This window comes from Paenibacillus tundrae, from assembly GCF_030812775.1.
Lineage (GTDB): Bacteria > Bacillota > Bacilli > Paenibacillales > Paenibacillaceae > Paenibacillus > Paenibacillus tundrae_A.
The window spans coordinates 1-93,711 of record NZ_JAUSTI010000020.1 but is presented as its reverse complement, the minus strand read 5'-3'; the positions used below and the strand labels follow the sequence as shown (position 1 = coordinate 93,711).

At 45.9% G+C, this 93,711-nt stretch carries 61 protein-coding genes and 1 riboswitch; of the genes, 47 read left to right on the top strand and 14 right to left on the bottom strand.

The genetic code is table 11. The annotated features are described in order from the left end of the window. Nucleotides 1–166: 166 nt before the first annotated feature. On the bottom strand, nucleotides 167–1,426 hold the full coding sequence (locus J2T19_RS24655) for a hypothetical protein (RefSeq protein ID WP_307220629.1): 1,260 nt from the start codon (nucleotides 1,424–1,426) through the stop codon (nucleotides 167–169). Between the two features lie 295 nt (nucleotides 1,427–1,721). Here J2T19_RS24655 and J2T19_RS24650 point away from each other — a divergent pair, with 295 nt between their 5' ends. From J2T19_RS24650 to J2T19_RS24630, 5 genes are all read left to right on the top strand, one after another. Continuing rightward, the gene (locus J2T19_RS24650) at nucleotides 1,722–2,675 is read left to right on the top strand and encodes an alpha/beta fold hydrolase (RefSeq protein ID WP_307220626.1); all 954 of its coding nucleotides are present in this window, start codon (nucleotides 1,722–1,724) and stop codon (nucleotides 2,673–2,675) included. A gap of 137 nt (nucleotides 2,676–2,812) precedes the next feature. Beyond that, on the top strand, nucleotides 2,813–4,066 hold the full coding sequence (locus J2T19_RS24645; RefSeq protein WP_307220624.1) for a mechanosensitive ion channel family protein: 1,254 nt from the start codon (nucleotides 2,813–2,815) through the stop codon (nucleotides 4,064–4,066). A 575-nt stretch (nucleotides 4,067–4,641) separates the two neighbouring features. Continuing rightward, nucleotides 4,642–5,538 carry a glycine betaine ABC transporter substrate-binding protein gene (locus J2T19_RS24640; protein ID WP_307220622.1) on the top strand — a complete coding sequence of 299 codons (897 nt, stop codon included), beginning with the start codon at nucleotides 4,642–4,644 and terminating at the stop codon, nucleotides 5,536–5,538. A gap of 375 nt (nucleotides 5,539–5,913) precedes the next feature. Beyond that, a complete protein-coding gene (locus J2T19_RS24635; protein WP_307220620.1) occupies nucleotides 5,914–6,819 on the top strand; it encodes a phosphatidylinositol-specific phospholipase C in 906 nt (301 codons plus the stop codon). 301 nt (nucleotides 6,820–7,120) lie between these two features. Continuing rightward, complete coding sequence (locus J2T19_RS24630; protein ID WP_307220618.1) at nucleotides 7,121–7,975, top strand: aldo/keto reductase; 855 nt, start codon at nucleotides 7,121–7,123, stop codon at nucleotides 7,973–7,975. A gap of 136 nt (nucleotides 7,976–8,111) precedes the next feature. Here the strand turns inward: J2T19_RS24630 and J2T19_RS24625 are convergent, their stop codons facing one another. Further along, entirely contained in the window at nucleotides 8,112–11,282 is a 3,171-nt protein-coding gene (locus tag J2T19_RS24625; protein WP_307220616.1) for an alpha-mannosidase, read from the bottom strand. 198 nt (nucleotides 11,283–11,480) lie between these two features. Between J2T19_RS24625 and J2T19_RS24620 the strand changes: the two genes are divergently transcribed. Next, entirely contained in the window at nucleotides 11,481–12,422 is a 942-nt protein-coding gene (locus J2T19_RS24620) for an AraC family transcriptional regulator (protein WP_307220614.1), read from the top strand. A 121-nt stretch (nucleotides 12,423–12,543) separates the two neighbouring features. Here J2T19_RS24620 and J2T19_RS24615 read toward each other — a convergent pair whose 3' ends face one another. The 3 genes from J2T19_RS24615 to J2T19_RS24605 form a co-directional block, all read right to left on the bottom strand. Further along, on the bottom strand, nucleotides 12,544–13,227 hold the full coding sequence (locus J2T19_RS24615) for an ABC transporter ATP-binding protein (protein WP_307220612.1): 684 nt from the start codon (nucleotides 13,225–13,227) through the stop codon (nucleotides 12,544–12,546). A 1-nt stretch (nucleotide 13,228) separates the two neighbouring features. Next, nucleotides 13,229–14,350, bottom strand: coding sequence for an ABC transporter permease (locus J2T19_RS24610; protein ID WP_307220610.1), 1,122 nt, complete (start codon nucleotides 14,348–14,350; stop codon nucleotides 13,229–13,231). A gap of 119 nt (nucleotides 14,351–14,469) precedes the next feature. Next, on the bottom strand, nucleotides 14,470–15,036 hold the full coding sequence (locus J2T19_RS24605; RefSeq protein WP_307220609.1) for a TetR/AcrR family transcriptional regulator: 567 nt from the start codon (nucleotides 15,034–15,036) through the stop codon (nucleotides 14,470–14,472). Between the two features lie 241 nt (nucleotides 15,037–15,277). On the opposite strand from J2T19_RS24605, the gene J2T19_RS24600 reads away from it, so the two are divergent. The 13 genes from J2T19_RS24600 (at nucleotide 15,278) to J2T19_RS24540 (ending at nucleotide 27,507) form a co-directional block, all read left to right on the top strand. Then, nucleotides 15,278–15,496: a hypothetical protein gene (locus J2T19_RS24600; RefSeq protein WP_307220607.1), complete on the top strand. Its 219-nt coding sequence runs from the start codon at nucleotides 15,278–15,280 to the stop codon at nucleotides 15,494–15,496. A 227-nt stretch (nucleotides 15,497–15,723) separates the two neighbouring features. Continuing rightward, complete coding sequence (locus J2T19_RS24595; RefSeq protein WP_307220605.1) at nucleotides 15,724–16,428, top strand: PspA/IM30 family protein; 705 nt, start codon at nucleotides 15,724–15,726, stop codon at nucleotides 16,426–16,428. A gap of 240 nt (nucleotides 16,429–16,668) precedes the next feature. Beyond that, a complete protein-coding gene (locus J2T19_RS24590; RefSeq protein WP_307220602.1) occupies nucleotides 16,669–17,700 on the top strand; it encodes a TFIIB-type zinc ribbon-containing protein in 1,032 nt (343 codons plus the stop codon). Further along, complete coding sequence (locus J2T19_RS24585) at nucleotides 17,697–18,590, top strand: TPM domain-containing protein (protein ID WP_307220598.1); 894 nt, start codon at nucleotides 17,697–17,699, stop codon at nucleotides 18,588–18,590. The genes J2T19_RS24590 and J2T19_RS24585 overlap by 4 nt, the downstream gene beginning before the upstream one ends. An 85-nt stretch (nucleotides 18,591–18,675) precedes the next feature. Further along, complete coding sequence (locus tag J2T19_RS24580) at nucleotides 18,676–19,698, top strand: SPFH domain-containing protein (RefSeq protein WP_307220595.1); 1,023 nt, start codon at nucleotides 18,676–18,678, stop codon at nucleotides 19,696–19,698. A 419-nt stretch (nucleotides 19,699–20,117) separates the two neighbouring features. Then, on the top strand, nucleotides 20,118–20,348 hold the full coding sequence (locus J2T19_RS24575) for a DUF896 domain-containing protein (RefSeq protein WP_370874951.1): 231 nt from the start codon (nucleotides 20,118–20,120) through the stop codon (nucleotides 20,346–20,348). A gap of 84 nt (nucleotides 20,349–20,432) precedes the next feature. Then, entirely contained in the window at nucleotides 20,433–21,407 is a 975-nt protein-coding gene (locus tag J2T19_RS24570; protein WP_307220593.1) for a ring-cleaving dioxygenase, read from the top strand. A 142-nt stretch (nucleotides 21,408–21,549) separates the two neighbouring features. After that, nucleotides 21,550–22,638, top strand: a complete 1,089-nt coding sequence (locus J2T19_RS24565) for a low temperature requirement protein A (RefSeq protein ID WP_307220635.1) — start codon at nucleotides 21,550–21,552, stop codon at nucleotides 22,636–22,638. A gap of 149 nt (nucleotides 22,639–22,787) precedes the next feature. Further along, nucleotides 22,788–25,574, top strand: a complete 2,787-nt coding sequence (locus J2T19_RS24560) for a glycoside hydrolase family 3 C-terminal domain-containing protein (protein ID WP_307220590.1) — start codon at nucleotides 22,788–22,790, stop codon at nucleotides 25,572–25,574. Between the two features lie 20 nt (nucleotides 25,575–25,594). Next, the gene (locus J2T19_RS24555; RefSeq protein WP_307220587.1) at nucleotides 25,595–25,789 is read left to right on the top strand and encodes a hypothetical protein; all 195 of its coding nucleotides are present in this window, start codon (nucleotides 25,595–25,597) and stop codon (nucleotides 25,787–25,789) included. Nucleotides 25,790–25,984: 195 nt separating this feature from the next. Then, nucleotides 25,985–26,212, top strand: coding sequence for a DNA-binding protein (locus J2T19_RS24550; protein WP_307220584.1), 228 nt, complete (start codon nucleotides 25,985–25,987; stop codon nucleotides 26,210–26,212). A 108-nt stretch (nucleotides 26,213–26,320) separates the two neighbouring features. Next, nucleotides 26,321–26,884 (top strand): hypothetical protein, encoded by a 564-nt coding sequence (locus J2T19_RS24545; protein ID WP_307220581.1) that lies wholly within the window; start codon nucleotides 26,321–26,323, stop codon nucleotides 26,882–26,884. A 194-nt stretch (nucleotides 26,885–27,078) separates the two neighbouring features. Next, entirely contained in the window at nucleotides 27,079–27,507 is a 429-nt protein-coding gene (locus tag J2T19_RS24540; protein ID WP_307220578.1) for a VOC family protein, read from the top strand. A gap of 127 nt (nucleotides 27,508–27,634) precedes the next feature. Here J2T19_RS24540 and J2T19_RS24535 read toward each other — a convergent pair whose 3' ends face one another. Beyond that, nucleotides 27,635–28,510 (bottom strand): hypothetical protein, encoded by an 876-nt coding sequence (locus J2T19_RS24535; RefSeq protein WP_307220575.1) that lies wholly within the window; start codon nucleotides 28,508–28,510, stop codon nucleotides 27,635–27,637. Between the two features lie 231 nt (nucleotides 28,511–28,741). Here J2T19_RS24535 and ytxJ point away from each other — a divergent pair, with 231 nt between their 5' ends. Next, a complete protein-coding gene (gene ytxJ / locus J2T19_RS24530) occupies nucleotides 28,742–29,281 on the top strand; it encodes a bacillithiol system redox-active protein YtxJ (RefSeq protein WP_307220572.1) in 540 nt (179 codons plus the stop codon). 132 nt (nucleotides 29,282–29,413) lie between these two features. On the opposite strand, the gene J2T19_RS24525 is transcribed toward ytxJ, so the two are convergent. Then, nucleotides 29,414–30,715, bottom strand: a complete 1,302-nt coding sequence (locus J2T19_RS24525) for an alpha-glucosidase/alpha-galactosidase (RefSeq protein WP_307220570.1) — start codon at nucleotides 30,713–30,715, stop codon at nucleotides 29,414–29,416. Between the two features lie 192 nt (nucleotides 30,716–30,907). On the opposite strand from J2T19_RS24525, the gene J2T19_RS24520 reads away from it, so the two are divergent. The 6 genes from J2T19_RS24520 to J2T19_RS24495 all read left to right on the top strand — a co-directional run bounded on the left by J2T19_RS24520 (nucleotide 30,908) and on the right by J2T19_RS24495 (nucleotide 37,325). Further along, nucleotides 30,908–31,750, top strand: coding sequence for an AraC family transcriptional regulator (locus J2T19_RS24520; RefSeq protein WP_307220567.1), 843 nt, complete (start codon nucleotides 30,908–30,910; stop codon nucleotides 31,748–31,750). 196 nt (nucleotides 31,751–31,946) lie between these two features. Then, nucleotides 31,947–32,137: riboswitch (cobalamin riboswitch) on the top strand. A 175-nt stretch (nucleotides 32,138–32,312) separates the two neighbouring features. Continuing rightward, nucleotides 32,313–33,251, top strand: a complete 939-nt coding sequence (gene nikB / locus J2T19_RS24515; protein WP_307220564.1) for a nickel ABC transporter permease — start codon at nucleotides 32,313–32,315, stop codon at nucleotides 33,249–33,251. Then, the gene (gene nikC, locus J2T19_RS24510) at nucleotides 33,252–34,085 is read left to right on the top strand and encodes a nickel transporter permease (protein WP_307220561.1); all 834 of its coding nucleotides are present in this window, start codon (nucleotides 33,252–33,254) and stop codon (nucleotides 34,083–34,085) included. 14 nt (nucleotides 34,086–34,099) lie between these two features. Then, nucleotides 34,100–35,701, top strand: a complete 1,602-nt coding sequence (locus tag J2T19_RS24505) for an ABC transporter substrate-binding protein (protein WP_307220558.1) — start codon at nucleotides 34,100–34,102, stop codon at nucleotides 35,699–35,701. Beyond that, entirely contained in the window at nucleotides 35,701–36,492 is a 792-nt protein-coding gene (locus J2T19_RS24500) for an ABC transporter ATP-binding protein (RefSeq protein WP_307220556.1), read from the top strand. Before J2T19_RS24505 ends, J2T19_RS24500 begins: the two co-directional genes overlap by 1 nt. Nucleotides 36,493–36,494: 2 nt before the next feature. Next, on the top strand, nucleotides 36,495–37,325 hold the full coding sequence (locus tag J2T19_RS24495; protein ID WP_307220551.1) for an ABC transporter ATP-binding protein: 831 nt from the start codon (nucleotides 36,495–36,497) through the stop codon (nucleotides 37,323–37,325). Between the two features lie 116 nt (nucleotides 37,326–37,441). Here the strand turns inward: J2T19_RS24495 and udk are convergent, their stop codons facing one another. From udk to J2T19_RS24480, 3 genes are all read right to left on the bottom strand, one after another. Continuing rightward, nucleotides 37,442–38,074 (bottom strand): uridine kinase, encoded by a 633-nt coding sequence (gene udk, locus J2T19_RS24490; RefSeq protein WP_145052078.1) that lies wholly within the window; start codon nucleotides 38,072–38,074, stop codon nucleotides 37,442–37,444. Nucleotides 38,075–38,313: 239 nt separating this feature from the next. Then, nucleotides 38,314–39,435 carry a DUF4179 domain-containing protein gene (locus J2T19_RS24485; RefSeq protein ID WP_307220547.1) on the bottom strand — a complete coding sequence of 374 codons (1,122 nt, stop codon included), beginning with the start codon at nucleotides 39,433–39,435 and terminating at the stop codon, nucleotides 38,314–38,316. Continuing rightward, complete coding sequence (locus J2T19_RS24480; protein WP_307220544.1) at nucleotides 39,419–39,955, bottom strand: sigma-70 family RNA polymerase sigma factor; 537 nt, start codon at nucleotides 39,953–39,955, stop codon at nucleotides 39,419–39,421. Before J2T19_RS24480 ends, J2T19_RS24485 begins: the two co-directional genes overlap by 17 nt. A 513-nt stretch (nucleotides 39,956–40,468) precedes the next feature. On the opposite strand from J2T19_RS24480, the gene J2T19_RS24475 reads away from it, so the two are divergent. From J2T19_RS24475 to J2T19_RS24460, 4 genes are all read left to right on the top strand, one after another. Next, entirely contained in the window at nucleotides 40,469–41,302 is an 834-nt protein-coding gene (locus J2T19_RS24475; protein WP_307220542.1) for a PRD domain-containing protein, read from the top strand. A gap of 137 nt (nucleotides 41,303–41,439) precedes the next feature. After that, nucleotides 41,440–43,368, top strand: a complete 1,929-nt coding sequence (locus tag J2T19_RS24470; protein ID WP_307220539.1) for a beta-glucoside-specific PTS transporter subunit IIABC — start codon at nucleotides 41,440–41,442, stop codon at nucleotides 43,366–43,368. A 42-nt stretch (nucleotides 43,369–43,410) separates the two neighbouring features. Beyond that, complete coding sequence (locus J2T19_RS24465; RefSeq protein ID WP_307220536.1) at nucleotides 43,411–44,868, top strand: glycoside hydrolase family 1 protein; 1,458 nt, start codon at nucleotides 43,411–43,413, stop codon at nucleotides 44,866–44,868. Nucleotides 44,869–44,874: 6 nt separating this feature from the next. Then, nucleotides 44,875–45,840, top strand: a complete 966-nt coding sequence (locus J2T19_RS24460) for a 2-keto-3-deoxygluconate permease (protein ID WP_307220533.1) — start codon at nucleotides 44,875–44,877, stop codon at nucleotides 45,838–45,840. Between the two features lie 143 nt (nucleotides 45,841–45,983). Here the strand turns inward: J2T19_RS24460 and J2T19_RS24455 are convergent, their stop codons facing one another. Then, on the bottom strand, nucleotides 45,984–46,535 hold the full coding sequence (locus J2T19_RS24455) for a type 1 glutamine amidotransferase domain-containing protein (protein ID WP_307220530.1): 552 nt from the start codon (nucleotides 46,533–46,535) through the stop codon (nucleotides 45,984–45,986). Here J2T19_RS24455 and J2T19_RS24450 point away from each other — a divergent pair. After that, nucleotides 46,523–46,699, top strand: coding sequence for a hypothetical protein (locus J2T19_RS24450; RefSeq protein WP_307220527.1), 177 nt, complete (start codon nucleotides 46,523–46,525; stop codon nucleotides 46,697–46,699). The genes J2T19_RS24455 and J2T19_RS24450 overlap by 13 nt on opposite strands. A gap of 192 nt (nucleotides 46,700–46,891) precedes the next feature. Continuing rightward, nucleotides 46,892–47,359 (top strand): hypothetical protein, encoded by a 468-nt coding sequence (locus J2T19_RS24445; RefSeq protein WP_307220524.1) that lies wholly within the window; start codon nucleotides 46,892–46,894, stop codon nucleotides 47,357–47,359. Between the two features lie 231 nt (nucleotides 47,360–47,590). Here J2T19_RS24445 and J2T19_RS24440 read toward each other — a convergent pair whose 3' ends face one another. Both J2T19_RS24440 and J2T19_RS24435 read right to left on the bottom strand, forming a co-directional pair. Then, complete coding sequence (locus J2T19_RS24440; protein WP_307220521.1) at nucleotides 47,591–50,617, bottom strand: DEAD/DEAH box helicase; 3,027 nt, start codon at nucleotides 50,615–50,617, stop codon at nucleotides 47,591–47,593. After that, on the bottom strand, nucleotides 50,614–52,386 hold the full coding sequence (locus J2T19_RS24435) for an SWIM zinc finger family protein (RefSeq protein WP_307220517.1): 1,773 nt from the start codon (nucleotides 52,384–52,386) through the stop codon (nucleotides 50,614–50,616). Before J2T19_RS24435 ends, J2T19_RS24440 begins: the two co-directional genes overlap by 4 nt. Before the next feature lie 282 nt (nucleotides 52,387–52,668). Between J2T19_RS24435 and J2T19_RS24430 the strand changes: the two genes are divergently transcribed. Continuing rightward, entirely contained in the window at nucleotides 52,669–53,499 is an 831-nt protein-coding gene (locus tag J2T19_RS24430) for an endonuclease/exonuclease/phosphatase family protein (protein WP_307220513.1), read from the top strand. Between the two features lie 121 nt (nucleotides 53,500–53,620). Here J2T19_RS24430 and J2T19_RS24425 read toward each other — a convergent pair whose 3' ends face one another. Beyond that, nucleotides 53,621–54,448, bottom strand: a complete 828-nt coding sequence (locus J2T19_RS24425) for a methyl-accepting chemotaxis protein (RefSeq protein WP_307220509.1) — start codon at nucleotides 54,446–54,448, stop codon at nucleotides 53,621–53,623. 497 nt (nucleotides 54,449–54,945) lie between these two features. Between J2T19_RS24425 and J2T19_RS24420 the strand changes: the two genes are divergently transcribed. The 14 genes from J2T19_RS24420 (at nucleotide 54,946) to J2T19_RS24355 (ending at nucleotide 93,056) form a co-directional block, all read left to right on the top strand. After that, nucleotides 54,946–57,258, top strand: coding sequence for a glycoside hydrolase family 88/105 protein (locus J2T19_RS24420; protein ID WP_307220506.1), 2,313 nt, complete (start codon nucleotides 54,946–54,948; stop codon nucleotides 57,256–57,258). A gap of 315 nt (nucleotides 57,259–57,573) precedes the next feature. Beyond that, a complete protein-coding gene (locus J2T19_RS24415) occupies nucleotides 57,574–58,053 on the top strand; it encodes an ArsR/SmtB family transcription factor (RefSeq protein WP_307220503.1) in 480 nt (159 codons plus the stop codon). Continuing rightward, a complete protein-coding gene (locus J2T19_RS24410; RefSeq protein ID WP_307220500.1) occupies nucleotides 58,050–59,333 on the top strand; it encodes an MFS transporter in 1,284 nt (427 codons plus the stop codon). Before J2T19_RS24415 ends, J2T19_RS24410 begins: the two co-directional genes overlap by 4 nt. A gap of 392 nt (nucleotides 59,334–59,725) precedes the next feature. Beyond that, nucleotides 59,726–61,129 carry a lysine 2,3-aminomutase gene (gene kamA, locus J2T19_RS24405; protein ID WP_307220633.1) on the top strand — a complete coding sequence of 468 codons (1,404 nt, stop codon included), beginning with the start codon at nucleotides 59,726–59,728 and terminating at the stop codon, nucleotides 61,127–61,129. 109 nt (nucleotides 61,130–61,238) lie between these two features. Continuing rightward, nucleotides 61,239–66,998 carry a non-ribosomal peptide synthetase gene (locus J2T19_RS24400; RefSeq protein ID WP_307220631.1) on the top strand — a complete coding sequence of 1,920 codons (5,760 nt, stop codon included), beginning with the start codon at nucleotides 61,239–61,241 and terminating at the stop codon, nucleotides 66,996–66,998. Continuing rightward, nucleotides 66,991–74,865: a non-ribosomal peptide synthetase gene (locus J2T19_RS24395; RefSeq protein ID WP_307220497.1), complete on the top strand. Its 7,875-nt coding sequence runs from the start codon at nucleotides 66,991–66,993 to the stop codon at nucleotides 74,863–74,865. Before J2T19_RS24400 ends, J2T19_RS24395 begins: the two co-directional genes overlap by 8 nt. Nucleotides 74,866–74,867: 2 nt before the next feature. After that, the gene (locus J2T19_RS24390; RefSeq protein ID WP_307220494.1) at nucleotides 74,868–81,299 is read left to right on the top strand and encodes a non-ribosomal peptide synthetase; all 6,432 of its coding nucleotides are present in this window, start codon (nucleotides 74,868–74,870) and stop codon (nucleotides 81,297–81,299) included. 74 nt (nucleotides 81,300–81,373) lie between these two features. Further along, entirely contained in the window at nucleotides 81,374–85,297 is a 3,924-nt protein-coding gene (locus J2T19_RS24385) for a non-ribosomal peptide synthetase (protein ID WP_307220491.1), read from the top strand. Nucleotides 85,298–85,801: 504 nt separating this feature from the next. Beyond that, nucleotides 85,802–87,136, top strand: a complete 1,335-nt coding sequence (locus J2T19_RS24380; RefSeq protein WP_307220489.1) for an ABC transporter substrate-binding protein — start codon at nucleotides 85,802–85,804, stop codon at nucleotides 87,134–87,136. 50 nt (nucleotides 87,137–87,186) lie between these two features. Continuing rightward, the gene (locus J2T19_RS24375; RefSeq protein ID WP_307220486.1) at nucleotides 87,187–88,137 is read left to right on the top strand and encodes a carbohydrate ABC transporter permease; all 951 of its coding nucleotides are present in this window, start codon (nucleotides 87,187–87,189) and stop codon (nucleotides 88,135–88,137) included. Next, a complete protein-coding gene (locus J2T19_RS24370) occupies nucleotides 88,134–88,982 on the top strand; it encodes a carbohydrate ABC transporter permease (RefSeq protein ID WP_145052136.1) in 849 nt (282 codons plus the stop codon). The genes J2T19_RS24375 and J2T19_RS24370 overlap by 4 nt, the downstream gene beginning before the upstream one ends. 23 nt (nucleotides 88,983–89,005) lie before the next feature. Further along, nucleotides 89,006–90,853 (top strand): cache domain-containing sensor histidine kinase, encoded by a 1,848-nt coding sequence (locus tag J2T19_RS24365; protein WP_307220480.1) that lies wholly within the window; start codon nucleotides 89,006–89,008, stop codon nucleotides 90,851–90,853. Continuing rightward, nucleotides 90,850–92,454 (top strand): response regulator, encoded by a 1,605-nt coding sequence (locus J2T19_RS24360; protein WP_307220477.1) that lies wholly within the window; start codon nucleotides 90,850–90,852, stop codon nucleotides 92,452–92,454. The genes J2T19_RS24365 and J2T19_RS24360 overlap by 4 nt, the downstream gene beginning before the upstream one ends. A gap of 50 nt (nucleotides 92,455–92,504) precedes the next feature. Continuing rightward, nucleotides 92,505–93,056, top strand: a complete 552-nt coding sequence (locus J2T19_RS24355) for a GNAT family N-acetyltransferase (RefSeq protein ID WP_307220474.1) — start codon at nucleotides 92,505–92,507, stop codon at nucleotides 93,054–93,056. Nucleotides 93,057–93,711: the final 655 nt, after the last annotated feature.

Genomic DNA, 93,711 nt, shown 5'->3' with positions numbered 1-93,711 from the left:
GAACTAAAAGAACTAAAAGAACTAAAAGAACTAAAAGAACTAAAAGAACTAAAAGAACTAAAAGAACTAAAAGAACTAAAAGAACTAAAAGAACTAAAAGAACTGCCACCCAGTTAAATAAATCATATATTAAAAGGTGACCCTCTCACCATGGCGATCATCCAACCTACTTACCCGTGAGCTCGTACTTCGCTAATGTTTTCTCCATGGTCAGATAAAATGTATTGGCATTCACGAAGCGGATGTTCTCAGCCGAGAATGGCGCTTGGTCTAATTTTAATGCGTTTATCGAGCTCAGCGTACGATCCAGCACATGATATACCGCTTTGGATGGCAGTGTAACATAATCATTGTTGGTAAACCCTTGCTCAATCAACTTCACAGGAACCAGCCCTTTATCCTCGACTGCACCGAATACAAAGGTATCCTTATTCAGAAACTGTAACTTACCTAGCTTAGGAAGATCATCAAAAGTCCTTGTGGAGATCCGTTTGTTATTTGTGTCGTATACGCTAAGTGTATTTTCCTCTTGAATGAGATAATGGTTTCCGATCGATTGAAACAGCGTGCTGTTAGGTACTGGTGTGGGCAAGGAGCGAGTCCATTTCTTTTTTCCTGTAGGCGAAATGCCTTGTAGCGTTTCCTGCCCCGTCTTTTCGTCGATGAGAGGAACAAGAATCGTACCCCCACTTAGCACATCAAAGTCGTTATGGTATGGGCTGAAGTATTCTTTTGGCCAAGCATAAGAAGTGACTTTTTTATTTCTTGAGATAGAGTAAATTGTTATAACTGTAGCATTCTTCTCATAGCTAGCGGTACCAACATAATCCCCTTGGATGTGTCGAATACTGCCATTGTACAATCTACTAAGGATTTCTTTTCCTTCTGGCGAGTACAGCTTAAGTAGGTTCTGCTCCTTTACAAAATCAATGACTGCATAACGACCATCGCTCAGCACCTCAAAATTCCCACCATCAGGGAAAACCTTTTCCCATCGTGGCTTCATATTGGCATCCAATGCAATCAGCTTGCTACCATGTTTGTTTCCGACTTTAACGTCCTCTACATAATAGGTATTTCCATTGGCATCAATGTTGTATGGATTATATCTGTAAGGTGAGGTGTGAATCCATTTTTGTTTGCCGGTTACGTCGTTGACAGCCATCATCTGATAGGTAGATTTGTTTCCTAATTTATGACGTAACAGCATGTAGGTCGTATTATCCTTTGTAGACACGATAGGCAGGTACTGATCTTCGATAGGTTTATGGGCAAAATCATCTGTAGTTGTATTGGCTGGTACTGTGGTGCTCCAAGTAGGCTTAGGGAATTCTGTGAAGTCTGCGGCCGAAATTGTGCTTGCTAGTGTCATACTCAGTGCGGTGATTAGCATCAGTACTTTAGTACCGAGGGAAAGTCTGTTCATTCCGTCATATCCTCCTATGATTCATCTTCTGTGCGCTTTAAACTAAAAAACTAATATGTAATTATCGCCATTATACTAGGTATTGTAGTATATTTTGTATAATAACGAATAGTAGAACATGCTCCGGGTGTATCCATTTTACGAGAATACGAGAATATAAGTGTGGTATTAAGCAATATCGAGCTAACCTAATAAGGTTCGGGTCACAGTAGATTTTCATATAGAGTGCTTAACAGTTTGAAATGTACATACATACACCTGAGATACAGAGCAACCATGCTGTAGGAGGATAACAATGAGAGTTTGGCTGAAAAGAATGGGATATAGCGTTATCGCTTTGCTGGGTCTTCTTCTTATATTTATCGCTATTAGCTTCACGAATCATCGGATTCAATTAAAACAAGAATCAGCTCTACTTGTACCGCCAGGAACGATGGTCAATGTGAACAATCATCAGATGCACGTTTATACTGAAGGTACGGGATCACGAACACTTGTCTTTATGTCAGGCGGGGGCACATCCGCTCCTGTACTGGATTTCAAAGCTTTATACACTAGATTATCAGATCAATACAAGGTCGCAGTTGTAGAAAAAGCAGGTTATGGCTTCAGTGAAACGGCCAAGGTCTCCCGTGATATTGATACGATGTTAGAAGAGACACGAACCGCCCTGGCTTTGGCAGGACAGCAACCACCATATGTCTTGTTTCCGCATTCGATGTCAGCTATTGAAGCCTTATACTGGGCACAGACGTACCCTGATGAAGTCGAAGCGATCATTGGACTTGATCCTGCGGTTCCAGAGGTGTATGAAGAATACCCACTTCCTTCGCCTGGAATGATGGTACTTACCGGTATGGGAGCACGCCTTGGAATCACCCGCTATTTCCCCGGTATTGTAGATTCATCAGCAGCTATTCAGCAGAAGCATCTCTCGTCGCAAGAAGAGGAGCTCTACCGAGCATTATTCTACAAGAGTACGCAGACGTCGAACATGAACGACGAGGTGAAGATGATTAGAGATAACGCGGCCAAGGTTCTGGAACACGGTGTTCCAGATGTACCGATGTATTTCTTTGGTTCGAGCGGAGAGGAAGTGCCGATGAAGAACTGGCAGGCTGTTCTGAAGAACTACATAGCTTCTGTGAAAAATGGCGAAATTCTAATCTTACCTGGTGGACATTATATTCATAACGAAGCACCGAACCGCATTGCGGAGGAAAGCAAACGATTCATCGAGCAATTATAGTAGGGCGCGGCTGAGCGGTCTTATGAGGTTAGACGAAGAAACCACCTGAGGAGGTGGTTATTTTTGTATGCATTTTGCGTAGTGCTTCAAACTACTCTATAATAGTAGGCTAAACTAAACTGCGTGAGGAGGAAACCATGGACTTTATTAGAAATCAACTAGAAGAATTGGGCATGAGTGAACCATCCATCGGGTATCTTTCAAACATCATCATGATTATTTTTATTGCGATGATCTCAGTAGTAGCGAATTATATTGCCAAAAAAATCGTACTGAAGACGATCAATCATATCGTCAATAGTAACCGTTACAGATGGGGCAACATCATTGTCGAGAAAAAATTATTCCACAAGCTGTCGCATCTCGTGCCAGCCATTATCATCTATTACTCTGCTTACATCTTTCCATCCTACCAAGCCTTAGTAGAGAAGGCTGCAATGACATATATGATTGTTGTCATGATCACCGTGTTCAACACGTTACTCAATGTATTTGATGAGATATATCGTTCGTATGAAGTGTCGAAGATTAGACCGATTAAGGGATATATTCAGGTCGCGAAGATTGTCCTATTTATTATAGGAGGCATTATTGTCATCTCGAACCTGATCGGCCAGAATCCGTTGATCATTCTTAGTGGACTTGGTGCATTGTCGGCGGTACTGATGCTGGTGTTCAAGGACTCTATTCTTGGTCTAGTCGCGGGTGTGCAATTATCATCCAATGATATGGTACGCGTAGGCGATTGGATTGAAATGCCGAAATATAATGCAGACGGTGACGTCATCGACATTACGCTGAATACCGTGAAGGTTCGGAATTTTGATAAAACCATTACGATGATCCCCAGCTATGCTCTAATCTCTGACTCGTTCCGAAACTGGAGAGGTATGCAGGTCTCTGGGGGTAGAAGAATTAAGCGAAGCATCTATATTGATATTAGCAGTATCCGATTTTGTACGGAGGAGATGGTAGCTGAATTTGAGAAAATTCACTATTTAACCGATTATGTAACCACCAAGCTAGAGGAGATCGAAGCCTACAACGTTGAGCATCAGGTAAACCGTGAGAGCAATGTGAACGGTAGACAGCTCACCAATGTGGGTGTCTTTAGGGAATATATCCATCAATACCTACGGAATCATCCCAAAATCAATCAGGATATGACGATGATTGTAAGACAATTAGCACCGGAAGATCGCGGACTTCCTCTTGAAATTTACGCGTTCAGCAATGATATCAATTGGAGTGTATATGAATCCGTGCAGGCTGATATCTTTGATCATATCTTTGCGGTTGCGCAAACCTTTGGACTTCGTGCGTTCCAGAATCCAACAGGTCATGATATTGTGCAATTGAAAGAAAAAAGAGAATATGTGCGAGAGTATTAAGAGTTGTTTTGTATATGTGAAGGGTCACTACAATAGTGGCTCTTTTTTACATATATTATAAGAGAGATGCATTTTCCCCCAGTTAGATTTGGCAATCATATTAAACGATTATGTTCATAGTAATTTGATAATACCTATAGCTACTTCAATTAAGAACTATACATATACAAAAAAGTCTATTTATATCAAATATAGTTACATATAAACCCACTTTAATAAGTTATAGAATAGATGTATGAATCAGTTTCATAATACCTTACTCCTTTTTCAGTGATTATGAAATGGATTCTCTTACGAAAAAAATTAAAAAAATATATGATTTATTTTTTGAAGATGAATCGGCAGGATAAGGCAGTATAACGGAGTATCTGACCATAAAATGGAGTAAAGTTTATACAGTTTTTTCTGTATGTACGTAATGAACAAGTTTTAATGTTTGAAATCGATTTCTAAATTTGTTATCCTAACGTGGTTGCTAAGTGACTGTCGCTTTATGTCTAATGTTGTCTACATTTCTGCAGAATGTAATGCTGGTGTCTAACACAACACGATGATTACAGAGGGGGAAACTTAACATGAGAAAAGTGAGAAAATGGATGTTGTTTACAAGTTTAGCTGCGATATTTGTACTTGCTGCGTGTTCTTCTAATGCAGCGACTGGTGAGAACAAACCTAGCGTAGGTAAACAGGTTAACTATAAAATTACAGGATCTGATCCCGGTTCAGGTCTTATGAGACTTACAGCCCAAGCGATGGAAGATTATGATCTTTCAAACTGGACATTAATGGAAAGTTCAGCGGCAGGCATGACAGCCCAACTGGATCGAGCTTACAAGAATAAAGAGCCAATCGTTTTTGTCGCGTGGTCTCCGCACTGGATGTTTAATACGTATGATCTAAAATATTTGGATGACCCGAAGCTGACATACGGGGAACCGGAAGAGATTCATACGATCGCCCGCCTTGGTTTGAAGAAGGATCATCCGGTGGCCTATGAATTCCTGGATCGTTTCAATTGGACATCTGATGACATGGGTGAAGTAATGGTCGATATTCAGGATGGAATGGAGCCGGAAGAAGCAGCAGCCAAATGGGTCAATGGTCATGAAGGGAAAGTGCAGGAATGGATTGAAGGTCTCACACCCGTAAAAGGAGACTCTTTCATACTTAGTTATGTTGCGTGGGATTCCGAGCTTGCTAGTACCAACGTGGTTCGATATGTGCTCGAAGAGAAGCTGGGATACAGAGCCAAGGCGTTGCAAGTAGAGATCGGACCGATGTGGCTCGGCGTTGCCAACGGAGATGTAGATGCTATTGTAGCTGCATGGCTGCCAGTGACGCATTCAGATTATTGGGAGCAATATGGTGAAAGATTGGATGATCTGGGAGCAAATATGGTGAATGTAAAATCCGGACTAGCTGTACCTTCTTATATGGAAGATGTAAACTCAATTGAGGATTTGCAGTTATAATTGTGTAATCTGTTATCAAATTTAGTTTAATAGCTTACTTCCTTAGAATTTTGATATGCAATGCGAACTACTACGGCCACCTTAATGGTGGTCGTTTTTACGTTTTTTTGTTAAAAGAGAACTCGACACATCGAAAAGATGGCTTCATAAATTAAACTTCCCCATTCTGTAAAATGTATTTTTTGTCCACTTTCTCAATTAATCTGCATTTTACTTAGACGTAATCACATGCAAACACTAGAGCAGTAGAGTTGAGGTATAGACATCTAGACAACGCACAGCGTATTTATCAGCCTGTAATAGGCCGTTTGATCATTGAGCTGGCGCCGCTTCATGATCAGGGCAACACCAATCCAAGCAAAGGTGGTATTTACATTGTTCAAGAGACTAAGCCTGGCACTTGCATTTGTCACTCTCTTTTCATGGACGTTAACTAGTGTGTCCTCCGCGTACAGCAGCTCGAATTGGATGGGATCGCTTCCTTCCAGCACTTCACTAGCTTCTCTTTCCATTCCGGGAACACATGACAGCGGTGCTCTATATGAGCCCATCAATGGAACGGCAAAGACACAGGATCTGACAATTGCGCAGCAATTAAATATTGGGGTTCGCTACCTCGACGTGCGTACGAGACATTACGGGAATGCGTTCACCATCCACCATGGGGCAGTCTATCAAAACCAGAACTTTGATGATGTATTAAATGCGGTCATCGGCTTCCTGAACAGTAATCCATCTGAGACCATTATTATGAGTGTAAAAGAAGAACATACCCCAGCGAATAATACACGCAGTTACGAAGAAACATTTAAATCCTATGTCGCCAAAAACCCGGACAAATGGCTGCTAACCGACCACATCCCTACCCTTGGTGAAGCCAAAGGAAAGATTGTATTACTTCGTAGATTTGATATGAGTCAAACTCCATACGGCATTAATGCTACTGCATGGCAGGAGAACACAACCTTCAACATCCAGAATGCAGCCAAAATGAAGATCCAAGATTACTTTAAAGTATCCGATAAGAGCAAGAAGTGGACGGATGTTCAGAACATGTACAATGAAGCCAAAACTCAAAATCCTTCCTGGTTGTACCTGAATTTCACAAGTGGGTATGACCCAGGCTGGTTCGGAATCCCTAACATTCGCTCGATCAAGGACGATCTGAATCCTAAAGTAAACTCTTTCTTTACGACGAATACCAAAGGACGTTTTGGTGTATCTGTAATGGATTTCATTGACGAGGGCACAGCTGCTAAGATCATCTCCACTAATTTTTAATCGAAGATAGAACTTCCAAAGAAGACGTTGGTCCCTGTGACTGGCGTTTCTTTGGTTTTTGTTGAGAAATGGATAATGAATTATTACATTGCAGACCTCAGTGTATTTAACCTTCAAGAGAGTGAGTAGTATGCAAACTTAGATGTAGTAAGAAGTAGGTGTGTCTATTATGTGTGATCAGGACGGATAGCTTAACGGCGAATTGATTCAAGCAGGTATGAGGGGTTAAGATAAACCGAGAGGGGATATCCCTTTTTTCTCCAAAACACATAAATAATATCGAACAAAGGAGCGTTCTCATATGAAACATTCAATCCCACAATATACATTAAATGATGGCTTGCAAGTGCCTGCGATCGGGTTCGGTACGTATAGTCTAAAAGGAGAAGAAGGCGTCAAATCAATCGTGTCTGCCATGGATGTAGGTTATCGGTTGATAGATACAGCGTACAATTATGAGAATGAGGCAACGGTTGGAAAAGCAATCAAGCAGAGCTCCATTCCTAGAGAGGAACTGTTGATTTCCTCGAAGCTACCAGGACGCTATCACGCGTATGACAAAGCATTAGTAGCTATCCAAGAATCGCTCTACAGAGCAGACTTAGATTATTATGACCTCTACTTAATCCACTGGCCTAATCCGAAGAAGGATGTGTATGTGGAGGCTTGGCAAGCTCTAATTGAAGCGAAGAAACGCGGATATATCCGCTCCATTGGCGTAAGTAACTTCCTGCCTGAGCATAATGAACGGCTGATCAAAGAGACTGGCGTGGCACCAAGTCTGAACCAGATTGAGCTTCATCCATTCTTCGATCAAGTGGGTCAGCGGGAGCAGGATGCGAAGCATGGCATTGTAAATGAATCATGGAGCCCCATTGGACGTGGCAATGATGCCGTACAGGATATCGTAAAGGACGACAAAATTCTCCGCATTGCTGAAGCGTATGGCAAAACGCCAACCCAAATCATTCTGCGCTGGCATATCCAGCTCGGTTCTATTCCAATTCCTAAGGCAAGCTCGCTCCAGCACCAGCAAGAGAACATCGATATTTTCGACTTCGAGCTGAATGCAGAGGAGATGAAAGTCATCTCTTCCTTTAGCCGACCAGATGGAAGACTGTGGGATCAAGACCCGAGTGAATACGAGGAGTTTTAAAGGTTGCATAGTAAATAGTTGCATATTTATCCTTTAGTGAATGTAAGTGTGATGATCAACAAAAAAAGTGCTCCTGTCTTCAACGAGACTAGGAGCACTTTTGCGATAAAAGAGTACACGTAACATACCAACGTTATTATGCCTTCGGAATACGGAAAGTAAGTATTTCATATGGTCTGATATCGAAGGAGATATGGCTCTTGTCTACGGCACATTCGGCTTCAACATTCTCCAATAGATCACATGCATATGCCGTTGAACTAGAACCTTCAGGCAACTGCAGAGCAGCCCGAGTGCGGCGCCCATGTGCTTCATAGACCCGGATGATGATATCATCGTTGTCTTCGGCTTTTTTGATAACCTCTAACACGACATTGTCCTGATCGACGGATGCAAGCGACCAGACCCCTGGCATGCTGCCAGTTTGCGATCCGATTTCATGAGCGACTAGTGGACGATTAACATCATACGCCGCTTGGATGACACGTCCCTCGCGGAAATCCCCTTTGTGCGGATAAAGGGAGTACGTGAATTCATGCAGCTCTTTGTCAGCATTCTCATTCGGGTACGTTGCACTCTTAATGAGCGACAATCGCATCACCGAATTATGGATGTCATATCCGTACTTACAGTCATTCAACAATGCGACACCATATCCATTTTCCGCAAGATCCGCCCATTTCTGTCCGCAGACCTCGAACCTAGCCTGATCCCAGCTTGTATTCCGGTGGGTTGCACGCTCTACGTTACCGTATTGAATCTCGTAGACGGCCTTCTCACTCCAGATATCCAGCGGGAAAGCGGTTTTCAAGAGTAAATGCTCCTGCTTCCAATCTACCAACGTACGGAAATCAATTCGGCGTGTATGCGCATAGAAAATGATTCTCTGATCAATGATGGAATCGAGGAATTGCCTTTTGACTTGGAGCACAGAACGCACCGGCCCGCTTTCCACCCATTCAAGCGCCTGTAGATCACTAACTTCCCACATGTGCTCTTCATAATATTCGTCAATGTTCCACGCTTCGTATTCGGCAGGACGATCTTCAAATACTTGTAGCACATTGCCACGTTTGCCAGACTGGAGCAGCTCGCGCCCCTCTAATTTGTCCCAAATGGATAAGAACTCGGCACTTTCATTCAGTTGAACATCGTACCACGGTGTCTGAATGCGTTGCTGACCAGCTTCCCATTGTGCAACCGATATGCCTACATTTTGCTCGGTAGATACATCAGGCAGGATGCGGAAGCTTTTGTATCCAGAAGCTGGTACGTTCTCCGCAAGGAATACAAGTCCACCCTCCGGTGTACGTTGACTTGGTAAGGGACGATCACCGTCATAGACTGTTACTTTTTTCGTAAAGCCAGGCAGCTCCACGACATCGGTCCGTTCGAAGCCGGTGGTGTTAAACACAACGATGGTATCTCCATCCGACTGAATGCTGCTTACAATTCCGCTTAGCGCACTGTTTTTTAGTTCATCCGTAACGTGAATGACCTCTTCATATTGTTCTTTCGAATCAATATACACCTGCTCAATCGCACTTCCAGGCAGAATATCGTGGAATTGATTCAGCATGGTAAGCTTCCATGCGTGCTCTAGAGCATCCGTTGGGTAGGTGGCTTGTGCATCTACCTGCTGACGAATAACAGAGAATAGCTCGGCATCGGCCAGCGCAAATTCGCTATGGCGGTTGTACCGTTTGTTGCGAGCCATAGAAGTATACGTTCCGCGGTGGTACTCCAGATACAGCTCACCTGACCAGCGAGGAACGGAACGAACATCGGTCAGATTCTGCTCCAGCTTTTCAAAGAACTCACGGACAAATGTACGTTTCACCGTAGGCATGCCAGGCAATCTTTTCTCAAGACGTCTACCCTGCTCCAGCATTTCCTCTGTCGGGCCACCGCCTCCATCGCCAAATCCGTAGCACTGCAATACATCGGTATTGATGTTTTTGTTCTGATATCGCTGCCATGTTCCCTTGATCTGAGATGCATTGAACCGTCCATTGTAGGTTGTCTCGAACCTGCGCTGTCTGAATTCGGGATGCTTGTCGTAGTCTGTTGCCGTGATGAAATGCGTCAACACCTCAGAGCCGTCAATACCTCGCCAGTACATCGTGTCGTTCGGAATTTGGTTCGTGTCATTCCAGGCGATTTTGGTCGTCATAAAATAATCGATGCCACTCTTGCGCATAATCTGTGGCATGGCTGCACTGTAACCAAACACATCGGGTAACCACAATACCCGGTTTTCCACGCCGAATTCTTCCTTAAAGAAACGTTTGCCATAGATAATCTGACGAATCATCGATTCACCAGAGATCAGGTTACAATCGGCTTCCAGCCACATCGAGCCTTCCGCTTCCCAGCGGCCTTCAGCTACTTTTTCTTTGATTTTGGCATAGAGTGCTGGATAATCAGCCTTCAGGTACGCGTACAACTGAGGCTGCGAAGACATGAACGTATATTCTGGGAACTTGTCCATCAGATAGAGCACACTCGCGAAGCTCCGGATGACCTTCTCCCGGGTCTGATCTAGCGTCCATAACCACGCCACATCGATATGGGTGTGACCGATACAGTGGACTGTAGGGATGTGATCTCCCGCAGGTCGGGCATCACTGTAGACATGATTTTGTAAATATTGACGGGCTTCCAGCACCGACGCATGAAAATCAGCACTGTTCTCCTGGCGGAGATCCAGTAGATTAACCGCCTGATTCAGATGTTCAATCAGCTTGAGTCGTTCCAGATCATCGTCACGTAATAGGTCGGCGGCTTCAAGCGCCGCTCTGAGATCATAATATAAGTCAGATACAGGCTGATGATGTTCAGCTATATATACATTTAAGAATACATCCGCTGCCGAAGTGCTACAGTACGCATATAAAGCGAGTTCGAACTCTTCACCCTTAACTGCAGCCGGAGTGAGATCAATTTCGGTGTGGTTGACGTCAAGTCCGCAGATCAATTCCCCATTCAGGAATGCAAAGAATTGAGGGTTATCATAGTTCCACACGTCGTCAGCGCCCGTTACGATGGCGCAAACGACTCTTTTTCCTTCCATATGGTCAGGTATACGAATACGGGTCTTGAAGCAACTGTGTACATCCTTGCCACCCCAGCCGTCTCCCTTGCGGAAGACATTCCAGGAGGTTGGGTCTTCATGCACCAGTTCCCATGAATGATAACCACTTTCTTTATGGTAAAGCTCAGGTATATCTGTTTTTGAAGTCAGTCGTGCACGTTCCAAGTGTTTAACAATGGTATGGATCCGAGTATACAAGGAATTCATTTTCATGTTTGTTTCCCACCTTGGTTTGAAGTAAGTACAAGCTGTATTCGTTAATGGAGCTAGATTGTTGGAAGCGCTAACATATTAACTTTATCATACCAAAAGAGAAATGGGGGAAACTATGTATTGTATGCTGAAAACAACGTTTTTTATTGCATTTCATGCTAAAATAAATTCAACAAACTCGGGATAGGGGGCATGTCCATGAGACCATCCGTTTTGGCATACGAGCAGGGATATGCAATCCATGTTAACCAGCCTGGAGATGCATTGTTCTATCACTTGGATTACGACGAACGATCCCATGATCTGAATATGGAGTTTCAGCATTTCCATGATTTCTATGAAATCTGTATTCTTCTAGATCGCACGGCTGCGCACATCATTGAAGGCAGTTTGTATGAGATTCAACCTTATGATATCGTTCTGCTGCGACCTTCCTTACTGCACAAGACACAATATCCGAAGGGAATCCCGCCGAAACGATTGATGATCACCTTTGCCATGCCACGCAATGCACTTGGTATTGAGAGCGATTACAACGAACTGTTTTCAATTTTTGATGAACCCATCCCGATATTCCGATTTACAGAAGAACAGCGCAAGGAAGTCCTTGCGCCCATTAACGAAATTTTTTCCATATATAAGCAGCCCTCAGTGCTTCAGTCTGTTGTGATTCATCATCGATTTGTTGAGTTTTTGTGTGCAATTCATCGGTACTCGGCAGAGAATGGATATGTGCGTGAAGAGACAGGATCATTGATGTCCCGACGCGTGTATGCCATTGCATCTTATATTCACAGTCATTATCAGCAGGATTTATCTTTGGATGAAGTATCCAGGCGCTTTTATGTAAGTGCCCATCACTTGTCTCGCCAATTCAATAAGGTTACCGGCTTCACCTTCACGGAGTATGTGCAGATGACCCGTATTCGCAATGTCCAGCAAATGCTGCTGAATTCGAGTGAGAAAATTACAGATATTGCTGCACAGTGTGGATTCACAAGCTTCTCCCAGTTCAATCGCATCTTCAACAAGCAGAACGGAATGTCACCAAGTGCATATCGCCGAAGAAGACATTCACAGAGCGAGCGTGACGTGATTCTTGTGGGTGAGAGACCCGAGCCTCTTGGATCCCTAGAGTGAGAGAGGCGAGGGGCGTGATGGGCAGACCTAAAATACGACGTAACTTGTTACTTTTCTGGATAGAAGCTTTTTATAAAAGAAGAATAGAGAAGAGCAATGGTGGAGTGTCGGATCCATATATTTAAGATTCAGCTAGCGATAATCCCCCATCACTCATCCGGTATACTTTATCGCAATATTCAAGCATGCGCTCATCATGGGTAACCATAATGGCTGCTTTTTGGCGCGACTTAACTTCTTGTGCGATTAGACTGACCACTTCATGAGCTCGTTTAGTATCTAAGCTTGCGGTTGGCTCATCTGCCAAAATGATGTTCGGGTTATTCATTAAAGCTCGAGCTATTGCTGTCCGTTGCTTCTCACCGCCTGAAAGCTTATCCGGAAAGCTTTTTAATTTCGACCCCAGACCCAGCTCATTCAGCAGCTTAGTGGCAAACTCCCGATCTTCCCTTTTTATCTTTCCCGACATCCTCTTTACGATTAGCAATTGATCAAGAACATTTAAATAGGGAACTAAATTTGATGATTGCATAATAAATCCAATTTCTTGCAACCTTATATTAGATAGCTCTTTCTCAGTTTGAGTAGAGATATTATTTCCATTCAGTCTAACATTTCCTTCGGAGGCTTTTAGCAGCGCTCCAGCAATGGATAAGAACGTACTTTTACCAGAACCAGACGGTCCAACTACGGCGACAAACTCACCCGGTTCTACTGATATGGATACATGATCGAGTGCCGTGATGCGATTGCTTCCTTCGGCATAATACATTGTGACTTCATTCATTTGCAATCCTTTAATCATATTATTCAACCCTCCCGAGCGCCTTGAGTGGATCAACTTTTGTGATTGAGCGAACGGACACCAGCGAACTCAACATAGCGATAATTAACAAAATAACAGAATACGTGACAACAAGACTTGTCTCCAGCTTGAACGGCATCCCTTTTGGCATGATGGCTGCTGTTCCATAAGTCAGTAAGATTCCAACAACAATGCTAGTCAGTGAAAGTACAAACACTTGCGTGATAATGGCTTTGCCCAAAAATCGGTTACTCGCGCCTATAGCTTTCATAATGCCGAACTGATTGGTCTTTTGCATCGTAATTACGTAAAAGAATACACCAAGCACAAATGCGGAGATGGCGAGTAGAAATGCAAGCATCATTAAAATAGTACCGTTTTCTTCTTTGTACCCTGGCATACCTTGAACGGCTGCTGCTCGGGTAACCGTATCCGTACTTGATAGCTTGCTGTTAATTACGGTTGGATCAATATCCTTGCCTTGTAACATTATCGCATTAACCGGTCCGGCAATTCCTTTATCAGAACCTGGAGCCGCGAAGGCTATCTTCCGCCATTCAGTCATTGGTGTAAATACGGAGGCAACGTGGTTATACGTCTGATTCTCCACAAATCCAATAATGGTCAATGATTCAGTCGTTCCATCTAATTGAAAAGTATCACCAAGGTTATAGCCCTCATCCTTCATAGTCGAATTCACCACGACACCTGTAGGATTCTTGGAAGACAGGCTTTCACCTTCTACAATATGTGGTTCTAAGAAGCTTCCTGGATTAATTCCTATAATCGCGATATCCAACTTATCTTCATTCTTCGTACTTTTTTCCTTCAGAGCTGTCGACATAGTCGTTCCCATGGGTGCGGCAGCATCCACATTAGGTAGTTGTTCCACCTCCGCCACTAACTGATCTGACAGTAGCGATTTGCTCATTGAAGACTGAGACCCTTCTTCAAAGACGACATAATCAGATTTCATAGTCTTAAATGTGGACGCAGCTAGCGTAGATAAGCCATTCCCCAGACCGGATAAAATGAATACCAACCAAGCGATTAGTACGAAAATGATGATAATCATCAAAAATTTCATTTTACTATGCATTAATTCCTTCATAGCTAAAAACATGCTTTGTTCAACTCCCTCTCTTTTTTTGACACATGTGTCATATTTGATGCATTGCCGCGGGGTCTATATCATTAAACGATATAAATGACACTTGTGTCAAATTTAATCCAAGAACAAAGTTAGCTCTTGGCTCCTCCAATCCACATTTGAAATAACAGCTTCCCCCAATCAGGCGTAGGGATATTCAGCATATTAGGCGTGTTAATCAAGTTGAAAAACACCCCAATAAGTACAGGTAGAGGAATATCCTTCCGCAGTAAATTATCCTGTTGAGCGGCTTCAAACAAGCGTGATAACTGAATTTTGAGAGTCATATGTGCCTCTTCAATAAATTTGAGATCTCTTGCTGCTGCCGAAGAATTATTCGCATTAATTTTACTGGAGTCCCCCAGAAGTTGATGAAGTGTGGATTCCTCTGCATAAATGAGGAGCAACTGCTCCAGAGCTTTCATTGGATCAGTCTCATCAATGGCTAATGATTTTTCTAATACGGTTGCAATTGATCGCTTCATACAAGCTGCGACGATCTCTTCTTTATTCGCATAATATTGATATATCGTGCTCCGGGCTCCAGACAGATGCTGTGAGAGCAGCTTGAGATGAAAACCGTCGTAGCCATGCTCAAGTATTAATTTTTTCGTTGTGTCCAGTAGCTCTGTCTCAGTAAATGATTGTTTTCTTCCCATTAAATCTCTTCCTTCTAATCATTAGAATATATGTTGATTTTAGGTGATCGATGAGTATTGTAAATGTTAAGGAGTGCTGTGATACTCTTGCTTATTGTGATCAGTTTAGCATATGTTCAATAGGCATAATACAACTCTTTAAGAGTCGAATGTGATGAAGTGCACTGAACCGAACCGTCATGTATCTCAAAATGAATGGAAAATTGCACACGATACGTGTGAAGAAGCAAGGAGAGTTCATATGGGAGATATTCATAAAGTGGCTGAATCGGATTACATTATTAAAGATATTGTTGGAAAGTTCCCGTGCAGGGTGCTGTGGAGTGAGGGCCGTCCATGTCTGGAGTATCAGAGGGAAGAGGATGTGGCATTCATAACCGAATACGTTCGCACAGTATACAGTGTTGAGCTATTAGATGTCTTTTTCACAGCGGTGGAGTGCCTTCCGGTTGAACTGTAGTTCGTTAAGGATTTGTGGAGTGTGAGAAAAGGATGAACACTTGATTTTTTGTGTGTTTATACAAGAATATAAGGCGACACTATACGTGCTCGTCTTTTCTTATATTACGTTGTTATCGTACGGATGTGGATCGGAGTCACTCCACTTGCAATCGTGAAATGTGAAACCTCAAACCTCATATTCATGTATTATAGTTACATATGAACTTATCGGAGGAGGAACAAATTATGGGAATCTTGTCGAGGTTTAGGGACGTGATGAAGGCAAATATGAATAGCTTGTTAAGCCGATCCGAAGATCCGGAGAGAACGGTGAATGAGATTATGCGTAGCTTGAGCCGTGATCTAGGGCAGGTAAAAGCGGAGACAACCGCTATACTCTCGGATGAGAGCAGAGCGAAGCGGGCTTTGGATGAATCGAGTACGGAACTACGTAAGCTTCAGCGATATGCCGAGAAATCCGCAGAATCTGGAGATGAGGATAAGGCACTCCAATTCCTGCAGAAAAAGGCGAAGCAGGCCGAGAAGCACAACGAATTACAAGCTGCCTATGATCGAGCTGCTGCCAAAGCCAAAGTAATGAAGCATATGCAGGATAAACTGATTACGGATATGGCAACGATGGAAGCCAGATATACTGAGTTGAAAAGTAAAATGGCAGATGTCAAGGCCAAACAACAGGCTAATGAGCAGAATGCATCGGCGGGTAGAGCAAACGATGCACTCCGTGCAATGGAAGACAAGGCTAACCAAGCGCTGAATGAAGCAGAGGCACTGGCGGAGCTTCGGGCAGGTGCACAGGAAGATGACTTGGATGAATTGATTGCCCAATTGGAGAAGGACATGAATGCCGAAACGGGTAATGAAGAGAAGAAGGTGCCAACGGCAGAGGAAGAACTTGCAGTCATCCAACAGCAATTGAACGATAAGTGAATCTATCTATAGTTTCGACTAAACTTTTTTACACGAGAACGGAGAGGACAGAAATAGGATGAAGAAGCGGAGCGCTCGCCTTTATCACCGGATTTTTCCCTTTAGAGAAGGGAATCAAAAAAATCTGGGGATAACAGCGATCGGAGGGCTATTCTGTCATCGTAGTGGCAAGTGTAAACATTTTATAGTTGAACCTATATAGATGTAACGAATACATTTTTAAGACATTGAGGTGAGCAGATGCCGGTTATTGAATACAGATGTCCGAACTGTGGTAGTGGGATGAACTTTGATGGGAACACAGGAATGTTATCTTGCCCTAGTTGTGGGCGACAGGACAATATTGAGCAGATTCCAGACCCACTCAAGAAACAGGTGTTTAAGGAGAACGAAATCAAGTCATACCACTGTACCAGTTGCGGGGCTGACCTTGTGACAGATGCTGATACGAGTGCAACGACCTGTAGCTTCTGCGGAGCTGCGGTTGTCTTAAGTGACCGATTGAGCGGAGAGCTAGCTCCAGCGATGGTGATCCCTTTTGCTATTACGAAGGAGACTGCGAAGGAAGCATTCAAAAAGTGGTGCAAAAACGGCCTGCTTACGCCAAGTGGCTTCATGACGGCTGATCGAATTAAAGAAATAACCGGGATCTACGTGCCCTTCTGGTTATATGAGTTACATAACAGAATTGAAGTTCATGGTCGTGCCACCAAGGTGAGAAGCTATACACAGGGTGATTATCACTATACCGAAACCCAGCATTATGAGATATACCGGAAAATTCGGCTGAACTATGTGAACCTACCCATTGACGCATCCAAGAAAATGGATGATAAACTGATGGATAAGCTGGAGCCTTTTCCCTACAACCAGTTGAAGGATTTCAAAACGCCGTATCTGGCGGGTTATATTGCGGAAAAATATAGCTATACCGATGAAGAGCTCTATCCCCGAGCTAAGGAAAAAACGCGACCTTATATCGAATCTTACATCGCATCTACCGTGTCAGGGTACACCAGTGTGAGTTATACGGATAAACAGATTGATACCACACTGAAAAATGCAGATTACGTCTTGCTCCCCGTATGGATGGTGTACTATGACTTTAATCGCACGGAATACACGTTTGCCATGAATGGTCAGACAGGTAAGGTCGTGGGTAGACCTCCCATCAGCAAAGCAAAAGTTGCGGGATGGTTCGCGGGCGTGTCGGCCGTATCATTTCTCTCCATTAAGGTTGTGGCATGGATGATGGGAGGTGGCTTCCTATGAAAAAGGGAACGTACATTACGTTAATGACGGCCTTTATTTTCATTGTAATGTGTGTAGTATCTCCGTGGATTCCAGCGCAAAGCGCGGCAGCGGCAACGAAAGAATTGATTCTTGATGAAGCGGGCTTGCTAAGCTCGCAAGAAGTTGAGGAGTTAAATGCCCTGGCCAATAAGTACAGTGCGGAGCGTGAGACAGACCTCATCGTTATTACGACGAATAATGAGGAGCAGATCACGGATGAATTGTTCACAGAGAACTACTATGATGAGCAGGCACCTGGTTATGATAAACCCCATGGTAACGCGGTTATTTTGACTTTGGATATGTACAATCGTACGGTGTATGTGGGTGGTTTCTACAAAGGGGAAGACTACGTTACCAATAGCAGAGCTGAAGAGATTACGGCTCAGATTGCTCCTTACCTATCCGACGGTAACTACAGCCAAGCCTTTGAGAAGTATCTTACGATGGCGTATGAGTATCTAGGTGACAAACCACTGGATGAAGATTCAGGTACAGGGTCTACGTATCCAGGCTCGAATTCCGGCTCAAACTCAGGAACGAGTTCAGGGAACTATCCTAGTGGAGGTTCAAACGCGAACCCTGAAAATATTTTGTTCAATACATGGTTTCAGCTCGCGGTCTCTGTGGTTATTGGTGGGATCGTGGTAGGCATTATGGCATATAATTCGGGCGGACGCGTAACCGTCAATCGTGCAACGTATGAGGATTCGGGCGCTTCCAGTGTGGTAGATCGCGGAGATCGGTATATTCGAACAACAGTAACCAAAACCAAGATCGAGAGAAATAACAATAATGGTGGAGGCGGAGGCGGCGGTGGTACCACACGCGGGGGACATTCCCATAGTGGTAGCAGCCGATCATTCTAATTTAGCCAATCACTACAATATAGCGTAGGACTTGGTGCTCGTGAGTTGATGCAGCATGCGTACTATAGAAGGGACGGGATTGAGTATGAGTTTTTTCAGAAATCAATTTTCGAATGTAGTGGAATGGGAAGAGTTCAGAGATGATATGATTTTTTGGAAGTGGAGCAATCGGGAGATCAAGAAAGGTAGTAAGCTGATTATTCGTGCGGGTCAGGACGCGATTTTCCTGAATAACGGCAAAGTGGAAGGGATCTTTGAGGATGAAGGCTCATTCAACATTGATTCCGAGATTATTCCGTTTCTGTCGACGCTGAAAGGCTTCAAGTTTGGTTTCAACAGTGGTATGCGCGTTGAAGTGTTGTTTGTGAATACGAAGGAATTTACGGTGAGATGGGGAACCCAGAGTCCGGTATTAATTCCGACACCGCAGCTTCCGGGAGGGATGCCGATTCGTGCGAACGGTACATTTAACTTCAAAGTAAGTGACTACGTCACGCTAATTGATAAGATTGCAGGCATTAAGCAAAGCTACTTGGTCGATGATGTCAAAATTCGAATTACCTCTGTGCTCGATCAGTTGCTGATGAAGTGGATTAGCCGTGAAGGAAAAGATATGTTCAACCTGCAGGCGAATGCAACAGATATAGCCAAAGGGATTCAGGAAGATCTGGATATGCAGATGATGGATATCGGGATTGGCATTACCGGTTTCCAAGTGATGAGCTTCAACTATCCGCAAGAAATTCAGGATATGATTACAAAGACGGCTTCACATGAGATGATCGGCAATCTGCAAAAGTACCAACAGGTGAGCATGACCGACGGCATCTCCTCAGGTAAGGTGCAAGGCGGCGGCGCGGCTTCGGATATGGCAGGTATGATGATGGGCATGAACATGGCGAATGAAATGATGAAGAACATGAATCAGAATCAGAATCAGAACTCAGGCCAAAACCAGAATCAGAACAATCAGGGTCAGAGCCAAAATCAAGGTGATAACTCTGGTTCCGCTTCCTCGGAAGGCAAGAAGCCTAACTTCTGCCCAAACTGTGGTGCCAAAAATGAAGGAGCTAACTTCTGTCCGAACTGCGGGCATAAGCTTGGCTAAAGGAATAAGGAAGATCGGGCTAACTCATGAGTACTTGGTACTGTGCAGTTAGCCTTTTTTTATAACGCAAGGCGATGTTTTAACTTTTAAATAAAGTGTTGACAACCAAAACAAAATCATATATCTTTAACTTAAGATATTTAATTTAAAAATAAATCTTATGCATAATCAATAAATTCAACTAATCTTTTTATACGAAAACGAAGAGGACAGAAATAACATGGAGAAGCGAAGCGCTCGCCTGAAAGCTTTCTATAAGAAAGCTACATCGAAAGCATAAGCTTATCCCCGGATTTACCTTTATAAAAAGGGGATCAAAAAAATCGGGGGATAACAGCGATCGGAGGGTTATTCTGGCATCGGAGTGGCAAGTATAAACATTCTTTAGTTGAATACAAAACATATAAGGAGAGATCAAGATGATTATTCCTACATTAGATCGCATCAATGAACTTTCAAGAAAAGCAAAAGAAGAAGGATTAAACGAGATGGAGCAAGCAGAGCGGACCCGTCTGCGCCAAGAATATTTGCAAACGTTTCGGGGGTCGATTAACGACATTCTGCTGAACACAACCATCTATGATCCGAATGGCGACGATGTTACTCCAGACAAATTGAAACAGGAACAAGCAGACCAAAAGGAAGACTGATTTATTTTTAAACTAATATCTTAATATTAAGACAAAATATAAAAACAACATTACAATCAACCATTCCCTAAGGAGGAATTTATTATGACACTTCAAACTGCAGGTATCCACCACATTACAGCTTTTGCAGGAGATCCACAGGCTAACGTTGACTTCTATGCAGGTATTCTCGGACTTCGTTTGGTGAAAAAAACAGTTAACTTCGATGCTCCTGACGTATACCATCTGTACTTCGGTGACGAAGGCGGAAGCCCAGGAACGATCATCACGTTCTTCCCAGCAGCCGGATCTCCAAAAGGTAAAATTGGCGGTGGTCAAGTTGGGATTACCTCTTATGTCATTCCTCCTGGGTCTATGGACTTCTGGCAGGATCGTTTAGAAAGTTATAATATTCAGGTAACGAGAACAAGCCGTTTCAACGAACAATTCCTTCAATTCGAAGATAGCGAAGGCCTGCGGCTTGAACTGGTTGAGCGTCAAGAAGGTGCTAACAGCACTTGGTCGCATGAAGGAATCACAACCGACCAAGCCATTAAAGGATTTGGAGGTGCCGTATTATTCAGCGTCAATCCGGCAAGAACAATGGATGCGCTAGATAAAATTCTTGGATTCACCAAAGTTGGTGAAGATCAGGAGTATGTACGTTATCAGTCTTTTGGTGACATTGGCAATGTAATTGATGTGCCTGTGGCTCGTATGCCGCTTGGCGTAGGTGGAGCCGGTACGGTTCACCATATCGCATGGCGTGCCAAAGATGATCAGGAGCATCAACAGTGGGGTGAGGCTGTGTATCAATATGGCTATCAACCAACCCCGGTGCGGGATCGTCAGTACTTTAACGCCATTTATTTCAGAGAAGCCGGAGGCATCCTGTTCGAGATTGCTACAGATCCACCTGGATTTGCGAAAGATGAGCCTGTAGAAACGCTGGGACACAAACTGATGCTGCCGGAATGGTTCGAGAAATACCGCACACAGATTGAAGACAATCTGCAACCGATCCAAGTTCGTACGTTGGAACCGGCACGTACAGCCAACCCAATGGAAACGACCGTTTAATTACAGCAAGGCACCGCGTGCAGAAATTGCACGCGGTGTAGAATGTTGTTCTGTCATTGGAGTGGTCAGTGTAAATATATTAAGTTCATTCTAGATAGCAATGTGCAACGAGATGAAATTGAACGAAGGAGTATGAAGGATGATCATGGAGAAGAAGGTTACCTGGCTAGAGCTGTTCTACGATCTACTTTTTGTAGCTGCGGTGGCCAAAGCGAGTCATGTGTTATTACATGCCGAACATGGAGTGATTACATTTGAATATCTGATGAAGTTTGTATTGATTTTCATTCCAGTCTGGTGGGCATGGGTGGGTCAGACCTTATTTATCAATCGGTATGGCCAGGATATCTTCATCCATCGTGTATTTCTCATCCTACAGCTCCTGTCTGTTATGGTGATGACAGCGAGTCTCTCGGTTGATTTTGACCAGCATTATCTGTCCTTCTTCGTGGGTTATATCGGTTCTAGGGTCTTCACGATGATTCAATATTTCACAATCCATAAGTCTAAGAGTGAGCAACAACAACAAGCCGCTCGTTTCCTAGGTCAATGTTTTCTCATCGGTATATTAATCTCGACTAGTTCGCTGTTCTTCGATTCATGGCTTAGATACGTGATTTTGTATGCTGGGATTGCGGTAGATATTATTCTTCCACTGATTGGACGCAAAAAACTGGTAAAGGTGCCGATCCATACGCATCATTTATTGGAACGGTTCGCGTTGTTTACACTCATTCTGCTGGGTGAATCGGTAGTTAGTATCATTGCTGTCCTACAATTGGATCACTGGGATCTGAAGTCAGTGCTGTTCATCGCATTTACATCTGTATTTGTTATTGCACTGTGGTGGCAGTACTTTGATAACGTCGAGAAGAAGGTCAGCAAAGAAATACAGACGGCTGGTCAAGCCATTATATATGGACACTTGTTCATCTATATTTCTATGAGCATGATTGCAGCTTCGATTCAACTGTTGTATCTGAATAAACTCAATTATTTGTTCATGCTGGGCTTTGTGTTTGGATCAGTGCTGTTGTACTTTATGTCCACTTCACTGGTGTTTCACCGTTACAGATATACACATATGCGACTGAGACCGTATCATTTGGCGATTATGCTTGGCGTCATTGGAACCTTTATCATCGTAGACCTAATCTATCGTGTGCCGAATTATGCAATTGTAGGAGAGAACATGGCGTTCTTTCTCGTCTATGCCAAAATGACAACATGAATAAATAGCGCATATTTAACCCCGCAACTTCAGAAGTTGTGGGGTTTTTCGTCTTCCTATGAATATCCTCATTTATTTTCTTATAGGGAATCTGTTAATATGAGACTAGATCCAAGTGAAACTACTCAGACACACAGGAGGGAAACCATTTGAGCACAAATTTAATCGGCGTTCCGTTGGAAGGGTTTGCAGACTTTAGTCGCACAGTTGCGGCAGAAGGTACGGTATTGTTAAGAAACGACGGGAATCTTCTTCCACTTCAGCATAACGAAAACGTTTCAGTTTTTGGTCGAATCCAGGTTAATTACTATCGCAGCGGTACAGGCTCAGGCGGAAGCGTACATGTAGCATATACAACGAACTTGTTAGATGGATTACGCAACAAAACCAATCTAACCGTGAATGAGGAACTTGCTTCGGTATATGAGAAGTGGATTGAAGAAAATCCATTCGATGATGGTGGCAAAGTATGGGCGGCAGAGCCATGGAATCAGAAGGAAATGCCTCTAACTGACGAATTGGTAGCACAGGCGAGAAGCAAATCGACCAAAGCCATTGTTGTCATCGGACGTACAGCAGGTGAAGATCAGGATAACGCAGACGCACCCGGAAGCTATCAGTTGACAGAAGATGAGCAAGCCATGCTGAAGCAGGTGACGAATCATTTTGAACAGACGATTGTGGTGCTAAACGTGTCTAACATCATTGATATGAGCTGGCTGGATAACGAGAGCTATGTGCATCCCATTCAATCGGTCATCTACTCATGGCATGGGGGTATGGAAGGTGGTAATGCCATTGCTGATGTATTGGCAGGAGACGTTACGCCAAGTGGTAAATTAACCGATACGATTGCGTATTCCATTGATGATTATCCTTCAACGAGTAACTACGGGAATGAGTTCAAGAACCTATACCAAGAAGATATTTACGTAGGCTATCGTTATTTCGAAACGTTTCGACCTGAAAAAGTTCAATTTGAATTTGGTTATGGGTTATCGTACACCACATTTGCAACCGAATTTGAAGAGGCCAAATGTGTCTCCAGAGAAGGAGAATCCTTCATCGAGGTGAATGTAAACGTAACCAATACAGGAAATACGTATGCAGGCAAAGAAGTTATTCAGGTGTACTACGAAGCACCGCAAGGCAAGCTAGGCCAACCTCTAAAATCATTAGCTGCATTTGGGAAAACCAAACTGCTTCAGCCTGGAGCATCGGAGCGCCTGAGAATCAGCTTCCCGGTTCACACCATGGCATCTTACGATGATGAGGGTGTAACAGGTCACGCGTCTGCTTATGTATTAGAAGAAGGCACGTATCGCTTGCATGTGGGGACAAGTGTCAAACAAGTAGAACACATTCTTATCGACGGTCAAGAAGGCTATGTGATCGAGTCGCTTCAGGTTGTGGAGCAGCTTCAAGAAGTTATGGCGCCGACAGAAGATTTTACACGTATGAAGCCAGGTACACGCAAGGATGACGGTTCATACGAACTGGTGTACACAGCGGTACCGAAACGCCAAGTTTCCATGGCTGACCGAATTCAGCAGAAGCTGCCGCAAGCCTTGGAGCAAACAGGGAATCAGGGTTACAAGCTGAGAGATGTAAAGGATGGCCAAGTGAGCCTAGAAGCCTTTATTGCTCAGTTAAGTGATCAAGACCTGGCTGCCATTATTAGAGGTGAAGGAATGAGTAGTCCACTCGTTACTTCCGGTACAGCTTCTGCATTTGGTGGGGTTAGCGACAGTCTGTTCAATTACGGCATTCCAGTGGCGTGTACGGCGGATGGCCCATCCGGTATTCGTATGGATAGTGGAGAGAAGGCAACGCAGGTTTCCATCGGGACACTGTTAGCAGCTACATGGAATACAGAGCTTGTCGAAGAACTGTATGTGTTGGAAGGGCAGGAGCTCTTGAGAAATCAAGTGGACACATTGCTGGGACCTGGATTAAATATCCGCCGCAGTCCATTGAATGGACGCAACTTTGAGTACTTCTCAGAAGATCCGCTGATCTCAGGTGTATTTGCTGCGGCATGTACGAAAGGCATCATGAAGGGCGGTTCTAACGCTACGTTGAAGCATTTTGCATGTAATAACCAAGAGAAGCACCGGAGTAAAGTGGATGCCGTAGTATCTGAACGTGCACTCCGCGAGATTTATCTGAAAGGCTTCGAGATCGCTGTGAAACAAGGCGGTGCGAATTCGATCATGACTTCCTACAACCCGATTAACGGTCACTGGGCAGCTTCTAATTATGATCTGAACACAACCGTTCTTCGCGGAGAATGGGACTTCCAGGGAATCGTGATGACCGACTGGTGGGCGATCATGAATGATGTCGTTGAAGGTGGAGAAGCCGACCGGAAATACACCAACTGGATGATCCGCGCTCAGAATGATCTGTACATGGTTGTTCCTAACTATGGGGCAGAGATCAACGGCTGGGATGACAACACCATTGAATCTTTGGAAAATGGAACCTTAACCCGCGGCGAGCTACAGCGCTCTGCTATGAACATCTGTACATTCATTATGAATGCGCCAGTCTTCTCTCGAAAACATGAGATTTTGGAGACCATTGCTTCATTCCAAGCGAATGAATCTTTTTCAACCCAACAGGCTCAAGTGCTTGCTGAGAATACACAAGTGAAACCTGCTGTGAACGAATCTGTATATATGAAGGTAGTCCAAGCAGGACAATATCGAATCATCGTACAGATCATGTCTCCAGAGCCTGAGCTTGCTCAAAGTGCTTGTAATGTGCTGTTAAACGACCAATTGATGACAACGATCCAAACGAATGGTACGGAAGGAAAATGGATCAGACAGAAGCTTGTCAAAGTAGAGCTTGCAGCCGGCGTGTACGAATTGAAGTTAGACTTTACTAAACCAGGCTTGCAGATCGACTGGATCGAGTTTAAACCATTGTAAGGTCAGGAGTGTTGCAAGGAATGAAAAGGTACAATTTTTGGAGTCCACTACTGCTGATTGCGGTGGCGCTGATTACGAGAAGCCTGGTTACAAACCTAGGTTTAGTGTTCGGTATGTCGCATGAAGCAGCGAGTAACCTTGCCATTATTGCCATGATCATTGCCGCACTGATCATGTTTAATCGTTTGACTAAGGCTCGCCGTAATCGTAAATAAATCTGTAGCTCTGAAAATCAGGAGCATTAGAGAAGAAGGCACCCGCGAGGGTGTCTTTTTACATCATTGTTAAGGAAAATTCGGATGGTTACGCGGGATATGGCGATGATGAAGTGACGGATATCACAAATGTGCTATAATTGAACTATTCAGCCTGGAAAAGTACTGGCTATGGATGGGAGAGGTAACTGATCTATGCAGGTATTTGAAGACTGGAACCAAAAAGTGAAGAAAACGTTTAATGCAACGAATCCAACGGCTGTACTTACTGTTGCCGAAGCGGGCAACGCATTAGGTTTGTCGAAAGACCAGATGAAGCTGTACGTGGATAAAAATAAATTGACCAAGGTTCCGATTATGAGGAGTGTACACAGATACCTCTTATTGAAGAGCGAGATCGATGATATCGTTAATAAACGTTAATTGCATAAGAGTATGACATCAGCCATTTAACCGATTTGTATTTCGGAAAGTGGTTATTTTTTTATTATTAGCTATGTTGTCTAAACCTGTATAGAGAGGGGGATCAGCATGAATACCTTATCCAGCTGGTTATATGATCGGGTGAATTGGAAGTGGGTTGTGTCTGCGATTGTGCTGTTTGCTTGCTTTATCGCATTCATTTTGCCATGGCAAGCTGCGGAGTCCAAAGAGGCCACCGGAGGAGGCGAATCTCCAGATTCGTCCTTTTGGTATACTGCGGATGATCTTTATCAGATGGCAGAAAGCTATGGAGAGGCAGGGCGCAGTGCCTATATCTATGCAAGGTTTACGTTTGACCTCATCTGGCCGTTAGCCTATCTCTTTTTATTGGTGGTTCTAATATCAGCACTCTACCGGGTGCTCCCAGCTGCGAGTCATTGGCGCAAATTAAATCTGATTCCACTGGGTGGCTGGGCTTGTGATATGTTAGAAAATATAGGGGCTTCGATCACGATGTATCGTTATCCGCTCCGGACACCAGTCATTGCAGAACTGACACCGATATTTACGATGGTGAAGTGGTGCCTGATCTATGCTAGTTTTGCCGCACTCGTGCCAGGGGTTATTCTTACGATCATCCATTACGTCCGTGTCCGACTGAATAGGGGATAACGTCGTGATCAAGGGATAAAATCAGTACTGTAGGACAATCCTACCTCAGGGTAGCTATTGTTCAAATACGGAGAAGAATGTCGAAAACCATTGGAGCTAGATCCTTGCTTGTCAAAGGGACAACCTGTCATTTATACTCTTGGCGCAAGGCCGTAGCATGAGACGAATTTATAGTCCAAGGAGATGAATATTGCATGGCAATCAGCTTGAATGTGTATCTAGTAACAGATGGTAATGGACGTGAAGCAGTAGAGTTCTACAAAGATGTGTTTAACGCAGAGGTGTTGGCAATCCAGACATTTGGTGAAGGACCGTCTAGTCCAGATCATCCGATTCCACCTGAAGCCAAAGACCGTATTATGCATGCCTCCTTGCAGATTGGTGGCTCTGTATTAATGCTATCTGATACGTTCCCGGGCATGGAACACACCATTGGCAACCATATTACCGTTACAGTGAACACAGACACGGCCGATGAGGCAACAAGCATTTTCAACAAGTTGGAAGTTGGCGGAGAAGTGAAAATGCCGATTCAAGAGACCTTTTGGAGCCCAGCTTACGGATCGGTGACTGATAAGTTTGGTGTTCAGTTCCAAATTAGCTGTACGCCGAATAACGCGTAGTTTCATAGCATTATATATGAAGAAAACCTCATGGACATCAGTAAGACTGTCCTGAGGTTTTTTTGGTTGTATTTCAATACAAGAGAAGAGGGTATACTGCACAAGTAGCTAAGAAGCCTGTGATGAACTAGCCTTCCTTTTGAATCTTGGATGGGTTGTTGATTTTGTAAGGAACCGGATTGCGAGTGAGCTTCTTCTTAATGATTTTGGCTTCAAAAGAAAGAATGTCCCCCACTTCAAGCTCCTGCTTCTTCATTGTGGCACTGTGGCTAGACCAGGCTTCGCCAATTTCAATCAGTTCAGGCTCAGTAATGGCCACCGCTTCATAAATAATAACTTCATCGTCATTATCCGAGAAGTGATTCGGAACAGTCGTGAATTCTTTAACAACAGCAGACATCTTTACTTTGCCGTCTGGCAGATCAATCTTAATCGCTTTTGATTTACTTGCGGTTTTCGCTTTCGGTTTAGCATCCGCAGTAGTACTGTTTTGGGGGCCAACATACTCCTCGACTAATCCATCCGGATCGCCGACGAGTCCCGAAACGTGGTGATCCTCATCATCGTTGTAATCCATATCAGGGTATTCGGAAGGGATCGTTACCGTTGGGGGTGAAGATGCCTCCTGGTGTTGTTCATCGTTCACAATAGACTCGTTCTTTGAAGTCGCTGTGGTAGTCGTAGCTGTGGTTGAATCGCTCACCTTAACAGTCCCAGCTCCTGTCAAACCTCTAGCACTGTAGCTAGATGCTTGCATTTCCTTCAGATACGAAGGATGAATGCAGTGCTTTTGATCATTATCCAGTTGAATGACCGCAGCCATATGATCTACATAACCCAGGATGGTGCAGGGCAGATTGAGCCCGTTTCCTTTATAATAGAACGTTTTGAGCTTGGTTGCTTTACCTGAAAGTAGCCCCCACTCCTGACATTTTTCAATGAGTTCATCTTCGCTTTCCAGCGCTGTATACTGTTGTGGTTCAATCATAAAAGCATATGCCATAATGCATTTCCGCCTTTCGCTGGTTCTCTATGTTCATCGTTTCCAAATTACAATCAGTGTATCACAAAAGTGTACCGTGACATAAACATATCCGTGCGTTCGCAAGGAGTGCCTATGGTATAATTTTTCTAAGCGAGACACGTTGAACGTACAATCGATTAGCAAGCCGTGTACCCCAAGTATACCTTGCGTTATGCTGTATATACCCAACATCTGCGGGAGGTAACTTCGATGAATCTAAAAATAAATCATCAGCTTCTATGGACTTTAGTGGGCATCGCTATCGGGACGAGTATCGGTATAGCTACGAACCAGACAGCGTTAGGTGTTGCATTCGGGATCACCCTTGGCATATTAATCGGTTCTGTTGTTAGCAAAAGAATTCGTTCTGATTCGGATGAGACGCTCCGTGAACATGTGAGTGAACTGATTAAACCAAGCGACTGGCAGGAAGCACTTCAGAACTCGGAAGATCATCCTGTACTTATTTTTAAACATAGCACGACCTGTCCGACGAGTGCTCGTGCCTATCGGGAATTTATGGCCTTTGTAGGTTCCAATGCATCCGAGTCTGGACAGCGAATGGACTACCATATTGTCAAAGTGATCGAAAGTCGCGCGCTTTCTCGCCACATTGCAGAAGAGACAAAGATTATCCATCAATCACCACAGGTGCTGCTGCTTGAACAGGGGCGTGTTATCCAACATACGTCTCACAGTAAAATAACGAAAAAGAGACTAATTCAGTGGGCTCAAGATCCGTTTAGTTAATGGAGAACGATTAACTTATTAAGGTAACAGACCATCGGCATGTAATTTGGAGGTGTGACTTCCAAACAGCCTTCCGTAATCTAAAATGAAACGCCGTTCCCTCTTCACGAGGCGAACGGCGTTTTTAATAAATTATGACGTGAATTTTGGCAACCAATCGCCGTGAGCTTCGATCAATTCATCACACATAGCAACGATGTCGTCGATGGACAGCTCGGCAGCTGTATGTGGATCAAGCATTGCAGCATGATAGATATGTTCCTTTTTCCCTGTAATTGCAGCTTCAATCGTTAACAGTTGAGTGTTGATATTGGTACGATTGAGTGCTGCCAGTTGTGGTGGAAGATCACCGATGTACGTTGGGCTAATGCCAGATCCATCCACAAGACAAGGCACCTCTACACAAGCTTCACGAGGCAGGTTCGTAATTAAACCAGTATTCATGACATTACCGGCAATTTTGTAAGGGCGATTTGTCTCCATCGCCTCCATAATGTGGGAAGCGTACTCCCGGCTGCGGGTATGCTCAATGTTTTCGCTAGCGAACAGCTTTTCGCGCATTTCTTTCCAGCCTTCAATCTGGTTTACACAGCGACGTGGATATTCATCCAGTGGAATGTTGAACCGTTCAATCAATTCAGGATAGTTGCGTTTGATAAAGTATGGGTGGTACTCAGCATTATGCTCGGAAGATTCCGTTACATAGTAGCCAAAACGTTGCATGAGTTCAAAGCGAACCATGTCATTATGCTGTTCCTTTTGTTTTTCTTTCGCCAAACGTTTGATCTCAGGATAGAGATCCTGTCCATCACGCGTGACTTCCAGCAGCCATGCCATGTGGTTAATGCCCGCAATCTTAGCAACCACGCCTGTCTGATCGATGCCTAGGGCATCAAACAGATGAGGTACACAGATCTGCACACTATGACACAGTCCTACCGTTTTGATCCCTCCATGCACATTCATAACATTGGTAAGTACAGCCATTGGATTCGTGTAGTTCAAGAACCAAGCATCTGGGCACACTTCCTGCATGTCCCGGGCAAAGTCGAGCATTACCGGAATAGTACGCAGGTTGCGGAAGATTCCTCCAATGCCAAGCGTGTCGGCAATCGTCTGACGAAGTCCATATTTCTTCGGAATTTCAAAATCGGTAATTGTACACGGATCATATCCGCCCACTTGAATTGCATTAATGACATATTTGGCTCCGCGCAGAGCTTCCTTACGATCCGTATATACTTTCACGCTACAGCGGCTTCCCAGGGAACGTGCCATGCTAGTCAGCAAACGCTCTGAATCACTCAGGCGCTCGGCATCAATATCATACAAAGCCAGCTCGAAATCCTGCAGTGCTTCGGTCATCATAACGTCACCTAATACATTTTTGACAAAGACGGTGCTTCCTGCACCGAGGAATGTAATTTTACTCATCTAAAGTTCAGCCTCCCTGAATTTGTTGTACCTTCACTATAGGCTCATTCAAGGAGGATAACTATGGTGCAACCTATCTTAAATATGGCATAATCCCATTTATGATGTCGCTTACAGAGACAATACGCCCCATTCACCTGTTATAATATAAGTAACAAATGTTGTGCGTATTAATGGAAGGAAGTGCTTGATATGAGCCCAATTGAAATGAACGTGGTTTCTCTAGACTGGACACAGATGGAGCTGGTACTGTTATTTTTCGGGTGGGAAGCCTGTGAGCCATCTCATTATTGGGGGCCCGGTGTCCGTGATTCCTACATTATTCATTACATTCATGAAGGGCAAGGCACGGTGCAGATGGAGAACCGGGAATACTACCTCTCACAGGGACAGGGATTCATCATTGTCCCAGATACGATCATCCACTATGAGGCAGATGCCAGTGATCCATGGACATATTCGTGGTTTGGGTTCAGAGGTGTACATGCCAAGACATTTATGCAGCGAGCCTATCTAAGTCCAGAGCATCCGGTGTTTGAAGCTCAAGACCCTGTATGGTTTGATCGATTGTACACTGACATGGTTCAGGCTTCATCGCGGCATGGCGGGGATATATTCAGCCAAAGCCTGTTATACCGATTAATTGCGGAGCTGATTGCTTCTTCCCCCGAGACGGAAGAACAGACCCATCGTCCTGTGTCCACCAAGGAAGAATATATTCATCAGGCTCTTCAATATATGGAGAATCGGTATAGTCAGAAGACCTCGATCCTGGATATCGCCCAGTCTGTTGGGCTGGATCGAACGTATCTCTCGGGGCTTTTCAAGGAGCGGTACGGCAAGTCACTTCAGACGTTCTTCCTTGAATATCGGATCCACCGCGCGGCCGAGCTGCTGCAAAACCCTGTACTATCTATTAGTGAAGTAGCCCATTCCGTCGGTTACACAGATCCGCTGTTATTTTCCAAAATGTTCAAGCGTGTAACAGGGGTATCTCCCAAAGCATCAAGAGCACAGCCTACTATAACGATATAAAGGACTTATTTTAATTTCATGTAAATCAATTTCATTACTTATTAAAATGAGTTTTATGTAACGAGATATAGACAAATTAAACCGTTTTGATCTAGATCTCGCTTTGATTGAAGCAGCTAGAGGTATGATGAAATTGATTCATGTAATAAAAGTTTTGAACATTACCAGTCCGCCAGCTATACTTGTACAGAAACCAATTGAATATGTGGAATTAGGTGCTTTATCGATTCGGATAAAAGCTTAATAGGGAAGTCCGGTGTAATACCGGCGCGGTCCCGCCACTGTAACAGAGGAGTCATACAGCGTATTGCCACTGGTGTAAGCCGGGAAGGTGCTGTCTGACGTTGATTCTGGAGCCAGGAGACCTGCCTAATTTAACGACACGTTAGTAACCTACGGGAGATAGGAAGGTGTTTAGAGAAGCATGATTTTTTCTGAAAATCTGTTTATTTAAGGCGTCCTTATCCGTTAACACGGAGAAGGGCGCTTTTTTGGTAGAACTAGATTGATCGTACCATTCCATTGCAGCACGATGGAGCTTGGGGAGAGGACGTCTGAACGCGTGAGCAGATACATCATTAAAAGATTAGTTCAACTGGTAGCTGTATTGTTCGGCATTACCTTTCTGACTTTCCTATTAACCTACTTGTCTCCAGGAGACCCGGCAAGGCTAATGCTGATGTCCACGGGGGTCACGCCAACCGACGAGTTGGTGAGACAGGTGCGCACCCAACTTGGGCTCGACCAGCCCTTTTGGATGCGTTATGGGACATGGCTAGGGCAGGTACTGCAAGGTGATTTTGGCACCTCCTATAAGTATGATCGCCCTGTAGTGGACATCCTGTTGTCTCGCCTACCAGCAACACTACGGCTAACAGGCAGTGCTATGCTGATCGTCATCGTGATGTCTTTTCCACTGGGAATTCTCTCAGCAATCTATCGGAATAAATGGTTGGATCATGCCATTCGTTTATTCTCTTTTGCGGGGTTGTCCATGCCAAGCTTCTGGCTGGGAATGTTACTCATGCTCGTATTTGGCGTTCAACTGAAGTTGCTGCCAGTGATGGGCAGTACGGGATGGAACAGCCTGATTCTGCCTACCTGTTCGCTGGCGGTTCCGCTGATTGCTCAGTATAGCAGGCAGATTCGAGCGGTTATGCTGGATGAAATGTCTCAGGACTATGTGAGCGGAGCGAGATCGAGAGGTGTGAAGGAGAGACAGGTGATTATGTATCATATTTTGCCGAACGCACTCTTGCCGATTGTGACCTTGATGGGCATGTCTACCGGGACACTATTAGGCGGTGCAGCCATTGTAGAGAGTCTGTTTGTGTGGCCAGGCGTAGGTCAGATGGCGGTAGATGCCATTTTCACACGGGATTATCCCTTGATTCAGGGTTACGTCATGTGGATGGCGACGATCTATGTCACGCTGAATCTGCTTGTTGATCTATGGACACATCTGCGTGATCCTCGAATTCGACTGGAAGTGGATGTGTAGATGAGCGAAATGATGCAGGTATTCAAACAAAATCGTTGGTTTACGTTAATTCTAGCCTTAACCGGATGCTGGGTAGTTCTAGCAATGATCGCACCGATCTTGGCACCCCATGATCCACTGACTACTAACTTCGCCCATGTACTGCAACCACCTAGTGCAGAGTATCCCTTGGGTACAGACCAGCTTGGGCGTTGTATTCTGTCACGTCTTCTGTATGGCGCGCGCACGTCGTTACTTCTCACCTTTATGATGACGGGTATTGTCTTCGTGCTGGGTGTGACGATTGGCATGATATCGGGATTCGCTAGGGGTGTAACAGATACCATATTAATGCGTTTAACAGATACGCTTATGGCTTTTCCAGGGTTAATCTTCGCTATTGCTGTAGTTGGCATGTTAGGACCAGGATTATTCAACACAGTGGTCGCTCTATCTGTAGTGTGGTGGGCGAAATACGCACGTCTTGCCAGAGGGCTTGTCATTTCATTACAGCAAAAGGAGTATGTCGCGGCCGCCGCCTTTGGCGGTGCGCGATGGAGTCAGATCCTTATCAGAACGATCCTACCCAACATGATCTCACCGCTAATCGTCATGGCTATGATGGATGTGGGCGGCATGATGTTATCGATCTCGGGTCTATCCTTCCTCGGACTTGGTGCACAGCCACCTGAACCGGAATGGGGAGCCATGCTGAATGAAGGCAGACGGTATCTACAGACTGCGCCATGGTTGTTAATTTATCCGGGGCTCGCGATATTTGGCACGGTTATGATCTTTAACTTGTTGGGAGATAGCCTTCGAGATGTGCTTGATCCTAAGAAAGAAATCAAATAACGGGGGAACGAAAAATGAACTTTATTCGCAGGAAGTCGTTTATGCTTATGGCGTTATCGATTGTGATGTTATTTGTGCTTGCAGCATGTGGAAGTGCATCCCAGACAACCGATGGAACGGACAAGTCCGGGCAATCGACGCAATCTGAGCAATCGGATCAGCGCCAACCGGGAAAGCCTACTCACTTGAATGTGGCATTATTTTGGCTTGGCAGCAATCTAGATCCTGCAGAGGAATGGAATGGCTGGACACTTACGCGTGCAGCAATTGGGGAGACATTGGTTCAATTTGATGAAAATATGAAGTTGGTTCCCAAAATTGCGGATACATGGGATCGGATCGATGAGAAGACATGGCATTTCCATATTCGTGATGGCGTAACGTTCCACAATGGCAACAAGGTGACAGCAGAGGCTGTGAAAAAATCGATTGAGCGCTCACTGGAATTAAACGAACGGGGACAGTCCACGTTACCGATTGCCTCCATGACAGCGGAAGGACAAGACCTTACGATTAAGACGACGGAGCCTTACGCATCGCTTCTGGGAAATATTGCCGAACCGCTGTTTGTCATCGTGGATACTACTGCGGATACATCCAAGTTTAGCAGTGAGCCTATTGCTACTGGGCCATTTATGGTGACATCCTATACCCCGGATCAAGAGATTCAGGTGAAAAAGTATGATGGGTACTGGGGTGGTGCGGCTGATCTAGATACAATGACGTTAAAGTATATCAAGGACGATAGCACGCGTGCACTTGCCTTACAATCCGGTGAGATTGATGTAGCTAGTAACGTTGGTCGCAGTAATCTCGCGTTATTTCAAGATAAGAGCCAATACACGATTGATGAAATCCCGAGTCTACGAACACAGTTTGTCTGGTTTAATCTGAAGAATCCATTCTTGAGTAATCCTGAAGTGCGCCATGCCATTTCGTATGGTATTGATCGGGACATGTATGCGAACACACTTGTGGGAGGTCAGGGAGCCAAAGGGCCATTTACCTCAGCTCTGCCATTTGGCTATGACCAAATCACCGGATATAGCTACGAACCTGAGAAGGCTAAACAATTGCTCGATGAAGCGGGTTATAAGGATACAGATGGTGATGGCATCCGGGAAAAGGATGGAGAGAGAATATCACTTCAGTTGATTCTCAACACGGCGTATGAATCAGATTCTATTGTAGCTGCTGCGATGCAGTCCCAATTGAAGGAGATTGGTATCCAGTTGGAGATGACCTCGTATGAAGATCTGACGGATCATCAGAAAAGTGGTAATTTCGATCTCGCTCTAACGAGCATTAATACCGGAATTACAGGAGATCCACAATATATTCTGGATTTCTACTTCAAGACCGGAGCCGAGTGGAACGTAGGTGGCTATAGCAACAAGAAGCTGGATGCGGTGATCAATCAACTGCATTCGGAATTCGATGTGGAGAAAAGGTATGCTTTGGCGGCGGAAGCGCAACAGATGATTCTGGATGATGCTCCATATCTGTTCGTGACCTACACGCCAATCAATATCGTTAGCAAAAGCACGGTTCAGGGGGCAACGATGTACCCGATCGACTTTTACTTATTAGACCGTAATATCAAGGTTGACCAATGATGAAGCCGCTATTAGATATACGGAATCTTTCGGTGACGTATCAGAGCGGATCAGCTGCGCTACAAGACCTTTCTTTTACCATGAAGCCCGGTGAGATCGTGGGCATTGTAGGCGAGAGCGGCAGCGGGAAGTCTACATTACTTCGTGCGATCCTCGGTATGTTACCCGACGGAGGGCAATGTACGAGTGGAGAGGTTTTTTTTCAGGGAAAGTCGATATTAAGCTATTCTCCGGCAGAGTGGGGCCAGATTCGGGGGAAACGGATAGCGATTGTATTTCAGGCGAGCGGTTCGTATCTCAATCCGATTCGTAAAGTGGGAAGCCAATACATTGAGGCCATTCGTGCCCATTTCACTATTTCCAAGAAGACAGCCTACGACATGGCGCTGAACATGTTATCTGGGATGGGATTGCACGATCCACAGCAGATCATGAATGCATATCCCAACCAGCTCAGTGGCGGAATGAAGCAACGAACGGCTATTGCCATGGCGGTAACGATGGAGCCAGAACTTCTCCTGACCGATGAACCCACCAGTGCATTGGATGTAACGACCCAGCTCGAAGTGCTGAAACGTCTGCATGAGCTGAGAGATCGAAAAGGAACAGGCATCATCATGGTGACGCATAATATGGCGGTTGCAGCCCATATGGCGGATCAGATCGGTGTGATGCAACATGGGACACTGGTTGAGTATGAAAAGGCGGCTAAACTGATTACGAATCCACGGGAAGAGTATACTCGGCAGCTATTACAAGCCGTACCTGAGCTTGATCTGGGAGGCCAATGAATATGAGACATGGTGTAAACCCGATCCTGGAGTTGAAAGATCTGTACAAGACGTATGAAGCGAAGGGCCAAAAGGCAGTGCATGCTCTACGCTCCATTAACTTAAATCTCTATCCAGGCGAGTGCCTAGGGATTGTTGGTGAGAGTGGTAGTGGTAAAAGCACCCTTGCCAAATGTATTACACATCTGGAGAGAGTGAGTTCAGGGCAAATCGGGTATCATCAGCAGGATATTACTCGATTGAAGGGAGAAGCTCTGAGGCTGCAGCGCAAGCAGATTCAGATGGTTTTTCAAGAGCCGTCGGCGATTTTTAATCCACGCTTGAAGATCGGAGCCTTTATTGGCGAGCCACTGATGAACTATGGCCTCTCTAAACGCCGACAGGTCGGCGAAGCAGTAATCCAATTGTTAGAACGAGTAGGGTTGCCGGCATCTGTTGCCAGTAAATATCCTCACGAGCTGAGTGGTGGTGAGCAGCAGAGAGTTGTCATCGCCCGTGCCATGGGGATTCAACCGGATATCATTATCTTTGACGAAGCAACTTCGGCGCTGGATGCCTCTATTCAGCAGCAAATTCTCCAGCTGCTCAGACAGCTCCATTTGCAAACGGATATTTCTACGATCTTCATCTCCCATGATCTTGCCGTCGTACAGCAGGTAAGTGATCGGATTGCGGTGATGCATCAAGGAGAAGTGGTGGAAGTGGTGGAAAGTTCGCAGTTGAATCATTCAGCTAATCATCCCTATACCCGTAGTCTAATGGCCTCAGTGCTGTCGGTAAGAGAGATTAGGCAGCAATTGCAGGTGGCCGATCTCCAAAGTATTACAGGATAGAGGGAGCAATAAAAGAGTAACAAAACCAAAGGAGCAATAACAAAAGGGTTACCTCAACGTCATGTAATGACATCAGGGTAACCCTTCTTTTTATGGATTAGGTAGCTTCACCGATATTAAGCTTGATTCCAGTTCTCTCCGGTGAGGTATTTCTCGGTAAGGATGGATAACATCTGAATACCGACTTCATTATGTCCACCTTCGGGAATAATGATATCTGCATATTTTTTGGATGGCTCGATAAAAGCATCATGCATAGGTTTTACGGTTTCGAGGTATTGCTTGTACACGGATTGAATAGTCCGTCCGCGTTCCTCGATATCCCGCAGCACTCTGCGCAGAATCCGTACATCGGAATCCGTGTCTACGAACACCTTAATGTCCATCAAAGCACGTAACGTTTCATCGATTAGCACATGCAATCCTTCTACAATGACGATATGGTTCGGTGCCAGTTCAACCGTCTCATCGGCAGCACGGTTATCTATGGTGAAGTCATATACGGGAGCATACGCCGCTTGGCCTTTTTTCAACAGGGTGAGATGCTCAATTAACAGATCATTATCAAAAGCAAAGGGATGATCGTAATTGGTTAGTCGACGTTGCTCAGGAGTGAGCTGTGACTGGTCTTTGTAATAATTGTCTTGGGATATAAACGTTACTTTACCTGTTCCCAGACGGTCTATAACGGAGCGAGCTACCGTCGTTTTACCGGATCCGGTTCCTCCGGCGATACCAATGATGAGCATGGTTATTCCATAAACCTCCCTAGAATGGCAGCATGATCATGGATGAAGAGTGTGATATCTGATCTATTCATCACTCTTATCCACATGTCTGTCTGTGAATGCACAATTCCTTCATTGTACCATAGGGCACCACTTTTTTCACCTGAAGCAAGTGACCATGTTTTGCCTACTTGGGAGATTGTGCGCATACTGTCACGAATGGAATAATCCTTCTACTCCTATACTCTTATGTCCTCAGGTTAATTCAACTCAATTTTCATATCCAACCCTATGATGAATTGATCGTCCTGAATTTCTTCCGCAAAGTCGTCCTTGATCTCAAAGGGCTTAACCACCAAATATTGAATATCGCTAGATGTGCTGGCATAGATCCGTTCAGAAGTAAGTTGATTGCCCTCATACAAGCCCTCTCCACTAAGAGCAGTTAGTTGTCGGCCTTGATTATCGTAGATGGCAAAACCGATTTCACGCAATTGTGCCTCCTCTTTTGCCGTAAGCGTGTCTTTGTTGTTTAGTGAGATGCTCGTAGATATGCGTGTAGTGATCGGTGTAACCTCAGCTTCGGTAACAGATACGGTGAATAGTTCATTGGAACGTATGCTATCTGGTTGAACATGCTGTATATCTTGCGTTGATTTTGTAAAAGGAACGTTCAGCTTAAATTCATGGTCGATGCCCTGCAATGTTAATGTGATCTCTGCTTCAAATTGATCGGGTAATGAGGCAGCTCCTTGATCGGCAGGAATAACCTGTTCGAATAAGAGGGTATCTGGCTGCGTATCTCCTATGGAACTATAGAAGAGACCGCTATCCTGACTTGCTCCGTTGACTTGGAAAAAGACGTTATCGATTCCGTTACTCAGCTTCACCATATCTTTACCGTTATCATATTGCCCTTGATCCAAGTTCGGTGCAGTGAAATGAACCAGGAATGCAGCACGAGTGCCGTCGTATACCGTCTCCAACACCTCCAGCTTCACATCCTCATATGATACTTGGCTGTTCACAGCCTGGGTCAAGCCAGCATCACCGGCTGTTCTTAGACCCATATCGGCTTCAATCGCACTGAAGAGACTGCCTACTAGCGGAATGTTACGCAAGGAGTCTGCCATGACCGGAGATACAAATCCAGAGGCGAACACCGTCAATCCGAATACTCCAGCTGCAATCGTTGCAGCTATGGTTCGACGCATACCCTTTGGAAGTCGAGTGGAGCGCATCGTTTTCTCTGTTCTATACGTAGAAGGCTCTGGTAATGAGTCCAGTGTGGCGTCAATTCGATTCCGTACAAGCTCAGACATGATGGGGCGCGCTTTCGCTTGATCCTTTAACTCTTGATCGATATTAAATGGGTTTGACATGTATATTGACCTCCCGGAAATTTTTGAATTTTTGATATAACTCCTGTCTTGCCCGAGACAACCTCATCTTGACAGCACTCTCGGAGATATTCAGCGCATCTGCGACCTGACGCAGGGTTAAATCCTCAAAGTAGTGAAGTACAATGACCATTCGTTTGGATTCCTCCAGACGATCGACCGCTTCTCTCATATCCACCTCATCATAGGGACTGGAATGTCTCTGATGTGCTTCCGGTACTTCCGCATAGGATGTGGAGAGGGAACGGCGAGATAACATGGTGTTGCATTCATTGATGAGTATGCGGAACATCCAGGTTCTGAAATACTGGGCTTCACGCAGCGTATGCATCGATTTGTAGGCTTTCAGGATCGTTTCCTGAATGGCATCAGCCACATCCTCCTCTCTTCGCAGCATGGATTTTGCCGTATTGTATAGGGAGTTTTCAATTTCTCTGATGAGACTGATAAAGGCGTCGCGATCTCCTGCTATAGCCTGATGAACGAGATCGGTTGAATCCATGGATAACAGCTCCTTCCTGGTAGCAGGGATATAATGACAGCTCCCCGTTTGCTTAACCATGAATTAGACTTGCAGTCAGCATATATGGTCACAATTATTTTCTTGAACGGAAAAAAAGGTGCTGTTATATATGACGTACGCATACGGCATACCCACTTCAACAGCGAAATGATCCAATTTTTCCTAATAGTACGTGTTCAAAAAGGTCGGTTTTCAGTACCGAGAAGATGGGATGAAGATAGAAATGGAGTAGCGGAGCGTAGATTAAGCTACGTGAGCAACGGACATTTCGGCTGAATCCCATATTCGATGTCGAGATGCCTTCAGGCATCCGTCGTAATCAAAAGCGGACTTTTTGAACGACCTCTAATTTTGAATGATTGACTTTTTTGAAGACAGGCCTATAATAATACATATATACTTAACACGGACTGTTACTGGGAGAGCCAGGCATGACCGAATTCGATTATTTAACTGTAATCGCTTTCGGTCTTTTTTGATTTCAGGCGGGGGGTGAGGGCATTGAAGGTTATTAAAAAGGTAAATAACAACGTGGCAATTGCCATTAATGATAAGAATGAGGAAGTATTCGTTGTAGGTAAAGGTGTAGGGTTTCTAAAAACCCCTTATGAGCTGACGGAGACGGATCTGGTTGAGAAAATTTTCGTGGCACCAAAGAACATCCGTATGTATGACCTGCTGAACAGCATTCCCATCGAAGATATATATCTGGCAGAGGAGATCATCAAGCTGGGCAGTCAGATTTTGAATAAACAATTTAACCCGAACCTGCTTCTCACCCTGTCCGATCATATTAGCTTTGCACTAACCCGGCAGCGGGAAGGTATTAGCATCAAGAACCCACTGGAATGGGAGGTTCGTACTTTATATCCAGATGAGACCCGTGTGGGGGAGGCTGCGCTGAAGCTGATTCAGGAGAAAACGAATGTGGGCTTGCCAGCGGCTGAAACGACACTGATTGCTCTGCATTTTGTTAATGCACAGGTGGGCTCGGGTGAGATGAGTGATACGACCAAAGTAACGACAGTGACGGGTGAAATTTTATCCGTGATCAAATATGCGCTCAAAATTGACTTTCAAGAAGACTCCATTCACTTTATGAGATTTGCAACACATATAAGGTACTTCATCATGCGACAGATGAGCGGTAAATCGCTGAAGGATGAGAACGAATCCCTATTCCTGATGGTCAAAGAGAAGTTTCCTAAGGAATTGGCCTGTGTTGAGAAAATCGCTGATTTTCTAAGTAACAACTATGGCTGGACCTGTTCTGATGATGAAAAGTTATATCTCATTCTGCATATTCAACGATTGATCTCGAATTAACTAACCGAATAACAACTTATGGACTGTTACTGATTCGATCAGGCATGACCAAGCGTAGGGAATGACGATTCCCCGGCTTGGTCATTTTTTATATACATTTAAAATCATGTTAATTTTCGATGTAGAGGAGAAGGGTCATGAACAACAAAGACTTAGCTAAAAACGTGCTTGATCTTGTTGGTGGGGAACAAAATATCTCGGGTCTGACACATTGTGCAACCCGGTTACGATTTGTATTAAAGGATGATAACAAGGCAGATCTTAAAGCGCTGGATCAGCTTGAGGGTGTGCTTCGCGCGCAGAACTCTGGCGGTCAGGTGCAGATCGTGATTGGTGCAAAGGTAGACGCTGTTTACAGTGAAGTGAGAAAACTGACTTCAGATCGAATTGGCGGAGGAGAAGAATCTGCCGATAATGGACCGAAGAAAAAACGCAATCCGATCAATGTCGTACTTGAGACCATTGCGGGCATATTTACACCTGTACTGCCGGCCTTGGTCGGCTGCGGGATGATCAAATGTTTGTCCACCGTCATGGCTGCGATGGGATGGCTTGAAGGTTCAGGCTTCCTCACGATCATTAACATGATTGGTGACCTGATCTTTTATTTCCTGCCATTCTTCCTGGCAGTTAGTGCAGCACATCGTTTCAAAACCAATCCATACCTAGCAGTAGCGCTTGCTGCGGGTCTGATGCATCCAACGATCTTGAATGCTGCTGCTCAGATCGCTGATACAGGTGTAAGTACAATCGATTTCCTGGGTATGCCAATCCTGCTCATGAAATATTCATCTTCCGTCATTCCGATTATTCTGGCGGTATGGATTATGAGCTACGTATATCCACTCGTAAATCGTGTCATTCCTAAGTTTTTGCAGGTTTTGCTTACACCAATGATTGTCCTATTTATTATGATTCCGCTGGAGTTAATCGTATTTGGACCGGTTGGTTCACATATTGGTGACTGGCTCACGAATGGAATTAACTCGTTATTCTCAACCGCAGGTGTTCTGGCGGGGGCTATCCTTGGATTTTTCAAACCAATTATGGTTATGTTCGGTATGCACTATGCCATTATGCCAATTCAGGTTCAACAAGTGGCTACATTGGGGGCGACTGTCTTGTTGCCAACAGCACTCGCGGCCAACTTGGCTCAAGCAGGCGCAGCTTTCGGTGTCTTTTTCCTAACAAAGAGCAAAACCATGAAATCTGCAGCGGGATCAAGTGGTTTCACAGCATTGTTCGGTATTACTGAACCGGCGATATATGGGGTTACACTGAAATACAAACGCCCATTCTTCGCAGGATGTCTCGCTGGAGGTCTGGTTGGTGGATTCTACAGCCTGGTACATACAACGGCCAACGCGATTGCCCTTCCAGGGGTATTGGCACTGGGCACGTACACATCTGACCGTTATATGTATGTCGTTATTGGCTGTATTGCTGCAGTGGTACTGGGATTTGTGTTCACGTTGATTGCGGGCATTAAAGAAGACAACGCGGGAGCTACAACGAAGCAACCAGCTAATGGTGCAGTAGATGGCGTACAGTCCGTAATGGCGACAGAGCAAGCTTCCGCAGTCACTTCTTCTCAGGATGCGACATCGACAGACATGTTGATCGTAAGTCCAATGACAGGGGAGATTAAACCGATCTCCGAGGTAGAGGATCAGGCTTTTGCACAAGAACTAATGGGTAAAGGCATTGCCGTGGTTCCAACAGAGGGTAAAGTGTACGCTCCATTTGATGGTGTGGTTGAAGCACTTTATCGTACCAAACACGCCATTGGTTTGAAGGCGGCGAATGGAGTTGAGATTCTCATTCATATCGGGGTGGATACCGTCAGTCTGAAGGGAAAATATTTTAACGCTCATATTCAACAGGGTCAGGCCATCAAGGCAGGTGATTTGTTGGTGGAATTTGATCCCGAGGGCATTACAGCCGCAGGTTATAACATCATCACGTCTATTGTCGTAACCAATATGCAGCAGTATGGAGATGTTCTAACTACAGCAACCAGTGGCCCAATTCGGGAAAGTGAAGCACTGATCAAGTTGATCCCATAACATTGTAAATAACTTAACAAAACGTAACAGGAGGAAACTGAAATGACAAATTCCAATTTTCCAAAAGACTTCTTGTGGGGCGGTGCCCTATCGGCCTGTCAGGCTGAAGGTGCATATAACGTAGATGGCAAAACGCTGACCATTCCAGAAGTGATGAAGTTTAATGAGAAGAATGATCGCAAGGTGACTAAGCAGATTCGAGTTAACCGTGAGATGATCGAAGAAGCTAAGAATGACCCGGATGTCGTGAAATATCCGAAGCGCCGGGGGATTGATTTTTACCATAACTTCCGTGAAGATATCGCCTTGTTTGCCGAGATGGGCTTCAAAGTGTTCCGTTATTCCATTGCATGGGCGAGAGTATTCCCAGGTGGCGACGATGCTGCTCCGAATGAAAAAGCACTACAGTTCTACGATCAAGTCATTGATGAGTGTCTAAAACACGGGATGGAGCCCCTGATCACGATCAGTCACTTCGATACACCGATTGTCCTGATGGACAAGTTCGGCGGATGGTATAACCGTAAGTTGGTTGATCTGTATGTGAACTACTGCGACGTGCTGTTCAATCGCTACAAGGGCAAAGTGAAATATTGGGTGACGTTCAACGAGATCAATATGAGTGTTAAAGCTTCGGCCAAGACACTAGGAATTATTGATTATGATGCTCCTAATTATGAGGAAATGCTGTTCCAAGGCTTGCATCACCAATTTGTAGCCGCGTCCAGAGTGACTAAAATGGCTCATGAGATTGATCCGAATAATCAGATCGGCAGCATGGTGGCTTATTTTACAACGTATCCTTATACCTGTAAGCCAGAGGATGCGCTCCAGATGCAGCAGGATGATCAGATGAAGAACCAGTTCTATCTGGATGTATTGAATAAAGGCGAATACCCGTATTACAGCAAAACGTATTTTAAGAACAAAGGAATTCAGCTCAACATCGAAGACGGCGATCTAGAGGGCATTCGGGCGCATACGGCTGACTTCGTGGGTATGTCGTATTACAATTCGATGATATCCAGCAGTGATACCGAGCAGCTCGAATTAACAGCAGGTAACGTGCACAGTGTGTACAAGAATCCACATCTGCCTGCGAACGAATGGGGATGGCAGATTGACCCGATTGGTCTGCGCTATACGCTCAATCTGGTCTACGACCGGTATCAGAAGCCTGTCTTCATTTTAGAGAACAGCTCAGGTTTTTACGATAAACTGAATGATGACGGAACGATCAACGATCCATACCGCATTGATTTTCTGAGCAAGCATATTGAGCAGATGGGACTTGCTATTGCAGATGGGGTTGAGGTGCTGGGTTACACGATGTGGGGTCCAATCGACATGATTAGTTCAGGTACGTCTGAGATGAGCAAACGGTATGGATTTATCTATGTGGATCAGGACGACTACGGCAACGGTACGCTAAAAAGATATCGGAAGGATTCCTTCTTCTGGTATCAGAATGTGATCCGTACCAACGGAGCAGAGCTGTAACCTCTCATGAATATTTTGGGTCGTATGAAGCGAATTCCGGGCGGCTTGCTTATCGTTCCTATGATGCTTGCCGCTGTAATCAACACGGTATTCCCATCATTCTTTCAGATTGGCGATCCCACCACAGCACTGTTCGCGTCCAAAGGCACCATGGTGCTCATTGGTATGATTTTGCTGGTATCAGGCACACAGCTGAACCTATCACAGCTTCTGGTAACCTTAAAGAGAGCAGGCGTGCTCTGTGCCTCGCGGATTCTCATCAGTGTGTTGTTTGGCTGGGCATTCGTACACTTCTTCGGAATCAGTGGCGTTGGCGGTGTGTCTGCGGTAGCCTTCATTGCGGTTCTAACCAGCTGTAATCCGGGATTATATCTGGCCTTGATGAACACCTACGGAGATGATGTAGATCGTGCCGCGTTTGGCATTCTGAATCTAATCGCTGTTCCGGTTATTCCGGTCATGATATTGAATTCGGCGAGCGGTGTCGGCATAGATCTGCTCAGTGTGCTGGCTACACTGGTGCCTTTTCTCGTTGGCATCTCGCTTGGCAATCTGGACGCTAATATTCAGAAGATGTTCGCTCCGGGAACACTGATTCTGTTGCCTTTCCTGGGTACAAGCTTCGGGTCCAACATTGATCTTCGTATTGCATTCCAGTCCAGTCTGTCCGGCCTGCTGGTCACGGTGTTGTTTATGCTGATCTGTATGATTCCGCTCATTGGAGTTGATCGGACAATCCTGAAACGACCGGGTTATGCCGCTGCTGCAACATGCTCGGTTGCTGGACTATCCATGGTTGTACCGTCGATGGCAGCGGAATTCAATGCGGCATATGCACCGTACGTGGACACAGCCATCGCTCAGATCGCGTTTGCCGTGATTCTGACCTCGTTAACTGTTCCTTATATTGTGAAGCGATTGGCAGGAGCAGGAGTGAAGGCTTCGATAGCGGCGATTAAATCGAGCGAGTAAATAAAAGCCAATAATTCAAGTTTATAAAATGAAACAGCACGTTATCCGTCTTGAGAAGACGGGCAACGTGCTGTTTGGCAATGGTTCATCTATATCAACTCATGGGGGAGATGAAGGTTTAGTACTGTTTTCAGACTTAAGACTTACAGGCCGAGCAATTCTTTGACGCTTTCGCCTACAGCTTTGCTGGATTGCGGATTTTGACCCGTAACTAGGCGGCCGTCAGTAGTAACATAAGAGCTGAATGCAGCGGCTTTGTCGTAACGACCTGCACGTTCTCTCAATGCGTCTTCCAGCAGGAACTGAACGTAGTCGGTTTGTTGCACTAGCGCTTCCTCTTCATTGGTGAAGCCCGATACCGTTTTGTCCTTGATCAGCAGCAAGCCATTGGACAGCTTCACGTTAAGCAAGGCTGTGACACCGTGGCACACGCCGGATACAACTCCGCCTTTTTCATAGATTTCACGAGAAAGCTCTTGCAGTTCAGCGTTATCTGGGAAATCCCACATCGTACCATGTCCACCTGTGAAGTAGATCGCGTCATAGTCGCTGGCTTTCACGTCGCTTGGCTTCAACGTATTTTTTAATTTGTTCATGAATGCTTCGTTCTCATAATAGGCTTTGGTACTTTCATCTAGGGAATCACCCAGACTTTTCGGATCGAGAGGTACATTGCCGCCGAGTGGCTGAGCCAACCTTTTCAATTACGTATGATATGACCATTCGTCAGGCGCTGTATGATTTTTATCTAATGAAGAAGAACCAGTTATTGAATCCAGAGCTCATTGCATCTCTCGATGATCAGCCTGTAAAAGCGCATATTCAAGAGTTGATTCAACAGCTATCACGAACGATGTAAGGCCAGGATTTAGTAACCAATTGGGTTGAAATATATCTGAAAATGTAAGTACAGGATGGTTACGGGATAGGTTGAACCAAACATTTCAAATTTAAAATGAAATGGATTGTACAACTAGGTCTTTTGATATAGAATATCGGAGAAAACCGTACCATATTGGTACATATTACATATCCAATCGGAGGAAATCAGATGAAACGGACTGGCAAATTCTTCACTTCGACAATGGTTGCTGCTATTGCAGCAGTATCGATCGTTGGCTCGGCTTCAGCAAGTGCAATCTCTAACTCGAACATCTCGTCGAGTATTAACGCGATCGACATCAGCAAAATGGACATCGAAACTGCGCTGATGATGGTTCAGCAAGAGCGTACTAGATTACTAGATACCCAATTGCAGACGCAAATTCAAGAAACACAGAATCGGTATCAACAGATTACAGAATTGAACGCGCAATTACAGGCAGCGCAACAAAATGGTGATGAGGCTTTGGCTCAGCAGCTGAAGAACCAAATTGATGCAGTAAGCAATACACAGCAAATGGACATGCTTCGTTTGCAATCCTTGTCGAATAAGCGCAATGAAGCTTTTGACCTGATGACCAATTTCGTTAAAAAAATGCAAGATTCTAGATCCTCCATCATCGGTAACATGCGTTAAGCGAGAAGCGTATCAGCAATAATATATGTAGCTAGATGGGGTAGAGAATTCACAGCCCGATTCTGGTTATAACCCAAAAGAGCGAAGACGGAATTGAATTCCGTCTTCGCTCTTTTTTTGGGATATATTCACGATGATGAATGCTGCCTCTTCACATGTTTCGTCAAGTTGAAGCTATATCAGCCCTACATTCCATCGTCTGATGTGAAATGAAATGAACATAACGATAGGTTATCCTGACCAGTCCCGCCTGCGAGTGAATAGATCTGTCAGCTCATCTGTCGAGAGCTCTGTTATCCAGTTCTCGGAGCTAGTAATGATATTGTCGCTAAGCTGCTGCTTGCTCTCGAGCATCTCGTCGATCCGCTCCTCAAGTGTGCCCAGGGAGATAAATTTGTGCACCTGAACATCCTTGGTCTGACCCATCCGGTAAGCTCGGTCAGTGGCTTGGTTCTCCACGGCAGGGTTCCACCAGCGGTCAAAATGGAATACATGATTGGCCGCTGTCAGATTAAGGCCTACACCGCCGGCTTTAATCGAAAGAATGAAGACAGACGGTTGTTCTGACGCTGGAAGAGTCCGTGACTGGAACTGATCGATCATGCGATCACGAGCTGTTTTGGAGGTACCGCCATGCAGGTATAATACCGGTTCTTGCAACTCCTGTTGCAGCACCTGTTGCAGCATCTGCCCCATCCCAATGTACTGGGTAAAGATAAGGCAGCGCTCACCCTCGTCTCGCAACTCACGGACAAGCTCCATCAACCGTTCCAGCTTAGCAGATCGGCTAATGAGCATTGCCATGTCTTGTGGGCTGTACACGTCATACGTTGCACCTGAGTCCTCCGATGTCACGGTCTCTGGGAGAGCTTCTTTGGTCAGTAGCAGTGGGTGATCACAGAGCTGCTTCAGTTGAGTCAACGCAGAGAGGATTGCACCTTTGCGTTTAATGCCCTCCAGCTCTTTCATTTTATCCATCAGGGCTTGAACGGATTGGTCGTATAGAGCACTTTGTTCACCGGTAAGATGAATGTAGGTTTTCATCTCGTTTTTGTCCGGCAGATCAAGCTGGATATTCGGATCTTTTTTCTTGCGGCGCAGCATGAATGGTTTCACTAATTGCTGTAGATCCTGCATACGCTGCTCATCCTTATCCTTCTCAATAGCACTAATGAATCGGGTCTGGAAAGCTCGTGCACTGCCCAGATAACCCGGATTAATAAAGTCATAGATCGACCATAGTTCAGCCAATCGATTCTCGATCGGTGTACCCGTCAGTGCAATGCGGTGCTTCGCAGGGAAACTGCGGACGGCCATAGATTGCTTCGTTTGGGCATTTTTAATATTTTGTGCTTCATCCAGACAGATGGATGCCCAGGTATAAGACTGCAACATCTCCTGATCGAGCGTTGCCGTTGCATAGGATGTAATAATGATATCCACCTGCTCTGTAGCTGAGCGGAATGCTTCTTCACTAAGCCGTTTGGCTCCATAATGCAGCATCACGTTTATGGAAGGTGCGAATCGGCTAATCTCTTTCTGCCAGTTGCCTAGTACGGACGTTGGACAGATGAGAAGTGCTGGTGCTTGCTCCGGGGAACGTGGTTCATTTTCCTTCAGATGCAGCAGATATGTGATGAACTGGATCGTCTTACCGAGCCCCATATCATCGGCAAGGCAAGCGCCGAGTCCGAACCGGCGTAGGAATCCAAGCCATGCAAAGCCTTCCTTTTGATAGGAACGAAGCTCAGCCTGTAGCCCTTCCGGAATAGGGAGGGAAGGTGCACCACCTTGTCCGCCTCCGAGCTGTGCGATCACCCTGTGTAGATGTTCATTCAGTTCTACCTCCAGCTGAATGTTCTCATTAGCCTGAGGTTGCTCTTCTTCCTCGGCTTGCTGTCCTTCCTTCCATTTCTGATTGCGATATTCACGTTGTTCATTGTGCAACAGATGCAGGTGCAGGATATCTTGGAAAGAGAGACCTTGCTCCCGATCCACGCCGCCCATCGCTCTTCGAATCTGCTCAAGAAGAGCAGGGTCTAGAGGAACCCATTCTCCGCGAAAACGAACGAGCCGTTCATTACGAGCCACTAGATCAGCGAATTCCTCTTCCGTCAGATCTGAGTCGCCAATAGCTATACGCCAGTCAAAATGAATGATGGAGTCCAGTCCGAAGAAGGACTGTCCGCGTTCACTGCCCTCCTCCGGCTTAACCTTCGCACGCAGCTTCGGTTTTTTCTTCCGTGCGGCTTCCCACCAGCCTGGCAGCAATACTTGCCAGCCCGACTCTAGCAGTCGTCCGCTGTCAATCGTGAGGAACTGCCACGCCTCTTGGTCTCCTAGCGGATCACTGAGTACATCACGGCTACCACTGACCTCACGGCTAATGCGTGGAAGGTGTGCCCGCAATTGCTCCAACCATGCGGCAGATCGATCTAGAATGAAGGCTGTCCAGCCCTCAGGCCATTCCCCCTCAAGCCGGCCGCGTGAATCCAGTCGCACTGGAATAAGTGAAGCGGCATCCAGCTTGTTTTGCAGCACCAATCGTAATCGCCATGAAGGCTCATCATCGTCTGGCTCCAGCAATTGTAGAAGTGGCCGGAAGGGTGCAGCATCTGCTTTCCAGCCGATCGAGACGAGCCATGATTGAGCATCCATGCCAAATGTCCGTGGAGGTTCCCCATTCTGCGGGAATAGCTGCGGGAACTCGCGTCTCAGATCTGTGGCTGCTTCCTCCGTGCTGTACCATCGCTGGAATACGGAAGCGGAGTAAGCCGCACCGAGACCTTCGATATAGCTCTCATCGGTTTGCTCGATGGCTTTGGTTAGCGCAGCTCGATCCTGTTGCTTCAACCGATCTGAATCCCAGATCCATTGCAGTTGCCCTGTACGATGAGCAGTGAAGCTAGGAATATATTTGCGATCTTCAATCGTGGCAGCCAGCACTGGAGCAAGCTGAATCAGATGGGCAGCCTGCTCATCCCATCTCCATTCAATATGCAGTAAGGTGTGCATGTCTGCGAAGAAAGGAATCACTTCTTCTGCGGGCAGCACTACAAGTTCAATGTCTTCAAGCTGGCGGGTTTCGAGCTCCGTACCATAGAACGAAGGAGCATGCCAAGCGAATAACCGTTGCTTGAGTGATTGTCCCGATACAAAGTGGTGGGTATTGAGTGCACCATAGAACAGGGCATCTCCGTATCCCGTTAGGGCAACGTGAACTTCAATCGTTTCGGTGTAAGGGTGGTTAAGGCTCATGAGATTAATTTACCTTTCCGAAGCTCTTCCTGCAGAGCACGCAGTCTGCTATTACGAACTGCGAGAGCCGTGATAAACTGCTCCCAGCGTTCTTCTTGCTTCAATTTTTTGTATAGTTTCGCCAGTCGCTTTAACAACTTAACCGCTGCTTTATACCCGTCTCTGTTTTTGTGTCCGATATAACGTTCGACGGCTTGATGGTAGAAAGGTAGCAGCAGTTCGGGTGCGTCTTTCTCGATGGGTTGAAGTACTGCGACACGGAATTCGAGCGGCTCCGCCCCCGTACTAAGCTGAAAATCGATCCAACGCCGCCACTGGCTGCGACGATGAAGAGCATCCTCATAGGCAGGCCGAGAATGGGGCAACATGCTAACAAGTGTATTCCACATCGTATCTTCTGTTTCGGGAAGCTCCTGAATAACAGTGTCCCAGAGTTGCATGTAATCATGTAATGGATCATTGCGGCGATTCGCAAGCAACGGTCCGAGCTCTGCCAGCCAATGTCCGAGCCTATTCCAATCCAATTGTTCCACCAATACGTGCAGATAGTGCAATACATGCTCTGGTGGAATGCCATAGGCTGAGCTTCCGCTCGTTAAGATCTGCCAAGCTTCCGAATCCCGTTTCAGGTGAAAGTATATCCAGCCCTGTGCTAACACCAAAGGTAGTGGAAGCGTGGGTGGTCTTCTATTAGGTGTACTCGTTCCTGTGCCTGAACTGCTAGGGTTCATATTTAGCACACTTCCAGGAGTTGTACTAGTAGAAACGGAGTCATCATTTAATTTATGTTCAATTTCGCGTAGAGCTGTCAATTCAGCTTCTAGCTCATCTTGTTGGTGTAGGTGAGGCACTAGCCAGTTTAACCACAAGTCGCGATAGATGGATGTAAATACCATGATGCTAGACGTTTCGGACAACATCTGCTTACGGAGATAGGTTACCGTTTCCTCAAGCCGTTTCCAATGCTGCACGTGCTGCTCGTCAGTCAGATTGGATAGATCGAGTGAGCGATTTAGATCCTTCTCTATGCTTCTCTGAAGAGCATCTACAGCAAGCTGGGCAGGATAACTAAGATAGACAGGCGAATTGGTGTTCGGATTACGGCCAGGTATACAGAAGCGCATAAGGTACATATGCACGTGTAGGTCAAATATTTGATCCATGCCTGGAGATAATTTGGGTTTAATGGCATAGAGCTCGTCGGTTGCAGCCTGTATATAGCTTGTACTTGCCGTTCCTACCCCCAGACGGTTGAGACAGCTTCGAAACAGTTTATGCCATTCCGGAATAGGTAGCGTAGCAAGATCCATCGCTTGTTCCTTTATTTGGCTGTACAGATTGTCTGGTGTCTCAAGCTCCTGTGCACGAGTTTCAAAATCCGAGCGTACCGATGATATAGCAGGGGTAGGCTTCACGGATTGTTTCAGAGCAGTGCTCGAATGGGCGTTCACAATGGCATGAACAGGACGCCCCATGCTTTCAGCGTAACTCATAAGAACAGCGATCATATGTTTACAAAGAGAATGTACTGGGCAAGGGCAATCGCTTGTCGGTAAGGACTGCATACTCAGCAGCACTTCATATTCTTCAGTACCTTGAACCATGGCATGAATGCATTGCTGTTCAGTAAACGTTAATGGGCCAACACGTTTCTGTTTATAATATTGGAATCCGCGCATAATGGTCAGGTTATCGAAATGATCCGCAATTTCACGAATCAATTGTTGCCACTGTGCATCATCCATGATCATTTCATTGGGTATGTTCATCATTCCATCTCCTGGGGAAATCATAGGTTCATCATTCAACACGTTCTGACGTTAAAGGTGTGAATTTAATGTATATATCATATCAGTTATAGGACAATCCGTGCAGGAGTTCTGTGAATGAAACAAACTTTTGGTGAATTCATTTCTCCATGAAGACAAGTTCATCGTAGCCATATGTATGCGAAATGTGCGTGTATTGTGTATGCTTAGGGTATGTATTCTACCGAGGAACCATGCAAGAACAGGCGATACCTAACATTAAAATCAGGCAGGAGAGAGTTTATGAAAATACTTACCTTAAACGCACACGCTTGGGCAGAAGAAGATCAACTGAACAAGATCAGCCAATTGGCTGAGTTTATTAATACACATCAATTTGACATCATCTCCATGCAGGAGGTCAACCAATCGATTCAGGAAGAGGCCTTAACTACGGCAGAGCTGGAGCACTATTTTGCCATAGATTCAGACATTGTGGTCAAAAAAGACAATTATGCTTATGTGCTGTTAACACAATTATCTGAAAAGTATTACTGGACCTGGATTCCTACCCATGTCGGATTCCGCAGATATGATGAAGGACTGGCGATTCTAAGCCGAACGCCAATTACACAGGCATTTGGGGAATATGTATCCCACATGCGGGATTACAACAACTACCGCACACGCAAGATCGTCGGTATCCAGACGGTGACGGATGGTGAAAAGGCATGGTTCGTGAATGGACATTATAACTGGTGGGATGACGAGCAGGAGCCTTTCAAAGGACAGTGGGATTTAACCGAGAGCAAGCTTGCGCCGTATATGAATGAACCTTTGTATATTATGGGAGATTTCAATAATGTAGCCGAAATCCGGGGACAGGGGTATGACTACATGATGAGTCATGGGTGGCATGATCTCTATACCACAGCAGCGCAGAAGGATGATGGTGCAACAGTTGTCAAAGCCATTGCTGGATGGGCGAATAACAGTCAGCCACTGCGCATTGATTATATCTTCTCGAATCGTCCTGTGCAGGCGAAGTCTTCAACGGTTGTTCTTAATGGCAAGCATGGGCCTGTTGTATCTGACCACTATGGTGTTGCGGTCGAAATCGATATGAATAACTAAGATAAACCAAGCAAAAAAGCCTCCGCTGACTTCCCAATAAGGAATGGCAGGACGGAGGCTCTTTGGTGTCTAAACATATGTACATATAGCTTCAAGGATATCTTACAGGTTGAAACAGAGGTTATTCGAGCGATAACATCTTATGCACGAATGTTTTGAGATCCGCACTGGTGTGGCTCAGCTTATCAATACTTTCCATGAACTCACTTACGAGCTGTGCTTGATCTACCGTTGCTGTTGTAATCTGACCAATCTCTTGCTCCATATGTTTCATGGAGTCCTGGACACTACCGAGGGAGGTTTCGATATCAGCCGCCGCTTGTTTCGTATGATCGGACAGTTTGCGCACTTCGCTCGCAACAACCCCGAAGCCACTTCCCAGATCACCTACGCGAGCAGCTTCAATCATAGCATTCAAGCCGAGCAGGTTCGTTTGTTCAGATACTTCACGAATCACGTTGGTTACTTTGGTTACACTGACCGAGTTCTCTACCGCTTGCTTGGAGTTACGCAGAATTTCTTCTGATGTCGCGGACAGTTCTTCTGAATGTGCCGCAATTTGTTGAATGCCACCAACGAGGGCGTTAATCGTGCTTTCATTTTCAGTAATTAGTGACTCTAGCGTAATGTGATTATCCAGTGCATAGTTTACACCGAGGATACCTACAACTTGATCATTTTCTTTAATGGGAATGAGAATCGCGTCGAACGGTCTACCTTGTAGATCACCAGGCATCCGTGCCACGGTACGTGTATCTTTATTAACTAACATTTTGAAATTCTTATAATCATCATGCAGCTCATCGCCGACTTTTACACCAATTTCCAAACTTTTTGCTTCGGAAAAGTATAAAACTTTCTCATGATCATTAATGGAGATCGATACATCATCACGAAACATTTGACTGACAAAAGGCATTGCATTTACCAAAGATTCAAGCGTATTCAAATTTCATCTTTCCTTTCCAATACAAAAAGTGGAATTTCCAGTCTAATACCTATATCGGCAACGCATTCCTTTTTTTAAACCATTGTTTAAATATTTGTAGAGGTTGTTCAAAAAGTTCGCTTTTGATTACGAAGGATGCACGAGCAGCATCTCAGCATCGAATATGGAATTCAGCCGAAATGTCCGTTGCTCACGTAGGTTTGCCTACGCTCCGCTACTCCATTTCTATCTTCATCCCATCTTCTCGGTACTGAAAACCGCCCTTTTTGAACACGCACTTGTAGGGAGTGAAATTGTAAGCGCAATCAAAAATCTGTAGCCATGAGCAAACATGTCAGGTATACTGGGATTAATATTCAACTACCACAAAACGATAAAGCGATCTATGGTATCAATAATCAAGGGGATATCCCACTTGGGTTAAGCGCTATACTTAATGTGTTATTCCCTTAGCATACTTATTATTTTACTCCACGGGAGAGGAAAGTGGGCATTTCATGACAACCTATTTCAGTGAACCACAGAGCATGTACTATCGTTTCGGGGATGATCAGGATCAGGTATTGAAAGTGCTGGCTGAGCGATATATTGGAGCCAATGCCCAAGCTGATTTCGTATATCGTTTATTTCAGAAGTCGGGCATTATGCAGAATGATAAAGGGTTGTATGATCTGAATTTAGGTAAACGCTTTCCAGAAGCAGAGAAAGGGCAGACGGTTTACGCTGCAGCGCTGGTCTGGGGGGATGAAGACCGTAACCTGGATGTGCTTATCCGGTGTTATGGTCCCGTTCGATTTTATTTTAATGAGCAACTCGTGTACCGCTCTACAGTTATAGATGAAATTACCCCAGACGCAACGGTGAAATTGGGAATTGATATTAAACCAGGCTGGAACACGTTGCTGTTACAAATGAGCTGCACCCCTGCTGGTTTTGGGTGTCAATTCGGATCTGACGAGGGTAAGGTTCGCATTCTGAATGTACTTTCTCCTTTTGAAGAAAGACTGGGGCAAGCAGGCTGGGTATATTCCAATCTCTCTAACCAGGATATCTCGTTAACAATGGGTTCATCCGGTGGTAGGCAGACTGCGCTGAATTTAATAGGAAAAGAACAGGATACGGGATTGACATGGTTTCCTAACCCCGAGTGGTCAGAAGCCCAACAAGTCATGCCTACTCTGGAGCGTATATATGGACATCTTCCTGGCCACCGGGTGTATGCAAGAACTCGTCTGAACAACAACGATGCGACAGGAGCGAAGGTTCAATTATCTGGAACCTGCTCTAGTCCGATCCAAGTGTGGTATCAAGGTGAAGAAGTAATCCGGCTTGCAGAAGCAGGTTCATTTACGGAGGAAGTGGATGCTTCTTTTGGACGGAGCGAATTGTTGGTGTGCAGTGAATGTAGCGATGCAGAGACGCCGTGGCAATTTACATTAACGGCCTCGGTAAATGGAAAAGAATTAAAGTTCGAACTGCCGCAGCGAGTACACGGTGTGTCCGGAGAATCATGGTTATATGCTGGGCCGTTCAAGGCTGGAGCTGAACCAGCGGCGCAAGATATGAATCGATTCGATCGGGTATATGCTACGGATACAACGGATTCATCGCCATCCTATCCTTCATCAGAGGAGAAGACGTATTGGCGGTTGGATCGACCAGATGTTTGGGTACGCCCGTACTATGAGAATGCAATGCTTAGCAATAAGTGGACGGTAGGTAGCGTGACCAACTATGGACGTTGGGATTATCCACTTGGTGTAACCGTGTATGGCTTGTTACAGGCTGGCCGTCATTTACAGCGACCGGATATTACGCGGTATGCAGTTGAACATGTGCAGACATGTACTCGGATGTACGAATATTCGTTGTGGGATAGGGAGCAGTACGGATTCCCGGCAGTGAACCAACAGTTGGTGATGCTCAAGATGTTGGACAATTGTGGTTCGTTTGGCTCAGCTATGCTGGAAGCGTATTCAGAGCATCAGGAACCAACAGCCCTACCGATTGCTGCACGGATTGCTGATTTTATGTTATCTCGATTGGAACGCCAGGAGGATGGTGCTTTTTACCGCGAGTGCACTGGGGAATATGCCGAGAATACGATGTGGGCGGACGATCTGTATATGAGCACACCGTTTCTGGTTCGTTATGCCCGCTTGACGGGAAATACAGCAGCTCTGGATGAAGCGGCTAGACAGTTTTTGTTATACCGAAAGTATCTATTTATGTCTGATTACAAAATCATGTCCCATGTATATGACTTCAAATATGGGCAAGCGACACGAGTGCCATGGGGGCGGGGAAATGGTTGGACACTATTCTCGTTAACGGAGGTGCTGGAGGCTCTTCCTGAAGGGCATGCGGATCGCCCAGCGTTGATTGATTTTTATAATGAACTATGTGAGGGGTATGCTGCACTTCAAGACCCAAGCGGGTTATGGCACCAGGTATTGAATGATGCAGATACGTACCTGGAGGCATCGTGTACAGCTATGTTTACCTACGGATTTTCCCGAGGCGTTCGATTTGGATGGTTCCGTCATCCTGAACGTTATATTGTGGCGGCGGAGCAGGCGTGGAATGGGTTAACGAAGTATGCGATTGACCGTCAAGGTAATGTGCATGGGGTATGTAGTGGATCAAGATACGCATTCACAGCAGAGTATTACAACAAGGATCTCCTGACAGTTACCAACGACAACCACGGGATTGGAATTATGATGCTGGCGGGTACAGAATTAGCGCGGATGAAAGGGCATCTAGGTCAATCTGCTACAAGTCAGACGAAGACCGCGCTGCATTCCTAGGTTATTGAAGTGAATATAACATCTGAATAGTTTGTATACTCTATTGCTATGGGTGCTTGTGTGTAGTTGTTGATGTGATAATTTCTATGCTTCTATGTGTGTTATCTCAGTTTATGCGCTGAGTGTAGCTCTATATGTTCTGCATGGCCTGGTTGCGGATTCTCCATTGGAGATCAGTGATCAGGCTATTTTTATAAAATAATTGACAAATTGTTCCATGGGTTGATATGATGCTTCCAACACGATTTAGATTTATAAATCGATTTAAATGCCGATTTAATTTTCACATTATGAAGGTTATAGAGGTGAACGACCATGTCAGACGAGACATTACAGCCGATGGATATCACGTTGGAGCAACAGAAGATTATTTCACATCCGTTCCGGGTTGAGATCATTATTTTGTTATCCGAGCAGCCGATGACGTCCAAGCAAGTGGCAGATCGATTGGATAAGGACCCTGGTACAACGTATTATCACATCCAGCAATTGTTTAAGCATGAGATTTTGGAGCTGGTACATACGGAGGTTTCGAGAGGAATTGTTGAGAAATTTTACAGAGCCAAAGCGACGTTGTTTCGAGTTAATGATTCAGAACTACAGATGAAGCGACAATTTCGGGCTAAGCGTGATAACTACATCATGCTGTCAGAGGCAGAATTGGCTGCTTTAAGTGACGAAATCTCAGAGTTGTTCTACAAATATACACAGCAGTCTCTCACGTCTAAGCAAGACAGAACCGCGTACCAGATCAGTTTCGAAGCAAAAGAGTATGATGAGGGGGAGATCACTTGAGTACGCGTTTGTTCAATCGGAATTTTAATATTCTATTGTCTGGTATGTTCGTCAAAGGCATTGGAACGGGTGTGTACGAGGTGGCTGGAATGCTACTTGTCCTTGCGATCAGCGGCAATGTTTTTTATTCAGGATTAGCCTATTTTGCGATCAGTGCTGCGGATTGTTTAGGCTTCCTGATTGCCCCTTTTGCCAATTACGTATCGTACAAAAAAAGTCTCGTATTCTGTGAATTTCTAAAGTCTGCCTTATTGTTCTCGATTCCGCTCTTTGCTGTATTATTTGGATTGAACGTATTTTATTGCATTCTCGTATTGTTCATCGTAGCGATGATCTCACAGTTTACCTACCCCGTAGAATCTACAGTCATCCCCAATATCGTACCTCAAGATCGCCTGGTACAGGCTAACTCTTATCTGAACACACTCCGGGAGAGTATGAATATCGTATTTCTCGCTGTTGCGGGCATTCTGGTTGCAGTCATCGGTCCCGTGCAGGCGATTCTTATCACAGCTATATGCCATTTATGTACTTCTTTAATTTATACCCTGTATCGCTTTGATTTTCAAAATATGAATGGGAATGAACAGCCTCAGATCAATAAATGGCTGCAAAATTACAAACAAGACTTTATGGCTGGAATCCGTTATATCACAGGTTCATCGATTATCCCTCATCTGGTCGTTGCCTGCTTCTTCGTTAACTTTTTCATTGCTGCGATGTTTGCCACACTTCCGGCATTCGCCCTGATGCAAGGTGGGAGTGAATCCTACTATGGGTATTATATGGCGGCAATGTCTGTAGGACTGTTATGTGGAGCGATCATTACACCGCGTGTTGGTAAATTCCCTTTTGGTAAGCTTACCGTGCTCTGCGGCGTATCTTCAGGGTTATTGTGGGTCGGTGCAAGCCTATTGCCAGTGATTCCATCCATTGCACTTTATGGTGCAGGGTTTGTAACGATTGGAATTTTCAATGTACTGATGTTCTCCGCAATTCAAAGACAGATTGAAACTTCTATGATTGGTAGAGTCATTACCGTTGTATCCAGTGCCGCAGCGTTTAGTATGCCGATTGGAGCTTTGGTGGGTGGAGCAATTGGTTCGATAAGCCCGTTGTATTCCATTTTACTTGGTGGCATTGCCATGGTGATCTTTGGTGTGTATTGGCTCGTTAGCGGTGTGCTTCGGAAGTTACCGTCCATTGATCAGCTGGAGTTATCAGAAACAGCCGCTACTCCAACCTCGTATCATGAACCTGTGAAGGATGCACATGCCTAATCGGGGCTAATATCATTTATCTTCATGATTCGAATATCTTCATGATTCGAAAAAACGGGATGATTAAACACGAATGGTAAGCCAATTGCAAATAAAATGTAAAATTAAGTAATCAATAATATAAATTTGTATTTTTCTATTTCAATTATAGAAAAATATGGTTACAATAGTCCTTAAAGATATATTTGTATATTATTTCAAATAAATCTTATAGAGTGCATCGCTGATGTACTCTGGTGTGCATATGAAAGTAATTGTGAATGCACTTATGAATGCATAAGGGAATTTTCGATGTTTCTGTAGAGTAGTCGTAGTCTTCGATGCTAAGTAGTCCTGAATCACATAACTAGGTATGGTGAAGGGGAGAGATGTTTTTGTACACTCAACGTGAAATGCCAGATAAAACCGCTCAGCACAGAAGACACTATCAGGAAGTCGAATTATGGGAGAACGTCGAAGAGAAGGACTGGAATGACTGGATATGGCAACTGACCAATACAATCAAAACGGTGGATCAACTTAAGAAAGTTATTCGTCTAACACCGGATGAAGAAGAAGGTGTTAGGATTTCCGCACAGACAATTCCACTCAATATTACGCCTTATTATGCTATGTTAATGGATCCAGACAACCCCGATTGCCCTATTCGTAAGCAGAGTGTTCCGATATCCCAAGAGATGAAGATGATGAGTTACGACCTCGAAGATCCTCTTGCGGAAGATGATGATTCACCGGTTCCAGGGCTAACCCATCGTTATCCTGACCGGGTTCTGTTCCTCATTACCAATCAATGCTCGATGTATTGCCGTTATTGCACGCGAAGACGATTCTCTGGTCAGATCGGCATGGGAGTTCCTAAGAAACAGATGGAAGATGCGATTGCCTATATTCGTCATACACCAGCTGTGCGCGATGTGCTTCTATCAGGAGGAGACGGATTGTTGGTCAATGACAAGATTCTAGAGTACATCATCAGTGAGCTACGCAAAATTCCACATGTCGAGATTATTCGAATCGGCACGAGAGCCCCAGTTGTATTTCCACAACGCATTACTGAAAATCTGTGCAATATGCTTAAGAAATACCATCCTATCTGGCTAAACACCCACTTTAATACACCTATTGAAATTACAGATGAAGCCAGAAGAGCCTGTGAGATGTTAGCAGATGCAGGTGTTCCATTAGGCAACCAGTCGGTATTACTCAAAGGAATCAATGATAGCAGCCATATTATGAAGAAACTAAATCTGGACCTCGTTAAGATGCGAGTTCGTCCTTACTATATGTATCAATGCGACTTATCGGAGGGAATTGGTCATTTTCGGACAACGATCTCCAAAGGAATTGAGATTATGGAATCGCTCAGAGGACATACTTCGGGTTATTCCGTACCTACCTTTGTGGTGGATGCTCCAGGCGGTGGTGGTAAAATTCCGGTTCAGCCTAATTACATCGTTTCTCAATCTCCTGGCAAAACCATTCTACGGAACTTTGAAGGCGTAATTACAGCTTATCCTGAGCCTCGCAACTATGAAGAGGGGACAGCAGATCGCTACTTTGATGCTTATTATGGCAATTCAGTTGCCTATCGAACGACAGGTGTCTCCAACTTTTACCATGGGGATGAACAGGAGAGTCTCGTTCCAGATGAGCTGGAGAGATATTCCAAGAGGGAAGCCTTTAGGAACAGTGGAGCTGAGACCTTGAAGGATAAACGGGAGAATCGTGATCGACTTAAGGAGAAGAAGATGAACAAAGACCTTCGTCCATCAGGTGAACATATCCTTGCTGATTAATGTCGGTAGATTTCAATGAGACAGGCACCTCCATTCATGCAATGGATCATCATAGTCAAGGGAGAGGATAGAGTTGATTTATTCTGAACGGAGCATCTCCTTTCTGGATGTGGATCATTCATTAATACAAGAGCTGCGGAGGATATGCCGGGCACAGGATACCTCTATGAGCATGATGATCCTAGCAGCTGTACAAGTTCTCTTACATCGATATTCCGGTAAGGATGAGGTGGATATCGCCCTCGTTTTCCCGCGGGATGAAGCAACGGAGCATACCTCGCATTCTGGAGACGACTTGAAAGATATGATTTCGGTAAGCACCGTTTTTACACCCGCGCTCCCTTTTTCGAAGCTATTAACTCAAATTCATGATCAATTTAGAAAGATTGCTGAACAAGCTAGTCTTTGTCTGGGCTCTTGGACAGAGGGGATGGCTACAACGGAGAAGTGTTCAGACAATTTGACGATGCGGATTTTTTTTAACATTGAGGATGCGCTAGGGTTAGTTAGAAAAGAGTCGAAGCAAGAAGTCCAAGCTAATAAGCTATCATCGCTTGAAGATTCGTTCTCCACTGAGCTGATATGGAGTATGACGGGGTCTTCGTGTAACGTACAGCTATTAAGTCATGGTAACACGGTTGATGAGGACAAGATAAGCGGTATGCGTGGTCATCTTGTATCGTTGCTTGCTCAGATTGCTGAACAGCCTGACCTGGATGTGGATACGGTATCTTTTCTGACCTCATACGAGAAAGAACAGCTATTATCGGAGTGGTGTGCGCCGCATCTTGAGTTTCCTCAGGAGCAGTGCGTGCATGAGCTTTTCGACCTTCAAGCCCAGAGTACGCCGGATGCCATAGCGGTGGAATCACTTGATGCCCGCTTAACCTATCGTGAGCTTGCAGAGGCATCTAACCGGCTCGCGAATTATTTGGAGACCAGGGGTGTGGTTCCTGGTGATCATGTTGGCATATATATGAGTCGATCCGTACATATGGCTGTAGCCAAGCTGGCTGTTCTGAAATGCGGTGGAGCGTATGTACCACTTGATATCAGTTACCCTGTAAGTCGGCTGGAATATATGGCAGGGCAAGCTGAGCTAGGATTTTTGATTATAGATGAGACAGACCTCGAACTGGGAAGTGACGTAACCAAGATTCAATTACGGACGGAACAGGATATCATTGCTTCTCAATCTATAACTTACCAACAGAGGGCACACGCTGATCTGCTTGCTTATGTTATTTTCACGTCGGGATCAACGGGATTTCCTAAGGGAGTGGCGATTCGTCACCGTTCATTGACAGGTTATCTGTACTCCATCATTCATGCCTTGGGCATATCATCAGCGGATCGAGTTTTGCAGTTTGCACCGATTAGTTTTGATGCCACGATTGAAGAGATCTTTCCGTTCTGGCTGAGTGGTGCAACGGTTGTATTTGTCCCTGATTCATATCGATATCCGGATTCAGCTTTTACAACATATATCATCGAACAGCACATCAGCGTATTAAGCTTACCTACTGCGTTCTGGCATAGTTGGGTTGAGGACTGCGGAGAATTCGGATTTCCTTTGCCTGATAACCTGCGCATGGTGCTGCTTAATGCCGAACAACCTTCTATGCTCATTTACGAAAAGTGGCTTCAGCTAGCCGGAGATCAGATCCGATTGATCAATACGTATGGCCCCACAGAGGCAACAGTTACGACCACATTGTTTGACATGAGCCAGATGAAAGAGGAATATGGCCGCATTCCAGCAGGATACGCTATTCCTAACGCTCGGATGTATGTGCTTGATGAGCGTCAGCAACTCATGCCACCTGGGTTTGCTGGGGAGCTTTACATCGGCGGAGAGGGCGTGGCGTATGGTTACTTGCAACAACCTGATCTGAATCGTTCTGTGTTTCTGGACAACCCTTTTGAACCGGGGTCTCGTATGTACAAGACCGGTGATCTCGTACGTTATCATCCTGATGGCTGTCTAGAGATCGTAGGTCGTATCGATAATCAGGTCAAAATTCGGGGATTCCGCATCGAGCTGGGTGAGATCGAAGCTTTATTATCTCAGCATCCTTTATTGAGGAATAATGTAGCGATGGTTCACGAATTTTCGCCAGATGACAAAAGGATTGTGCTCTACTATGTTCCCAGAATGCCCCATACTGGTGCAGTGAGTACAGAGGAACTATATGCTTTTTTGAAAGATCGCTTACCTGAGTATATGATGCCTTCCTTCTGGATTGAGTTAGACCGTATCCCATTGTTGCCTAATGGCAAGCTGGATCGAAAATCACTGCCATTGCCTGAGAGAAAACATGAGGATTCCTTGAAGCTAAACCTCTCGGAATATCGGCCTACGGAGCAACGGGTGTTTGCCATATGGTCTGATGTCCTTGGACTGAGTGAGATTGGGCTACATGATTCGTTCTTCATGCTTGGAGGGCACTCTCTATTAGCTACAAGAATTATTGCTCGCATTCGACAGTCCTATCCTATTGATATGACGATTGCAGAGTTCTTTGAGCGACCAACCATTGCGGGCTTATCGGAGCTTATTGATAGCAGACTACTGACTAGTAATGAATCCGAGTTGCGACCAGCGCTGCTACCCCAATCTAATCTAGCGAAGCCAGAGCCTTCTTTTGCCCAAAAGCGCTTCTGGTTCACACATCAGCTCCATCAGGATTCCTACAGTGATCATATGCCCTATGTATGGGATGTAAAGGGTTCGCTGGATCTTGATGCACTGGAAAGAGCAATCCATCAGATCTTATCACGGCATCATATCCTTCAGAGTAAGTATCCGAATATCGGCGGAGAACCTGGTTATGCAACTGTACCTATCTCTGCTGACAATTCAATACTTACGTATGAAGATAAAATGGTTACTCATAGCGAAGCCGTGCATTGGATTGAGCAGGAGGTAAAGCGTCCTTTCGATTTGACCTTAGGACAATTAATTCGTTTGCGTTTGTTCCGACTGGGGGAAGAGGATTATCTGCTGTTTCTCAATATGCATCATATTGTATCCGATGAATGGTCTGTTCAGTTGTTTGTTAGGGAGCTAGGTTTGCTGTACGGAGATTACTTGCTCAACCGTCCTACGTCGCTTGAACCGTTAGAGGTGCAGTATGAAGACTATGCCCAGATTCAGCGGCAATGGTTAAGTGGGGATGTTCTTCGTAGACATGAGGAATATTGGGTGAAGCAATTAGCAGATCTGACACCCCTATCTTTGCCTACAGATAGGAATAAGGCGAAGCAACAGAATAAGAGAAGTGGAAAAACACTTGCGTTTCATATAAGTCATTCATTAAACAACGATTTGAAGCGTGTATGTGAAACGGCAGAAACGACATTGTATATGACGCTGTTATCTGCTTTCAATATGCTGTTGTATCGCTACACCTATCAGGAGGATATAGCGGTCGGTTCTCCTATTACGAATCGAAATTGGCCTGAGACTGAAGATCTCATCGGACTTTTTGTGAATACACTCGTTCTCCGCACACATGTCTCGCCAGAGCAGTCATTCTTGGATCTGTTAGCACAGGTGAAGAAGATATCCATTGAGGCTTATGCCCATCAGGAGTATCCATTCGAGCAATTAGTTGAGAAGCTGCAACCGGAACGGAAGAGAGAAACCTCACCGCTCTTTCAAGTGTTTTTTGCACTACATAACACGCCGGACGAAAAGGTGATTATGCCTAATCTCAATATGGAATTATACGAGATGGATTTTGGCATTCCTCAATTTGATCTATCTCTCACGTTTAAGGAAACCGAGCACGGATTAACGGGAGAATGGGTGTACGATACGGATCTGTTCCATGAAGCAACCATTGTAAGAATGAAGGATCATTTCCTAACACTGCTGGAGGCAGTTGTTGCACAACCTCAGCTTCAATTAAAAGATATTTCGATTCAGTCAGAGGCAGAGCATCAGCTTATGATTCACGATTGGAATCAGACGGAACGGAGCTTCCCAGGGAAAGTTGCCTTGCCTGAACTGGTTAGTTTGCAGGCGATGCAGACGCCAGCTCAAACGGCGCTTACCTTTGAAGAGGACAGTATATCCTATCAGCAATTAGAGAGCTGGAGTAATCAGCTAGCGCTTCATTTGCTTGGGCGTGTGCAGTCAGGTGACTGTGTCGCTCTGTACATGGAACGTTCCATGGAGATGATGGTTGGCATACTTGGCATTATGAAATCAGGCTGTGCTTATGTTCCTATTGATCCTGCCCTCCCGGCAGATCGGATTAGCTATATGTTAAGCGACAGTGGAGCCAGTCTTGTTTTATGTGATGGTTCGATGCAGCTTCCACAAGATTACACAGGTCATGTTATGTCAGTGCCGCCTATGGAAACGAATCAAAAGGATGAGGAACGTCTTTCATTCACGAACCTGCAGGATTTGGCTTATATCATGTATACCTCGGGTTCGACAGGCAGACCTAAGGGTGTGGAAATCACCCATGGAGCACTTGCTAACTTTGCACATAGCATGATTCGACTGCTTGATTTCAAGGCTGGACATCGCATTGCTGCGCTAACGACCGTATCATTTGACATATTTGCTTTAGAGGCACTCGTGCCCCTTATTGCTGGAATGGAAGTAGCTCTAGCTTCAGGTAGAGAGCAAACGGATGTTCATGCGCTGAACCAGTTTCTAGCTCGTACGTTACCAGATTGGATGCAGCTTACGCCTTCACGTCTGCAACAAATATGGGTGGATGAGCAGATGGAACAACGGTTAAGTGGAATGACCGGAATTATGCTAGGCGGGGAAGCACTACCGATGGCTCTGCTACAACAATTACAAAACCGATTCCAAGGCAAAATTTTCAACCTGTATGGCCCTACAGAAACCACAGTCTGGTCGCTTGCTCGTGATCTGACACATGCGGATACCGTAGATTTGGGTCGGCCGATTGATAATACAGAACTGTATGTTCTTGATCCGTATTTGAATCCGGTTCCGATCGGAGTAGCCGGGGAGCTGCATATCGGAGGAAAAGGGCTGGCACGAGGGTATCACAACTTGGAACAGCTCACATCCGAGAAGTTTATAGCGCATCCCTATAAATCGGGAGAACGTGTCTACAAGACGGGTGATCTAGCCAAATATCGTGCAGACGGACATCTGGAGTATTTGGGAAGAGCCGATTATCAGGTGAAAGTTAGGGGCTTCCGTATCGAGCTACATGAGATCGAGCAGTACATGCACCAGCATGCTGCCGTAGATTCCATGGTGGTTACTGTGAACGAAGCGGTGCCTGGGGACAAACAGCTCGTAGGTTATTTTGTAGTCAAAAGTGGATTGCAGGTTACGGTGTCTGAGCTAAGAGAGTTCGCACGCCAATCACTACCTTACTATATGATCCCGACACTTTGGGTCGAGCTGGAGTCTATGCCGCTCTCGCCAAGTGGCAAAATTAATCGTAAAGCATTGCCGGAACCTGATGACTCTCATGTTACGCCTTCGAATGATTATGTTGAACCATCCACAGATTTGGAGGCAGCGCTATCCCAGATATGTGCTAATGTGCTGTCACTGGAACAAGTGGGAATCCATGATCACTTTTTTGAGATCGGCGGACATTCGTTGAAGCTTACACAATTCCTGTTCCAGGTAGAGCAGGCTTGCCATATCTCGATTCCGCTGGGTGATATTTTTGACCATCCTACCGTCCATGAACTGGCAACATATATCGAGGAAACGCACCCTAACTGGCAATTGACGTCAACACCGCTCACAGCAATTCAACGCGAGGAAACTGCGGATATCGTTGTGGATGCATTAACCGAGAAGGAAGTCGAGGAATTACTCGCAGCTCTATTAGAGGAGGATCAGCATCTTGGATAAAATTGAAACCTCAATGGAACAAAAGAGAGAGCTACTCAAAGCGCTTTTGCAAAAGAAAGGGGAGAAGAAGTACTTCCCACTTTCATATACACAGCAGCGAATCTGGTTCATACATCAATTCGACCCTGTGAATGTCGGTTATAACATTTCATTAAACTGGCGTATTCGTGGTTCATTGGATTGGCGGGTGCTTGAGCAGTGTTTTCAGGTGATCGTGGATCGCCATGATTCGCTCCGCGCTACGTTTCACAATATGAATGGTCAAGTCGTTCAATCGATTCAGCCTCAGTTGCAGTTCAAGCTGGAACGGTTACCTCTAGATAAGGAACAAGAGATTGAACGGGCTATCATGGAGCGTGTGGAGCAGGAGAAGAATCGTGTCTTCGATCTGGGACAAGGTCCGTTGTTCAGGGCTGCTGTTCTCCCGGTTGGCGAGAATGATCATGTACTACTCATCAATATGCATCACATCATATCTGATGGTTGGTCGATCCGTCTGCTGTCCGAGGAGTTAACAACGCTGTACTCCGCGATAGCAAAGGGAAGTTCATATATACTTGCACCGCTCGATATCAAATACAGTGATTATGTGGTCTGGCAACGAGACTGGCTACAGAGTGAGCAGGCAAGTGAACAGATGAAGTTCTGGAAGGAGCGGTTGGACGGTGTGCAGATGCTACAACTGCCAACTGACTTCCCTCGCCCTTCTGTGCAGACATATCGGGGAGATCACGCTAGGTTTAGCCTGTCGTCTACACTGGAGAGGTCTCTCCACCACTACAGTCGTGAGCACAAAGTGACACTTTACATGATTTTTCTATCTGCGTTCAAAACTCTAATGTACCGTTACAGCCAGCAGGAAGACATTGCTGTGGGTACACCTATTGCCAATCGGGTACGACAGGAAGTCACACCTCTCATTGGATCGTTTGTGAATACACTCGTGCTGCGAACGCCGCTTCAGGGAAACACAAGTTTTGCTGAAGTGGTGCAGCAAGTGAAGAACGAGGCGATGTTAGCTTACAAAAATCAGGATTTACCGTTCGAGAAGCTGGTCGAGGAGCTTCATCCCGATCGAGATCCGGGTGTGTCGCCACTGTTTCAAGTGTTGTTCACGATGGAAGAGAACGATGATGTCACTCTACAGTTGGACACGCTTGAGGTGAGTGCAATTGAGGTGAATTGGAGAACGTCTTTGTTCGATCTGTCACTGACAATGGAGCAGAATCACGACGGACTTCGTGGCTTATTCGAATATAATACCGACCTGTTTCATGAGGAAACGGTGGCTCGCATGGTAGGTCATTTCCAGCGACTTCTGGAACAGGCTATGGTTAATCCAGAGCAGACGTTGGATCAGTTTGAGCTATTGTCTGCCCCAGAACGCCAGCAGCTACTGATCGATTGGAATGAGACGGATCGAGCCTATAATTGGAGCTGTCTTGTGCACCAGCTGGTGGAAGAGCAAGCGCCTGAAGCACTCGCTGCAACGGATAAGGATCGGCAGATTACGTATGGTGAGCTGAATGAACGGGCGAATGTCTTGGCGCACACTCTCCGTAATCGGGGTGCACGTCCTGGGAGTTATGTGGGAGTCTGCATGGAGCGTTCCGTTGACTGGTTGGTTGGCATGCTTGGCGTGTTCAAATCAGGAGCCTGCTATGTACCGCTCGACCCGACCTATCCTGAGGAACGACTGGCTTATATGATGGCGGATGCAAACGTCCCGCTGTTGGTGACCCATTCGCAAGTGCTGACCCGGCTAACCGTAGAGCCAGCGGTAGAGGTGCTCTGTTTGGACCAGGAATCGGATTGGTGGGCTTTCGATAACGGCGAGAACAGTGAAATTAGTGAGAACAGGGCTAATCCAGAGCCATGGGCAACCGCGCAAGATCCAGCCTATGTAATCTATACGTCGGGTTCTACAGGACAGCCTAAGGGTGCAATCCTTCGTCATCAAGGCTTGCTGAATGTTGTTTTGTGGCACCAAGGTCGGTTTGGAACAAGCCCAGCAGACCGCGGCGCTCAGATCGCGCGGATGGGCTTTGATGCTTCCTTGCTGGAAACCTGGCCGCTGCTCTGCTCCGGAGGCAGTGTGCATCTGATGGAGCAAGAGATCGTGCTGAATCCCGAGGAATTGCAACGCTGGCTGCTGGATCAGCAGATCACACTAAGCTGCTTCTTGCCTCCTGTGGTGGCAGAGCAACTGCTGCCACTCACCTGGCCGCAGGATGCGGCATTGCGAGCACTGCTCGCAGGGGGTGAACGACTGCAAATGCGCCCACCAGCGCATCTCACCTTCGATTACGTGAATATCTATGGACCGACGGAGTGTACGATTCTCAGCACCGTGTCTACGGTAGAGGCGGAGGATGGTAGCTTTAGCCCTCCATCGATTGGTGGAGCACTTCCGAATACGCAATTGTACGTATTGGACACCCACCAAAACCCAGTACCTCGCGGGGTACCAGGAGAGTTGTACATTGGCGGTGTTGGGGTCGCTATCGGGTACTTGAACCGGGAGGAGCTGAATGCCGAGAAGTTTGTGGCACATCCGTTTCGGGCAGGGGAGCGTTTGTATCGAACGGGTGACTTGGTGAAATACAACGCGGATGCCACCTTAAGTTACATCGGTCGTGCGGATCATCAGGTAAAAATCCGAGGATTCCGCATCGAATTAGGTGAGATCGAATCGGTGTTAGTGGGTCACCCAGCAGTGCATAGCGTCATTGTGCAGGCACGGGAAATTGGCGAGACAGGGAAGCAACTGGTCGCTTATATTGCAACCCAGCCGGAGGCCTCTCGTGGGAAAACCAATGCCGTACTCGTCAACGAGCTACGTGAATACATGAAGCCGAAGCTGCCACAATTCATGTTGCCTGCGGCATGGGTGGTAATGGATCAGTTCCCTGTAACACCAAACGGCAAGGTGGATCGGAAAGCTCTGCCTGAACCAACGCCGAGTGAGCTGTATAGTGCACAGGACTATGTGGCTCCGCGTCATCCGGTGGAAGAGATACTGGCAGGAATCTGGTCAGACGTGCTGGGGTTACAGCGAATTGGTGCGCATGATCATTTCTTCGAGCTTGGGGGTCATTCCCTCTTAGCCACACAGATCGTATCTCGGGTGAAGAAGTTGTTTGGCATTGAGTATCCACTTGCCCAAGTCTTCCAACGTCCGATGCTCTCTCAGATGGCGAAATCCATTCGTGAGATTCAGGAAATTCAGGAAGAACGAATTGTTCCTGAAGAGATTGTTAGGGTTTCTCGGGAGCGGGAGTTGCCATTGTCCTATGCACAGCAACGAATGTGGTTCTTTGAACAGATGTATCCAGGCAATCGTAGTTATCATATCCCTTCCCTTTGGCGGATTCATGGTCAGTTGCGACCAGATCTGCTTGAGAATAGCTTAGCGAAATTGATACAGCGGCATGAATCGCTCCGTACCTGTTTTTTATCTGGATCAAACGGAGATCCGATGCAGCACATTTTACCGACATTACCTTCTGTGTTTACTTATCTGGATTGGCAGGATCATTCTAACCCGCTTGAACAGGCACTTCACAGGATTGATGAAGATCGCGATCAAGCCTTTTCACTGCAGGAAGGCCCGCTGCTGGGCGCATTGTTAATACAGATTGCACCGCAAGAATATCTGTTTAGTGTGACGATGCACCATATTATATCGGATGGCTGGTCTATGAGTATTTTTGCCCGGGAATTGGGAGAATTATATTCGGCTTTGAATGGTTCGGATGTATCTGGTGGGTCGGGCAATGCAGTAGAACGGGTGCTGCCAGAGCTACCTATTCAATATGCTGACTTCGCAGTGTGGCAACGAAAGTGGATTGCGGATGGAGTATTGGAACAACAGATGCAGTACTGGAGGCAGCAATTACAGGGGGTATCTGTACTACAGTTGCCGACGGATTACCCACGTCCTGCTGTACAGACATTTGAGGGGGCGGCGGAGCGTTTCACGCTAGCACCTTCTCTACTTCAATCCTTGCAGCAGCTAAGTCGCCGTGAAGGAGTCACGTTATACATGTTGTTGCTGTCTGCGTGGAATGTACTCTTATACCGTTATAGCCAGCAAGAGGATATTACGGTGGGTACACCGATTGCGAATCGGAACCAAGAGGCAACGGAGGGGCTGATCGGTTTCTTTGCGAATACACTCGTGATGCGTGCACACCTGTCGGATGATTTACGTTTTCGAGAGTTATTGTCCCAGGTGAAGGAAATGGCACTGGGTGCCTACATGCATCAAGATGTGCCGTTTGAGAAGCTCGTAAGCGAACTCCAGCCTGATCGGGAACCGAGCTACACTCCGCTGTTCCAAGTATTTTTTGCATTACAGAATGCCCCTGGAGATGATATCCGACTTCCGAACATGAAGGTAACTTCAGTAGAGCAGGCAAGCACAACTGCATTATTCGACCTGTCTTTGATTATGGAGGAAAGCGGCGAAGGTATATCGGGAGAATTGATCTACAATACAGGATTGTTTGATCAGCAGAGCATCCAGCGGATGGTAGGGCATCTACACATTTTACTGGAAGGTATCTCAAGTGCGCCGGAACAGGTTATTAGCCAGCTACCTCTGTTATCCAAGGAAGAAGAGAATCTTCTGTTAGTGGAATGGAATCAAACTGAGCGGGAGTATTCCCTTGAGCAATGTGTACATGAACTATTCGAGATGCATGCGGCGAGTGCACCTGATCAACTGGCAGTAGCTTACTTGAATGAGCAGTTAAGTTATGGAGAGATGAACCGTAAAGCGAATCAACTGGCTCATGAGCTTCGTAGACGAGGCGTTGTTCCTGGTACCAATGTAGGTGTCTATATTGATCGTTCTCCTGAATGGCTGACTGCGATGGTTGCTGTATTCAAATCCGGAGGATGTTACGTTCCACTCGATCCGAGTTATCCCGAAGGAAGACTGGAATATATGATGCAGGATGCTCGCGTTCCACTACTGATTACACAGTCTGTTCTGATGAATCGTTTGCAATGGACGGCAGAAACGATCTGTATTGATCAAGAGGAAACCTGGCTCAGGAGTGGTAGTGACAACAATCCCTCAATAACGACAACGCCGGATGATGCAGCCTATATCATCTACACATCAGGCTCGACAGGTCTGCCTAAAGGTGTTGTGCTCAAGCATCGCGGTCTCCTCAATGTTGCACGTTGGCATCACGAACGGTATGACGTAACCCCGCGTGATCGCGCCGTACAAGCTGCGCGAATGGGTTTCGACGCCTCGATTCTAGAGGTGTGGCCATTCCTAAGCGCTGGGGCGAGTATTCATATTTTGGAGCAGGATATCGTTGCAGATGCAGAGGCGATTCGGGAACGGATTAATGCTGAAGGTATTACCCGTTGCTTCTTGTCTCCTATTATTGCAGAACAGCTCTTGGATCAACGCTGGCCCTCTCATGGATCACTGCGCACGATGATGACTGGTGGAGATCGGCTTCAGGTTCAACCGCCAGCCGGTCTGCCTTTTGAATATACGAACCATTATGGCCCAACAGAATATACCATTCTCTGTACAGCAGGAACGGTAGCCCCGAAGAAGGCAGATACGTTGAATGTGGCTCCATCCATCGGAAGTGTTCTGCCTAATACCGAGTTATACGTGCTGGATCGCCAGCGTAATCTGGTACCGGTGGGTGTACCGGGTGAATTGTATATCGGTGGTGTAGGACTGGCCTTCGGTTACCTCAACCGCGAAGAGCTAACAGCAGAGGCATTTATTCCACATCCGTTCAAGGCTGGAGAGCGTCTGTATCGAACGGGAGATCTGGTTCGTTATCGAACAGATGCCACATTGGAATTTGTCGGACGAGCAGATCACCAGGTGAAGCTTCGTGGCTTCCGAATTGAACTCGGCGAGGTTGAGTCCGTGTTGGCAGGGCATCCTGCCGTGAATTCTGCCATCGTGCAGGTAAGAGAGACAGCGGGGACAGGCAGACAATTGGTCGCTTATTATACATTACAGGGTGAGCAGGAGCAGATGGTGTCAGAGCTTCGGAGCTATATGAAGCAGAAGCTGCCACAGTATATGATCCCAGCCGCTTGGGTTCATCTGGATGAGTTACCTCTTACACCGAATGGAAAGGTAGACCGCAAGGCATTACCTGAACCGAATACACAAGAGAATGACAATAAGGAGAATCATGTAACGCCTCGTACACCTGTCGAAGAAGTGCTGTGCGAGATCTGGAGTGAGGTTCTGGGAGTTACACAGATCGGTGTGGAAGATAATTTCTTCGAACTGGGCGGTGACTCTATTGTCAGTATCCAGATGATTTTCAAAGCGAATGAGCGTGGCATTGCTCTCAAAAATCAGCAGGTCTTCCTCTATCCTACCATCGCCGAACTTGCTGTTCGAGCTGGGGAGGTACGGAGCTTAAATGAAGATCAGGGATCGGTTACGGGTACAGCGCCGTTAACTCCGATCCAGGAATGGTTTTTTGCGCAACAACATGCGAGTCCGAATCACTGGAACCAGTCTGTGGTGATCAAGGTAGGAGAGCCATTGCAGCTGGATATTCTGCACCAGACGTTAGAGCTGCTGGAATCTCATCACGATGCATTGCGTATGACGTTTAGCCTGAATGACCAACAACAAGCATGGACGCAGACCTGCCGTGACTCGGGTACCGAGGTACAACTTACGATTCGGGATTTATCTCATGTACAGGATGAGGATATTCAAACGACCGTAACGTCTGAATTGAATCAGATTCAGTCCAGCCTGGATATTGAAGCGGGTCCATTGTGGCAGTCCCTTTATATGCGTATGGGTTCCACACGGTCAGATCTACTGGCAATCGTCATTCACCATCTGGTCGTGGACAGTGTATCGTGGAGAATTTTGATGGAGGATCTGGAGAATATCTACACGAAGCTGGCATCTCAGCAGAAAGTACGTCTTCCATTAAAAACGACGTCGTACCTGAAATGGTCAGAGCGACTGGCTGACTATGCAAGCCATAACATTCCCGAACATGTTGAGCAGTATTGGACACATGTCAGTGAGCAGGTTAAACGACATGAATTCCAACTTAAATTAGACGATGCACAAGGTAGCAATCAGGTAGCAGATGCAGCAGTTGTTCTCAGAACGTTGAAGATGGAGCCAACTACTGTATTGCGAGAGGAAGTTACTCGGCAGTTGCATGTTCAGGTTAATGAGGTTTTATTTGCTGCTTTTGCCAGCACGTTAGCGAATTGGAGTGCAAGCGACCAGGTATGGGTTCATCTTGAAGGGCATGGCCGTGAAGAGATCGCCGAGGATCTGAACCTGAACCGCACGATTGGATGGTTTACCAGTATGTATCCTGTGTACGTGAATCTCAGTGGTGTTCATCAAGTAGACGGACTGATCAAGCATGTTCAGGAGCAGCTTCTCCGTATTCCGAACAAAGGCATGGATTATGGCATTTTGCGCTACTTGAAGCGCCATCCGGTGTTAACGCAGAATGCTGTAGCACCTATAGCGAGCTTCAATTATCTGGGTCAATATCAGGCGTCCGGCAAATATTCCGGATTCGAGGAAACGGAAGAATATACGAGCCTTGACTGGGGTTCAGATAATGAACGAGGTCATCTGATTGATGTAGTGTGCTGGATTTCAGGTGGGGAACTTCATTTGAAATGGATGTATAGCAGCCGTCAATTTTCACAGAGTAGCGTGGAAAGAGCAGCAGATTATTTTAATGAAGTAATTCAAGAGGCAGTGGCACTTGTCCAACATACCGGAATGGTGAATAAGCTATCCCAAGTGCTCCAAGATAACCAATTATCCGAATTCGAACTGGAAAGTATTGCAAACGAACTAGAGGAGGAGTACTGACCGTGAAGAACAAAGATGTTGTCGATATCTATCCTCTGTCGCCGATCCAACAGGGAATGCTGTTCCATTCCCTGTACGATCAGGGTATACAGGCTAACGATACGTACCTTACTCAGATTAATCTTGAAGTGGAGGGTTCGCTGAACCTGGACATGATGGAGGACGCTTGGAACATTTTGATTGAGCGGCACTCAGTTTTCAGAACCCGATTTCTATGGAATAGCACAGCAGAACCTTTGCAGGCTGTATATCGCCAGGCACGGATCACACTTGAACGGCATGATTGGCAAGCGCTTAAAACTTCAGACAGAGAAGCTGCTCTGGCACGTTTTCTTACCGAGGATCAGGAGCGAGGTATTGATCTAAAAAAGGTTCCTTTAATGCGAGTATCCCTCATTCAGTGGGAAGAAGAACGCTACAATATGGTGTGGATGTGCCACCATCTGTTATTTGACGGGTGGAGCTTCTCTGTAGTACAGGCAGAGTTGCTTCACATATATCAATCATTGGTACGTGGGCAACATATGCAGTTACCAGAGGTGCGTCCTTATAGAGACTTCATTCATTGGCTTCGAAATCAGGATGCTGGGGCGGCTGAGACGTTCTGGAAACAGGAGTTACAGGGCTTTGATTCACCAACTCAGCTCGGAATGAACCTTGGCGGAAGTGCGGAAGAAGAGACTTCATCTGCTCAGCATGACTTAACCATTCCAGAGGAGTACACTACTGCGATCAAAAAACTAGCTACAGAGAGCCGTATCACGGTGAACACCGTGCTTCAAGGTGCATGGGCTCTTATGCTGAGCCGGTACAGCCAGGAATCGGACGTTCTGTTTGGCGTAACTAGCTCAGGACGTGGGGCAGAGCTTGAAGGTGCTGAGTATATGGTAGGCCTCTTCATTAATACGTTACCATTACGTATCCAAGTAGATGGAGAGCAGGTTGTTCGTAAATGGCTTCAATCTGTCCATCATAGACAGTCGACCATTAGACAGTATGAGCATACCTCTCTCGTAGATATTCGTAACTGGACCGACGTACCGCAGGATCAACCGTTGTTCGAGACATTGTTTGTTTTTGAGAATTATCCTACACCGATTGACGACCAGCCAGGTGAGGAATTGGTAAGGATTACGGAAATCAAGGCTACGGAGAAAACGAACTTTCCGATCACCGTATCTCTCTCGCCAGCAGAGTCGGAGTTACATATGAAGGTGATGTATAAAAGCAACCGATTCGATGCTGAATGGATTCAGCGTTTATCCGGTCATTTCATGGAACTGCTGCGCCAAATGGCGGCAACGCCGGATTGTTCACTTGCTCAGTTAGGCATGGTGACTGCTGCAGAACGCCAGCAGCTACTGGTCGATTGGAATGAGACGGATCGAGCCTATAATTGGAGCTGTCTTGTGCACCAGCTGGTGGAAAAGCAAGCGGCTAAAGCGCCCGAAGCACTCGCTGCAACGGATAAGGATCGGCAGATCACGTATGGTGAGCTGAATGAACGGGCGAATGTCTTGGCGCACACTCTCCGTAAGCGGGGTGCACGTCCGGGGAGTTATGTGGGAGTCTGCACGGAGCGTTCCGTTGACTGGTTGGTTGGCATGCTTGGCGTGTTCAAATCAGGAGCCTGCTATGTGCCGCTCGACCCGACCTATCCAGAGGAACGACTGGCGTACATGATGGCAGATGCCAATGTTCCGCTGTTGGTGACTCATTCACAAGTGCTAACCCGGCTAACCGTAGAGTCAGAGGTAGAGGTGCTCTGTTTGGATCGGGAATCGGATTGGTGGATGTTGGATAGCGGCGAGAACGGTGAAATCAGTGAGTACAGAGCTAATCCAGAGCCATGGGCAACTGCGCAAGATCCAGCCTATGTAATCTATACGTCGGGTTCTACAGGACAGCCTAAGGGTGCAATCCTTCGTCATCAAGGCTTGCTGAATGTTGTTTTGTGGCACCAAGGTCGGTTTGGAACAAGCCCAGCAGACCGCGGCGCTCAGATCGCGCGGATGGGCTTTGATGCTTCCTTGCTGGAAACCTGGCCGCTGCTCTGCTCCGGAGGCAGTGTGCATCTGATGGAGCAAGAGATCGTGCTGAACCCCGAGGGATTGCAACGCTGGCTGCTGGATCAGCAGATCACACTAAGCTGCTTCTTGCCTCCTGTGGTGGCAGAGCAACTGCTGCCACTCACCTGGCCGCAGGATGCGGCATTGCGAGCACTGCTCGCAGGGGGTGAACGACTGCAAATGCGCCCACCAGCGCAGCTCACCTTTGATTACGTGAATATCTATGGGCCAACGGAATGTACGATTCTCAGCACCGTGTCTACGGTAGAGGCGGAGGATGGTAGCTTTACCCCTCCATCGATTGGTGGAGTACTTCCGAATACGCAATTGTACGTATTGGACACCCACCAAAACCCAGTACCTCGCGGGGTACCAGGAGAGTTGTACATTGGCGGTGTTGGGGTCGCTATCGGGTACTTGAACCGGGAGGAGCTGAATGCCGAGAAGTTTGTGGCACATCCGTTTCGGGCAGGGGAGCGTTTGTATCGAACGGGTGACTTGGTGAAATACAACCCGGATGCCACCTTGAGTTACATCGGTCGTGCGGATCATCAGGTGAAAATTCGGGGATTCCGTATCGAATTGGGTGAGATCGAGTCGGTGTTAGTGGGTCACCCAGCAGTGCATAGCGTCATTGTACAGGCGAGGGAGATCGGCGAAACAGGAAAGCAACTGGTCGCTTATATTGCAACCCAGCCGGAGGCCTCCCGTGGCAAAGCCAATGCTGTAATCGTCAACGAGCTACGTGAATATATGAAGCCCAAGCTGCCGCAATTCATGTTGCCTGCGGCATGGGTGGTACTGAACCAGTTCCCTGTAACACCAAACGGCAAGGTGGACCGGAAAGCTCTGCCTGAACCAACGCTAAGTGAGCTGTATGGCGCACAGGATTATGTGGCTCCGCGCCATCCGGTGGAAGAGATGCTGGCGGGAATCTGGTCAGACGTGTTGGGGTTACAGCGAATTGGTGCGCATGATCATTTCTTCGAGCTTGGGGGTCATTCCCTCTTAGCCACACAGATCGTATCTCGGGTGAAGAAGTTGTTTGGCATCGAGTATCCACTTGCTCAAGTCTTCCAACGTCCAGTGCTCTCTCAGATGGCGAAGCGGATTCAGGAGCTCCGCAGTACAGAAGGTGGGCAGGATGTTGCTGCCACATCCAGTATGGTGGATGTTACGCGTGAACAGAATGTACCGTTATCCTTTGCACAGCAGCGGATGTGGTTCTTTGAGCAAATGTATCCGGGAAACCGAAATTATCATATCCCTTCCCTCTGGCGTCTGAATGGTTCTGTTCAACGGGAGGTACTGGAGCGCAGCATCCATGATCTGATTCAAAGGCATGAGTCACTACGAACTTCCTTTCTTTCGGGAGAAGGAAACGAACCGCTACAGGTAGTGCAGCCTGAGATCCCGTCAGTGCTGACCTATATGGATCTGCAAAATCACCCGGATGCTCTCCAACAAGCAATGCATTGGATTACAGATGAGGGAGACCAGCCATTCTCGTTGCGTCAGGGACCGTTGCTGCGTGCAGTCTTAGTTCAGCTAGCGCCTCAAGAGTACGTGCTGGGGGTGACTATGCACCATATCATCTCCGATGGATGGTCTATGGGTGTCTTCATCCGAGAGTTGAGTGCACTATACACAGCTCATTTGCTCGGAGAGGCTGCGCCTTTTGCAGAACTTCCGATTCAATATGCAGATTATGCGATCTGGCAGCGGAAGTGGCTTGGTGAAGGTGTGATGGATCGCCAACTGGACTATTGGAGGCAGCAGCTACAGGATGTGTCCATTCTTCAATTGCCAACGGATTATCCTCGTCCGGCTGCTCAGACATTTGAAGGCGCAACGGAACGATTCCATATTGCCGAGCCCCTCCTGGCTGAACTGAAGAAGTTGAGTCGCCGTGAAGGCACGACGTTATATATGACACTTTTATCTGCATGGAAAGTCCTACTGCATCGGTACACCCAACAGGATGACATTGCCGTGGGTACACCAATTGCTAACCGGAATCAGGAGGAGACCGAAGGGTTGATTGGCTTCTTCGCCAATACACTTGTACTTCGATCTCAATTTGCAGGTAACATGAGCTTTCGCCAATTATTAACCCAAGTGAAGGAAACGGCGCTACAGGCTTATATGCATCAGGATGTTCCTTTTGAGAAGCTTGTTGAAGAATTGCAGCCTGATCGAGACACCGGTCATACGCCATTATTTCAAGTACTCTTTACTTTGCAAAATACACCTGCAGATGATTTCAGTATTCCTGATGTTCATGTACATTCCATTGAGCTTCAGGGGAATACAGCACTGTTTGATCTTTCTCTTATTATGGAGGAGAAGCAGCAAGGGCTGGGTGGTGACCTGATCTATAACACGGCTTTGTTTGCTGGTGCAGGAATGAAGCGACTCGTACAGCATTTTCACATCCTATTAGAAGGAATTGTGGCGAATCCGGATCAAGCAATGAATGAACTTCCACTTCTATCCAAGGAAGAACAGCATCAGCTCATTGTTGAATGGAATCAGAACCAACGTGATTATTCATGGGAACGTTGCGTTCATGAACTGTTTGAAGCACAAGCCGCTACAGCACCTGATGCGCTTGCCATGTCGGACGGAGACGAGCAGCTACGTTATGGGGAATTAAACCACAAGGCGAATCAACTGGCTCATGAGCTGCGTAACAGAGGTGCTAGACGGGGAATGAATGTCGGTGTTTGCATGGAGCGTTCTGCAGACTGGCTAATCGCCATGATCGCTGTATTCAAATCAGGTGCATGCTATGTACCGCTGGATCCAACCTATCCAGAGGATCGGCTTCGTTTCATCATGGAGGATGCCCAGGTAGGAATATTGATTACAGGAACGACCCTTATGGATCAGCCTTCGGCAACTGTAGCTGAAGTCATCTACGTAGATCAAAGTGAGCCATGGATGCAAGGGAATCACGGAAATCCTGTGCCAGCATCCACTGCCGATGACATTGCTTATATTATTTATACCTCAGGTTCAACGGGCAAACCGAAGGGAGCTATGCTGAAACACAAAGGGTTGCTAAATGTGATCTTCTGGCATCACGAACGCTTCGGTATTACACCTTCGGATCGAAGCGCGCAGGTTTCACGAATGGGCTTTGATGCTTCGTTGCTAGAGGTGTGGCCGTTCCTCACCGCGGGTGCCAGTGTTCATCTGATGGAGCAGGAAGTCGTTATGGATGCACAGGTATTACAACAGTGGTTCCTGAATAAAGGCATCACGATAGGTTGTTTTTTGCCACCGGTTATTGCCGAGCAATTGCTTGATTTAACGTGGCCTCAGGAAGGTGTATTCAGATCTATTATGGTGGGTGGAGACCGTCTTCAGCTTCGTCCACCTGCAGATCTTCCGTTCGAATATATTAATATTTATGGGCCAACCGAGTGTACTATCCTTAGTACAGAAGGATGTGTGGCTAGTCGTGAGACCAATAATCAAGCTCCATCCATTGGGTGGGGATTACCGAATATCACGTTATATGTGTTAGATCCACAGCTTCATCCGGTTCCGATTGGTGTTCCTGGAGAATTGTACATTGGCGGAGTTGGCGTTGCTGCTGGTTATCTGAATCGTGAGGAATTAACGGCTGAGAAGTTTATTCCACATCCATTCCAGCTTGGAGAAAAGCTGTACCGGACAGGGGATTTGGTGAAATTGAATGAGGATGCTTCCTTTGAGTTTGTCAGCCGGGTAGATCATCAGGTGCAGCTTCGAGGGTTCCGAATAGAGCTTGGGGAGATTGAGTCTGTTATATCGAGCCATCCATCCGTGCAGACAGCTCTCGTATTGGTGAAAGAAACCAAGCAGCATGGTTCGCAATTGGTCGCTTATTTGACGGGAAGGGATACTCAGGTTCCTGTGATTGAGGATGTAAGAGAACATGTCAAACGCAAGCTTCCGCACTTTATGATTCCATCGGCATGGGTGGTAATGGACGAGTTCCCATTGACTCCGAACCGGAAGTTAGATCGCAGAGCATTACCTGATCCAGTTGGTGATGAGGCTTATGGCGTGAAGGAATACGTCGCTCCCCAGAGCCCGATGGAACAGGTGATTGCCGAAATTTGGACAGAGGTATTAGGTGTATCCAGAGTAGGGATTCATGATGACTTCTTTGCACTTGGGGGACATTCGCTCCTTGCTGTACAGATGATCTCCAGATTGAATGCCAGACAGGGCACTGACGCCAAGTTAGCCGATTTATTTGGTCAGCCGATTCTACAAGCATTCGCAGGTAAGGTAGAGCAACAACCTTTTGCCTCCAGCACACTTACTCCAATCAAACGCATATCACGGAAAGCCCAAACTGTTCAGCCTTAAAGTGTATGTTCGAAAAGTCCGCCAAAGCGGACTTTTTGAATAACCTTCTAAACCTAGCGACAGGAGGAACTGTATTGAATACACATCGGAGTGATGAAGTGCATGGTGATGTCTACGTCTTTCCACTATCCTTTGCCCAACAGAGACTGTGGTTTATTCAACAGCTTGACCCGGATAGTTCCGCTTATCATATGAATTCGTTATGGAGACTAGAAGGAGAGCTTGACCTAGATGTGCTACAACGCAGTGTTCAAGAATTGGTCGATAGGCATGAATCACTAAGGACGTTTTTCCGAGAAGAAGAAGGAGCAGCCGTCCAATGTGTGGCGGAACGACTTCACTCTTGTGTCGATGTCATTGAATTGACCCATGCGGATGAGCAGGCTGCTGTGGACTGGATATCGAGAAGAGCAGCTGATCCTTACGAGATGTCGGAGGGGCCACTGTTCAGAGCGGTGCTTATCCCGTTGGAGCCTAAGAAGTTCGTTTTTTCAATCATGATGCATCATATCATCTCTGATGGCTGGTCCATGAATGTACTCATGAATGAATTGAGGGTACTATATAGTTCTTTCCTTGTTCATCAGCCCTCACCGCTCCCTGATCTACCCTTACAGTATGTGGACTATACGATGTGGCAACGTGAACTATTAGAAGGAACATTATTAGACACCCAGTTGGACTATTGGAAAAATAAACTCAAGGGAGCCGAAGTGCTTCAGCTTCCAACCGATGCACCTAAACTCCCTTTTCAGTCTGCCCGTGGCGGAAAACTGGAATTTACCGTGGATTCATCTCTGATTCAATTGCTAAGACAAATAGCTCAACAAGAAGGCGCAACGCTATATATGGCTATGTTGACAGCCTTTAAGCTACTACTACAGCGGTATAGTGGGCAAGTTGATATTTCAGTAGGTACAGTGAATGCGAATCGGAATCGAGAGGAACTCGAAGGGGTATTCGGCTTTTTTGCCAATACACTCGTTATTCGTTCGCAGCTCTCTGCGGACATCAGTTTCAGATCGCATTTGCGGCAGGTGAAGCAGAATACGATTGAGGCTTATGCCCATCAGGATGTTCCTTTTGAGAAAATAGTAGAGGCACTGCAGCCGGATCGTTCTATGACCGATAATGCGCTGTTTCAGGTTTTTTTCAGCATGGCATCCTTTGCGGAGGCTTCGATTGATATGGCAGGCGTATCGCTGGTTGAGCTCGAACCGGAGGTCGATACGGTTTCCTTTGATCTGACGTTAAGCCTGCAGGAGCAGGGCGATTGTGTAAAAGGCACTTTTTTATATCATGCTGATCTATTTAAAGAGGCGACCATAGGTAGAATGGCCGATAGTTTTGGCGTGTTGTTACAGAGTATTGTTCATTCGCCTAATGAGGCAGTCGGTCATCTCCCTATACTATCTGAGCAAGAATTGCATAAGCAGCTTGTGGAATGGAATGATACAGAGCGTGATATTCCAGAGATCAGCATTCATGAGTTGTGGCAGCAAAAGGTGAAGGAAACTCCGGATGCACTAGCCGTCACGTGTGGTGCAATGCAACTAACCTATATTCAGTTGAATCAGCAAGCCAATCAATTGGCGAGGTATATGCAGGAGCGTGGTGTGCGTGAACATGATCTTGTAGGGATATGTCTCGACAAATCTGTGCAGATGGTTGTAACCATTCTGGCTGTTCTCAAAGCGGGTGCAGCATATGTGCCTATAGATCCTAGCTACCCTGCAGAGCGGTTGTCTTACATGCTTCAGGACGCTAGTCCACATACGATGGTGATCAACAGTGCTGGTCTGGAACATCTATCAATGGATTCGATGAACGTCATTTGTCTGGATCGTGAGTACGAGCAGATTAGTCTGGAGTCTACCAAGGATATAGAATCTACGGTGGCCTCAGACAGCATGGCGTATGTGATCTATACCTCAGGTTCAACAGGGAAACCGAAGGGTGTAATGATTGCTCATCGTAGTGTTGTTAATCTAGCGATCGACAATATCGAAACCTTCGCAGTAACACCTGCGGATCATGTCATGCAGTTTGCATCATTCAGCTTCGACGGATCGGTGTTCGAGACGATGACGGCTCTACTGTCTGGGGCAAGTCTTCATATCTATCAGCGCGGTGAAGATCTCGGAGCATTTTTGCAAAGACAGCATATTACATTCGGGGCATTCCCACCCTCTGTTCTTGCCACATTGGAGGAAGAAGAGGTTGCGAATCTACGTGTGATGATTGTAGCTGGGGAGAAGTGCCCCGCAGAGCTGATTGAAAAATATAATAAACATAACCGGATGTATAATTCATATGGTCCGTCTGAATCAACTGTAGCAGCCACTGTATATCAATACCGAGTGGAACAGCCGGATTCCATCGGACGACCGATTACCAACAGTCGTGTATATATATTGGATCAGTATCTCCAACCTGTACCTGTTGGTGTGCAGGGTGAAATCTATATCGCTGGTCGGGGACTAGCTCTTGGGTATCTGAATAAACCTGATTTAACCGCTGAACGTTTCGTAGAATCCTGCTTTCATACGAATGAGCGACTGTATAAGACCGGTGATCTGGGACGTTATTATACGGATGGAAGTATTCAATTCTTAGGAAGAACCGATTATCAGGTGAAAATTCGTGGATTTCGGATTGAACTCGGTGAGGTGGAGGCAACGCTCGCAGAGCACCCCCATGTGGATGAGGTGTTGGTGGATGCGCGAGCCAACCATCTGGGAGACCAGACATTGGTTGCTTACCTGGTGCTTAAAGAAAATTATGCGTGGGATTATGAACCGCTGGAGAAGTATGCACAGGAGCGATTACCTGTTCATATGGTGCCAAGCCATTGGGTGTTTGTGCCAAAGTTCCCGCTCACACCGAATAATAAAATTGACCGTAAAGCCTTGGCCGACCCTGTATGGGAAGATGAAGCTACGATGGATACAGAGCTAACCCAAGATGAGGTGCGGCTACGCGACTTATGGGTGGAGGTACTCGGGCCAGGCAACCCGATTGGGTCCAATAGCAATTTCTTTAAGTTAGGCGGACATTCGTTAAAAGCCATGCAGTTGATTAGCAAAATCAATAAATCGTATGGCGTGCAACTGGCAGTGAAGCAGCTATTCATGTACCCAACATTGTCTCAATTGGCAGTCAGTATTCAGAAAGGGATCATCCACGAGACGAATCAGATTCGTGTTCCTTTGCAGGCAGGAAGAGGGGAGAAAACCCTCTTTGTGATCCACCCCCAAGGTGGGGATGTGCTTGGTTATCTGGATCTGGTACGTCAATTGGAGGATGATGTAACGGTCTATGGCTTACAGGCTCGAGGGTATAACTCGGAAGAGACACCTTTAACGACAATTGAAGATATGGCTCAAGCCTATCTGCAAGAAATGGATCAGGTTCAATCCCATGGACCATATCATATCTTAGGTTGGTCATTCGGCGGTTACATTGCAGTAGAGATCACCCGACTGCTGGAACAAAGAGGGGATGAAGTGGCACTACTGGGTATCGTCGATGTCCCTGCTGAAGCGATAAAAGCAGGAGCAGACTCTCGATCCACCTCAGTTCCATCGCTCAGCATGTGTGCGGCAACACAACTTGGATTGACCATGGAAATGCTGGATGGCGAGGTCGAAGAACATGATCTGGCGCAGATCTATGCACTTGCCAAGAAGTGGAACAGGCTTCCGCCAGGTTTGACAATGGAGCAGATGACTCGCAATGCACGCATTATGGTTGTGAACCAAAGAGCGATTGAGAAGTATATATTGAAAGGTAAACTACGGACTGATATTCATCTATGGTATGCTTCGCAACCGACAGACACGCATCAAGTTATTCATCCTTCGGGGTGGCATGGTTTGAGTCTAGGCAAGGTGTATGCACAGGAATTGGCATGTAATCATTTTTCGATTGTAACTACACCGCATGTCCATGTTATCGCGGAAAGGTTGAATCACTTTGTTATGATGGTGCACTCGTAGGCACTAGGTAGGTTAGGGTACTCAGAATCCTCAGATATTATTAATTACTCTAGATAAATAGAGAATTTTGAGATAATAGATCTCTAGAATCTATGTAATCCATAGTTATCATTTAATTTCACTAAGTCACCTAAAATTACCTGAGTTATCTCAATTATCTCAATTACCAGAGATATTCATAGCCCCGTCGTATTTCCTACGGCGGCTGTGGGTATCTTTTTTTTCTCTTTTCGGATGACCTATCTCTTGAAAATGCCTTGAACCTATTGATTAAATGAACCTGCTATAATACCATATCCATGAAGATTAACCTCCACCTAAATACACAGCTGATCTTATCAGAGATGCAGAAGCTCATGTGTGATTCGAATTCCACTTGATGTAATAACCCCTTACTTTTTTGACAGGAAAGCTTACTTTTGTTTATGTCATGTGCGGCAATGGATCGTTACAATAGATTTTGTAAGCGATTTCATAAATGCAAAAAGGGGAGGAATTTCATTCATGATGATTACGAAAAAGTGGGTAACCCTGTTCTGCCTGTCCCTGTTATTGTTCGCTACAGCCTGTTCTGGAGGGTCTTCCGGTACAACGGCTTCTTCTGACGAAGGAGGCAAAGGAGATACCTCAGGTAAGATTGAACTTCGTATGACCTGGTGGGGATCACAGACCAGACATGATCTAACAACCAAAGTGATCAAATTATTTGAAGAGAAGCATCCGGGCATCACCATTAAACCTGAATATTCAGGCTGGGATGGTTATTTTGATAAGCTGACCACGCAGGTAGCCGGTTCTAACGCCCCAGATATCCTACAGATGGATTACGCGTTTCTGACTGATTTTGCTCGGCGTGGTGCCTTGCTTGACCTGACGCCGTATGCAGATAGCCAAGAGCTGCGGACTAAGGATCATGATCAGAGTATGATCACAGCCGGATCGATTGATGATAAATTGTACGCAATTACCCTAGGAGTCAACGCACCAGGTGTCATTTATGATGCTACCGTATTCCAGGAGTTAGGTATTGAAGAGCCTCAGGAGAGCTGGACATGGAAGGACTTTGAAGATATTGCGACTAAGATTGCTGCAGCCAAAGGGGATGGATTCTACGGCTCTGCAGATATTTCTGGAGCAACGAATATGTTTGAAGTATTTATCCGGCAAACGGGAAAAGGGTTGTTTGACGGAGGCACAATCACAGCGACGAATGAGGAGTTACAGCAGTGGTTTGAGATGTGGGCTGCCCTACGTGAGAGTGGAGGCGCAACTTCTGCGGAGGTGACGGCTTCCACAACGAATGCACTGGAGACACGACCGATTTCACTCGGAACAGCGGCAATGGATTTTGCATGGTCTAACCAATTGCTGACGTTCCAGCAGGTGAACAAAAATCAGGATCATAAAATCGCCATCCAAGTACTTCCTCACGGCGAGAATGAAAAGCAAATCGGCGAATACCTGAAACCAGGTCAATTTCTCTCCGGTTATGCCAAAACGAAGCATCCAAAGGAAGTCGCTATGTTCATTGACTTTATGGTAAATGACCCAGAGGCAACGGCAATTCTAGGCTCAGAACGTGGTGTGCCAGTCAACGCAAGCATTCGTGAGCAGATGCAACCAACATTGCCAGAAGCAGAACAAGCTATTTTCCAATTCATTGATACCGTATCGAAGCATTCCAGTGAGATCGACCCGCCATACCCGCAAGGATTCGCTGAGGTGGACACAAGCTTCAAGAGCACAAGCGAGCAGATCGCCTTTGGTCAGGGCAGCATGCAGGATGTCATTGCCCAGTTTATTGAAGGTGCCAAAGCAACGCTTGGATCGAGTCAATAACGAGTGAAGCTGTTCCAGACTTTCTAATTCTGCGGGGAGGTTGCGATAAGATGACTACATCACAGGTCAGTCAAGCTCGAATCGAGAATGTAGCCACCCGGCGAGTGAAACGAAGATACGCGCATAACGGAGCTGCCCTTCTGTTTCTCGCCCCATGGCTTGTTGGATTGTTATTTCTGACCCTAGGTCCCATGCTGGTATCGTTGTATATTTCCTTTACCAATTATAGTATCCTGGCCGCCCCTTCCTGGGTCGGTCTGGACAACTACATGACGATGTTTACATCGGATAAGCTGTTTATCCAGTCGCTCAAGGTCACGTTCACCTATGTTGCCGTATCGGTACCGGTCAAGCTTATTTTTGCATTACTTGTCGCCATGCTACTCAACAAAGGCATACGTGGACTCGGCATTTACCGAACAGTGTATTACATCCCGACGCTGCTTGGAGGCAGTGTGGCGATTGCCATGTTATGGCGCAAAATGCTAGGCGGCGATGGGTTACTTAACGGTGTGCTTGCTATGGTGGGCATTAAAGCCCCGGATTGGGTTGCTAATCCGAAGTATGCTCTATATTCAATTGTACTATTATCCGTATGGCAGTTCGGTTCATCCATGATTATTTTCTTAGCAGGCTTGAAGCAGATTCCACCTGAATATGATGAGGCTTCAGCCGTGGACGGTGCGGGTCCTTTACGGAGATTCTTCTATATAACATTGCCGATCCTATCACCTGTCATCTTCTTCAATCTTGTCATGCAACTCATTACATCCTTTCAGTCGTTCACACAGGCCTTCGTTATAAGTAATGGTAGCGGAGGGCCAGTGAACTCAACATTAATGTACTCTCTGTATTTGTACAAAAAAGGCTTCTCCTTTTTTCAAATGGGCTATGCTTCCGCAATGGCGTGGGTGCTGGTTGTTCTGATCGGGGTATTTACATTGCTGGTATTCCGCAGTAGCAAGCTGTGGGTGCACTATGAGGATGGTGGGAAATCATGATCGGACAACGTAATTCCGTTACGTGGGTGGTTGCCAAACATGTGCTGATCTCAGGCATCGCTTTTGTTATGTTGTACCCCATCCTCTGGATGCTGGGCAGTTCGTTCAAACCAGGACATATGATCTTTACGGAAACCTGGTTTTGGCCGAAGGAATGGAACTGGCAAAATTATATGACTGGATGGTCGGGAATCCAGGGCAATCCATTCTCGCGCTTTTTGACCAACTCCATCGTGTTGTCGCTGGGTGCTGTGCTCGGGAATGTGATCTCCTGCTCCATGGCAGCATATGCGTTTGCCCGGCTGAACTTTCGTTTCAAAGCGATCTGCTTCGGCTTGATGCTCATGACGATTATGTTGCCGCATCATGTCACGCTGATCCCACAATATATCCTTTTTAACCACCTGGAGTGGGTGAATACGTATCTACCCCTCGTTGTGCCCAAATGGCTGGCAACGGATGCGTTTTTCATTTTCCTCATGGTTCAGTTCTTCCGGGGGCTTCCCAAAGAGCTGGATGAGGCGGCAACTATTGATGGATGTGGTCCAGTGAGAATATACACCAAGATCATTATTCCACTTGCGTTTCCAGCACTGGTTACCACGATGATATTTACATTCTTATGGACATGGGACGATTTCTTCAGTCAGTTGATCTATCTAAGTGATGTAAGTAAATACACGGTGCCGCTAGGTTTGCGTCTGTTCCTGGATTCCAGCTCCCAATCGGATTGGGGTCCGATGTTTGCCATGTCAGTGCTATCACTAGTGCCGTGTTTTATCGTATTTATCGTGTGCCAGAAGTACTTCGTGGAAGGAATCGCAACCTCCGGGCTTAAAGGGTAACTCCAAGACGAAAGAGTGATTCCATGAGGAAACGAGCATTATCCAGATGGTTTAATCAGAAGCTGCAACAAAGCAAGCTCTCCACGTTGATGGTGACTTGCTTTATTGCATTTAACCTGTTGCTGGTGTCTGTCATTGTTTGGTTGGCGTATCAATCCTTCTCCGCAGTCACGTTTACCGAGATTAGCAAGGCGCGATTAGCCCTTCTTAATGAAAGCACCCGTCGAGGATTTGATTTTATAACAGGTGTGACGGGGACTGCATACTCACTGACCAGCAATAGAGAGCTGTCTACTCTCTTGGAGACCGCTGGCAAAGGCCGGTTGACCCAGATTCATCAGCGGCGCGAAGTATCCAAAATACTGGATCATACGGTGGTCGTTAGCGAGGGTATTACGTCGGTGGAGCTGTACACGGATGCTTTTAATGGTGTGACGATAACGACAGAGGACCGGATTTACCCGGTGAATACAATTGCTGATGCCGAATGGTTTGTGGCGCTGGAGCAAGCTGATGGAGCCTGGGTGCCTCTTAGGGAAAATGAGTCTGGCCACTCGCTGATCGGGTATGCCCAGCGGATATTTAACGGCCGAGGTAACACTGTAGCTTATGTTCTCATTCGGTTAAGTCGTGCCGATATTGTGCGTCGATTTGCAGATATGCCCATGGTGTTGGATGGGCAAGTACTGCTGGTCGATACCGCGGGTAACGTGATTATGCATATGGGTGATTCTGCACCTGAGGATCAGGCTTCTTCCACAATATCTGCACAAAACGCTATACCGCTAGTCGACAGTGCCTGGATTCAAGAGCATGCCGAGCATGGAGATGACGGGTTCGAAGTTGTATCCGGGCAATCTGGTGGCGCGCAGCTTGTGCTGTATTCCCGGCCAGCGATGCTTCAATGGCGCTTGGTGCAGACCATCCCTGTTCATATGCTCTTATCCCCAGTTAGAGAAGCAGGGTGGAAAGTGCTTGTCATTGCTGTGATCGGTCTATTGTGTTCAGCAATACTTGCGTGTTTATTCGTGCGACGCATTGTTCATCCGATTCGTCAATTAATCAAACGAATGCGGCAATTAGAGAAGGGTGACTTTGAGACCCGGGTACAGCTTTCATTTACGGAGGAATATGCTCATTTAGCATATGGCTTTAATCATATGGCGTCCCAACTGACAACGCTGATGGAGCAGGTGCGGGAAGAGAGTCGCGCTAAACGGGCAGCACAGACAGGTTTACTTGAAGCACAGATCAAACCTCATTTTCTGTACAATACACTCGATATGATCCATTGGCGTGCACTTGATTATGAAGCGAAGGATATCAGTCGTATGATTGTACAGCTTAGCAAGCTCCTGCGAATCGGACTGAGTGGGGGCAGGTTGTTTATTCATATTCGAGATGAATTAGAACATGCCCGTTGTTATGTTAGCATTCAGTCAGAACGATTACCGTTCTCCATCGATTATCAGGAAAGGATTGACCCGCGGGTTAGAGGTTATTACATCCCGAAGATTATTTTGCAGCCCTTTATCGAGAATGCCGTGATCCACGGACATCCGAAGGAAGACATGCTGCGAATTCGAGTGCATATTCATGAAGAGACTGGAGACGAAGGGAGTCGAGTTTCGTCAGGTATCGTAATTCGTATTTTGGATAATGGGCAGGGTATGCCGGAAGGTTGGAGGATGGAAGATACGTCAGGAATAGGCGTGCAGAACGTACATCAGCGGATTCAGCTCTATTGCGGTACGAATTACGGGGTTCGTATAGGCGTTGGTGAGCTTGGTGGAGTCGAAGTGGTCATTACGTTGCCGCGCATCGAAACAGAAGAGCAGCTAAATCAGTGGTTGGGTGGTGAAAACAAATGAAGACGATCATGCTCGTAGACGATGATCCTCATATTATCAAAGCCTTAACGGATCACATTCATTGGTCTTCTCTCGGTCTTCGTATTGCCGGAACAGCTTCCAACGGGTTAGATGCGCTGGAACTATTTCATCGTCTGCATCCTGATCTAGTGATGACGGATGTGTATCTGCCGGGAATGACAGGACTTGAGGTGACGCAAACGTTGCGGAAGGAACACCCTCATCTGCCGATTATCATTCTGAGCGGATACGATGAATTCGAGAACGCCCGAGCAGCTATGCGCTGGGGTGTGAATCACTTTTTGCTAAAGCCTGCAGAGGTAGAGGAGATTGAGTCTGTGCTGCGTGATGTATTGCTGGAGCAGGATGTACGGGAGCGGCATGAGCGGCTAGAGCGGACATACAAACAGGAGATAGGAAGAGTGCTTCCCTATTTGCGCAAACACTTTCTGCATGAATTGTTAACGACGCGGTATCGAGCAGACGAGCTGCCAGATGAACGTATAAGTTATGTAGGGATTCGTAAGGGCTCCCCAGTACGCGCCATCAGCCTACAACTTAATCGACCTGGATTTCTAACGCGGATGAAAGAGCGGGATTGGCAGTTGCTACGCTACGGAGCAGCAGACATTATTCAGGAGACCATCAAGGAGCAGATTCCACATATGCCTGATTGTCAGGTAGAAATTGTAGACTATTCCGATCGTTTATTTGTGCTACTGTTATTTGCCGAGAATGATGACCTTGAACAGGTTCAATCGCTAGTGGAGCAGATGATCGATCAGATTTTCACGTACCTCAAGCTAGAACTGAGTGCTGGAATTGGTCGTGTGAAGGGTCACTTGTGCGAGGTGATGGATTCTTATCTGGAGAGTAGAGAGGCGCTGGAAGCAGCAGAATTTCAGGGAGGCAGCCGTGTATATCGTTATCAATCGTCAGAAGCAGCAGAATCTAGTGTGACGGATTACTCGCTTTTGCTGCGACAATGGAATGAAGCGTGGGTGGATATCCGGCCTGATCTGGCAGAAGAGGTATGGCATCATATCCGTAGTTTGCTGAATGGAGGGAGTTGTAATGGGATTCAGGATGTGCAGGTTGTGGCCGTGAGTCTGTTTGATACGCTGATTCATAGTTGGAATCGACATTATCCGATGCTAACCCCTCCGCTCGCCATGAGTGATTTTTTGCAAGAAATTCAATCGAAGTATGCTCTGCAGAACCTGATAAGCTGGCTAGACGACATTATTCATAATTGGCTGGAGCAGACAAGGAAGGAGATGGGCGAGAAGAAGAGCAATAAGCTCGTAGAACAGGTCAAGCGATACGTGGAATTGCATTACGCTGAAGAGATCAGTTTTGAAGCGATCGCTAAGGGTCTTTTTGTGCATCCTAAATATCTGAGCCAGTTATTTAAAAGGGTGAGTGGAGAAAACTTTGTGAGTTATCTGAACGGCTATCGAGTCCAGAAGGCAATGGAGCTGTTGCAGTCGGGGAATTACATGGTGTATGAAGTCAGTGAGATGACGGGATTCCGGAATGCGACATATTTTAGCCAGGTGTTCAAAATGCTCACAGGTAAGAGTCCATCAGAAGTTGGCTAGCTAGTGCAATGACGAATGTATATGTAATGGAGAGAAAGGGGGAATTTTTAATGATTCTTGAACAGCAGGTATTTAACGTAAAAGGAATGAACTATTCGATCAGATCGGCAGAGGAAAATGATGCTGGTGAATTGTCCTCACTTCGTGTGCAGATTGATGGCGAAACCGAGAATATGGATCGCGAGCAGGGTGAAGCGTACATTGATGAGGCAGGATTTGCGGGTATCATCCAAGTGGATGCACAGAAGGCGAGAAACCTGTTTCTCGTGGCTGTGGTACAAGGTCGAATTGTAGGCTATGCGAGATGCGAAGGAGTGGACTTACAACGCTTTGCTCACAAGGTTGAATTCGGTGTATGTGTTGCGAGAGAATTCTGGGGGTATGGGATAGGGAAGAAGCTATTGGAGATATCTATTCATTGGGCAGATACGACGGGTGTCGAGAAAATGACGTTGAACGTGTTAGGTACGAACGATAAAGCAGTAGAACTTTATAAGAAAGTAGGTTTTGAAGTCGAGGGAATTATGAGGAGAGATCGATTGCATGCAGACGGGAAGTTCTATGACACTATTGTAATGGGTAGGTTTAGATCTCAAGCGTAAGAGTTAGTGTGTTGAAGATGTGAAGGTAACGGGATGGGTATATTGGAAGTAAGAGAAAGTGAAGTCTAGTATAGTACAGAGTAAAGTGTAGTGAAGTAGAGCGGTCTAATGGGGGGATGAATTAGTTCAACCTGGTCTACCTTAGTCCAGATTAATGTGAGAAAGGTGTGCTTCTTCATATTATTATCTCTTTTACCTCTATAATGAGGATTATATGGTGAGAATGTTATGTTCATTAGGTAGAGATATATTATTGGATTAAGTTAGTAGGTTTTATTACGAGGATTATATCAAAATAGAGATTGAGAAAGTTATTGAAGGGTAATACGTTAGAACACTTTTAAATATCTAGTAGGCTTATATCTATTGATATAGGCTGAACGAGAGATGTTTAGGTATATGTGGTCTAAGATCTAGTTTGAAAGCAAGCGAAATGAAACTAGACTCAAAACTCAAAAGATAAATAAATTTGAAAAAAGAGTTGCAATAATTAAACCAGCATGGTATATTCTAATTCCGGCCAAGAAAACACGAGAAACACGGTGCGGCAAGCAAACAACATAAGCTTCGAAAGAAACTTAAAAAAAGAGCTTGCAAAGTTGGTTCGGATGTGATAAGATATAAAAGTTGCTGACGAGAACGAATGTCGGCGCTG

Bases quoted from the DNA above. Each gene is read 5' to 3' on its own strand.
- J2T19_RS24415 (WP_307220503.1), top strand. From the start codon at position 57,574: ATGTCAGACGAGACATTACAGCCGATGGATATCACGTTGGAGCAACAG.
- J2T19_RS24550 (WP_307220584.1), top strand. From the start codon at position 25,985: ATGCAGGTATTTGAAGACTGGAACCAAAAAGTGAAGAAAACGTTTAAT.
- J2T19_RS24470 (WP_307220539.1), top strand. From the start codon at position 41,440: ATGAACAACAAAGACTTAGCTAAAAACGTGCTTGATCTTGTTGGTGGG.
- J2T19_RS24610 (WP_307220610.1), bottom strand. From the start codon at position 14,350: ATGTTTTTAGCTATGAAGGAATTAATGCATAGTAAAATGAAATTTTTG.
- J2T19_RS24615 (WP_307220612.1), bottom strand. From the start codon at position 13,227: ATGATTAAAGGATTGCAAATGAATGAAGTCACAATGTATTATGCCGAA.
- J2T19_RS24495 (WP_307220551.1), top strand. From the start codon at position 36,495: ATGAGACATGGTGTAAACCCGATCCTGGAGTTGAAAGATCTGTACAAG.
- J2T19_RS24440 (WP_307220521.1), bottom strand. From the start codon at position 50,617: ATGAGCCTTAACCACCCTTACACCGAAACGATTGAAGTTCACGTTGCC.
- J2T19_RS24540 (WP_307220578.1), top strand. From the start codon at position 27,079: ATGGCAATCAGCTTGAATGTGTATCTAGTAACAGATGGTAATGGACGT.
- J2T19_RS24380 (WP_307220489.1), top strand. From the start codon at position 85,802: ATGATGATTACGAAAAAGTGGGTAACCCTGTTCTGCCTGTCCCTGTTA.
- J2T19_RS24600 (WP_307220607.1), top strand. From the start codon at position 15,278: ATGGGAGATATTCATAAAGTGGCTGAATCGGATTACATTATTAAAGAT.
- J2T19_RS24465 (WP_307220536.1), top strand. From the start codon at position 43,411: ATGACAAATTCCAATTTTCCAAAAGACTTCTTGTGGGGCGGTGCCCTA.
- ytxJ (WP_307220572.1), top strand. From the start codon at position 28,742: ATGAATCTAAAAATAAATCATCAGCTTCTATGGACTTTAGTGGGCATC.
- J2T19_RS24420 (WP_307220506.1), top strand. From the start codon at position 54,946: ATGACAACCTATTTCAGTGAACCACAGAGCATGTACTATCGTTTCGGG.
- J2T19_RS24430 (WP_307220513.1), top strand. From the start codon at position 52,669: ATGAAAATACTTACCTTAAACGCACACGCTTGGGCAGAAGAAGATCAA.
- J2T19_RS24445 (WP_307220524.1), top strand. From the start codon at position 46,892: ATGAAACGGACTGGCAAATTCTTCACTTCGACAATGGTTGCTGCTATT.
- J2T19_RS24650 (WP_307220626.1), top strand. From the start codon at position 1,722: ATGAGAGTTTGGCTGAAAAGAATGGGATATAGCGTTATCGCTTTGCTG.
- J2T19_RS24520 (WP_307220567.1), top strand. From the start codon at position 30,908: ATGAGCCCAATTGAAATGAACGTGGTTTCTCTAGACTGGACACAGATG.
- J2T19_RS24545 (WP_307220581.1), top strand. From the start codon at position 26,321: ATGAATACCTTATCCAGCTGGTTATATGATCGGGTGAATTGGAAGTGG.
- J2T19_RS24375 (WP_307220486.1), top strand. From the start codon at position 87,187: ATGACTACATCACAGGTCAGTCAAGCTCGAATCGAGAATGTAGCCACC.
- J2T19_RS24485 (WP_307220547.1), bottom strand. From the start codon at position 39,435: ATGTCAAACCCATTTAATATCGATCAAGAGTTAAAGGATCAAGCGAAA.
- J2T19_RS24570 (WP_307220593.1), top strand. From the start codon at position 20,433: ATGACACTTCAAACTGCAGGTATCCACCACATTACAGCTTTTGCAGGA.
- J2T19_RS24460 (WP_307220533.1), top strand. From the start codon at position 44,875: ATGAATATTTTGGGTCGTATGAAGCGAATTCCGGGCGGCTTGCTTATC.
- J2T19_RS24505 (WP_307220558.1), top strand. From the start codon at position 34,100: ATGAACTTTATTCGCAGGAAGTCGTTTATGCTTATGGCGTTATCGATT.
- J2T19_RS24645 (WP_307220624.1), top strand. From the start codon at position 2,813: ATGGACTTTATTAGAAATCAACTAGAAGAATTGGGCATGAGTGAACCA.
- udk (WP_145052078.1), bottom strand. From the start codon at position 38,074: ATGCTCATCATTGGTATCGCCGGAGGAACCGGATCCGGTAAAACGACG.
- J2T19_RS24625 (WP_307220616.1), bottom strand. From the start codon at position 11,282: ATGAAAATGAATTCCTTGTATACTCGGATCCATACCATTGTTAAACAC.
- J2T19_RS24370 (WP_145052136.1), top strand. From the start codon at position 88,134: ATGATCGGACAACGTAATTCCGTTACGTGGGTGGTTGCCAAACATGTG.
- J2T19_RS24640 (WP_307220622.1), top strand. From the start codon at position 4,642: ATGAGAAAAGTGAGAAAATGGATGTTGTTTACAAGTTTAGCTGCGATA.
- J2T19_RS24480 (WP_307220544.1), bottom strand. From the start codon at position 39,955: ATGGATTCAACCGATCTCGTTCATCAGGCTATAGCAGGAGATCGCGAC.
- J2T19_RS24585 (WP_307220598.1), top strand. From the start codon at position 17,697: ATGAAAAAGGGAACGTACATTACGTTAATGACGGCCTTTATTTTCATT.
- J2T19_RS24655 (WP_307220629.1), bottom strand. From the start codon at position 1,426: ATGAACAGACTTTCCCTCGGTACTAAAGTACTGATGCTAATCACCGCA.
- J2T19_RS24575 (WP_370874951.1), top strand. From the start codon at position 20,118: ATGATTATTCCTACATTAGATCGCATCAATGAACTTTCAAGAAAAGCA.
- J2T19_RS24435 (WP_307220517.1), bottom strand. From the start codon at position 52,386: ATGAACATACCCAATGAAATGATCATGGATGATGCACAGTGGCAACAA.
- J2T19_RS24620 (WP_307220614.1), top strand. From the start codon at position 11,481: ATGAGACCATCCGTTTTGGCATACGAGCAGGGATATGCAATCCATGTT.
- J2T19_RS24555 (WP_307220587.1), top strand. From the start codon at position 25,595: ATGAAAAGGTACAATTTTTGGAGTCCACTACTGCTGATTGCGGTGGCG.
- J2T19_RS24355 (WP_307220474.1), top strand. From the start codon at position 92,505: ATGATTCTTGAACAGCAGGTATTTAACGTAAAAGGAATGAACTATTCG.
- nikC (WP_307220561.1), top strand. From the start codon at position 33,252: ATGAGCGAAATGATGCAGGTATTCAAACAAAATCGTTGGTTTACGTTA.
- J2T19_RS24525 (WP_307220570.1), bottom strand. From the start codon at position 30,715: ATGAGTAAAATTACATTCCTCGGTGCAGGAAGCACCGTCTTTGTCAAA.
- J2T19_RS24535 (WP_307220575.1), bottom strand. From the start codon at position 28,510: ATGGCATATGCTTTTATGATTGAACCACAACAGTATACAGCGCTGGAA.
- kamA (WP_307220633.1), top strand. From the start codon at position 59,726: ATGCCAGATAAAACCGCTCAGCACAGAAGACACTATCAGGAAGTCGAA.
- J2T19_RS24590 (WP_307220602.1), top strand. From the start codon at position 16,669: ATGCCGGTTATTGAATACAGATGTCCGAACTGTGGTAGTGGGATGAAC.
- J2T19_RS24580 (WP_307220595.1), top strand. From the start codon at position 18,676: ATGAGTTTTTTCAGAAATCAATTTTCGAATGTAGTGGAATGGGAAGAG.
- J2T19_RS24630 (WP_307220618.1), top strand. From the start codon at position 7,121: ATGAAACATTCAATCCCACAATATACATTAAATGATGGCTTGCAAGTG.
- J2T19_RS24360 (WP_307220477.1), top strand. From the start codon at position 90,850: ATGAAGACGATCATGCTCGTAGACGATGATCCTCATATTATCAAAGCC.
- J2T19_RS24365 (WP_307220480.1), top strand. From the start codon at position 89,006: ATGAGGAAACGAGCATTATCCAGATGGTTTAATCAGAAGCTGCAACAA.
- J2T19_RS24605 (WP_307220609.1), bottom strand. From the start codon at position 15,036: ATGGGAAGAAAACAATCATTTACTGAGACAGAGCTACTGGACACAACG.
- J2T19_RS24500 (WP_307220556.1), top strand. From the start codon at position 35,701: ATGAAGCCGCTATTAGATATACGGAATCTTTCGGTGACGTATCAGAGC.
- J2T19_RS24595 (WP_307220605.1), top strand. From the start codon at position 15,724: ATGGGAATCTTGTCGAGGTTTAGGGACGTGATGAAGGCAAATATGAAT.